Source organism: Streptococcus oralis (genome assembly GCF_019334565.1).
In the GTDB taxonomy this organism is placed as follows: domain Bacteria; phylum Bacillota; class Bacilli; order Lactobacillales; family Streptococcaceae; genus Streptococcus; species Streptococcus oralis_CR.
This window is the reverse complement of the sequence record NZ_CP079724.1, coordinates 1,239,576-1,354,918: the sequence shown is the minus strand read 5'-3', so window position 1 is coordinate 1,354,918 and position 115,343 is coordinate 1,239,576. Positions and strand designations below refer to the sequence as shown.

Annotated in this window: 107 protein-coding genes, 2 tRNA genes, 1 other RNA gene, 2 pseudogenes and 3 riboswitches (1 of these 115 only partly in view); of the genes and pseudogenes, 89 read left to right on the top strand and 23 right to left on the bottom strand. The window is 41.0% G+C overall.

Annotation, left to right across the window (positions count from 1 at the left end; translation table 11 throughout):
* Both KX728_RS06705 and KX728_RS06700 read right to left on the bottom strand, forming a co-directional pair.
* Positions 1–1,136 carry the 5' portion of an N-acetylmuramoyl-L-alanine amidase gene (locus tag KX728_RS06705; protein WP_215804465.1) on the bottom strand. The gene continues 664 nt to the left of window position 1, outside the view, so the window shows 1,136 of its 1,800 coding nt (coding positions 1–1,136); its start codon is at positions 1,134–1,136; its stop codon lies beyond the left edge, outside the window.
* Positions 1,137–1,180: 44 nt separating this feature from the next.
* Complete coding sequence (locus KX728_RS06700; RefSeq protein WP_001222578.1) at positions 1,181–2,089, bottom strand: LysR family transcriptional regulator; 909 nt, start codon at positions 2,087–2,089, stop codon at positions 1,181–1,183.
* 102 nt (positions 2,090–2,191) lie between these two features.
* Between KX728_RS06700 and KX728_RS06695 the strand changes: the two genes are divergently transcribed.
* From KX728_RS06695 to KX728_RS06685, 3 genes are all read left to right on the top strand, one after another.
* On the top strand, positions 2,192–2,425 hold the full coding sequence (locus tag KX728_RS06695; protein WP_002882495.1) for a YqgQ family protein: 234 nt from the start codon (positions 2,192–2,194) through the stop codon (positions 2,423–2,425).
* Positions 2,422–2,802 (top strand): rhodanese-like domain-containing protein, encoded by a 381-nt coding sequence (locus tag KX728_RS06690; RefSeq protein ID WP_215804466.1) that lies wholly within the window; start codon positions 2,422–2,424, stop codon positions 2,800–2,802. The genes KX728_RS06695 and KX728_RS06690 overlap by 4 nt, the downstream gene beginning before the upstream one ends.
* 100 nt (positions 2,803–2,902) lie before the next feature.
* The gene (locus KX728_RS06685; RefSeq protein ID WP_306822997.1) at positions 2,903–3,100 is read left to right on the top strand and encodes a DUF4190 domain-containing protein; all 198 of its coding nucleotides are present in this window, start codon (positions 2,903–2,905) and stop codon (positions 3,098–3,100) included.
* 39 nt (positions 3,101–3,139) lie between these two features.
* On the opposite strand, the gene KX728_RS06680 is transcribed toward KX728_RS06685, so the two are convergent.
* Positions 3,140–3,865 carry a 16S rRNA pseudouridine(516) synthase gene (locus tag KX728_RS06680; protein ID WP_215804467.1) on the bottom strand — a complete coding sequence of 242 codons (726 nt, stop codon included), beginning with the start codon at positions 3,863–3,865 and terminating at the stop codon, positions 3,140–3,142.
* 158 nt (positions 3,866–4,023) lie between these two features.
* Here KX728_RS06680 and typA point away from each other — a divergent pair, with 158 nt between their 5' ends.
* From typA to thiE, 16 genes and pseudogenes are all read left to right on the top strand, one after another.
* Positions 4,024–5,865 (top strand): translational GTPase TypA, encoded by a 1,842-nt coding sequence (typA, locus tag KX728_RS06675; protein ID WP_215804468.1) that lies wholly within the window; start codon positions 4,024–4,026, stop codon positions 5,863–5,865.
* A gap of 19 nt (positions 5,866–5,884) precedes the next feature.
* Positions 5,885–6,139 (top strand): DUF3165 family protein, encoded by a 255-nt coding sequence (locus tag KX728_RS06670; protein ID WP_000262666.1) that lies wholly within the window; start codon positions 5,885–5,887, stop codon positions 6,137–6,139.
* Positions 6,140–6,256: 117 nt separating this feature from the next.
* Positions 6,257–7,609, top strand: a complete 1,353-nt coding sequence (gene murD / locus KX728_RS06665; RefSeq protein WP_215804469.1) for a UDP-N-acetylmuramoyl-L-alanine--D-glutamate ligase — start codon at positions 6,257–6,259, stop codon at positions 7,607–7,609.
* Between the two features lies 1 nt (position 7,610).
* Complete coding sequence (locus KX728_RS06660; RefSeq protein WP_215804470.1) at positions 7,611–8,669, top strand: UDP-N-acetylglucosamine--N-acetylmuramyl-(pentapeptide) pyrophosphoryl-undecaprenol N-acetylglucosamine transferase; 1,059 nt, start codon at positions 7,611–7,613, stop codon at positions 8,667–8,669.
* 9 nt (positions 8,670–8,678) lie between these two features.
* A complete protein-coding gene (locus tag KX728_RS06655) occupies positions 8,679–9,842 on the top strand; it encodes a cell division protein FtsQ/DivIB (RefSeq protein WP_215804471.1) in 1,164 nt (387 codons plus the stop codon).
* A 228-nt stretch (positions 9,843–10,070) separates the two neighbouring features.
* The gene (pyrF, locus tag KX728_RS06650; RefSeq protein ID WP_048753473.1) at positions 10,071–10,766 is read left to right on the top strand and encodes an orotidine-5'-phosphate decarboxylase; all 696 of its coding nucleotides are present in this window, start codon (positions 10,071–10,073) and stop codon (positions 10,764–10,766) included.
* Between the two features lie 39 nt (positions 10,767–10,805).
* Positions 10,806–11,438: an orotate phosphoribosyltransferase gene (gene pyrE, locus KX728_RS06645; protein WP_036755409.1), complete on the top strand. Its 633-nt coding sequence runs from the start codon at positions 10,806–10,808 to the stop codon at positions 11,436–11,438.
* Positions 11,439–11,679: 241 nt separating this feature from the next.
* Positions 11,680–12,816 (top strand): annotated as a pseudogene (gene lctO / locus KX728_RS06640) (L-lactate oxidase).
* Positions 12,817–12,964: 148 nt separating this feature from the next.
* A riboswitch (TPP riboswitch) is annotated at positions 12,965–13,053 on the top strand.
* Between the two features lie 215 nt (positions 13,054–13,268).
* Positions 13,269–13,937 (top strand): TenA family protein, encoded by a 669-nt coding sequence (locus KX728_RS06635; protein WP_215804472.1) that lies wholly within the window; start codon positions 13,269–13,271, stop codon positions 13,935–13,937.
* A gap of 123 nt (positions 13,938–14,060) precedes the next feature.
* Positions 14,061–14,149: riboswitch (TPP riboswitch) on the top strand.
* 153 nt (positions 14,150–14,302) lie between these two features.
* Complete coding sequence (locus KX728_RS06630) at positions 14,303–14,863, top strand: ECF transporter S component (protein WP_038805710.1); 561 nt, start codon at positions 14,303–14,305, stop codon at positions 14,861–14,863.
* Positions 14,864–16,249: an ATP-binding cassette domain-containing protein gene (locus tag KX728_RS06625; RefSeq protein ID WP_215804473.1), complete on the top strand. Its 1,386-nt coding sequence runs from the start codon at positions 14,864–14,866 to the stop codon at positions 16,247–16,249. It begins immediately after the preceding gene.
* A 1-nt stretch (position 16,250) separates the two neighbouring features.
* Entirely contained in the window at positions 16,251–16,901 is a 651-nt protein-coding gene (locus KX728_RS06620; protein WP_215804474.1) for an energy-coupling factor transporter transmembrane component T, read from the top strand.
* Positions 16,902–16,911: 10 nt separating this feature from the next.
* Positions 16,912–17,604, top strand: coding sequence for a thiaminase II (tenA, locus tag KX728_RS06615; RefSeq protein ID WP_215804475.1), 693 nt, complete (start codon positions 16,912–16,914; stop codon positions 17,602–17,604).
* A 3-nt stretch (positions 17,605–17,607) separates the two neighbouring features.
* Positions 17,608–18,144, top strand: coding sequence for an energy coupling factor transporter S component ThiW (gene thiW, locus KX728_RS06610; protein ID WP_215804476.1), 537 nt, complete (start codon positions 17,608–17,610; stop codon positions 18,142–18,144).
* Positions 18,132–18,935 (top strand): hydroxyethylthiazole kinase, encoded by an 804-nt coding sequence (gene thiM, locus KX728_RS06605; RefSeq protein WP_215804477.1) that lies wholly within the window; start codon positions 18,132–18,134, stop codon positions 18,933–18,935. The genes thiW and thiM overlap by 13 nt, the downstream gene beginning before the upstream one ends.
* The gene (gene thiE, locus KX728_RS06600) at positions 18,928–19,560 is read left to right on the top strand and encodes a thiamine phosphate synthase (RefSeq protein ID WP_215804478.1); all 633 of its coding nucleotides are present in this window, start codon (positions 18,928–18,930) and stop codon (positions 19,558–19,560) included. Before thiM ends, thiE begins: the two co-directional genes overlap by 8 nt.
* Before the next feature lie 46 nt (positions 19,561–19,606).
* Here the strand turns inward: thiE and thiD are convergent, their stop codons facing one another.
* A complete protein-coding gene (gene thiD / locus KX728_RS06595) occupies positions 19,607–20,398 on the bottom strand; it encodes a bifunctional hydroxymethylpyrimidine kinase/phosphomethylpyrimidine kinase (protein WP_215804479.1) in 792 nt (263 codons plus the stop codon).
* Between the two features lie 84 nt (positions 20,399–20,482).
* Positions 20,483–20,581: riboswitch (TPP riboswitch) on the bottom strand.
* Between the two features lie 183 nt (positions 20,582–20,764).
* Here thiD and KX728_RS06590 point away from each other — a divergent pair.
* The 8 genes from KX728_RS06590 to manA all read left to right on the top strand — a co-directional run bounded on the left by KX728_RS06590 (position 20,765) and on the right by manA (position 29,472).
* Positions 20,765–21,160 (top strand): CopY/TcrY family copper transport repressor, encoded by a 396-nt coding sequence (locus KX728_RS06590; protein WP_001167199.1) that lies wholly within the window; start codon positions 20,765–20,767, stop codon positions 21,158–21,160.
* Between the two features lie 10 nt (positions 21,161–21,170).
* Positions 21,171–21,542: a cupredoxin domain-containing protein gene (locus tag KX728_RS06585; protein ID WP_000935056.1), complete on the top strand. Its 372-nt coding sequence runs from the start codon at positions 21,171–21,173 to the stop codon at positions 21,540–21,542.
* Between the two features lie 9 nt (positions 21,543–21,551).
* Positions 21,552–23,774 (top strand): heavy metal translocating P-type ATPase, encoded by a 2,223-nt coding sequence (locus KX728_RS06580; protein WP_215804480.1) that lies wholly within the window; start codon positions 21,552–21,554, stop codon positions 23,772–23,774.
* Positions 23,775–24,094: 320 nt separating this feature from the next.
* The gene (spxB, locus tag KX728_RS06575; protein ID WP_000191808.1) at positions 24,095–25,870 is read left to right on the top strand and encodes a pyruvate oxidase; all 1,776 of its coding nucleotides are present in this window, start codon (positions 24,095–24,097) and stop codon (positions 25,868–25,870) included.
* 154 nt (positions 25,871–26,024) lie between these two features.
* Positions 26,025–26,372, top strand: coding sequence for a VOC family protein (locus KX728_RS06570; RefSeq protein WP_215804481.1), 348 nt, complete (start codon positions 26,025–26,027; stop codon positions 26,370–26,372).
* Positions 26,373–26,576: 204 nt separating this feature from the next.
* Positions 26,577–26,837 (top strand): SemiSWEET family transporter, encoded by a 261-nt coding sequence (locus tag KX728_RS06565; protein WP_001291473.1) that lies wholly within the window; start codon positions 26,577–26,579, stop codon positions 26,835–26,837.
* A 131-nt stretch (positions 26,838–26,968) separates the two neighbouring features.
* The gene (locus KX728_RS06560) at positions 26,969–28,408 is read left to right on the top strand and encodes a 6-phospho-beta-glucosidase (protein WP_215804482.1); all 1,440 of its coding nucleotides are present in this window, start codon (positions 26,969–26,971) and stop codon (positions 28,406–28,408) included.
* A gap of 119 nt (positions 28,409–28,527) precedes the next feature.
* A complete protein-coding gene (gene manA / locus KX728_RS06555; RefSeq protein WP_215804483.1) occupies positions 28,528–29,472 on the top strand; it encodes a mannose-6-phosphate isomerase, class I in 945 nt (314 codons plus the stop codon).
* Positions 29,473–29,512: 40 nt separating this feature from the next.
* Here manA and KX728_RS06550 read toward each other — a convergent pair whose 3' ends face one another.
* The gene (locus KX728_RS06550; RefSeq protein WP_215804484.1) at positions 29,513–30,853 is read right to left on the bottom strand and encodes a sodium-dependent transporter; all 1,341 of its coding nucleotides are present in this window, start codon (positions 30,851–30,853) and stop codon (positions 29,513–29,515) included.
* 250 nt (positions 30,854–31,103) lie between these two features.
* On the opposite strand from KX728_RS06550, the gene KX728_RS06545 reads away from it, so the two are divergent.
* A complete protein-coding gene (locus tag KX728_RS06545) occupies positions 31,104–31,844 on the top strand; it encodes a MerR family transcriptional regulator (RefSeq protein ID WP_215804485.1) in 741 nt (246 codons plus the stop codon).
* A gap of 28 nt (positions 31,845–31,872) precedes the next feature.
* Here the strand turns inward: KX728_RS06545 and KX728_RS06540 are convergent, their stop codons facing one another.
* From KX728_RS06540 to KX728_RS06525, 4 genes are read right to left on the bottom strand one after another with little or no spacing between them, the layout of a single operon-like run.
* On the bottom strand, positions 31,873–32,328 hold the full coding sequence (locus KX728_RS06540; protein ID WP_215804486.1) for an 8-oxo-dGTP diphosphatase: 456 nt from the start codon (positions 32,326–32,328) through the stop codon (positions 31,873–31,875).
* Between the two features lie 10 nt (positions 32,329–32,338).
* On the bottom strand, positions 32,339–32,860 hold the full coding sequence (locus KX728_RS06535; protein WP_042767777.1) for a DUF1697 domain-containing protein: 522 nt from the start codon (positions 32,858–32,860) through the stop codon (positions 32,339–32,341).
* A 13-nt stretch (positions 32,861–32,873) separates the two neighbouring features.
* Entirely contained in the window at positions 32,874–34,055 is a 1,182-nt protein-coding gene (gene aao, locus KX728_RS06530) for an aminoacetone oxidase (protein ID WP_223335593.1), read from the bottom strand.
* Positions 34,056–34,112: 57 nt separating this feature from the next.
* Entirely contained in the window at positions 34,113–34,958 is an 846-nt protein-coding gene (locus KX728_RS06525) for a DegV family protein (RefSeq protein ID WP_215804488.1), read from the bottom strand.
* 124 nt (positions 34,959–35,082) lie between these two features.
* On the opposite strand from KX728_RS06525, the gene KX728_RS06520 reads away from it, so the two are divergent.
* The 22 genes from KX728_RS06520 (at position 35,083) to metK (ending at position 57,824) form a co-directional block, all read left to right on the top strand.
* Complete coding sequence (locus KX728_RS06520; protein ID WP_000003897.1) at positions 35,083–35,640, top strand: TetR/AcrR family transcriptional regulator; 558 nt, start codon at positions 35,083–35,085, stop codon at positions 35,638–35,640.
* 18 nt (positions 35,641–35,658) lie between these two features.
* Positions 35,659–36,126, top strand: a complete 468-nt coding sequence (locus tag KX728_RS06515; RefSeq protein ID WP_215804489.1) for a deoxycytidylate deaminase — start codon at positions 35,659–35,661, stop codon at positions 36,124–36,126.
* Between the two features lie 88 nt (positions 36,127–36,214).
* Complete coding sequence (gene upp / locus KX728_RS06510) at positions 36,215–36,844, top strand: uracil phosphoribosyltransferase (RefSeq protein WP_000515974.1); 630 nt, start codon at positions 36,215–36,217, stop codon at positions 36,842–36,844.
* Between the two features lie 172 nt (positions 36,845–37,016).
* Positions 37,017–37,607 carry an ATP-dependent Clp protease proteolytic subunit ClpP gene (clpP, locus tag KX728_RS06505; protein ID WP_000613467.1) on the top strand — a complete coding sequence of 197 codons (591 nt, stop codon included), beginning with the start codon at positions 37,017–37,019 and terminating at the stop codon, positions 37,605–37,607.
* Positions 37,608–37,685: 78 nt separating this feature from the next.
* A complete protein-coding gene (locus KX728_RS06500; protein ID WP_042902526.1) occupies positions 37,686–37,955 on the top strand; it encodes a YlbG family protein in 270 nt (89 codons plus the stop codon).
* Positions 37,956–38,043: 88 nt separating this feature from the next.
* On the top strand, positions 38,044–39,204 hold the full coding sequence (locus KX728_RS06495) for an ABC transporter substrate-binding protein (protein ID WP_000726128.1): 1,161 nt from the start codon (positions 38,044–38,046) through the stop codon (positions 39,202–39,204).
* Positions 39,205–39,323: 119 nt separating this feature from the next.
* Complete coding sequence (locus KX728_RS06490; RefSeq protein ID WP_000941413.1) at positions 39,324–40,193, top strand: branched-chain amino acid ABC transporter permease; 870 nt, start codon at positions 39,324–39,326, stop codon at positions 40,191–40,193.
* 3 nt (positions 40,194–40,196) lie between these two features.
* Complete coding sequence (locus KX728_RS06485) at positions 40,197–41,153, top strand: branched-chain amino acid ABC transporter permease (protein ID WP_000856256.1); 957 nt, start codon at positions 40,197–40,199, stop codon at positions 41,151–41,153.
* Positions 41,153–41,917 carry an ABC transporter ATP-binding protein gene (locus KX728_RS06480; protein ID WP_001186018.1) on the top strand — a complete coding sequence of 255 codons (765 nt, stop codon included), beginning with the start codon at positions 41,153–41,155 and terminating at the stop codon, positions 41,915–41,917. The genes KX728_RS06485 and KX728_RS06480 overlap by 1 nt, the downstream gene beginning before the upstream one ends.
* Positions 41,917–42,627, top strand: a complete 711-nt coding sequence (locus KX728_RS06475) for an ABC transporter ATP-binding protein (protein ID WP_000062204.1) — start codon at positions 41,917–41,919, stop codon at positions 42,625–42,627. Before KX728_RS06480 ends, KX728_RS06475 begins: the two co-directional genes overlap by 1 nt.
* A 297-nt stretch (positions 42,628–42,924) precedes the next feature.
* Entirely contained in the window at positions 42,925–44,703 is a 1,779-nt protein-coding gene (locus tag KX728_RS06470) for a phosphotransferase (RefSeq protein WP_215804490.1), read from the top strand.
* Between the two features lies 1 nt (position 44,704).
* The gene (locus tag KX728_RS06465) at positions 44,705–44,890 is read left to right on the top strand and encodes a hypothetical protein (RefSeq protein WP_000859102.1); all 186 of its coding nucleotides are present in this window, start codon (positions 44,705–44,707) and stop codon (positions 44,888–44,890) included.
* Position 44,891: 1 nt separating this feature from the next.
* The gene (locus KX728_RS06460; RefSeq protein WP_000041471.1) at positions 44,892–46,319 is read left to right on the top strand and encodes a cytosine permease; all 1,428 of its coding nucleotides are present in this window, start codon (positions 44,892–44,894) and stop codon (positions 46,317–46,319) included.
* A 152-nt stretch (positions 46,320–46,471) separates the two neighbouring features.
* Positions 46,472–47,128 (top strand): CBS domain-containing protein, encoded by a 657-nt coding sequence (locus tag KX728_RS06455; protein ID WP_215804491.1) that lies wholly within the window; start codon positions 46,472–46,474, stop codon positions 47,126–47,128.
* A 110-nt stretch (positions 47,129–47,238) separates the two neighbouring features.
* A protein-coding gene (gene prfB / locus KX728_RS06450; protein ID WP_096753628.1) for a peptide chain release factor 2 occupies positions 47,239–48,334 on the top strand; the annotation gives its coding sequence in 2 pieces (ribosomal slippage) (positions 47,239–47,310 and positions 47,312–48,334; 1,095 coding nt in all).
* Positions 48,335–48,351: 17 nt separating this feature from the next.
* On the top strand, positions 48,352–49,044 hold the full coding sequence (ftsE, locus tag KX728_RS06445) for a cell division ATP-binding protein FtsE (RefSeq protein ID WP_215804492.1): 693 nt from the start codon (positions 48,352–48,354) through the stop codon (positions 49,042–49,044).
* Positions 49,037–49,963, top strand: coding sequence for a permease-like cell division protein FtsX (gene ftsX / locus KX728_RS06440; RefSeq protein ID WP_000625554.1), 927 nt, complete (start codon positions 49,037–49,039; stop codon positions 49,961–49,963). The genes ftsE and ftsX overlap by 8 nt, the downstream gene beginning before the upstream one ends.
* A gap of 218 nt (positions 49,964–50,181) precedes the next feature.
* A complete protein-coding gene (locus KX728_RS06435) occupies positions 50,182–52,368 on the top strand; it encodes a PTS transporter subunit IIBC (RefSeq protein WP_215804493.1) in 2,187 nt (728 codons plus the stop codon).
* 51 nt (positions 52,369–52,419) lie between these two features.
* A complete protein-coding gene (locus tag KX728_RS06430; RefSeq protein ID WP_215804494.1) occupies positions 52,420–53,235 on the top strand; it encodes an endonuclease/exonuclease/phosphatase family protein in 816 nt (271 codons plus the stop codon).
* A gap of 132 nt (positions 53,236–53,367) precedes the next feature.
* On the top strand, positions 53,368–54,711 hold the full coding sequence (locus KX728_RS06425) for a DEAD/DEAH box helicase (protein WP_215804495.1): 1,344 nt from the start codon (positions 53,368–53,370) through the stop codon (positions 54,709–54,711).
* Positions 54,712–54,952: 241 nt separating this feature from the next.
* Positions 54,953–56,332, top strand: a complete 1,380-nt coding sequence (locus KX728_RS06420) for a VWA domain-containing protein (RefSeq protein ID WP_215804496.1) — start codon at positions 54,953–54,955, stop codon at positions 56,330–56,332.
* A gap of 301 nt (positions 56,333–56,633) precedes the next feature.
* Positions 56,634–57,824 (top strand): methionine adenosyltransferase, encoded by a 1,191-nt coding sequence (gene metK, locus KX728_RS06415; protein WP_000003916.1) that lies wholly within the window; start codon positions 56,634–56,636, stop codon positions 57,822–57,824.
* 70 nt (positions 57,825–57,894) lie between these two features.
* On the opposite strand, the gene KX728_RS06410 is transcribed toward metK, so the two are convergent.
* The 4 genes from KX728_RS06410 to KX728_RS06395 form a co-directional block, all read right to left on the bottom strand.
* A complete protein-coding gene (locus tag KX728_RS06410) occupies positions 57,895–58,194 on the bottom strand; it encodes a DUF1827 family protein (RefSeq protein WP_000767202.1) in 300 nt (99 codons plus the stop codon).
* Between the two features lie 58 nt (positions 58,195–58,252).
* On the bottom strand, positions 58,253–58,705 hold the full coding sequence (locus tag KX728_RS06405; RefSeq protein ID WP_215804497.1) for an NUDIX hydrolase: 453 nt from the start codon (positions 58,703–58,705) through the stop codon (positions 58,253–58,255).
* Between the two features lie 130 nt (positions 58,706–58,835).
* A complete protein-coding gene (locus KX728_RS06400; RefSeq protein WP_215804498.1) occupies positions 58,836–61,094 on the bottom strand; it encodes an ATP-dependent Clp protease ATP-binding subunit in 2,259 nt (752 codons plus the stop codon).
* Between the two features lie 237 nt (positions 61,095–61,331).
* Positions 61,332–61,562 carry a DUF1797 family protein gene (locus KX728_RS06395; protein ID WP_000443577.1) on the bottom strand — a complete coding sequence of 77 codons (231 nt, stop codon included), beginning with the start codon at positions 61,560–61,562 and terminating at the stop codon, positions 61,332–61,334.
* A 191-nt stretch (positions 61,563–61,753) separates the two neighbouring features.
* Here KX728_RS06395 and KX728_RS06390 point away from each other — a divergent pair, with 191 nt between their 5' ends.
* The 5 genes from KX728_RS06390 to KX728_RS06370 all read left to right on the top strand — a co-directional run bounded on the left by KX728_RS06390 (position 61,754) and on the right by KX728_RS06370 (position 65,309).
* Positions 61,754–62,437, top strand: coding sequence for an amino acid ABC transporter permease (locus KX728_RS06390; protein WP_001011622.1), 684 nt, complete (start codon positions 61,754–61,756; stop codon positions 62,435–62,437).
* Positions 62,437–63,171: an amino acid ABC transporter ATP-binding protein gene (locus tag KX728_RS06385; RefSeq protein WP_215804499.1), complete on the top strand. Its 735-nt coding sequence runs from the start codon at positions 62,437–62,439 to the stop codon at positions 63,169–63,171. Before KX728_RS06390 ends, KX728_RS06385 begins: the two co-directional genes overlap by 1 nt.
* Before the next feature lie 33 nt (positions 63,172–63,204).
* Complete coding sequence (locus tag KX728_RS06380) at positions 63,205–63,525, top strand: TfoX/Sxy family protein (protein WP_215804500.1); 321 nt, start codon at positions 63,205–63,207, stop codon at positions 63,523–63,525.
* A 148-nt stretch (positions 63,526–63,673) separates the two neighbouring features.
* Entirely contained in the window at positions 63,674–64,531 is an 858-nt protein-coding gene (locus tag KX728_RS06375; RefSeq protein ID WP_215804501.1) for a bifunctional methylenetetrahydrofolate dehydrogenase/methenyltetrahydrofolate cyclohydrolase, read from the top strand.
* Between the two features lie 4 nt (positions 64,532–64,535).
* Complete coding sequence (locus KX728_RS06370) at positions 64,536–65,309, top strand: HAD hydrolase family protein (RefSeq protein WP_215804502.1); 774 nt, start codon at positions 64,536–64,538, stop codon at positions 65,307–65,309.
* Positions 65,310–65,334: 25 nt separating this feature from the next.
* Here KX728_RS06370 and KX728_RS06365 read toward each other — a convergent pair.
* A pseudogene (locus tag KX728_RS06365) lies at positions 65,335–65,796 on the bottom strand (replication initiation protein); the annotation flags it as partial.
* Positions 65,797–66,308: 512 nt separating this feature from the next.
* Between KX728_RS06365 and KX728_RS06360 the strand changes: the two are divergent.
* Both KX728_RS06360 and KX728_RS06355 read left to right on the top strand, forming a co-directional pair.
* Positions 66,309–66,611 carry a helix-turn-helix transcriptional regulator gene (locus tag KX728_RS06360; RefSeq protein WP_215804503.1) on the top strand — a complete coding sequence of 101 codons (303 nt, stop codon included), beginning with the start codon at positions 66,309–66,311 and terminating at the stop codon, positions 66,609–66,611.
* A gap of 56 nt (positions 66,612–66,667) precedes the next feature.
* Positions 66,668–67,705 carry a hypothetical protein gene (locus KX728_RS06355; RefSeq protein WP_215804504.1) on the top strand — a complete coding sequence of 346 codons (1,038 nt, stop codon included), beginning with the start codon at positions 66,668–66,670 and terminating at the stop codon, positions 67,703–67,705.
* A gap of 123 nt (positions 67,706–67,828) precedes the next feature.
* Here KX728_RS06355 and KX728_RS06350 read toward each other — a convergent pair whose 3' ends face one another.
* Complete coding sequence (locus KX728_RS06350; RefSeq protein WP_215804505.1) at positions 67,829–69,115, bottom strand: DUF6161 domain-containing protein; 1,287 nt, start codon at positions 69,113–69,115, stop codon at positions 67,829–67,831.
* Between the two features lie 312 nt (positions 69,116–69,427).
* Between KX728_RS06350 and KX728_RS06345 the strand changes: the two genes are divergently transcribed.
* The 16 genes from KX728_RS06345 to KX728_RS06270 all read left to right on the top strand — a co-directional run bounded on the left by KX728_RS06345 (position 69,428) and on the right by KX728_RS06270 (position 97,241).
* Positions 69,428–70,279, top strand: coding sequence for an NAD(P)H-hydrate dehydratase (locus KX728_RS06345; RefSeq protein WP_215804506.1), 852 nt, complete (start codon positions 69,428–69,430; stop codon positions 70,277–70,279).
* Between the two features lie 199 nt (positions 70,280–70,478).
* Positions 70,479–72,968, top strand: a complete 2,490-nt coding sequence (locus KX728_RS06340; RefSeq protein ID WP_371874463.1) for a bifunctional DnaQ family exonuclease/ATP-dependent helicase — start codon at positions 70,479–70,481, stop codon at positions 72,966–72,968.
* Positions 72,969–72,973: 5 nt separating this feature from the next.
* A complete protein-coding gene (locus KX728_RS06335; RefSeq protein ID WP_215804508.1) occupies positions 72,974–74,197 on the top strand; it encodes an FtsW/RodA/SpoVE family cell cycle protein in 1,224 nt (407 codons plus the stop codon).
* Positions 74,198–74,207: 10 nt separating this feature from the next.
* Positions 74,208–74,762: a DJ-1 family glyoxalase III gene (locus tag KX728_RS06330; RefSeq protein WP_215804509.1), complete on the top strand. Its 555-nt coding sequence runs from the start codon at positions 74,208–74,210 to the stop codon at positions 74,760–74,762.
* A gap of 374 nt (positions 74,763–75,136) precedes the next feature.
* Entirely contained in the window at positions 75,137–76,000 is an 864-nt protein-coding gene (locus KX728_RS06325; RefSeq protein WP_044021065.1) for a helix-turn-helix domain-containing protein, read from the top strand.
* 86 nt (positions 76,001–76,086) lie between these two features.
* Entirely contained in the window at positions 76,087–80,814 is a 4,728-nt protein-coding gene (locus KX728_RS06320; RefSeq protein WP_215804510.1) for a glycoside hydrolase family 70 protein, read from the top strand.
* A gap of 460 nt (positions 80,815–81,274) precedes the next feature.
* Positions 81,275–81,838, top strand: a complete 564-nt coding sequence (locus KX728_RS06315; RefSeq protein WP_025168831.1) for an HAD-IA family hydrolase — start codon at positions 81,275–81,277, stop codon at positions 81,836–81,838.
* Positions 81,839–81,851: 13 nt separating this feature from the next.
* Entirely contained in the window at positions 81,852–83,798 is a 1,947-nt protein-coding gene (gyrB, locus tag KX728_RS06310; protein ID WP_000134077.1) for a DNA topoisomerase (ATP-hydrolyzing) subunit B, read from the top strand.
* An 80-nt stretch (positions 83,799–83,878) separates the two neighbouring features.
* Positions 83,879–85,606 (top strand): septation ring formation regulator EzrA, encoded by a 1,728-nt coding sequence (gene ezrA / locus KX728_RS06305; protein ID WP_215804511.1) that lies wholly within the window; start codon positions 83,879–83,881, stop codon positions 85,604–85,606.
* Between the two features lie 153 nt (positions 85,607–85,759).
* Positions 85,760–87,100, top strand: coding sequence for a peptidoglycan-N-acetylglucosamine deacetylase PgdA (gene pgdA / locus KX728_RS06300; RefSeq protein WP_215804512.1), 1,341 nt, complete (start codon positions 85,760–85,762; stop codon positions 87,098–87,100).
* A gap of 81 nt (positions 87,101–87,181) precedes the next feature.
* Positions 87,182–88,024 (top strand): aldo/keto reductase, encoded by an 843-nt coding sequence (locus tag KX728_RS06295; RefSeq protein WP_215804513.1) that lies wholly within the window; start codon positions 87,182–87,184, stop codon positions 88,022–88,024.
* A gap of 289 nt (positions 88,025–88,313) precedes the next feature.
* Positions 88,314–92,825: a S8 family serine peptidase gene (locus KX728_RS06290; RefSeq protein ID WP_215804514.1), complete on the top strand. Its 4,512-nt coding sequence runs from the start codon at positions 88,314–88,316 to the stop codon at positions 92,823–92,825.
* Between the two features lie 316 nt (positions 92,826–93,141).
* Positions 93,142–93,513, top strand: a complete 372-nt coding sequence (locus KX728_RS06285) for a GFA family protein (RefSeq protein WP_215804515.1) — start codon at positions 93,142–93,144, stop codon at positions 93,511–93,513.
* A 211-nt stretch (positions 93,514–93,724) separates the two neighbouring features.
* A complete protein-coding gene (gene glyQ / locus KX728_RS06280; RefSeq protein WP_000038733.1) occupies positions 93,725–94,642 on the top strand; it encodes a glycine--tRNA ligase subunit alpha in 918 nt (305 codons plus the stop codon).
* Positions 94,643–94,905: 263 nt separating this feature from the next.
* A complete protein-coding gene (gene glyS / locus KX728_RS06275; RefSeq protein ID WP_215804516.1) occupies positions 94,906–96,942 on the top strand; it encodes a glycine--tRNA ligase subunit beta in 2,037 nt (678 codons plus the stop codon).
* 41 nt (positions 96,943–96,983) lie between these two features.
* Complete coding sequence (locus KX728_RS06270; protein ID WP_049478328.1) at positions 96,984–97,241, top strand: DUF896 family protein; 258 nt, start codon at positions 96,984–96,986, stop codon at positions 97,239–97,241.
* An 84-nt stretch (positions 97,242–97,325) separates the two neighbouring features.
* Here KX728_RS06270 and KX728_RS06265 read toward each other — a convergent pair whose 3' ends face one another.
* Genes KX728_RS06265 through KX728_RS06255 form a run of 3 tightly spaced genes read right to left on the bottom strand, consistent with a single transcriptional unit; the run spans position 97,326 to position 100,141 of the window.
* On the bottom strand, positions 97,326–98,570 hold the full coding sequence (locus tag KX728_RS06265; protein WP_215804517.1) for an NAD(P)H-dependent oxidoreductase: 1,245 nt from the start codon (positions 98,568–98,570) through the stop codon (positions 97,326–97,328).
* 17 nt (positions 98,571–98,587) lie between these two features.
* Complete coding sequence (locus tag KX728_RS06260) at positions 98,588–99,193, bottom strand: NADPH-dependent FMN reductase (protein ID WP_000915935.1); 606 nt, start codon at positions 99,191–99,193, stop codon at positions 98,588–98,590.
* An 18-nt stretch (positions 99,194–99,211) separates the two neighbouring features.
* Positions 99,212–100,141 (bottom strand): FAD:protein FMN transferase, encoded by a 930-nt coding sequence (locus KX728_RS06255; protein WP_215804955.1) that lies wholly within the window; start codon positions 100,139–100,141, stop codon positions 99,212–99,214.
* A gap of 310 nt (positions 100,142–100,451) precedes the next feature.
* Between KX728_RS06255 and nox the strand changes: the two genes are divergently transcribed.
* The 3 genes from nox (at position 100,452) to pdxT (ending at position 103,442) form a co-directional block, all read left to right on the top strand.
* Positions 100,452–101,831: a H2O-forming NADH oxidase gene (gene nox / locus KX728_RS06250; protein WP_000036761.1), complete on the top strand. Its 1,380-nt coding sequence runs from the start codon at positions 100,452–100,454 to the stop codon at positions 101,829–101,831.
* A 153-nt stretch (positions 101,832–101,984) separates the two neighbouring features.
* Positions 101,985–102,860, top strand: a complete 876-nt coding sequence (gene pdxS / locus KX728_RS06245) for a pyridoxal 5'-phosphate synthase lyase subunit PdxS (protein ID WP_215804518.1) — start codon at positions 101,985–101,987, stop codon at positions 102,858–102,860.
* Complete coding sequence (gene pdxT, locus KX728_RS06240) at positions 102,861–103,442, top strand: pyridoxal 5'-phosphate synthase glutaminase subunit PdxT (RefSeq protein WP_219108618.1); 582 nt, start codon at positions 102,861–102,863, stop codon at positions 103,440–103,442.
* 19 nt (positions 103,443–103,461) lie between these two features.
* On the opposite strand, the gene trhA is transcribed toward pdxT, so the two are convergent.
* Complete coding sequence (gene trhA, locus KX728_RS06235; protein WP_001097972.1) at positions 103,462–104,109, bottom strand: PAQR family membrane homeostasis protein TrhA; 648 nt, start codon at positions 104,107–104,109, stop codon at positions 103,462–103,464.
* Positions 104,106–104,552 (bottom strand): DUF1836 domain-containing protein, encoded by a 447-nt coding sequence (locus tag KX728_RS06230; protein ID WP_049478331.1) that lies wholly within the window; start codon positions 104,550–104,552, stop codon positions 104,106–104,108. The genes trhA and KX728_RS06230 overlap by 4 nt, the downstream gene beginning before the upstream one ends.
* A gap of 134 nt (positions 104,553–104,686) precedes the next feature.
* Between KX728_RS06230 and KX728_RS06225 the strand changes: the two genes are divergently transcribed.
* The 7 genes from KX728_RS06225 to trxB all read left to right on the top strand — a co-directional run bounded on the left by KX728_RS06225 (position 104,687) and on the right by trxB (position 109,045).
* A complete protein-coding gene (locus KX728_RS06225) occupies positions 104,687–105,181 on the top strand; it encodes a GNAT family N-acetyltransferase (RefSeq protein WP_215804520.1) in 495 nt (164 codons plus the stop codon).
* A complete protein-coding gene (locus KX728_RS06220; RefSeq protein ID WP_215804521.1) occupies positions 105,178–105,693 on the top strand; it encodes a methylated-DNA--[protein]-cysteine S-methyltransferase in 516 nt (171 codons plus the stop codon). The genes KX728_RS06225 and KX728_RS06220 overlap by 4 nt, the downstream gene beginning before the upstream one ends.
* A gap of 12 nt (positions 105,694–105,705) precedes the next feature.
* Positions 105,706–106,062, top strand: a complete 357-nt coding sequence (locus KX728_RS06215) for an arsenate reductase family protein (RefSeq protein WP_215804522.1) — start codon at positions 105,706–105,708, stop codon at positions 106,060–106,062.
* A gap of 160 nt (positions 106,063–106,222) precedes the next feature.
* Positions 106,223–107,023: an amino acid ABC transporter permease gene (locus tag KX728_RS06210; protein WP_215804523.1), complete on the top strand. Its 801-nt coding sequence runs from the start codon at positions 106,223–106,225 to the stop codon at positions 107,021–107,023.
* Complete coding sequence (locus tag KX728_RS06205) at positions 107,023–107,766, top strand: amino acid ABC transporter ATP-binding protein (protein WP_215804524.1); 744 nt, start codon at positions 107,023–107,025, stop codon at positions 107,764–107,766. Before KX728_RS06210 ends, KX728_RS06205 begins: the two co-directional genes overlap by 1 nt.
* A 77-nt stretch (positions 107,767–107,843) precedes the next feature.
* A complete protein-coding gene (locus KX728_RS06200) occupies positions 107,844–108,068 on the top strand; it encodes a DUF4059 family protein (protein WP_000924294.1) in 225 nt (74 codons plus the stop codon).
* A 65-nt stretch (positions 108,069–108,133) separates the two neighbouring features.
* Positions 108,134–109,045, top strand: coding sequence for a thioredoxin-disulfide reductase (gene trxB, locus KX728_RS06195; protein WP_219108614.1), 912 nt, complete (start codon positions 108,134–108,136; stop codon positions 109,043–109,045).
* 32 nt (positions 109,046–109,077) lie between these two features.
* Here trxB and rlmB read toward each other — a convergent pair whose 3' ends face one another.
* Positions 109,078–109,806 (bottom strand): 23S rRNA (guanosine(2251)-2'-O)-methyltransferase RlmB, encoded by a 729-nt coding sequence (gene rlmB, locus KX728_RS06190; protein ID WP_000855758.1) that lies wholly within the window; start codon positions 109,804–109,806, stop codon positions 109,078–109,080.
* A gap of 44 nt (positions 109,807–109,850) precedes the next feature.
* A complete protein-coding gene (gene def, locus KX728_RS06185; protein WP_042767740.1) occupies positions 109,851–110,462 on the bottom strand; it encodes a peptide deformylase in 612 nt (203 codons plus the stop codon).
* Positions 110,463–110,617: 155 nt separating this feature from the next.
* Between def and KX728_RS06180 the strand changes: the two genes are divergently transcribed.
* From KX728_RS06180 to KX728_RS06155, 6 genes are all read left to right on the top strand, one after another.
* Positions 110,618–111,937 (top strand): CapA family protein, encoded by a 1,320-nt coding sequence (locus tag KX728_RS06180; RefSeq protein WP_080980458.1) that lies wholly within the window; start codon positions 110,618–110,620, stop codon positions 111,935–111,937.
* A gap of 23 nt (positions 111,938–111,960) precedes the next feature.
* Positions 111,961–112,788 (top strand): Cof-type HAD-IIB family hydrolase, encoded by an 828-nt coding sequence (locus KX728_RS06175; RefSeq protein WP_065371700.1) that lies wholly within the window; start codon positions 111,961–111,963, stop codon positions 112,786–112,788.
* Between the two features lies 1 nt (position 112,789).
* A complete protein-coding gene (locus KX728_RS06170; protein WP_065371701.1) occupies positions 112,790–113,425 on the top strand; it encodes an SGNH/GDSL hydrolase family protein in 636 nt (211 codons plus the stop codon).
* A 58-nt stretch (positions 113,426–113,483) separates the two neighbouring features.
* Positions 113,484–113,831: a transfer-messenger RNA gene (gene ssrA / locus KX728_RS06165) on the top strand.
* Positions 113,832–113,902: 71 nt separating this feature from the next.
* Positions 113,903–113,990, top strand: a tRNA-Ser gene (locus KX728_RS06160).
* 79 nt (positions 113,991–114,069) lie between these two features.
* The gene (locus KX728_RS06155; protein WP_212575716.1) at positions 114,070–115,029 is read left to right on the top strand and encodes a hypothetical protein; all 960 of its coding nucleotides are present in this window, start codon (positions 114,070–114,072) and stop codon (positions 115,027–115,029) included.
* A 177-nt stretch (positions 115,030–115,206) separates the two neighbouring features.
* On the opposite strand, the gene KX728_RS06150 is transcribed toward KX728_RS06155, so the two are convergent.
* Positions 115,207–115,294 (bottom strand) — tRNA-Ser (locus KX728_RS06150).
* Between the last annotated feature and the right edge of the window lie 49 nt (positions 115,295–115,343).

The window sequence follows — 115,343 nt, the reverse complement described above, 5'->3', positions numbered from 1 at the left end:
AACAAGTGTTCCTTACCGTCTATCTTGTAAGTTCCTGAAACATAATGTCCATTATCATCTAGGTAGTAGCGTGCTTTGTCAGAGTTATCGTAAATCCATTCGCTCTTTGCCATGTAACCACCTGACTTGAGGTAGTATGCTCCAATCCACTCCTGATTTGCATAACGGCCATCCGCTTTTAGATAGAACCAGCTCTTGTAGGCTTTATCGAAGATCCACTCATTCTCTGCCATGGCTCCACTGGTTTTAAGGTAGTAGCTTCCTTTCCATTTGTCTGCTAGCATTCCCCCATTCTGGTCAAATGAGTACCAGGAACCCTGAATCTTTTGCCAGTTTTCTTGGACATATCTCCCTGACCCGTTCGCATAGAACCAAGTATCCTTGATTTTGACCCAGTTGTTTTCTGCCATAGCTCCACTCTGGTTGAAGAGGTAACCCTTGAAGGTTGTCGCACTCAGCATTCCACCGTCTTTGTCAAAGTAATACCAAGAACCGTTGATTTTCTCCCATTTATCCTGTGAGATTTTTCCAGAAGGAGCGACATAATACCAAATTTGGTCTAATTTAGTCCAGCCCTTTTCTGCCATAGCTCCGCTTTTTGTGAGAAGATAGCCGTCAACGGCAGTGTTGCTGAGCATACTTCCAGTTTGGTCAAAATAGTACCAAGAACCATTGATTTTTTTCCAGGTGTTCTGAGCTAGTCGTCCAGAAGAATCAGAATAATACCATTGATTGTCCAAATTGGTCCAGCTATTTTCTATCATGACACCATCTTGGTCAAAGGCATAGCCTTTGTAGATAGTAGAATGAAGACGATTACCATCTTGATCGAAGTAGTACCATTTGCCTTGGATTTGTTTCCAGTTCAAAGCAGGTTTATCATCTTGGTAAAAACGCCAGTGGTGATTTTCTTGGTACCACCCTTCTTTTTTGGGCTTATCTTCTTGCACATCTACTTTCGGAAGAGCTTCTGATTTAGAGTTTTCCTCAACACTCGACTCTTTCTTTTCTTCTTTGGCAATTGCTTCCTTGACAGCAGATGTGGATTGAGTAGTGTTTTCTTCTCCTAAGACGGATGCGGGTGCTAATCCTGCGATTGAAAGGATTAAAGCACTGGTCAGTAGTATCTTTTTCACTTTCTATTTCCTAACTTTTTCTTTTTCCCTTTTTCATTTTTCTATTAATTATCGAATTGAACTTCTTCTAGTAAGTATTCGATAAAGCGTTCGCCCATCTTAGACAGGCTGGTTTTTTCATGCTGGATATAGACTAGTTCAATCGGGTCGTCAATGTCCAGTGGAATGGAAACGATATTGTCTCCGTTGAGGTTGCTGTTCAAAATCCCTGTTGCAATGGTGTAACCATCCAAACCAATCAAGAGATTAAAGAGGGTGGCACGGTCACTGACTACGATGGATTTCTTGTGGTGCTCTTGTGAAAGAATCTCCTCTGAAAAGTAGAAAGAGTTGTGCGTCCCCTGGTCATAACTCAGATAAGGAAAGTCTTCCAAATCAGCCAGTTTGACCTTGTCTTTTTTAGCTAGAGGGTTGGTCTTGCTAACAAAGATATGGGGTTGAGCGGTAAAGAGGTGGTGGGCTAAGAGGTGGTTGTCATCAAGCATTTTCGTTAAAACATCGCGGTTGTAGCTGTTTAAAAAGAGGACACCGACCTCGCTACGGAAGTTCTTGACGTCATCGATAATCTCCCAAGTCCGAGTTTCACGAAGGAAGAGCTCGTATTTTTCCATATCACTTTTCTTGAGCAAAGAGACAAAGGCATTGACTACAAAGGCATAGTGCTGAGAGGAAACGCTGAAAAGTTCGCGGTGGGCGATAGGATTTTTATAACGTTCCTCCAGAAGCTGAGTTTGCTCGACAACTTGGCGAGCGTAGGAGAGAAACTCCATTCCATCACGCGTCAAGGTAATTCCCTTGGGATTGCGGATAAAGATTTCAATGCCCATTTCATTTTCCAAGTCTCGAACAGCATTAGAGAGACTGGGTTGGGTGATAAAGAGTTGCTTGGCTGCCTCATTCATAGAGCCAGTTTCGACGATTTTGATAATATAGTGTAGTTGTTGAATTCTCATGTTTTTATTGTACCATACTTGCGGAAGAATGGGCAATGAAGACGAAGAAAATAGGGGGAAAGAGCCGGTCCAGTATTGAAAAAAAGTCTAGAATTTGCTAAAATGGAAGCTATGAAAACATTCTATGATGTGCAGCAATTTCTCAAGCAGTTTGGCATTATTGTTTACGTGGGGAAGCGCTTGTATGATATTGAACTGATGAAGCTCGAACTCTCTCGGATCTATGATGCAGGTCTGATGGACAAGCTAGACTATCTAGAGGCAGAAGCTGTTCTTCGTAGAGAGCACAAGATAGAATTAGACTATATAGAGAAAAATGGAGATAAGAACTTATGACAATTTGGTTTTTGTGGGGAATCGTATTAGCGATGGCGGCATGGATGGGGTATAACTACCTTCGTATTCGTCGTGCGGCTAAGATTGTGGATAATGCAGAATTTGAAGCCTTGATTCGGAAAGGGCAATTGATTGATGTCCGTGAACCAGCAGAATTTCACAGAAAACATATCCTCGGAGCTCGCAATATTCCTTCAAATCAGTTGAAGTCAAGCCTTGCAGCCCTTCGCAAGGATAAACCTGTCCTTATCTACGAAAACCAACGCGGACAACGAGTGACCAATGCAGCACTTTATCTGAAAAAACAAGGTTTCTCTGAGATTTATATCCTTTCTTATGGGTTGGATTCTTGGAACGGGAAGGTCAAGACTAGCTAAGATCAAGGAAAAAGTTGATAAAGTCGGTCTCCTATACTAAATTAATAATCATTTTAAGGGATTTTTAGAAAATGCAAGAAAAGAAAAAAATCCACTTTTGGTGGGTATTCTATCTATCATTCTTAGTTTGTTATTTCCGTTGGGAGGTATTGGTTTAGGTATCACTGGTGTATTGTTTGCTAACGAACTTCAAAAAGAATCTGGACTTGATTATAAAACAGAAAGAATTATAGCTATTGTAGGTATTGTTCTTTCTGCTCTTAACTGGATTACTGGAGTTATCTTACATATGAGTTAAAGAAGATTAAAAAAGCTTTAAATTTAAAGCTTTTTTCTTTTATCCACTTTTTTCTAAATAGTTTTTAATGATTTCCAATTCCTCTGGATTCAAGGGACGGTATTGCCCTTCTGCTAGTTCTGGGTCTAATGTAAAGTCACCGAATTGGACGCGTTTTAGGGCAGTCACCTTGACACCAACTGAGAGGAACATTTTTTTAACTTGATGAAATTTTCCTTCTGAGATGGTAATAGAGGCATGGCTCTCTGTTGGGCTTATGTCTAGAATTTCTAGCTGAGCAGGTTTACAAGTGGTCCCATCTAAAAAGACAATTCCATCCTTGAACTTTTGGATATGGTCTGACGTGAGCGGTCCGTTTACTACCACTTGATAGGATTTATCGACATGGTACTGGGGATGAAGGAGTTGGAAGCCAAGAGGTCCATTGTCTGTCAAAAGCAGCAGTCCCGTGGTATCGCGGTCTAGTCTGCCGATAGCATAGAGCTGGTCAGACTGGCTGTCAGGTGGAAGGAGGTCCATGACGGTTGGAAGTTTCTTATCCTTGCTAGCTGTAACGACTCCGTTTGGCTTATGCAGCAGGAGGTAGGTGTGCTCGTAGCCTTGGATTTGTCGTCCTTGAAAGACTAATTTCTGCAACCCAGTGTCGATATTTTGAGCCAGGGAGCTGGCTGGACAATCGTCCACTAGGATTTCTTTTTTTAATAGAGCCTGTTTCATAGCCTTGCGACTGACCTTTTCTTGGGCTAATAATCTATCTAAACGCATACCAGCTTATCTTATCATAAGTCTCTGACTTTGAAAAGAGTTGCCTTGACTAGAAAAGCAGAGTGAAAACATTTACACTTAGCTGAACTGTGATTTTTGAATGAGACTGTGGTATAATTGTTCAGTTAGAAATAAAAATTTAAATATTAGAGGAAATCATGACAAAATTAAGAGAAGATATCCGTAACATTGCGATTATCGCCCACGTTGACCACGGTAAAATAACCCTCGTTGACGAATTATTGAAGCAATCAGAAACGCTTGATGCACGTACTGAATTGGCAGAGCGCGCTATGGACTCAAACGATATCGAAAAAGAGCGTGGAATTACCATCCTTGCGAAAAATACAGCCGTTGCTTACAACGGAACTCGTATCAACATCATGGACACACCAGGACACGCGGACTTCGGTGGAGAAGTTGAGCGTATCATGAAAATGGTTGACGGTGTTGTCTTGGTCGTAGATGCCTACGAAGGAACCATGCCACAGACTCGTTTCGTATTGAAAAAAGCCTTGGAACAAGACCTTGTTCCAATCGTGGTTGTCAACAAAATCGATAAACCATCAGCTCGTCCAGCAGAAGTAGTAGACGAAGTATTGGAGCTCTTCATTGAGCTTGGTGCAGACGATGACCAGCTTGATTTCCCAGTGGTGTATGCTTCAGCTATCAACGGAACTTCTTCATTGTCAGACGATCCAGCTGATCAAGAAAAAACAATGGCACCAATCTTTGATACCATTATCGACCATATCCCTGCTCCAGTGGACAACTCAGATGAACCACTTCAATTCCAAGTATCACTTTTGGACTACAATGACTTCGTAGGACGTATCGGTATTGGTCGTGTCTTCCGTGGTAGTGTGAAAGTTGGGGACCAAGTTACCCTTTCTAAACTAGATGGTACAACGAAGAACTTCCGTGTTACAAAACTTTTCGGTTTCTTTGGTTTGGAACGTCGTGAAATCCAAGAAGCAAAAGCAGGTGACTTGATTGCCGTTTCAGGTATGGAAGATATCTTTGTTGGTGAGACGATTACACCGACAGATGCAGTTGAGCCTCTTCCAATCCTTCACATCGATGAGCCAACGCTTCAAATGACTTTCTTGGTCAACAACTCACCATTTGCTGGTAAAGAAGGTAAATGGGTGACTTCTCGTAAGGTGGAAGAACGCTTGCAAGCAGAATTGCAAACAGACGTTTCCCTTCGTGTTGACCCAACGGACTCACCAGATAAATGGACTGTCTCAGGACGTGGAGAATTGCACTTGTCAATCCTTATCGAAACCATGCGTCGTGAGGGTTATGAACTTCAAGTATCTCGTCCAGAGGTTATTGTAAAAGAAATCGACGGTGTTAAATGTGAGCCATTTGAACGTGTTCAAATCGATACTCCAGAAGAATACCAAGGATCTGTTATCCAAAGCCTTTCTGAACGTAAGGGTGAAATGTTGGATATGATTTCAACTGGTAATGGTCAAACTCGTTTGGTCTTCCTAGTTCCAGCGCGTGGTTTGATCGGTTACTCAACTGAGTTCTTGTCAATGACTCGTGGTTACGGTATTATGAACCATACCTTTGACCAATACTTGCCATTGATTCCAGGAGAAATTGGTGGACGTCACCGTGGTGCCCTTGTTTCTATTGATGCTGGTAAGGCTACAACTTACTCAATCATGTCTATCGAAGAACGTGGAACCATCTTTGTCAACCCAGGTACTGAGGTTTACGAAGGAATGATCATTGGTGAAAACTCTCGTGAAAACGATTTGACAGTTAACATCACTAAGGCCAAACAAATGACCAACGTTCGTTCTGCAACCAAGGACCAAACAGCGGTTATCAAGACACCTCGTATCTTGACCCTTGAAGAGTCTCTTGAGTTCTTGAACGACGATGAGTACATGGAAGTAACGCCTGAGTCAATCCGTTTGCGTAAGCAAATTCTCAACAAGGCAGAGCGTGAGAAAGCCAACAAAAAGAAAAAATCAGCTGAATAAGAGCTAGAAAGAGATAAAGATGGTCTATTTAATCATAGGGATACTCTTATTACTACTCTATGTATTTGCGACACCCCAAAGTATCAAAGGAACAGTCAACATCGTTATCTTGGTCTTTGTAGTTGTTGCACTCTTGATTTTGCTGATGTTGTCCATCTTGCAAATCTTCCAATTACCGACAGAATTCTTTGTCACAATCGCCATGCTGGCTCTAGCCTACTTTAGCTTGAGAGACATTACGCTCATGTCTGTAAAAAAGAGCAGAAGAAGATAAAGAGAAAGAGGGCTATGGCTCTCTTTTTCTATGCTAGAATGAAGGCTAGAGCATTTTCGTTTAGTATTATTTCCATAAAAATGGTAAAATAGTAGAAGTAGAAATGGAGTTTGAGACATGAAAGTAATCGATCAATTTAAAAATAAGAAAGTCCTTGTTTTAGGTTTGGCTAAGTCTGGTGAGTCTGCGGCCCGTTTGTTGGACAAGCTGGGTGCCATTGTGACAGTAAATGACGGCAAGCCTTTTGAAGAAAATCCTGCTGCGCAAAGTTTACTAGAAGATGGGATTAAGGTTGTCACTGGTGGGCATCCTTTGGAGCTCTTGGATGAAGATTTCGCTCTGATGGTGAAAAATCCAGGGATTCCGTATAGCAATCCCATGATTGAAAAAGCATTGGCAAAAGGGATTCCAGTTTTGACTGAGGTGGAATTGGCTTACTTGATTTCAGATGCTCCAATTATCGGTATCACTGGTTCAAATGGGAAAACAACTACAACGACGATGATTGGGGAAGTTTTAACTGCTGCTGGTCAACGCGGTCTCTTGTCAGGGAACATCGGCTATCCTGCTAGTCAAGTGGCTCAAACTGCGACAGCCAAGGATACGCTCGTCATGGAACTTTCTTCTTTCCAACTGATGGGTGTCCAAGAATTCCATCCTGAGATTGCGGTTATTACCAACCTCATGCCCACTCATATCGACTATCATGGTTCTTTTGAGGAGTATGTGGCAGCTAAGTGGAATATCCAGAACAAGATGACAGCAGCTGATTTCCTTGTCTTGAACTTTAACCAAGATTTGGCAAAAGAATTGGCTACCAAAACACAAGCTACTGTTGTACCATTTTCAACACAGGAAAAGGTTGATGGAGCTTATTTGGAAGATGGTCAACTCTACTTCCGTGGAGAAGTGGTCATGGTAGCTAGTGAAATCGGTGTTCCAGGTAGCCACAATGTAGAAAATGCCCTTGCGACTATTGCTGTAGCCAAGCTCCGTGGTGTGGATAACCAAACCATCAAGGAAACTCTTTCAGCCTTTGGAGGTGTCAAACACCGTCTCCAATTTGTGGATGAAATCAAGGGTGTCAAATTCTATAACGATAGTAAGTCAACCAATATCTTGGCTACTCAAAAAGCCTTGTCAGGATTTGACAACAGTAAGGTTATCTTAATCGCAGGTGGTTTGGACCGTGGAAATGAGTTTGACGAATTGGTGCCAGATATTACTGGGGTCAAGAAGATGGTTATCCTCGGTCAATCTGCAGAACGTGTCAAACGGGCAGCGGATAAGGCTGGTGTGGCTTATGTAGATGCGACAGATATTGCTGATGCGACCCGCAAGGCTTATGAGCTCGCGACTCAAGGAGATGTGGTTCTCCTCAGTCCTGCCAATGCTAGCTGGGATATGTATGCTAACTTTGAAGCACGTGGCGACCTCTTTATCGACACAGTAGCGGAGTTAAAGGAATAATATGAAAAAAATTGTCTTTACAGGTGGGGGGACGGTTGGACACGTCACCCTCAACCTTTTGTTAATGCCTAAGTTCATCGAAGACGACTGGGAAGTTCACTATATCGGTGACAAGCACGGAATCGAACACCAAGAAATCCTCAAGTCAGGCTTGAATGTTACCTTCCACTCCATTGCGACTGGGAAGTTGCGCCGCTATTTCTCTTGGCAAAATATGCTGGATGTGTTTAAAGTTGGTTGGGGAATTGTCCAATCCCTCTTTATCATGTTACGACTGCGTCCACAGGCCCTTTTTTCAAAGGGAGGCTTTGTCTCTGTACCGCCGGTTATCGCTGCGCGTGTGTCAGGAGTGCCTGTCTTTATTCACGAATCGGACCTGTCCATGGGCTTGGCCAATAAAATCGCCTATAAATTTGCGACCAAGATGTATTCAACCTTTGAGCAGGCTGCTGGTCTCGTAAAGGTCGAGCATGTGGGGGCTGTGACCAAGGTTTCAGACCAAAACACTCCTGAACCAGATGAATTGGTGGATATCCAAACCCACTTTGATCCTAAATTGCCAACGGTATTGTTTGTTGGTGGTTCTGCAGGAGCTCGTGTATTTAACCAATTGGTGACTGATCATAAGCAAGAACTGACAGAGCGCTACAATATTATCAATCTCACTGGAGATTCTAGCCTCAATGAGTTGAGTCAAAATCTCTTTCGTGTTGATTATGTGACGGATCTCTATCAACCCTTGATGGAGATGGCAGATGTAGTAGTGACGCGTGGTGGTGCCAATACGATTTTCGAGCTCTTGGCCATGGCGAAACTCCATCTCATCGTACCATTAGGTCGTGAAGCAAGTCGAGGAGACCAGATTGAAAATGCGGCTTACTTTGTTAAGAAAGGCTACGCAGAAGAACTTCAAGAAAGTGACTTGACCTTGGAAAGCTTGGAGGCGAAACTCAGTCACTTGCTTAGTCACAAGGACCAATACCAAGCTAGCATGAAAGCTTCGACTGAATTGAAATCTCTTGCAGATTTTTATGATCTACTAAGAAAAGACCTAGCATAAGGAATATCAATGTCAAAGGATAAGAAAAAAGAATCAAACAAGAAGCAAGAATTGTCTGAATGGCAGAAACGAAACCAGGAATACCTGAAGAAGAAGGCTGAGGAAGAAGCTGCCCTAGCTGAAGAGAAGGAAAAGGAAAAACAAGCTCGTAAGGAAGCCAACTCGAAACTATTGGAGGAATCCAAGAAATCATCGAGTGAGTCAGATGAGGAAGCCTCAAGTCCAAGCAAGGAACCATCCGAAAAAGAAGAAAAATCTCAAAAGGATGACCGAAAAGTCAAAGAGGAAAAAGAGAAGAAGAAAAAAGAAAAACCAGAGAAACCAGAAAAACCTGCCAAGCCTAAAATTGCGCCTGTTCATATTTGGCGAGCTGTGAGTATCTTGGTACCAAGTGTCCTGGTCCTCCTTCTTTCAGTCTATCTATTGACTCCACTTTCGACCATCAAAAATATCGAGGTTAAGGGAAATAGTAACACGCAGGCGGATGACATCAAACAGGCTTCTGGAATTCAAGATAGCGACTATACTTTAGCTCTATTGTTGGATAAGGAAACATACGCTGAGCGAATCAAGTCCAATCATTGGATAGAATCAGCGAAGATTGACTATCAATTTCCGACTAACTTTACGATTGAGGTCAAGGAATTCGATATTGTTGGTTATTATGTGTCTGGTGAAGAACATTATCCTATTCTGTCTAGTGGTACAGTAGAGTCAACTCCTGTTGATCGCTTAAACTTACCTGAGACTTATCTGACAGTTACCTTTAACGATGAGCAGCAGGTGAAAGAACTGATCACAGGATTGTCTAGCATCAGTGAGGATATCAAGAGTCAAATCCAGAAAATCGAATTAGCGCCAAGCAAGGCAACAGCAGATCTTTTAAAAATTACTATGCTGGATACAGATGAGGTTTTGGTTCCCTTGTCAGAATTGAGCAAGAAATTGCCTTATTACAGCAAAATCAAGCCACAATTGTCAGAACCGAGTGTAGTCGATATGGAAGCTGGAGTATACAGCTATACTATAGCGGATAAATTGATAGAAGAGGCTGAGGAAAAAGCCAAACAAGAGGCCAAGGAAGCTGAGAAGAAAAAACAGGAAGAAGAAAAGAAAAAACAAGAAGAACAGGGAAATCAAAGCCAAACGAGCCAGCAATCACAGAGTCGTTAGACTAACTTTTCCTCTTGATTTTGGATGGTATAGAAGTCTAGTTTCGAGTTTTTGCTTGACAAGTCCTACTATAAATAATAGAATAGAAAAAAACCTTTAAAGCAGTCCAGAGAGGCAGCTAAGGTTAGACGGTGAAAGGGTGGAGACTACCCATTTTTCGTGGAACCTTGCTGTTGGCAGGTTCCTTTTTTCATGCTCTCTAGCTTACAAAGGTAAAAGGAGAAAGGTATGCGTGAACATCGTCCAGTTATTGCTCTTGATTTTCCTAGTTTTGAGGCAGTCAAGGAATTTTTATCTCTTTTCCCAGCAGAAGAAAGTCTTTATTTAAAAGTGGGAATGGAGCTTTATTATGCGGAAGGTCCAGAAGTTGTCCGTTATTTGAAGTCACTAGGGCATAGTGTCTTTTTGGACCTCAAGCTACATGATATTCCCAATACAGTCAAATCTGCTATGAAGGTCTTATCTCAGCTTGGTGTGGACATGACCAATGTTCATGCTGCTGGTGGTGTGGAGATGATGAAGGCTGCGCGTGAAGGTCTTGGAAAAGAAGCAAAATTGATTGCTGTCACTCAATTGACTTCAACTTCTGAAGAACAAATGAGAGACTTTCAAAATATCCAAACCAGTCTTCAAGAATCGGTCATTCACTATGCCAAGAAGACAGCTGAAGCGGGCTTGGATGGTGTCGTTTGCTCAGCTCAGGAAGTGCAACTCATCAAGCAGGCCACCAATTCAGATTTTATCTGTTTGACACCGGGAATCCGTCCAGCGGGAGCTGCGGTTGGAGACCAAAAACGTGTCATGACGCCAGCGGATGCTTATCAAATCGGTAGTGACTATATCGTAGTGGGACGTCCCATTACCCAAGCTGAGGATCCTGTTGCAGCTTATCATGCTATCAAGGATGAATGGAACCAAGACTAAAATTAAAGAAATAGATTATAAAAACAAAAGGAGAAGACTATGACACTTGCTAAAGATATCGCTAGCCACCTCTTGAAAATTCAAGCCGTTTACCTCAAACCAGAGGAGCCTTTCACTTGGGCATCTGGTATCAAATCGCCGATTTATACTGACAACCGTGTGACGCTTGCCTATCCAGAGACTCGTACCCTAATTGAAAATGGTTTTGTGGAAGCTATTAAAGCAGAATTTCCAGAAGTAGAAGTGATAGCAGGAACTGCGACAGCAGGAATTCCACACGGAGCGATCATTGCTGACAAGATGAACTTGCCTTTTGCCTACATCCGCAGCAAACCAAAAGACCACGGAGCTGGTAACCAAATCGAAGGCCGAGTAGCCCAAGGTCAAAAAATGGTTGTTGTTGAAGACCTCATTTCAACGGGTGGCTCTGTTCTTGAAGCCGTAGCAGCTGCCAAACGCGAAGGAGCCGATGTTCTTGGAGTTGTAGCGATTTTCAGCTATCAATTGCCAAAAGCAGATAAGAACTTCGCAGATGCTGGTGTAAAATTGGTGACGCTTTCTAACTACAGTGAACTAATCCACCTAGCCCAAGAAGAAGGTTACATCACGCCAGAAGGACTCGACCTCCTAAAACGCTTTAAAGAAGACCAAGAAAATTGGCAAAATGCCTAAAACATAGAAAATCAGGTAGTCACAAGATTACCTGATTTTTATATGTGGGCAATAAAACAAAGGTTCCTAAAGGTAAAGAAGAATATAGGATAATGGTAGAATGAGAGTCCTCTCTTTTTTGGGGCATATTCAGATAATCAGTTTGAAATTTCCAGACAAAATTTTTGAAAGGATTCTGAAAAAGAGGTAAGATTGTTAATGTAAGACAAAGCAAACGCTTACTTAATAAGGAGGACACTTTATGTCATATAAAACAAGTAATGCAGAAGGACCTGTAGATTTTATTAACACTTATGATTTGGAGCCAATGGCGCAACAAGTTATTCCTAAAGCTGCCTTTGGTTATATCGCTAGTGGAGCAGAGGATACTTTCACTTTACGCGAGAACATCCGTGCCTTTAACCACAAACTCATCGTTCCGCATACGCTTTGCGATGTTGAAAATCCAAGTACAGAGATTGAATTTGCAGGTGAAAAATTATCTTCACCAATTATTATGGCACCTGTTGCGGCTCATAAATTGGCAAATGAGCAGGGGGAAGTAGCTACTGCGCGTGGTGTGCATGAATTTGGTTCTCTCTATACAACTAGTTCCTACTCTACCGTTGACCTTCCAGAAATTACGGAAGCTCTTCAAGGAACACCTCATTGGTTCCAATTTTACTTTAGTAAGGATGATGGAATTAACCGCCATATCATGGACCGTGTGAAGGCTGAAGGCTACAAAGCGATTGTCTTGACGGCAGATGCAACTGTAGGGGGGAATCGTGAGGTCGATAAGCGCAATGGTTTTGTCTTCCCAGTTGGCATGCCGATTGTTGAGGAATACCTGCCAGAAGGTGCTGGAAAATCAATGGACTTTGTTTACAAATCAGCCAAACAACGCTTGTCTCCACGCGATGTTGAATTTATCGCTGCATACTCTGGTCTTCCTGTCTATGTCAAGGGGCCACAGTGCCGTGAGGACGTTGAACGTTCGCTTGCCGCAGGTGCTTCTGGTATCTGGGTAACCAACCACGGTGGCCGCTAAATCGACGGTGGACCAGCATCCTTTGACTCGCTTCAAGAAGTAGCTGAAGCAGTTGATAAACGTGTGCCAATTGTCTTTGACTCTGGTGTTCGTCGTGGTCAGCACGTCTTCAAAGCCTTGGCTTCTGGAGCAGACTTGGTAGCCATTGGTCGCCCTGTTATTTATGGTTTGGCTCTCGGTGGTAGTGTTGGTGTGCGTCAAGTCTTTGAGCACTTGAATGCAGAATTGAAGACAGTCATGCAGTTATCTGGAACTCAGACTATTGAGGATGTTAAACACTTCAAACTCCGTCATAATCCATACAACCCAACCTTCCCAGTTGATCCTCGTGACTTAAAATTGTATTGATAAAGAAGACGGCCTCCACCTGATGTGGAGGTTTTTCTTCGTGTATAGATAGATTAAATCGTTATTAGAAACTATATAAATATATTTTCCAGTCAAATATCTTGCTAGGGCTTTCAAATTCTGTTATACTGGTCCAGTAATAAAATAATAAAGACATTTGGGGTGCTTTAGGCTGAGATGATACCCATTGAACCTGATACAGTTAAGACTGGCGAAGGGAAATGTGAAAAGGTTTTTTTCGTATGTCGAAAGAAACTATCTAATCTTGTAAGCTAAACTCTAATTCTTGATTGTAATTGGAGTTTTTTTGTTTATCAAAAGAGGATAGGCTTGACGGCAAGCCTTTCGGTAGCTCTCCTTTAATGCCCCACTTTTCTTTAAAAAGGTCAAGTAAAACTAGGATTTTCTTGGTATTTTGTTGATTACGAACGAGTAAAGAGAGGAAAAGTAATATGGAAACACAAGACTATGCATTTCAGCCAGGTTTGACCGTTGGAGAATTATTAAAAAGCAGTCAGAAGGATTGGCAGGCTGCAATCAATCATCGTTTTGTTAAGGAACTTTTTGCGGGGACAATTGAGAATAAGGTCTTAAAAGACTACCTGATTCAAGATTATCATTTCTTTGATGCCTTCTTATCCATGCTGGGTGCCTGTGTAGCTCACGCAGACCAGCTTGAATCCAAACTTCGTTTTGCCAAGCAACTAGGCTTTCTTGAAGCAGATGAAGATGGTTATTTCCAAAAGGCTTTCAAAGAGTTAAAGGTAGCAGAGAATGACTATCTGGAAGTGACCTTGCACCCTGTAACAAAAGCGTTTCAGGAGCTAATGTATTCTGCTGTGGCTTCATCAGACTATGCTCATCTTTTGGTCATGCTGGTCATTGCAGAAGGTCTCTATTTAGACTGGGGTTCTAAAGATTTGGCACTACCTGAAGCCTATATTCATTTGGAATGGATCAATCTCCACAGAGGTCCTTTCTTTACAGAGTGGGTTCAATTTCTGGTTGACGAACTCAATCGTGTCGGGAAAAATCGAGAAGATTTGACAGAACTTCAGCAACGCTGGAATCAAGCAGTTGCTTTGGAATTAGCCTTTTTTGATATCGGTTATGAATTATAGGACAGATGCAATCCTTTGATGTAAATTAAAAGAATGAACAAACAAACTATATAAATATATTTTCCAGTCAAATATCTTGCTAGGGCTTTCAAATTCTGTTATACTGGTCCAGTAATAAAATAATAAAGACATTTGGGGTGCTTTAGGCTGAGATGATACCCATTGAACCTGATACAGTTAAGACTGGCGAAGGGAAATGTGAAAAGGTTTTTTTCGTATGTTGAAGGAAACTGTCTAATCTTGTAAGGTAAACTCTAATTCTCGTTTGTAATTGGAGTTTTTTTGTTTATCAAAAGAGGATAGACGGCAAGCCTTTTGGTAGCTCTCCTTGAATGCCCCACTTTTCTTTAAAAAAGGAGTTTTTTATGTTGAAAAAATGGCAGTTAAAAGATGTTATCTTACTTGCTTTCTTGTCTATCTTTTTTGGTGGCGTTTTTGTGGGTTCGGGCTATCTGTTTGATATTCTCACCCTAATCTTGGCCCCTCTTGGTTTACAGGCCTTTGCCAATGAAATCCTCTTTGGTCTCTGGTGTATGGCTGCGCCCATTGCGGCCATCTTTGTTCCAAGAGTCGGAAGTGCGACGATTGGAGAAGTGCTCGCTGCGCTTGCTGAAGTTCTTTATGGTAGCCAATTCGGCCTAGGCGCCCTATTGTCTGGCTTGGTTCAAGGCTTGGGAAGTGAATTTGGTTTTCTCGTAACCAAGAATCGCTATGAAAGTTGGCTCTCTCTAACTGCCAATAGTATTGGGATTACGCTTGTTAGCTTTGTCTATGAATACATTAAATTAGGTTACTATGCCTTCTCCCTTCCTTTTGTACTTTCCTTGCTGGTGGTGCGTTTTATTTCCGTCTTTTTCTTCTGTACCATCTTGGTTCGTGCCATTGTCAAACTCTACCATCAGTTTGCAGCTGGAGGCAAGGCATAGATGGGGCTGGAACTACGGGGGATTCAGTCTCCAATCTTTTCGGAACCGATTGATTTTACTTTTCATGCGCAAGCTTTTACCTTGTTAGTTGGGAGCAGTGGTTCAGGAAAATCCAGCCTTTTTCAAATCATTGCCCAGGTCAATTCCTTACCCTATAGTGGTCAAGTCCTGATAGATGGAAACCAGGTCAGTCAGCTTTCAATCGTCGAACGTGTCCATACGGTTGGCATTCTCTTTCAAAATCCCAATCATCAATTTACCATGGAGAACTTGTTTGAAGAGCTGATTTTTACCTTGGAGAATATCGGACATCCTGTTCAAGAAATTGATTCTAAAATAGCAGAGGTGGTCCGGCAATGTCGCTGTGAGAAAATCTTGCACCGTCCCATACATCACTTATCAGGTGGAGAAAAGCAAAAGGCTGCGCTAGCTGTTCTCTTTGCCATGAATCCTAGGGTCTATCTCTTGGATGAGCCCTTTGCTTCTATTGACCGCAAAAGTAGGATAGAGATATTGGAGATTCTAAAAGAGTTGGTCCTTGATGGGAAGACAGTCATCCTGTGCGACCATGATTTAACGGATTATGGAGCCTACATTGACCATATGGTGGAGCTGAGAGAGGGACAACTAAGAGAAGTGTTTCAAATCTCAACCTCTGAGATGACACAGGTTGCTTCAAAGGAAGTTGCCTCTAGCCTAGAACTATTCTATATAGACCGTATGACTTGTGAGCTGGGGAATCGCCCCCTCTTTTCGATTGCTGATTTTACTATCTACCAAGGAATTTCCTGTATTCTGGGTGACAATGGTGTTGGGAAATCAACCCTCTTTCGCTCCATTCTTCAATTTCAAAAGTATAAAGGACGCATTACTTGGAAGGGTTCGGTCCTAAAAAAGAAAAAGAGTCTGTATCGTGACCTGACGGGTGTCGTTCAGGAAGCTGAGAAGCAGTTTATCCGAGTCAGTCTGCGAGAGGAACTGCAATTAGATAGCTCAGACTCTGAAAGAAATCAGCGAATTCTCCAAGCATTACAATTTTTTAATTTGGAGCAGGTACTCGGTAAGAGTCCTTATCAATTAAGTGGTGGCCAGCAAAAGATTCTTCAGCTATTGACCATCTTGACCAGCAAGGCTTCTGTGATTTTACTAGATGAACCATTTGCTGGTTTGGATGATAGAGCTTGCCATTATTTTTGCAAGTGGATTTTGGAGGACAGAAATCAAGGAAGAAGTTTTTTGATTATTAGCCATCGTTTAGATCCCTTGATCTCTGTGGTTGATTATTGGATCGAGATGACTAGTGAGGGCCTCCGTCATATTAAAGACGTGACAATCAGCAAACCTCTCAGTTTTCTGAGTAGGAATACTCAAGGGGAGGTGAGGTAGTATGATCAAAGTAGCAACTCAGACACCGATTATTAGTCTTTTCTTGCTGATTTTATCCTTGGAAACATCTTTCCTTCCTTCGATTGCTCTTAATCTTTCAGTAGTCGCATTTTGCATTCTCTTCATGCTCTACCACCGTCGATTTAAAATGTTGGCTTGGATGCTTGTGCTCGCCATTTTGCCATCCTTCGCCAACTATTGGGCAGTACAGTTACATGGGGATGCTTCGCAGGCAGTGATACTTGGAACGAGGGCCTTTGTGACGGTTTGTATCGGCCTTGTCTTTGTTTCCAGTATTTCCTTAAAAGAGCTTCTCTTGTACTTGGCTCAAAAGGGGTTATCACGGTCTTGGGCGTATGCCTTGATTGTGGTATTCAATGCCTTCCCCCTCATTCAGCAGGAAATCAAGTCCCTCAAGGAAGCTTGCTTACTGCGTGGTCAAAAATTGCATGTTTGGTCGCCCTTGATTTACAGTAAGGTTCTGATGACGGTTTTTAGATGGCGCCATCTCTACTTGAGAGCTCTGTCTGCACATGGATATGACGAACATGCGCAGTTGGAGAATCGCTATCGGACTTTTTATATTTCTCAGAGGACAACATTAATCTACCTGCTTTTCTTTTTATTGCTTCAAACCAGTCTATTTTTATAAAGGAGTTATTATGGAATTTACAGATATTGCGATGGAATTATCCAAGGAAGCTTGGCAGGCTTCTTTTCATCATCCCTTTGTTTTACAATTACAAGAGGGAAATTTAGAACCTGATATTTTCCGCTATTACCTGATTCAAGATGCCTACTATCTGAAGGCCTTCTCAGAAATCTATCACCTCTTGGCTGATAAGACTTCAAACCAAGAGATGAAAAGACTCTTGAAACAAAATGCTCAGAGTCTAGTGGAGGGTGAATTATTTATCCGTCAACAATTTTTCAAGGAATTAGGAATCAGTGACCAGGAAATGGATGAGCAACCGATTGCTCCAACCTGTTATCATTACATTTCTCATATTTATCGTCAATTTGCAGAGTCAAACTTGGGCATTGCTTTTGCTAGTTTGCTCCCATGTCCTTGGTTATACCATGATTTGGGCAAGGCACTTAATCGCAAACCATCCCCGAATCCTCTTTATCAACAGTGGATTGAAACCTATATCACCGATGAATTAGAAAAGCAGATTAAAGAGGAAGAAGCCCTGGTCAATCAACTCTATCGAGAAAGTGACGAGACGGACAAACAAAAAATGCTAGAGGCCTTCCACCGCAGTGTCCACATGGAAGCCAAGTTTTGGGAGATGGCTTACCAACATCAAACATGGACGAGTGATTTACAGTCCTTAGAAAAAGAGAAGAAATAGAAAATGAGAAACCACCAACTTCAAGTTCACAAATTAACCATTTTATCCATGATGATTGCCCTTGACGTAGTTCTTACACCCATTTTTCGAATTGAAGGAATGGCACCAATGTCTAGTGTAGTCAACATTCTTGCAGGAATTTTGATGGGGCCTGTTTATGCCTTGGTCATGGCTACAGTCACAGCCTTCATCCGTATGTCCACCCAAGGCATTCCACCCTTGGCCCTCACAGGAGCTACTTTTGGAGCCCTCCTTGCAGGTCTCTTTTATAAGTACGGTCGAAAATTTCACTATTCTGCCCTAGGAGAGATTTTGGGAACAGGGATTATCGGATCTATTGTTTCCTATCCTGTCATGGTTCTCTTTACGGGATCTGCGGCCAAGCTCAGCTGGTTTATCTATACTCCGCGATTTTTCGGAGCAACATTGATCGGTACAGCGATTTCCTTTATTGCCTTTCGATTTTTAATCAAGCAGGAATTCTTTAAAAAAGTGCAGGGATATTTCTTTGGTGAAAGGATAGACTCATGCAGAAGTTAACAAATCCCTTTCCTCTGAGCTCTAGCTCCTTAATTCACTGCATCACCAATGAAATTTCCTGTGAGATGCTGGCCAATGGCATTTTGGCTCTGGGATCTAAACCTGTCATGGCAGATGATCCCCGTGAGGTCCTTGATTTTACCAAACAAAGCCAAGCTCTCTTCATCAATTTGGGGCATTTATCAGCTGAGAAGGAGAAAGCAATCCGTATGGCAGCTACTTATGCCACTCAAGTTTCTCTCCCGATGGTAGTAGATGCGGTTGGCGTTGCGGCTTCCCCCATTCGCAAGGATCTAGTCAGAGATCTTTTAGAATACAAGCCCACGGTCCTTAAAGGAAATATGTCAGAAATCCGAAGTCTTGTTGGTTTAAAGCACCACGGAGTTGGAGTAGATGCTAGCCATAAAGATCAAGAAACTGAGGATTTGCTTCAAGTCTTGAAAGACTGGTGTCAGCTTTATCCTGGTATGTCGTTCCTAGTCACTGGACCCAAGGACCTCATCGTTTCAGAAAATCAGGTTGCTATATTGGGAAATGGCTGTACAGAATTAGACTGGATAACAGGGACAGGAGACTTAGTTGGAGCATTGACAGCTGTTTTTCTCAGCCAAGGAAAGACTGCCTTTGAAGCTTCTTGCCTAGCAGTCTCTTATCTCAATATCGCTGCTGAGAGAATAGTTGTTCAAGGAATGGGATTGGAAGATTTTCGTTACCAAGTTCTCAATCAACTCTCTCTCTTAAAAAGAGACGAAGACTGGCTAGAAGCCATCAAAGGAGACTTTTATGAATAGAGAAGCACTTAGACTGTATCTAGTAACCAATCGCTACCAAGATTCTTTGGAAAGCTTTTTTGAAAAAGTCGAGACGGCCTGCCGTTCAGGTGTTACCATTATCCAACTACGAGAAAAAAATCTCACCACCAACCAATACTATCAACTGGCAAAACAAGTCAAGGAAATAACAGATGCCTATCAGGTACCCTTGATAATCGATGATCGATTGGATATCTGTCTAGCAGTCGATGCTGCTGGGTTGCATATAGGCGACGATGAACTACCAGTTTCGGTTGCCCGCAAAGTCTTGGGACCTGACAAAATCCTCGGTGTAACAGCTAAAACGGTTAAAAGAGCTCTCGAAGCAGAAACATGGGGTGCGGATTACTTGGGAACAGGAGCCATTTTCCCAACTAGGACCAAGGAGAATGCTCCCATCACCCTGATTTCAACCTTGAAAACCATTTGCCAAACGGTCGCTATACCAGTAGTTGCTATTGGAGGATTGACGTCAGAGAATATTGACCAACTTGTCGACACGGGTATAGCTGGAGTAGCAGTCGTACGCGATCTGATGCAGGCAGAAGATATAGAAGCAAAAACGCAAGCTTTTTTAACAAAGCTGGATGACATGATTTCCTAATCAAAAACTCTCTAATTCCCTTAAAGTGGGAACTAGAGAGTTTTTCTTAATCTTTAAAACTTGTATGGTTGACTGGGCCAGAACCATGACCGAGTTGAGGGGCGTCTTGGATGGCTTTTGTGATAAAGGCCTTGGCCTTATCGACTGCCTGATAAAGGGTCTTCCCCTTGGCTAGTTCAGCCGTAATCACTGCAGCAAAAGTACATCCAGTACCATGGGTGTGACAGGTTTGAATTCGTGGACTTTCCAAGACAAATTGTTCCTCCTTGGTAAAGAGGAAATCCTTGGCACCACCTTCAAGATGACCACCTTTGATAACTACAGACTGAGGACCAAATTCTTTTAAAATCAGGCGACCAGCACGCTGCATGTCTTCTGGATCATGGATTGAAAAACCAACAATCTCTTCTGCTTCAGGAAGATTGGGAGTGATAATGGTTGCAAGGGGAAGTAGGTTTGTTTTTAGGAAGCTTCTCGCACTGGTATCAATCAGGGTGTCCCCACTCGTAGCGACCATAACAGGGTCCAGCACATAGGGACAGTCCAGCTTTTTAAGGTAGGGTTGGATGATCTCCATGATCTCAGTAGTTGCCAACATACCAGTTTTCACAGCCTGAGGTTTGATATCCGAAAAGACACTCTCCAATTGAGCTTCCAGCATTTGGTTGGAGACGTGCTCGATTAATTGAACACCTCTGGTATTTTGAGCGACAAGGCTGGTGACAACGGCCATTCCATAGACATCTCTCGCTTGGAATGACTTCAAATCAGCCATAATGCCAGCACCGCCACTAGGGTCAGTTCCTGCAATGGTTAGAGCAACGGGTAAATAAGTCATCTAAAACCTCCCAACCAACTGAAGTTTGTATTCTCAAGAACAAGCTAGTCTGTTTCAGGAAAGCAATAGAAGACTAGCTAGTCCTCATTATCATTTCCACTTCCATCAGCTAGCATTACCTAGATTGAGTCAAAGGGATATAACAGTCGTTAATCTCAGCTTTACGCACCCCTAGTGGTTGTTTTCTTTTTTCTACAGTATAGCATATTTTTATAGTTTATATAGTGAAATTTGACTGCAAATCTCTCGTTACAGGATTAGAATTCTATTTTTCGAAAAAATAATAAAAATTATAGTTGACAAATGTAGATTTTGAGAGTATACTAATAACTGTAATCGACAAATGTAGATTTAGGAGGTGTGATTATGCAGATTTCAGATGCAGAATGGCAGGTCATGAAGATTATTTGGATGCAAGGAGAGCAGACCAGTACGGATTTGATCAGGGTTCTGGCGGAGCGGTTCGACTGGTCCAAGTCGACCATTCAAACTCTTTTGGCTCGTTTGGTTGAGAAAGAGTGTCTGACAAGGAAAAAAGAAGGCAAGTTCTTTGTCTATTCAGCCCTTTTAACTCTGGACCAGAGTCGAGACTTGCTTGTCCAAGATATCAAAGACAAGGTTTGTTCCCGTAGGATTAAGAACTTGTTGGCTGATTTGATTGTGGAATGTGATTTCACTTTGGCTGACTTGGAAGACTTAGAAGCTGTGATTTCTAAGAAGAAATCAAGCGCTGTAACAGAAGTAAGATGTAATTGTATGTAAAGGAGACGTCATGTTAAATAGTATTGTAACCATTATTTGTATTGCCCTTATCGCGTTTATCTTGTTTTGGTTTTTCAAAAAGCCTGAAAAATCTGGACAAAAGGCCCAGCAAAAAAAGGGTTACCAAGAGATCCGAGTGGAAGTCATGGGGGGCTATACGCCTGAGTTGATTATTCTTAAAAAATCAGTGCCAGCCCGCATTGTCTTTGACCGCAAGGACCCTTCACCCTGTCTAGATCAGATCGTCTTTCCAGATTTTGGTGTGCATGCGGATCTTCCTATGGGTGAAGAGTATGTAGTGGAAATCACACCTGAGCAGACTGGAGAGTTTGGCTTTGCATGTGGTATGAACATGATGCACGGCAAGATGATTGTAGAGTAGGAGGAGACTATGACAGAAATTGTGAAAGCAAGCCTAGAAAATGGCATTCAAAAAATCCGTATCCGAGCTGAAAAAGGCTATCATCCAGCCCACATTCAGCTTCAAAAAGGGATTCCCGCTGAGATTACCTTTCATCGTGCCACCCCTTCAAACTGTTATAAGGAAATTCTTTTTGAAGAAGAAGGGATTCTAGAACCAATCGGTGTAGACAAGGAGAAGACAATTCGTTTTACACCTCAAGAATTAGGTCAACATGAATTTTCATGTGGCATGAAGATGCAAAAGGGGAGCTATACCGTAGTTGAGAAGACGCGAAAATCTCTATCCCTTTTACAGCGTTTTTGGATTACTAGTATCTTTACCCTGCCTCTTGTTTTCCTCATGATCGGGATGTTGACAGGGACTATTAGTCATCCAGTCATGCATTGGGGCACCTTTTTAGCCACAACGCCTATTATGCTGGTAGCAGGTGGTCCTTATATTCAGAGTGCTTGGGCCAGCTTTAAAAAACACAATGCCAACATGGATACCTTAGTGGCACTGGGAACTCTGGTAGCCTATCTTTATAGTCTGGTTGCTCTCTTTGCTGGGCTCCCTGTTTACTTTGAAAGTGCTGGATTTATCCTCTTCTTCGTTCTTTTAGGGGCAGTTTTTGAGGAGAAAATGCGAAAAAACACTTCCCAAGCTGTGGAGAAATTACTTGATTTGCAAGCTAAAACAGCAGAAGTCTTGCGTGATGATCGCTATGTTCAAGTTCCCTTGGAACAAGTCAAGGTAGGTGACCTGATTCGAGTGCGTCCCGGTGAAAAGATTGCGGTTGATGGTGTTGTAGTCGAAGGCGTCTCCAGTATTGACGAATCCATGGTGACAGGTGAGAGTCTGCCAGTAGACAAAACAGTTGGGGATGCTGTCATTGGCTCAACCATCAATAATAGTGGAATGCTTGTTCTTAAGGCAGAAAAAGTTGGTTCAGAGACGATCTTGGCTCAAATTGTAGAATTTGTGAAGAAAGCCCAGACCAGCCGTGCACCGATTCAGGACTTGACGGATAAGATTTCAGGGATTTTTGTCCCAGCAGTCGTCATTTTAGCGATTCTGACTTTTTGGGTTTGGTTTGTCTTGTTTGAGGCTAGCTTTGTGACCTCTCTTCTTTTTGGGGTGGCAGTGTTGATTATCGCCTGTCCTTGTGCCCTAGGACTTGCAACACCAACAGCCCTCATGGTGGGGACAGGACGGAGTGCCAAAATGGGCGTTCTCCTAAAAAATGGAACCGTCCTACAGGAAATCCAGAAAGTTCAAACTCTTGTCTTTGATAAGACCGGGACTTTGACAGAAGGAAAACCAGTGGTAACAGATATCATCGGCGACGAAGTAGAAGTGCTTGGATTGGCAGCCTCCTTGGAAGAAGCTTCCCAACACCCACTGGCTGAGGCCATTGTCAAGCGAGCGAGTGAGGCAAGACTTGAGTTTCAAACTGTGGAAAATTTCCAAGCCTTGCACGGAAAAGGTGTCTCAGGGCAAATCAACGGGAAACAAGTCTTGCTTGGAAATGCTAAAATGCTGGATGGGATGAACATTTCAAGCACTTATCAGGAAAAACTAGAAGAACTGGAAAAAGAAGCTAAGACAGTTGTGTTCTTGGCTGTTGACAATGAAATCAAAGGCTTGCTTGCACTACAAGATATTCCTAAGGAAAATGCTAAACTTGCCATCAGTCAGTTGAAAAAACGAGGTCTTAAAACGGTCATGCTGACAGGGGATAATGCTGGCGTGGCGCGTGCCATTGCAGATCAGATTGGCATTGAAGAAGTCATTGCAGGTGTATTGCCAGAAGAAAAAGCCCATGAAATCCATAAACTACAATCAGCTGGAAAAGTATCCTTTGTTGGTGATGGTATCAATGACGCTCCTGCCCTCAGTGTAGCGGATGTGGGAATTGCTATGGGAGCTGGAACAGATATTGCCATCGAGTCAGCAGATTTGGTGTTGACAACTAATAACCTCCTAGGTGTGGTGCGTGCCTTTGACATGAGCAAGAAAACCTTCAATCGAATTCTGCTCAATCTTTTCTGGGCTTTTATCTACAATGTCGCCGGAATTCCGATTGCAGCAGGAGTCTTTTCAGGATTTGGTCTCGTTCTCAATCCAGAACTGGCTGGTCTAGCCATGGCCTTTAGCTCTGTATCTGTTTTGATTAGTTCACTCATGCTAAACGTTACTAAGATAGACTAAAAGCGGGCTTGCCCGCTTTTTATACTCTTTGAAAATCTCTTCAAACCACATCGATTTTATCTGCAACCTCAAATCTCTGCTTTGAGCAACTTGCGGCTAGTTTCCTAGTGTGCTCTTTAATTCTCATTGAGTATTATAAAACAGTTCTAAAAAACGCTTTCAAACTGTACTGTAATAGAGAATAAAAACTTCTGAGCACATTCTTAGGATACCCAAAACAATTATGGTAAAGTAGTAGAGTAAAAATTTGCTGAAACGTTTCCAATTAGTATATGAAAACGGATGAATCAAATTTTAAAAATATTTGAAGGAGAGTTATAATGACTCAAGGGAAAATTACTGCATCAGCAGCAATGCTCAACGTATTGAAAACATGGGGCGTAGACACAATCTACGGTATCCCATCAGGAACACTCAGCTCATTGATGGATGCTTTGGCTGAAGACAAAGATATCCGCTTCTTGCAAGTTCGCCACGAAGAAACAGGTGCTCTTGCAGCGGTTATGCAAGCTAAATTCGGCGGCTCAATCGGGGTTGCAGTTGGTTCAGGTGGTCCAGGTGCGACTCACTTGATTAACGGTGTTTACGATGCAGCTATGGATAACACTCCATTCCTTGCTATCCTTGGATCACGTCCTGTTAACGAACTCAACATGGATGCCTTCCAAGAATTGAACCAAAACCCAATGTACAACGGTATCGCTGTCTACAACAAACGTGTCGCTTACGCTGAGCAATTACCAAAAGTAATTGACGAAGCTTGCCGTGCTGCAGTTTCTAAAAAAGGTCCAGCTGTAGTTGAAATTCCAGTAAACTTCGGTTTCCAAGAAATCGACGAAAACTCATACTACGGTTCAGGTTCATACGAACGTTCATTCATCGCTCCTGCCTTGAACGAAGTTGAAATTGACAAAGCAGTTGAAATCTTGAACAATGCTGAACGCCCAGTTATCTACGCTGGTTACGGTGGTGTTAAAGCTGGTGAAGTGATTACTGAATTGTCACGTAAAATCAAAGCACCAATCATCACAACTGGTAAAAACTTTGAAGCCTTTGAATGGAACTACGAAGGTTTGACAGGTTCTGCTTACCGTGTTGGTTGGAAACCAGCCAACGAAGTGGTCTTTGAAGCAGACACAGTTCTTTTCCTTGGTTCAAACTTCCCATTTGCTGAAGTTTACGAAGCCTTCAAGAACACTGAAAAATTCATCCAAGTCGATATCGACCCTTACAAACTTGGTAAACGTCATGCCCTTGACGCTTCTATCCTTGGTGATGCAGGTCAAGCAGCGAAAGCTATCCTTGATAAAGTAAACCCAGTTGAGTCTACTCCATGGTGGCGTGCAAACGTTAAGAACAACCAAAACTGGCGTGATTACATGAACAAACTCGAAGGTAAAACTGAGGGTGAATTGCAATTGTATCAAGTTTACAATGCAATCAACAAACATGCTGATCAAGACGCTATCTACTCAATCGACGTAGGTGACACTACTCAAACATCTACTCGTCACCTTCACATGACACCTAAGAACATGTGGCGTACATCTCCACTCTTTGCGACAATGGGTATTGCTCTTCCTGGTGGTATCGCTGCTAAGAAAGACAATCCAGATCGCCAAGTATGGAACATCATGGGTGACGGTGCATTCAACATGTGCTACCCAGACGTGATCACAAACGTTCAATACGACCTTCCAGTTATCAACGTTGTCTTCTCAAATGGTAAATATGCCTTCATCAAGGACAAATACGAAGACACAAACAAACACTTGTTTGGTTGTGACTTCCCTAACGCGGACTACGCGAAAATCGCTGAAGCGCAAGGTGCTGTAGGATTTACAGTTGATCGTATCGAAGACATCGACGCAGTTGTTGCAGAAGCTGTGAAACTCAATAAAGAAGGTAAAACTGTTGTGATCGATGCTCGCATCTCTCAACATCGTCCACTTCCAGTAGAAGTACTTGAATTGGATCCAAAACTTCACTCAGAAGAAGCAATCAAAGCCTTCAAGGAAAAATACGAAGCAGAAGAACTCGTACCATTCCGCCTCTTCTTGGAAGAAGAAGGATTGCAATCACGCGCAATCAAATAATTTCTCTCGTCGAAAATCAAATTTAAACTGTGTTATCTTCACCTTGCCGTACTTCAGTACTGCCTGCGGTTCGATGCCTTGTTTATTCTTTGATTTTCTTAGAGTAGAACTTGAAAAGATCGGAGTAATCCGGTCTTTTTCTGGAGGATAGTAAATGAATTTAAATCAATTAGATATCATCGTTTCAGATGTTCCTCAAGTCTGTGCTGACTTGGAGCGACTTTTGGATAAAAAGTCCGATTATGTTGACGACAGTTTTGCACAGTTTACGATTGGCAGTCATTGTCTTATGTTGTCAGAAAGTCATTTGATTCCTTTGAAAAACTTTCAGTCAGGCATCATTCTTCACATCGAGGTTGAGGATGTAGAGCAGGACTACCAACGGTTGAAAGAGCTTGGTGTCGAGATTTTACACGGTCCTTGTGAAACGGATTGGGGGACAGAATCCTTGCTTGTAAAAGGCCCTGCCGGTCTAGTGATTGATTTTTATCGTATGAAATAGGTCGCTTAATCATTTGAAGCTAACCATAATTATTCTTAATACAGAACGTGAGAATATGAACTATTGAAAGATCGGAGCAATCCGGTCTTTTTCTTATCACAAGATTGTGATAGTTTACATCTTCATAACAAAAGCTACAAAGTCTTGATTGTTTTGAAAAAAGATTATAAAATATGATTCATAAAAATGAAAGAGGTTTTGAAAATGTCTGAAAAACAAATGAAAATTTTGGGTTGGGTAGCGACCTTTATGTCTGTTATGATGTATGTCTCTTACTTCCCACAAATCATGAACAACTTAGCTGGTCAAAAAGGGAACTTCATCCAACCCTTGGTCGCAGCCATCAACTGTAGTTTATGGGTTTATTACGGTCTTTTCAAGAAAGAAAGAGATATTCCCCTTGCGGCTGCTAATGCGCCAGGTATCGTTTTTGGACTAGTAACGGCTATCACAGCTTTGATTTAAAAAGAAGACTGGTTTCAGTCTTTTTTTCGTATATATAAAAGTAAGTTTAGTGCTATTATTATCCAGAGGGTTCCAAACTTTTTGCCTCCTTTTTAGTATAATAGAAGTAATAAATCAAGTGAGGTAAAGTGATGACAGAAATACTACAATTTCCAGAAGGATTTCTCTGGGGTGGTGCAACGGCGGCTAATCAATGTGAGGGTGCATATAATCAGGACGGTCGTGGTCTTGCTAATGTGGATGTGGTACCGATTGGTCCAGACCGTGAGGCCATTATTACAGGTCAGAAAAAGATGTTTTCGTTTGAGGAGGGCTATTTTTACCCAGCAAAGGAAGCCATTGATATGTACCATCATTACAAGGAAGATATTGCGCTTTTTGCAGAAATGGGCTTTAAAACCTATCGACTTTCCATCGCTTGGACTCGGATTTTTCCTCAAGGTGACGAAGCAGAGCCAAATGAAGCTGGTCTAGCTTTTTATGAGGATTTATTTAAGGAATGTCACAAGTATGGAATTGAACCACTGGTGACCATCACACATTTCGATTGCCCCATGCACTTAATTAGGGAGTACGGTGGTTGGCGCAATCGTTGTATGTTGGACTTTTACACAAATCTCTGTCGCACCCTCTTTACCCGTTACAAGGGCTTGGTCAAGTACTGGCTCACCTTCAACGAAATCAATATGATTCTGCATGCCCCCTTTTTAGGAGCCGGGATTTGTTTTGAAGAGGGGGAAAATCAAGAGCAAATCAAATACCAAGCAGCCCACCATGAGCTGGTAGCCTCGGCTATGGCGACTAAAATTGCCCACGAAATTGACCCAGAAAACAAGGTGGGATGTATGTTAGCAGCAGGGCAATATTATCCTAACACTGTCCATCCGAGAGACTACTGGGCAGCCATGGAAGAAGACCGTAAGAGTTACTTTTTCATTGATGTTCAAGCGCGTGGGGAATACCCAAACTATGCCAAGAAGCAGTGGGAGCGTGAGGGAATTGAGATAGAAATGACGGCAGAGGATTTGGATTTGTTGAAGAATCACACTGTTGATTTTGTTTCCTTCTCTTACTATGCGAGTCGAGTGGCCTCAGGCGATCCAGAAGTGACGAATCTGACCGCTGGAAATGTCTTTGCCTCTATCAAAAATCCTTATCTAGAATCCTCTGAATGGGGTTGGCAGATTGACCCACTGGGGCTTCGTATCACCCTCAATGCTATCTGGGATCGTTATCAAAAGCCTATGTTCATCGTAGAAAATGGCCTCGGTGCTATGGACACGCCAGATGAAAATGGATACGTAGCAGATGACTATCGGATTGCTTACTTAGAGGCCCATATCAAGGCTATGCGAGATGCTATTTACCAAGATGGCGTTGAATTGCTTGGTTATACGACTTGGGGTTGTATAGATCTGGTTTCAGCTGGAACAGGCGAAATGAACAAGCGATATGGCTTTATCTATGTGGATCGTGATAATGCAGGTCAAGGAAGTCTCAAACGGAGCAAGAAGAAATCCTTCTACTGGTACAAGGATGTCATTGTCAGCAATGGTGCAAGTATTAAGTAGAGAACATTTGTTCACTATTTTTATAAAATCTTCTCTCTACTTTATAAGATGTGAAAAAGAGTTCAATTAGACCTGGCTTTTTGCTATAATGAGGTGAGAAAAACAGACAGGAGAATAAGATGTCAGAACCATTATTTTTACAATCAGTTATGCAAGAAAAAATCTGGGGTGGAACCAAGCTACGTGATGAGTTTGGCTATGACATTCCAAGTGAAAAAATCGGAGAATACTGGGCTATTTCAGCCCACCCAAATGGGGTTTCAAAGGTTGCTAATGGTCGCTTTGAAGGAATAGACCTTGCTACTTTGTATGCGGAACACCGTGAATTGTTTGGCAATCGTCCAGAACCTGTATTTCCACTCTTGACCAAGATACTCGATGCCAACGATTGGCTCAGTGTCCAAGTTCACCCAGACGATGCCTATGGACTAGAGCATGAAGGCGAGCTCGGGAAAACAGAGTGCTGGTACATCATCGCTGCGGATGAAGGTTCAGAGATTATCTATGGTCACAATGCCAAATCAAAAGAAGAACTTCGCCAGCAAATTGAGGACAAGAACTGGGATGCCTTGCTGACCAAAGTGCCTGTTAAGGCTGGAGACTTCTTCTATGTACCAAGTGGCACCATGCACGCTATTGGAGCAGGTATCTTGATTCTGGAAACCCAGCAGTCTAGCGATACCACCTACCGTGTCTATGACTTTGACCGTAAGGATGACAAGGGCAACTTGCGTGAACTTCATCTTGAAAAATCCATCGATGTTTTGAACATTGGCGAGCCTGCAAATAGCCGTCCAGTGACTGTCAAAGCTGATGATTTACGTTCAACTCTTCTTGTGTCTAATGACTTTTTCGCAGTTTACAAGTGGGAAATTACTGGAAAAGTTGATTTTGAAAAGACAGCTGACTACAGCTTGTTGAGTGTCTTGGATGGTCAGGGTCACCTGACTGTTGATGGGAAAAACTATCCAATCCAAAAAGGCAGCCACTTTATCCTACCAAGTGATGTTGAAACTTGGATCCTAGAAGGGCAAGGTTTGGAATTGATTGTTAGCCATCCATAAAAAAGAAAGGGCCTGAGTTTACTACTCAAGTCCTTTTTGATTACATAAATTGGGCGATGAAAACCACAATGATGATGATTGGAATGATGAAACGAAGAAGGAAGAGCCAGACTTGGAAAAGTCCCTGCTTCCAGGCTCTTTCATCAAGATGCAGTTCCTCCATGGCAAGGGCCTTTTTAAAGATATAGCCAGTAAAAAGTGACAGACAGAGAGCTCCAAATGGCATGAGGAGATTGGAAACTAAGAAATCCATAGCATCAAAGAAGGTCTTCCCAAAGATGTGAACATCCGCTATAACACCGTAAGAAAGGGCCGAAGGAATCCCGAAGATAAAGGTTAAAATCCCTAAAATAGTACTCCATTTGCCACGCTTGCGGTTGTCCTGGTTGGTGATATTGCCTACATTGATTTCCAGCATCACGACAGAGGAAGTGACCGTCGCAAAGAGGAAGAGCAAGAGGAAAAGGATGTAGAAAATGGTTCCAAAAGGCATCTTGTCAAAGAGTTGAGGCAAGACGATAAAGAGCAGGCTTGGTCCCCCTTCAGACTGGATATTGAAGGCTGACATGGCTGGGAAAATGGCAAGTCCCGCCATGATGGATACCGAGATGTTCATGGATACGATAGAAATCCCTGACTGGACCAGATTAGTTTTCTTGTCCAAGTAGGAAGCATAGGTCAGCATAGCTGTAACCCCTAGTGAGAGGGCAAAGAAAGATTGTCCCAGAGCATAGAGGAGACCAGCGCTGGTCAGTTTTGAGAAGTCTGGTTTGAGGAAGTAGAGAACCCCTTCCATAGCATTTGGCAAGCTGAGCGAGCGCCCGATGATGACGACAAAGATGATAAAGAGCAGGGGCATCATGACTTTCGAAGCTCTTTCAATCCCTTTTTGAACCCCACGTGATACAATAAAGATATTCAACAAGATAAAGGCTGCTTGAGCTCCTAGGGCAATGGCTGGATTTGAAATGATTGAAGTAAATAACTGAGCATAATCACCCGTTCCACCAAGTTGGAACAATTTCCCAAACTCAATGCCCAAATAGACTAGAATCCATCCTCCAATGACACTGTAAAAGGATAGGAGTATAAAGAGGGCAAAGGCACCAATCCAACCGATAAAGTTGTACTTGTTATTGTTACCAAGTTTTCCAAAGGTTTTGATAGCGGAAACGCCAGCACTACGGCCAAGGGCAAACTCAGCCAGCAGGAGCGGGAAACCGATTAAAATAGTGGAAATGAGAAAGACCAGTAAAAAGCCTCCACCGCCATTTGCAGCAGTCATGTAGGGAAACTTCCAAACGGCACCAAGCCCGATGGCTGAGCCGGCAGATGCTAGAATAAAACCAAGCTTTGAGCCCCATTGCGATTTTTCTGACATAGTTAAACTCCAATCTCGTTTTTAAAATAAGAAAAGGCTACTTGAGTTGTCAAATAGCCTTCTCTCAATGGCTCTTTATGAGCCTTCTGTTTGATTGATAGACTTGACTATCCTATCATGTTTTCTGATGTCTGTCAAGAAAACCATTTTCAAGTTTTCACACCTTTCTCAAAAAGTTAAAAATTTTTCTCAAAAACGCTTGACTCTGACCTAAGGGGAGGGGTTATACTATCTTTGTAAGGAGGAAATCATGTACCATATAAAAGAAGCTGCGCAGCTTTCAGGTGTCTCTGTCAAGACCCTGCACCACTACGATAAGATAGGACTCTTGGTTCCGTTGAAGTCGGAAAACGGCTATCGAACCTATAGTCAAGAGGATTTGGAACGCCTTCAGGTCATTCTGTATTATAAATATCTAGGCTTTTCTTTAGATAAAATAGCAGAGCTGTTAAAAGGAGAATCATCAGATTTATTGCCCCATTTGACTAGGCAGTTGGACTATCTAACTCGAGAAAGGCAACATCTGGATACCTTGATTTCCACCTTGCAAAAAACCATTCAAGAACAAAAAGGAGAAATAAAAATGACGATTGAGGAAAAATTCACTGGATTTAGCTATCAAGATCATCAAAAATACCACCAAGAGGCGGTAGAGAAATATGGACAAGAAGTCATGGGAGAAGCTCTCGAGCGCCAAAGTGGTAGAGAAGATGAGGCTACGGCTGCCTTTAACCAAGTCTTTCAAGCCTTGGCTCAAAATCTTCAAGATGGTCTTCCTGCAACAGCAGCTGAAAACCAAGAGCAAGCAGCCAAGCTCTTGCAAGCCATTCGAACTTATGGATTTGACTGCTCTATTGAGGTATTCGGTCATATCGGTAAAGGCTACGTCTACAACCCAGAGTTTAAGGAAAACATTGACAAATTTGGACCTGGGACAGCCCAGTACACATCAGATGTCATTGCTGCTTACGTTCAGACAAATGCAGAATAAATAGGCTAGGAATTTCCTAGCCTATTTTTTACTTCAAGTCATAAAGCCAGTCGTCACCGTCTTTGTAGTAAAAGAATTCACTGAGATCATCTTCCAAAAAAACACGAAGCATATCAGACATATCCTTAGTTGCAAGTTTTAGATGAGAAAGATTTTCAAAATTCTCCCACCATACCTTTCCTTCGTCTGAAGACTGGAGTTCACCAGTAAAGTGTTTTGTCTTGTAAAAAAGGACGACATAACGATAATCCTCGTCGTCATACCAGTTTTTAATACCACAGAGTTGGGGTTTGGAAATGGTCAGACCAGTTTCTTCTTTCACTTCACGAATGACAGCATCGACAAAGGATTCGCCACGTTCAACATGACCACCAGGAAAAGTAATGCCAGGCCAGTTAGGACTAACTCGGTCTTGAACCAGAACCTTGTCTCCGTTTTGAATCATACACATATTGACAAATTCGATTGTTTCGCATCTGTTCATATTGTTTTTCCTATTTTGTTAGTAACTTTTCCACGACGTTTAACTTTCGCATGGTCAGAACCACGCCAAACAATTTTTCAAGATAGTTGGTATTGAGCTTTTTTTGTTTTGCAGTTCTAGGAAGATAGAGATAGAGACAGTAATCGCCTACACAGATTTCTTCCTCGCCGTAGTCAGTTTTCAATTTTTCTAGTGGCAGGCTTTGGATAAGTCCTTGATAAAGAATTACATGCACACGATCATGAAGATAGTCTTCTTTAAATGGATTCTCATGAACAATCTTTTCAAAATCGTTCTTATTCTTGATAACCATTTTTAAGTCGGCCCCAATTTTTTCCTTTATCAAAGTATGAACGCGTTCTCGTATTTCTTCTAAATCTGAGTCACTCTCAAGAATGATATTCCCACTTTGAATATAGGTTCGAACGTGTTGAAAACCAGCTTCTGTCAAAATATCTACCAAATAAGACATTTTCGGGATAGCATTTTTTCCATTAGGAGTAACGCCTCTTAGTAAAATAATATGTTCCAAAGGACTTCCTTTCTTATTTGGTATTTATTGGATTGGTGCCTGCCACCCAGCCGGTACAGAGGGCAGAAGTGATGTTAAAGCCACCCGTGTGGGCATTGATATCTAGGACTTCGCCAGCAAAGTGGAGACCAGGTACCAGCTTACTTTCAAGGGTTTTAGGGTTGATTTCCTTAAGACTGACACCACCTTTGGTGACAAAGGACTTAGCCAATGACATTTTACCAGTGACAGGAATTTTGAGAGCCTTGATAGACTGGAGCAGTTGCTCGCGTTCTTTTTCAGTTAGCTGTTTGACTTTTTCAGGAAATCCTTGTACAAAAAACTCAGCCAAGCGTTCCGGAAGCAAAGTTTTTAAGGCATTTTTCAAGGATTTTTCCCGATTTTCTTCTAGAAAAACTACCAAGTCGCTCTCAGAGAGTTGTGGCAAAACATCCAGCGCGAGAACTTCTCCGCCCTTGACAAAGCTAGACATACGTAGGGCAGCAGGACCTGACAAACCAAAGTGGGTAAAGAGCAGATCATGAGTAATGACGTGCTTGCCATAGCTTAGGGTCACGTCATCTAGGGAAATTCCCTGTAAGGCCTTATGTGGAAAATCTGTCAATAAAGGACTTTCAGCGGCTTCAAGCTCTGTAATGGTGTGCTTAAAATGACGGGCAATCTCGTGACCAAAACCAGTCGAACCAGTCGAAGGATAAGACTTACCACCTGTTGTGACAATGAGTTTATCACAAGTGAAGGTTTGGTCTGCGGACTTAAGGACAAACTGGTCGTCTATCTTTTTAACAGAAACAATCTCCGTTTGAGTGAGAACTTGTCCGCCTAGCTCAATGATTTTCTTCTCTAAGGCTTCGATAATGGTCCGAGATTTGTCGCTGGCAGGAAAGACGCGGCCGTGGTCTTCAACCTTGAGTTTAACACCGTTTTCCGTAAAAAAATTGATGATATCATGGTTATCAAACTGGGAAAAGACACTGTATAGAAAGCGCCCGTTACCAGGAATTCCAGCCAGAAGGTCATCTAAGCTTCCGTTATTGGTGACATTGCAACGACCACCACCAGTACCAGCTAATTTTTTTCCGAGTTTCCGATTTTTTTCGATGAGAAGAGTTTTCTGACCATAAAAGCTACTGGAAATGGTAGCCATCATGCCAGCAGGTCCACCACCGATGACAATAGTATCAAAATGTTTCATAGCTCTATTGTACCACAAAAAACAAGAGATGCTTGGCATCTCTTGTTGCTCATAATCTTAGTTAATTTCATATCCCATCAACAAACCGCCATCTTCTGCATAAAAACTGCAGAGACCAGACGTTGGGATAATTTTGATATCCGCTTGTGGGAAGTTTTCCAGCAAGCGTTCTGACAATTGCTGACAGAATTTTTCATTGCTGCGATGAGCCATGACGATACGGCCACCAGCGTAGCCAGCCTTGATTAGTTCTTCATAGGCTGCTTGAAGGGATTTTTTTGCTCCACGCGCTTTTTGGAGTAGTTCTAGGGTTCCAGTTTCACTTGCTTCCCCAACCATACGGATGTTGAGAAGACCGACAACTGTACCGATCAGCTTGCTTAAACGACCATTTTTTACCAAGTTATCAACCTTAGCGAGTACAAAAAGCAACTTCGTTTTTTCTTGGTAGGCTGTAATAGCTTCAACAATTTCCTCATAAGAAAGTCCTTGTTCAATCAAACTATTGATTTTCTCGACAATCAAGTCAACCTCACCACCTGCAGACAATGTATCAATCACATGAATCTGAGTGTCAGGATGTTCTTCCAGATAGATATTCTTAGCGAGCTGTGCACTATTATGGCTACCTGAAAGAGTACCAGTGATAGTAACGACAAAGATATGCTTAGCACCTTCAAATGCACGCAAGTAATCATCAGGGCTAGGACAAGCTGATTTTGAAGCCTCAGAAGTCGCATACATGGTTTCCATCATGTGGTTAATGTCGAGATTGGCATCATCGATAAAGACCTGATCAGCTACTTGAATGGTTAAAGGAACACTAACAAATTCCGTATCAATAGCAGGAGTTGCCAGTTGACGATAATCACAACCAGAGTCAGCTACAATCTTCCAAGTCATAGAAATTCTCCATCTTTGTCACTTATACATTGACAAAGGTTCTGTCTTTTTTTACAATTATATCATGAAAGCCCTTGAAACAAAAGTACCACCTCTCTGTTGTCACAAGTAGAAAGAAATTGTTATGTCTGAACGTAAAATATCTGAAAAATCTCTTGAAAATCTCAGAAAATCAAATCAAGAATCCAATTTTTTAACCAGAGAAGCAATCGAGACGGCTCTTTTGCAACTTCTAGAGAAAAAAGACTTGGCCAAGATCAGCATTTCGGAGCTGGTCAAACGGGCTGGCGTCTCTCGTGCCGCCTTCTATCGTAACTATGACTCCAAAGAAGAGATTTTGGAAAGCGTCTTTAAACGCAGTGTCCATAACATTATGGAACAGTTGAGCCACTACGATGTCAAAACTGATCTTTATCTAGTCTGGGTTCACCTTTTCCGTGCAGCCAAGAAAGAAGCCAAGGTTATCCAACTTGCTCTGGACTATCATTTGGAAAAGATTTTTGTCCAAGCCATGCAGGAATTTCTAGAAAAATACCACGGAAAGTCAAAAGGCGTTAGCAGCTACCTTCATTCCTTTTGGAGTTCTGCCATCGTATCGGTACTGCTCAAATGGATCAAGGATGGCATGAAGGTTCCAGCTGAAAAGATTGCTGATTTACGCTTGCCATTTTTCAAAAAATAGAGGACAAGGAGAATACTTATGATAGAAAAAAGACTGGCTTGGGATGAGTACTTTGCAGCCCAGGCTTTACTGATTGCCAATCGTTCGACCTGCAAACGTGCCAAGGTGGGAGCTGTTCTAGTCAAGGATAATAAAGTCATTTCAACAGGCTATAATGGTTCCGTATCAGGAACGGAGCACTGTATTGACCACGAATGCCGGGTCATTGAAGGTCACTGTGTTCGAACCCTTCACGCCGAGGTTAATGCCATCTTGCAAGGAGCCGAACGAGGGGTTCCAAGAGGATTTACAGCCTATGTGACCCATTTTCCGTGTCTGAACTGCACCAAACAACTGCTACAAGTTGGTTGCAAGCGCGTGGTTTATATCAACCAGTACCGAATGGATGACTATGCCCAGTACCTTTATCATGAAAAAGGCACCGAGTTGACCCATTTACCATTAGAGACTGTTCAGACGGCTCTTCAAGAGGCAGATTTGATTTAAAAATTAATAAAAATAAATGGTTTAGAAAGCTTTTTAAACCGTTTTTTGATATAATAAGAAGAATAAATTGAAAGAAGGAACTCAGAAAATGGGAAAAATTGAAGTCATTAATCATCCACTCATTCAACACAAATTGTCAATCTTGCGTCGTACAGACACTTCTACAAAAGCTTTTCGTGAGCTAGTAGATGAGATTGCAATGTTGATGGGATATGAAGTACTTCGTGATCTTCCACTTGAAGACGTGGAAATCGAAACACCTATCACAAAGACCGTTCAAAAACAATTGGCTGGGAAAAAATTGGCGATTGTCCCAATCTTGCGCGCAGGTATCGGGATGGTAGATGGCCTCTTGAGCTTGGTTCCAGCAGCCAAAGTTGGTCATATTGGTATGTACCGTGATGAAGAAACCCTTCAACCAGTTGAATACTTGGTGAAATTGCCTGAAGATATTGACCAACGTCAAATCTTTGTCGTTGATCCAATGTTGGCAACTGGTGGCTCAGCAATCTTGGCAGTAGATTCGCTTAAAAAACGTGGAGCATCAAATATCAAGTTTGTCTGCCTAGTATCTGCTCCAGAAGGAGTGAAAGCTCTCCAAGAAGCTCACCCAGATGTAGAAATCTTTACAGCAGCCTTGGATGAACGCTTGAACGAACACGGTTATATCGTTCCAGGTCTTGGAGATGCTGGAGACCGCTTGTTCGGTACTAAATAAAATCCCAAAGTAAATAGTGAAACTAGAAGTTCGTTTTTGACTTGAAAGGAGGTTGAGTTTTTGTTTCTGTTTAGAGAATAGAGCAAAAATTTGACCTTTTTTGACCAAGAAGATATAATAGTTCTGTATTGAGTCGTAAGACTAAGAAAATTCAACATAAAAGGAGAAATGAATGATTCCTGTAGTTATTGAACAAACAAGCCGTGGAGAACGTTCCTATGATATTTACTCTCGTCTTCTGAAAGACCGCATCATCATGCTAACAGGTCCAGTTGAAGACAACATGGCCAACTCCGTTATTGCTCAGTTGCTCTTCTTGGATGCCCAAGACAGCACAAAAGATATTTACCTTTATGTCAACACACCTGGAGGATCTGTTTCAGCTGGTTTGGCAATCGTTGATACCATGAACTTTATCAAGGCAGATGTCCAAACAATCGTTATGGGGATGGCTGCATCCATGGGGACTGTCATCGCATCAAGTGGAGCAAAAGGTAAACGTTTCATGCTTCCAAATGCAGAGTACATGATTCACCAACCAATGGGTGGTACAGGTGGTGGTACCCAACAAACCGATATGGCAATCGCTGCAGAGCACTTGCTCAAAACTCGTAAGACTTTGGAGCAAATCCTTGCAGATAACTCTGGTAAATCAGTCGAGCAAATTCATGCAGATGCAGAACGTGATTACTGGATGAGTGCCCAAGAAACACTTGAATATGGCTTTATCGATGAAATCATGGCCAATAATTCGTTAAGCTAAGCAACCTAGAAAGCAAACTCGACGGAGTTTGCTTTTTTTGGTATAATAGGGGAAGATTTCTTAGAAAGAGGTTTCCTCATGTTTGAAAAAACAAATCGATCAGGATTAATCATCTATCTCTACTATAATCGAGACGCAAAAAAACTTCAGGAATACGGTGATATCTGTTACCATTCCAAAAAACATCGTTACTTGCAGCTCTATGTTCCAACTGAGGAGCTAGATGACTTGGTTGAGAGATTAGGTAAGGAAAGATATATCAAGAAAATTAGACGTTGCCATATTCAAGAGCTAGAAACTCCCTTCGTTGGGAATCTCTATCGGACTGAAGAAAACGTTATCATTTAAAAAAGTTAAACAAATACATTGACAATTTTCTGATAATTCGGTATATTCTTAACATACAATTTTTGAAACAACTATAAGGAGATTAAAAATGAAGAAAAAATTTGCCCTATCTTTTGTGGCTCTTGCTAGTGTGGCTCTTCTTGCTGCCTGTGGAGAGGTCAAGTCAGGAGCGTCAAACACAACTGGAAATCCAGTGGACGAAAAAACAATTAAAATCGGTTTTAACTTTGAAGAGACAGGTGCTGTGGCAGCTTACGGTACAGCTGAACAAAAAGGTGCCCAACTTGCTGTAGACGAAATTAACGCTGCAGGTGGAATTGATGGAAAACAAATCGAAGTTGTAGACAAAGACAACAAGTCTGAAACTGCTGAAGCAGCTTCTGTTACAACAAACCTTGTTACCCAATCAAAAGTAGCAGCTATTGTAGGACCTGCGACATCTGGTGCAACTGCTGCAGCTGTAGCTAACGCTACTAAAGCTGGAGTGCCATTGATTTCACCAAGTGCTACTCAAGACGGTTTGACTAAAGGTCAAGATTACCTATTTATCGGAACATTCCAAGATAGCTTCCAAGGGAAGATTATTTCTAACTATGTAACAAACAAATTGAATGCTAAGAAGGTTGTTCTTTATACTGACAATGCTAGTGACTATGCTAAAGGTATTGCTAAATCTTTCCGCGAAGCCTACAAGGGTGAGATTGTAGCAGATGAAACATTCGTAGCAGGTGATACTGACTTCCAAGCAGCCCTTACTAAAATGAAAGACAAAGAGTTTGACGCTATCGTTGTTCCAGGTTACTATACAGAAGCTGGTAAGATTGTAAACCAAGCTCGTGGAATGGGAATTGATAAGCCAATCATTGGTGGCGATGGATTTAACGGTGAAGAATTTGTTCAACAAGCAACTGCTGAAAGAGCATCAAACATTTACTTCATCTCAGGATTCTCAACTACTGTTGATGTTTCTGCAAAAGCTAAAGCTTTCCTTGAAGCATACCGTGCTAAATACAACGAAGAACCTTCAACATTCTCAGCTTTGGCCTATGACTCAGTTTACCTAGTAGCAAATGCTGCAAAAGGTGCTAAAAACTCAGGTGAAATCAAGGACAACCTTGCTAAAACCAAAGATTTTGATGGTGTAACTGGTCAAACAAGCTTTGATGCTGACCACAATACAGTGAAAACTGCTTACATGATGACCATGAACAATGGTAAAGTTGAAGAAGCAGAAGTTGTAAAACCATAACATTAGAATAGTAATTGAAATGGGGAATGAGCCTTTGACTCACTCCCTGTTTCGGTGTTTATGAACTTGTGAAAATAATGAGATTTTCTAAAAAATAACGATAGAAAAGAGTGAATGCTATGCTCCAACAACTTGTGAATGGTCTGATTCTGGGTAGTGTTTATGCACTTTTGGCTCTGGGTTATACCATGGTTTATGGAATTATCAAACTCATCAACTTCGCCCACGGTGATATTTATATGATGGGTGCCTTTATTGGTTACTTTTTGATTAATTCTTTCCAAATGGATTTCTTTTTAGCTTTAATTATTTCAATGGCAGGGACCGCACTACTTGGTGTTGTGATTGAGTTTCTTGCCTACCGTCCTTTACGACACTCTACACGTATTGCTGTATTGATTACTGCCATCGGGGTGTCTTTCCTACTGGAATACGGAATGGTTTATCTAGTAGGCGCCAATACTCGTGCCTTCCCTCAAGCTATTGAAACAGTCCGCTTTGACTTGGGACCAATTAGCTTGACAAATGTTCAATTGATGATTTTAGCAGTTTCTGTGCTCTTGATGGTTTTATTGCAATTGATCGTCCAAAAAACAAAAATGGGGAAAGCCATGCGTGCGGTATCAGTTGATAGTGACGCAGCTCAATTGATGGGAATTAATGTAAATCGCACAATCAGCTTTACCTTTGCTTTGGGTTCAGCCCTTGCTGGTGCAGCAGGTGTCCTCATTGCCCTCTACTACAACTCTCTTGAACCTTTGATGGGTGTGACTCCAGGTCTAAAATCATTCGTTGCGGCCGTACTGGGTGGTATCGGGATTATTCCTGGTGCAGCTCTAGGGGGATTTGTGATTGGCTTGTTGGAAACTTTTGCAACTGCCTTTGGTATGTCTGATTTCCGTGATGCTATCGTGTATGGAATTTTGCTTTTGATTCTGATTGTTCGACCTGCGGGTATCCTTGGTAAGAATGTGAAAGAGAAGGTGTAAACAATGAAGACAAATCTTAAAGTAAATATTCTCTGGTTATTCCTTCTGTTAGCGGGTTATGGATTGATTAGCGTACTGGTTTCTGCTGGTGTTCTCAATCTATTCCATGTCCAAATTTTAGAACAAATTGGGATTAATATCATCCTTGCAGTAGGTTTGAACTTAATCGTTGGTTTTTCAGGACAATTCTCACTTGGTCATGCAGGTTTTATGGCAATTGGGGCTTATGCAGCAGCGATTATTGGTTCAAAATCACCAACCTATGGTGCCTTCTTTGGAGCAATGGCCTTGGGTGCCTTGATTTCTGGTGCAGTCGCTTTGCTCGTTGGGATTCCAACGCTTCGTTTGAAGGGTGACTACCTGGCTGTTGCGACACTAGGTGTTTCAGAAATCATTCGTATCTTTATCATTAATGGTGGCAGTTTGACCAACGGTGCTGCTGGTATCTTGGGTATTCCAAACTTTACCAACTGGCAAATGGTTTATCTTTTTGTAGTGATTACAACTATTGCAACCCTTAACTTCTTACGTAGTCCAATTGGACGCTCTACTCTATCTGTTCGTGAGGATGAGATTGCTGCAGAGTCCGTTGGGGTAAACACTACAAAGATCAAGATTATCGCTTTTGTCTTTGGAGCCATTACAGCAAGTATTGCTGGTTCACTTCAGGCTGGTTTTATCGGATCTGTTGTACCAAAAGACTACACCTTTATTAATTCCATCAACGTGTTGATTATCGTTGTATTTGGTGGACTTGGATCGATTACTGGTACCATCGTTTCAGCGATTGTTTTAGGAATTTTAAATATGCTCCTTCAAGATGTAGCTAGCGTGCGTATGATCATCTACGCTTTGGCACTTGTATTGGTCATGATTTTCAGACCAGGTGGACTTCTTGGGACATGGGAATTGAGTCTATCACGTTTCTTTAAAAAATCTAAGAAGGAGGGACAAAACTAATGGCATTACTTGAAGTTAAACAGTTAACCAAACATTTTGGCGGTCTAACAGCTGTTGGAGATGTCACTCTTGAATTGAACGAGGGAGAATTGGTTGGTCTGATTGGACCAAACGGAGCTGGTAAAACAACCCTTTTCAATCTCTTGACCGGTGTTTATGAACCAAGCGAAGGTACTGTGACACTAGATGGTCACCTCCTAAATGGGAAAACTCCCTATAAGATTGCTTCACTTGGTCTCAGTCGTACTTTCCAAAATATTCGTTTGTTCAAGGACTTGACAGTTTTGGAGAATGTTTTGATTGCATTTAGCAATCATCATAAACAACATGTCCTTGCGAGCTTCCTACGCCTACCAGCTTTTTATAAGAATGAGGAAGAATTAAAAAGCAAAGCTTTGGACTTGCTGAAGATTTTTGATTTGGATAGTGACGCAAATACTCTTGCCAAGAATCTGGCCTATGGTCAACAACGTCGATTAGAAATCGTTCGTGCTCTGGCAACTGAACCTAAGATCCTCTTTTTGGACGAACCTGCAGCTGGTATGAATCCACAAGAAACAGCTGAATTGACAGAATTGATCCGTCGTATCAAAGATGAATTTAAAATTACCATCATGCTTATCGAACATGACATGAATTTGGTTATGGAAGTCACTGAGCGTATCTATGTTCTTGAATATGGTCGGTTGATTGCTCATGGGACTCCGGATGAGATCAAGAACAACAAACGCGTTATTGAAGCTTATCTAGGAGGTGAAGCCTAATGTCTATGTTAAAAGTTGAAAACCTCTCTGTGCATTACGGTATGATCCAAGCAGTTCGTGATGTAAGTTTCGAGGTTAATGAAGGTGAAGTTGTTTCCCTTATCGGTGCCAATGGTGCCGGTAAAACAACCATTCTTCGTACCCTTTCAGGTTTGGTTCGTCCAAGTGCTGGTAAAATTGAGTTTTTGGGAAAAGAAATTCAAAAGTTGCCTGCGCAAAAAATCGTGGCAGGTGGCCTTTCACAAGTCCCTGAGGGACGCCATGTTTTCCCAGGTTTGACTGTTATGGAAAACTTAGAAATGGGAGCCTTTTTAAAGAAAAATCGTGAAGAAAATCAAGCTAACTTGAAAAAAGTTTTCTCACGCTTCCCACGTCTTGAAGAGCGTAAAAACCAAGATGCGGCAACTCTTTCAGGTGGTGAACAGCAGATGCTGGCTATGGGACGCGCTCTCATGTCTACACCTAAGCTCCTTCTCTTGGATGAGCCGTCAATGGGACTTGCCCCGATCTTTATCCAAGAAATTTTCGATATCATTCAAGATATTCAGAAGCAAGGAACAACGGTTCTCCTAATTGAACAGAACGCTAACAAGGCCCTTGCTATCTCTGACCGTGGCTATGTACTTGAAACAGGAAAGATCGTCCTATCAGGAACAGGAAAAGAACTCGCAGCATCAGATGAAGTCAGAAAAGCATATCTAGGTGGCTAAACTAGTCTGGGAGACTAGTTTAGGTTGTGGATGGAGATTGCGCAAGTAATCATCCAATCCAGTGGATTGTTTTAGTCAGCGGATAAGGATTGCAGCCAAGCGACACCTAATACGACTACTTATCAAAAATATAAAATATTTCAGGGCTCCAGAATAAGGAGCTCTTTTATTTATATATTTTTTGAGGAAAGGGAAAAAGACCTTAATTTTTACTCATTGTTTCCCTATTTGAATTGACAGTCATTTTTGTTCATATTATAATATTAGTAAGAAAAAATTGAACAGGAGGACTGAGAAATGCTAACAGAAAAACAATTTAAACTTTTGCGTTTTATGTTGATACATAAAGAAAAGACATTTACTCAGCGACAGTTAGCTGAAGAGTTAGACCTATCTTTAGGAACAATCAACACATTATTGAAAAAACTGAAAGAAGAGAAGTGGGTTGATGAGGAGCTTCACTTAACTGAACTAGGTCAGAAAGTTTTAGAACCCTATCGAGTAAAAAATGCCATTATAATGGCTGCTGGCATGAGTAGCCGTTTTGCTCCTTTGTCTTATGAGATTCCCAAAGGATTGCTTCAAGTCAAGGGTGAACGCTTGATAGAGAGGGAAATCAGACAGCTGCAAGAAGCAGGAATAGAAGATATAACCGTTATTGTAGGCTATCTTCAAGAAAAAATGTTCTATCTTGCAGAGAAGTTTGGTGTAAAAATTGTAGTAAATAATGATTACTACAAATATAATAACTGTTCGTCTCTTATGTTGGTTAAAAATCAACTTTCCAACACGTATATTTGTTCATCGGATAATTATTTTGTGGAAAATCCTTTTGAGCAATATATTTATAGGGGTTACTACTCGACGATATTTGCAGAAGGTCAAACGGACGAATATTGTACTATAGAGGATTCGAATCACACCATCATTGATATCCAGATTGGTGGAGAAAATACTTGGGCTATGGTGGGGCACGTTTATTTTGACCGTGCATTTAGCGAGAAATTCAAGGAAATTTTAGAAACCGAGTTTAAACACGAACCTTATCGTGAACAGCTTTGGGAGGATTACTATAGTCGGCATGTCAAGAAACTCCTTTTAGAAGCCCGCCACTATTCAGCGGATATTGTTAAAGAATTCGACTCTCTAGATGAACTCCGTCAATTTGATGAACGTTATTTGGTAAATGCAGATTCGGCCATTATTGATAATATCTGTAAGACATTAAAGTGTGTGGCTTCAGATATTGTCAATATCAAACCTCTAAAAGATGGGTTAACCAACACATCATTTTCATTTGACTGTCTAGGAAAAAGATATGTTTACCGTCATCCGGGTAGGGGAACGGAAAATTATATCGACCGAGCTAGTGAAGCAGCTTCTATGGAAATTGCTGCAAAATTAAAGATTGACCGTACCTTCGTAGCTATGAACAAGGATGAGGGCTGGAAAATTTCAGAATTTATTCCCAATGCTAAGCAACTGGATTATGATAATTGGGATGATGTGGCACAAGCAATGGACCTCCTGAGACGGTTACACCAATCTGGAGAAAAAACGGAACATTCCTTTGACCAATTTGAGGGAATTATTGATTTTAGAGAAAAATTGAAGGCTAGAAATCGGTTCGAGTTTGATGGTCTCGAGGAACTGGATAAAACCGTCTCACTTCTCAAAAACTATTTACAGAATGATCCGAAACAGGTTGTCCTTTGTCATGGAGATTCCTATAGTCCTAATTTTTTGTTAAATGAAGCAGGCGAAATGAGCTTGATTGATTGGGAATATTCTGGAATGGGAGAGCCAGCAGGAGATTTGGGCACCTTTATCGCGTGTTCCAATTATACCGTAGAGGATGCTGAAAAAGTACTGGAATTGTATTTGCAAGAAGTACCAGATAAGAAAACCAAACGTCACTATTTGGCTTATGTAGCAGTAACCTCATATTATTGGTTCTTGTGGGCTTTGTTCCAGGAGAGTGTCGGAAAACCAGTTGGTGAATTTCTCTACATCTGGTATCGCTATACCAAACAATATGGACAACTAGCTCTTGATTTGTATTTGGAGGAAAACTAAGATGAAAACGACATCTGAAATTGAAGAATTAGTAGCAACTGAAACAAAGAGAAGATTGGAAGAAATGGAGTCGCCAAACTACGAGTTTGTTCAACCCTTCCTAAAAAGTGATTTCATTTTAATCATCTCCATAGTCCTAATCAACCTTATTTTGATTATCTTAGCAATGACGGGAGGAATTCAATAACATGTCTAAAATGAATGACTATATCCAACAAGAAACCATAACCGGAATTGTTCCCATGACCAATAAGGATCGTCAGTATTCTTTCTGGGATCTCTTTCTATCGACAAGTGGTTTTGCCATCGCTACTTGGTGTTATACCCAAGGAGCCTATGTAGCTCAATATTTGACCTTTAATCAAATGTTGATAAATATTTTTAGCTTTAACATTATCTGGGTTTTTATTGAATGTCTCCCTATTTTGTTTGCGGTTAAGTATGGAATTGATTTGTGGATTTGGTTGAGAGCTGTTCTAGGAAAAAGAGGTGTAGCCCTGTTATCGACCATTATTAGCTTGGCTAACTTTGGATGGTATGCTGTTGCGGCCAATCTTTTTGCTAGTTCCATGATCCATTTGGCAAATAATTTTGGTCTTGGTTTGGACAAGGGAGTATGGGCGCCTATTCTTGGTACCCTCTGTGTTCTGCTTGGAACTCTCATTGCTCTTGGTGGCCCAGAAGTGATTAAATGGACCAATCGCTTCTTGGTTATCGCCTTATTGATTGTCGGTCTCATTATCGTTGGAATCTGCTTTGTCGCCGTTCCTATAACGGATATTATGAATATCCAACCAGCCACTCAAGGAGATTTGACGCCATTAGAACGCTTCATGCTCTCCGGAGAAGGAAATGTTGCCTTTGCCTTTTCTTGGTCTACACAAGCATTGGTTTTACCACGTTTAGCAAAATCAGAACGCAGTGGTTATTGGGCTACAGCCTTATCATACGGAGTTGTGGCTCCATTCTTCGTTGCGACAGGTGGAGTCATGGCTCTAGCCATGTTTGTTAAAACAGGTGTGTATGAAAGTGATCCAACAACCATGCTATCAACTCTAAGCACCCCAGCCTTTGCTCTCTTAAGTCTACTACTAGTAGCCTTTGCTAATATTGGAACCCAGGGGACAGGATCATATGTGAACTGTATGATTGTAAAAAGTGGGATGCCCAAAGTAAGCTATAAACTAATGGTTTGGATTGCCATGGTTTACGTGAGTCTACTCACTATCTGGGGAGGAGTAGAAGAGTATTTCGGATCCTTCATCTCCCTAGCTGCCTATATTCAGGGGCCAATTATTGGTATGATTGTTGTCGACTATTTTATCTTAAGAAAACGAAAACTCGACTTGCGTTCAGCCTATTTCCTTGAAGGGCATGACGCCTACGAATTTACTAAAGGATTTAACTTAGTTGGCTTGTCTTGCGTATTTATCTCCTTATTGGTAGCGGTACTTTTTGTCTACAACCCAGTAACTGCACAAATTCAAAGTCCAATCTTTTTAATCACAACTGGTAGCGGATTTACTGCGCTATTTGGTGGTCTACTATACTGGCTAGCTAGTCTTAGCCCACTGAAACGTTATATGATAAAAGATCGAGACACTGTTACGATTTAAGAAGAGAGGGGACTTCGGTTCCCTTTTAACTTACACTGGTATTTTATGCAAACTTCTCAGATTATTCAAAATCTTGAAAAAGAGATGAAAGCGTTTGATAGATTTTCTAAGAAAGTGTATAATAAAAGTAGCAATATAGAAGGAGAAGTCTCATGGCAGTTAAAGATTTCATGACCCGTAAGGTAGTTTATATCAGTCCAGATACGACTGTAGCACACGCAGCAGATTTGATGCGCGAGCAAGGTTTGCACCGTTTACCTGTTATCGAAAACGATCAATTAGTCGGATTGGTAACAGAAGGAACCATTGCGGAAGCCAGCCCATCTAAAGCAACCAGTCTCTCTATCTATGAGATGAATTATCTTCTGAATAAAACCAAAGTAAAAGATGTAATGATTCGAGATGTCGTGACTGTTTCTGGCTATGCTAGTCTAGAAGATGCGACCTACCTGATGCTGAAAAATAAAATTGGGATATTACCAGTCGTAGACAATCATCAGGTCTACGGTGTCATTACAGATCGCGATGTTCTTCAGGCTTTCTTGGAAATCGCTGGATACGGAGAAGAGGGGATTCGTGTTCGTTTCATTACAGAAAATGAAGTCGGAGTACTGGGGAAAATTGTAGCTTTAATTGTAGAAGAGGATTTAAATATTTCCCATACTGTAAACATTCCACGTAAGGATGGCAAGGTCGTCATCGAAGTTCAAATTGATGGGAAAATCGATTTGACTGCATTAAAGGATAAGTTTGAAAAAGAAGGAATTCAAGTGGAGGAGATCACTCATACCTTTGCTAAAGTTCTTTAAACAAGAGGCTTTAGAGCCTCTTTTCTTTTGCAATCAAAAGCGGTGAAAAGCAAAATATGGAAAGAAATGAGAGATTATGGTATAATAAAACGATATGAAAAGGAGTATCTATGGACATTTCAGAAATTCGTCAAAAAATTGACGCAAATCGTGAAAAATTAGCTTCTTTTAGGGGGTCTCTTTGACCTCGAAGGCTTAGAGGAAGAGATTGCCATCTTGGAAAACAAGATGACAGAACCTGATTTTTGGAACGATAATATCGCGGCCCAAAAAACGTCGCAAGAATTAAATGAATTAAAAAACACCTACAACACCTTCCGTAAAATGGAAGAGTTGCAGGATGAAGTTGAGATTTTATTGGACTTTTTAGCAGAAGACGAGTCAGTCCATGATGAACTGGTCGAACAGTTGACGGAATTGGATAAGATGATGACCAGCTACGAGATGACCCTTCTCTTGTCAGAACCTTATGACCATAATAATGCAATCTTGGAAATCCATCCAGGATCTGGTGGTACTGAGGCTCAGGACTGGGGCGATATGTTGCTTCGTATGTATACTCGTTATGGAAATGCCAAAGGCTTTAAAGTAGAAGTCTTGGATTACCAGGCTGGTGATGAAGCAGGTATCAAGTCTGTTACCTTGTCTTTTGAAGGACCTAATGCTTATGGCCTACTTAAATCAGAAATGGGTGTTCACCGTTTGGTCCGTATTTCTCCATTTGACTCTGCCAAACGTCGCCATACTTCATTTACATCCGTAGAGGTTATGCCTGAGTTGGATGATACCATCGAAGTGGAGATTCGTGAAGATGATATCAAAATGGATACCTTCCGTTCAGGTGGTGCTGGTGGGCAAAACGTCAATAAGGTTTCAACAGGTGTGCGTTTGACACACATTCCTACGGGAACTGTCGTCCAATCAACGGTCGATCGTACCCAGTATGGAAATAGAGATCGTGCCATGAAGATGTTGCAGGCTAAGCTCTATCAAATGGAGCAAGAAAAGAAAGCTGCGGAAGTTGATTCCCTTAAAGGTGAGAAAAAAGAAATCACATGGGGAAGCCAAATCCGTTCATATGTTTTCACGCCTTATACTATGGTAAAAGATCACCGTACAAGCTTTGAAGTTGCTCAGGTAGATAAGGTGATGGATGGAGACCTTGATGGTTTTATCGATGCCTACCTCAAGTGGCGAATCAGCTAAGATAGAAAGGAACTCATATGTCAATCATTGAAATGAGAGATGTTGTCAAAAAGTATGACAATGGAACGACTGCCCTGCGTGGAGTATCTGTTACCATTGAACCAGGAGAGTTTGCCTATATCGTAGGACCTTCTGGGGCAGGTAAGTCAACCTTTATTCGAGCTTTATACCAAGAAGTAAAGATCGAAAAAGGAAGCCTAACAGTTGCAGGCTTTAATTTAGTTAAAATTAAGAAGAAAGATGTCCCACTTCTACGTCGTAGTGTTGGGGTAGTCTTCCAGGATTATAAACTTTTACCTAAGAAGACCGTTTATGAGAATATTGCCTACGCAATGGAAGTAATCGGTGAGAGCCGTCGCAACATCAAAAAACGTGTTATGGAAGTATTGGACCTGGTTGGTTTGAAACATAAGGTTCGCTCTTTCCCTAATGAACTCTCAGGTGGAGAGCAGCAACGGATTGCGATTGCTCGTGCGATTGTCAACAATCCTAAAGTATTGATTGCCGATGAGCCAACAGGAAACTTGGACCCAGATAATTCATGGGAAATTATGAATCTGTTGGAACGCATCAATCTCCAAGGTACTACTGTTTTGATGGCGACTCACAATAGCCAGATTGTAAATACCTTGCGCCACCGTGTCATTGCCATTGAAAATGGCCGTGTCGTTCGTGACGAAGCTAAAGGAGAATATGGATACGATGATTAGTAGATTTTTTCGCCATTTATTTGAATCATTAAAAAGTTTAAAACGAAATGGCTGGATGACAGTAGCAGCAGTAAGTTCGGTTATGATTACCTTAACACTCGTTGCCCTGTTTGCATCTGTAATTTTTAATACAGCAAAACTGGCTACCGATATTGAAAACAACGTTCGGGTCATGGTATACATTCGTAAGGATGTAGCTGATAACAGTGAAACGATTGAAAAAGAAGGTCAGACAGTTACCAATAATGACTACCACAAGGTCTATGATGCCTTGAAAGCTATACCTGCTGTTAAAAGTGTTACCTTCTCAAGTAAAGAAGAACAGTACGAAAAACTAACGGAAACAATGGGTGACGATTGGAAGGTCTTTGAAGGGGATGCAAACCCTCTCTATGATGCTTATATCGTTGACACAAATTCTCCGAGTGATGTTAAAACAGTAGCTGAGGAAGCTAAGAAAATTGAGGGAGTATCAGAGGTTCAAGATGGTGGAGCCAACACTCAACGACTTTTTGAACTGGCTTCCTTTATCCGTGTTTGGGGATTGGTTATTGCAGGGCTCTTGATTTTTATCGCAGTCTTCCTCATTTCCAATACCATCCGTATCACCATTATTTCACGTAGTCGTGAGATTCAGATCATGCGTCTGGTAGGAGCGAGAAATGGCTACATCCGTGGTCCATTCTTGCTAGAAGGTGCTTTTATTGGCTTGCTTGGTGCAGCGATTCCTTCTGTCCTTGTTTTCTTTGTTTACAATATGGTTTATCAATCGGTCAATAAATCCTTGGTAGGTCAAAACTTGTCAATGATTACACCAGATGTGTTTATTCCTCTGATGACAGTCCTATTATTTATAATCGGAATTTTCATTGGTTCAATTGGTTCGGGGATTTCGATGCGTCGATTCTTGAAGATCTAGTTGGATTTAAATGCAAATTGCAGTACAAATCAGAAAAATAATACATATTTAAAAGAGAAGTTTTTGTAAACTTCTCTTTTTCCTTTTTAAAAATTTAAAAAAATAGACAATTTTTTTATAAAAGCCTTTACAAAAAAATAAAAGTGGTATAATTAATACATAACCAAATGCAAACGTTTTCGTAAAACGTTTGCCTAAATAAAATAAAGGAGATTTGAATGATGAAAGCTACATTCAAAAATGTCTTGTCTTTCGAATTTTGGCAAAAATTCGGTAAGGCTTTAATGGTGGTTATCGCCGTTATGCCAGCGGCGGGATTGATGATCTCAATCGGTAAATCAATCGTGATGATCGACCCAAACCTTGCTCCTCTAGTGATTACAGGCGGAATCCTTGAGCAAATTGGTTGGGGGGTTATCGGTAACCTTCATATCTTGTTTGCCCTTGCTATTGGGGGAAGCTGGGCTAAAGAACGTGCAGGTGGTGCATTTGCAGCCGGACTTGCCTTTATCTTGATTAACCGTATTACAGGTACTATCTTCGGTGTTACAGGTGATATGTTGAAAAACCCTGAAGCAATGGTTACTACCTTCTTTGGTGGTTCAATCAAGGTTGCTGACTACTTTATCAGTGTTCTTGAGGCACCAGCGCTTAACATGGGGGTTTTTGTAGGGATTATCTCTGGTTTTGTAGGGGCAACTGCCTATAACAAATACTACAACTACCGTAAACTTCCTGATGCACTTTCATTCTTCAACGGGAAACGTTTTGTACCGTTTGTTGTTATTCTTCGTTCAGCAATCGCTGCAATTCTACTTGCTGCTTTCTGGCCAGTAGTTCAAACAGGTATCAATAGCTTTGGTATCTGGATTGCCAACTCACAAGAAACTGCACCAATCCTTGCACCATTCTTGTATGGTACTTTGGAACGTTTGCTCTTGCCATTCGGTCTTCACCACATGTTGACAATCCCAATGAACTACACAGCTCTTGGTGGAACATACGAAGTGTTAACCGGTGCAGCAAAAGGAACACAAGTATTTGGTCAAGATCCACTTTGGCTTGCATGGGTAACTGACCTTGTTAACCTTAAAGGTTCAAATGCTGACCAATACCAACACCTTCTTACAACAGTCACTCCAGCTCGTTTCAAAGTTGGACAAATGATCGGTTCATTTGGTATCTTGATGGGTGTCATCGTTGCTATCTACCGTAATGTCGATGCTGATAAGAAACATCAATATAAAGGTATGATGATTGCGACAGCTCTTGCAACATTCTTGACAGGTGTTACTGAACCAATCGAGTATATGTTCATGTTCATCGCAACACCGCTTTACCTTGTTTATGCAGTAGTTCAAGGTGCTGCCTTTGCTATGGCAGATATTGTTCACCTTCGTGTCCACTCATTCGGTTCAATTGAATTCTTGACTCGTACACCACTGGCAATTAATGCTGGTATTGGTATGGATATCGTTAACTTTATCTGGGTAACTGTTCTCTTTGCTGTAATCATGTACTTTATCGCCAACTTCATGATTCAAAAATTCAACTATGCAACTCCAGGACGTAACGGAAACTATGAAACTGCTGAAGGAGCTTCAGAAGGAGCTGCTTCAGGTGAAACAAAAGTTGCAGCTGCTTCTCAAGCTGTAAATATTATTAACCTTCTTGGTGGCCGTGCAAACATCGTAGATGTGGATGCATGTATGACTCGTCTTCGTGTAACTGTTAAGGATGCAGATCGTGTTGGTACTGAGGCAGAATGGAAAGCTGAAGGGGCTATGGGACTTGTCATGAAAGGACAAGGTGTCCAAGCTATCTACGGACCAAAAGCTGACGTGTTGAAATCTGATATCCAAGATATCCTTGATTCAGGTGAAATCATTCCTGAAACTCTTCCAAGTCAAATGACAGAAACTCAACAAAATACTGTCCATTACAAAGGTGTAACTGAGGATGTTTACTCGGTAGCTGATGGTCAAGTTGTTGCCTTGGAACAAGTGGAAGATCCAGTTTTTGCTCAAAAAATGATGGGTGATGGATTTGCAGTAGAACCAGCAAATGGTAACATTGTATCTCCAGTTACTGGTACTGTATCAAGTATCTTCCCAACAAAACACGCTCTTGGTCTTGTCACTGACTCAGGTCTTGAAGTGCTCGTTCATATTGGTTTGGATACAGTAAGTCTTGAAGGAAAACCATTTACTGTTCATGTCTCTGAAGGACAAAAAGTAGCTGCTGGTGATCTTCTTGTTACAGCTGACTTGGATGCTATTCGAGAAGCAGGACGCAAAACATCAACAGTGGTTGTCTTCACAAATGGTGATGTCCTCAAATCAGTTAAATTAGAACAAACAGGTTCTCTTGCAGCTAAAACAGCAGTTGCTAAAGTAGAATTGTAATATACTTGAGGTTGGAAGCTGTTTTCCAACCTCTTGTTTTAGGAGAAAAGCATGAAATTTCTAACACTCAATACCCACAGTTGGATGGAAAAGGAAGCAGAGGAAAAATTCCAAATCTTACTCCAAGACATTCTTGATAAGGACTATGATTTGATTTGTTTCCAAGAAATTAATCAAGAAATGACTTCGCCTGAGGTAGAGGTTAACAATCACTATCAAGCTTTACCATCAGCAGAACCCATTCATCAGGATCACTATGTTCGACTCCTGGTTGAAAAATTGGCTGAGAAAGGTCAAAACTACTACTGGACTTGGGCTTATAATCATATTGGCTATGACCGCTACCATGAAGGCGTAGCTATCTTATCCAAAACACCTATTAAGGCGCGTGAGATTTTAGTATCAGATGTAGATGATCCAACGGACTACCATACTCGTCGCGTTGCCTTGGCTGAGACAGAGGTTGAAGGTAAGGAACTGGCTCTTGCAAGCGTTCATCTCTCTTGGTGGGATAAAGGTTTCCAAGAAGAATGGGCACGATTTGAGGCTGTACTAAAAGAGTTGAACAAACCTCTAATTTTAGCAGGTGATTTTAATAATCCAGCTGGTCAGGAAGGCTATCAAGCGATTTTAGCTAGTCCATTAGAATTACAAGACGCGTTTGAAGTTGCAAAAGAAAGAAGTGGTAGCTATACCGTTCCACCAGAAATTGATGGTTGGAAAGGCAACACTGAACCACTACGAATCGACTACGTCTTTACGACTAAAGAGTTAGAAGTAGAGAGTTTACAAGTAGTTTTTGATGGACAAAATAGTCCACAGGTCAGTGATCATTATGGCTTGAATGCTGTATTGACCTGGAAATAATGAAAGAGGTTGGAACCAGAGAGTTCCAACCTTTTAATCTATTCGAATCTTTACTACAGGACTGAGACTCAAAAGAGACTACTGCAATGGGACAAAATATGGTATAATTGAAAGGATAGAATCGAGGATAGTATGTCATTTAAGAAATTTCAATTTAAAAATTATATAGCAGAAGCCTTGGAGGAGTTGAAATTCTCAACTCCAACAGAGGTACAAGAAAAATTAATCCCTATTGTACTGGCAGGTCGTGATTTGGTGGGCGAGTCAAAAACAGGTTCAGGAAAGACTCATACTTTCTTGTTACCGATTTTCCAGCAATTAGATGAAACTAGCGATAGTGTGCAAGCAGTCATCACTGCACCAAGTCGTGAGTTGGCCACTCAAATCTACCAAGCAGCTCGTCAGATTGCAGCTCACTCAGATGTCGAAGTTCGTGTGGTTAATTATGTGGGTGGTACGGATAAGGCACGTCAGATTGAAAAACTTGCCAGCAACCAACCACATATCGTTATCGGAACGCCAGGTCGCATCTATGACTTGGTCAAATCTGGTGATTTGGCTATTCACAAGGCCAAGACCTTTGTTGTCGATGAAGCCGATATGACCTTGGATATGGGATTCTTGGAGACAGTCGATAAGATTGCAGGTAGCCTTCCAAAAGACTTGCAATTCATGGTCTTTTCAGCAACTATTCCACAAAAATTACAACCGTTCTTGAAAAAATACTTGTCAAATCCTGTCATGGAAAAAATCAAGACTAAAACAGTTATCTCAGATACGATTGATAACTGGTTGATTTCGACCAAGGGCCGCGACAAAAATGCTCAAATTTACCAGCTGACTCAGTTGATGCAGCCTTATTTGGCAATGATTTTTGTTAACACAAAGACACGTGCTGATGAATTGCATGCATACTTGACTGCTCAAGGATTGAAGGTAGCAAAGATTCATGGAGATATTGCTCCTCGTGAACGCAAGCGGATCATGAATCAGGTGAAGAACCTTGATTTTGAGTACATTGTCGCAACGGACCTGGCAGCGCGCGGAATTGACATTGAAGGTGTTAGCCATGTTATCAATGATGCCATTCCGCAAGACTTGTCCTTCTTTGTTCACCGTGTTGGACGTACTGGACGCAACGGACTGCCTGGTACAGCGATTACCCTTTACCAGCCTAGTGATGACTCGGATATCCGTGAGTTGGAGAAATTAGGGATCAAGTTTACTCCTAAGATGGTCAAAGACGGAGAGTTTCAAGATACCTATGACCGTGATCGTCGTGCTAATCGTGAAAAGAAGCAGGATAAGCTTGATATTGAAATGATTGGCTTGGTCAAAAAGAAAAAGAAAAAAGTCAAACCAGGCTATAAGAAGAAGATTCAATGGGCGGTGGATGAAAAACGTCGCAAAACCAAGCGTGCTGAAAATCGCGCACGTGGCCGTGCAGAGCGAAAAGCCAAACGCCAAACATTTTAAGAACTCAGTAGAATCACCTGATTCTACTGAGTTTTTATTTCCGGAAATATTCAAAGGAGATAATAATTATATATTTTAAATAATTTGATTTATAAAACAGTAATTGCTTTAAAACCTTTTTTAGAGCAATATTTTATTGAAATCGTAAGGAAAAAAATTGAAAACTATACAAAATTGTGTTATCATACTATAAAACAATCGGATTATATCATTTGATCCGTGAAAAGAAAAGGGGACTTCTATGGATAAATCATTTATGAAACAACAACGTTTTTCATTCCGTAAAATGAAAGTTGGGTTGGCTTCTGTAGCAATTTTGTTTGCTTTTGCTCAGGTCGGACAAATGTCTGCAGATGAAACAACACAACCGGCATCTACTTCAGCTGAAACAGTAAAGAAAACCGAAGCAAATAAATCGGCAGTCGAAGCTGCTGTAGCAGAAATTAAAGCTGATGAGGCGAAACCAGTCGTTAACCAATCAGATGCAAAACCTGGAGAACTTGTTGAAGTTTCTAAGAAGGTTTCACCTATTGACGTGAAAGAACGCCAAGAAGGTGATCAAAAGATTCATGAAGAAACTGCAACAGTCGAAGTCACAAAGACAGAAGTGGCACCTGTAAAAAGTGAAGAACTTCCTGCTCCAAAGACTGAAACAACTGAGAGTACAGTGAGTGGGAAAGATGAAGATGGAAATTCTTATACCCAATATGAACGTGTTGATAAAACAACTACAGTCGAAATCAAGAAAGCGACAAGAACGATTTCAAAATCTAACTCTGCCGATATCGTTTTTGTTGTTGACCGTTCAGCATCTATGTCTCGAACTATTGACACTGTCCGTAACAATATCAATGAGTTTGCAAGAAATCTTGCTAAAGATGGAGTAGCAGCACGTTTTGGATTAGCTACCTTTAGTGATGAAGTATATGGACGTATAGGTGGATTAGCAGATGAGGGTACAATTTTAACAAAATTTAATGAATCTTATTTTACCTCTGACCCAGCTGAGCTTGAAAAAGCATTAGCAGGCATTAAGCTTGCACATGGTGGAGACTTCCCTGAAACTTCTACACCTGCTCTTACACAAATTGTTTCAACCTACGACTGGTCTAAGTCACCTAAAAATAAAAAGTTTGTCGTATTGTTGACAGATGCTCCAATGAAGGAGGATCCTTCAATTCCAACGATGGCGAATACTCTTGCGTCATTGAAAGCCGCAAAAATCGAAAGAATTGTTGCAACTTCGACAGGGACCGATATTAGCTATAAAGATTTTGCATCTGAAGGTCGATTAATGAATATTGATCGTAACTTGGCTGATTCTTTAACTAAGGATGCAACTACATGGATTGTTGAAACTGTGACTGAAGGACACAATTACAAGGTAACGAAAGATAATTACCAATTTTACCTAGAACGTCGTACAACACTACCTATTGCTCAGACAGGAAGTGCGACTCCAACTACCACAGTTCCAGTAGCTACAGCTTATAAAAAAGAAGTAGCGAAACTCCCTGATACAGGAAGTAATGATACAGCGAACTATGGTATTGTGGGACTTGGCCTCCTAATGGCTGGACTTGGCTTAACTGTAAGCAATAGAAAGTCTAAGGAACAGTAAGCCTAACTGGAAGATTGTTTGTAAGAACATTGTGATAAAAAATAGGTAGTTTGTAAACGAAGTATGCAGATAAGCATAGGTATGATCTTCTGTATTATGGAGTACAAGCCGAATTTTTATGCCGAGAAAAGAGCCGTAAGGTTCTTTTTTTGATTTAGAGAAAATACTGCAAAAAAAAGTAAAAAGTGGTATAATGATAAGGTTATATAGTCCCGATAAGGTGGTAGGTATTCATTACTAGTAGTTTTCCTATCAGTACTTTGTAACTCTATAACAATATTTTTTAAGGGGGGACATTTTTATGTCAGAACGTAAATTATTCACGTCTGAATCTGTATCTGAGGGGCATCCGGATAAGATTGCAGACCAAATTTCAGATGCGATTTTGGATGCTATTTTAGCAAAGGATCCAGATGCGCACGTTGCTGCCGAGACAGCTGTATACACAGGTTCGGTCCATGTTTTTGGTGAAATTTCTACAAATGCTTATGTGGATATCAACCGTGTGGTTCGTGATACCATTGCAGAGATTGGTTATACCAATACAGAGTATGGTTTTTCTGCGGAGACGGTGGGAGTTCATCCGTCGCTTGTTGAGCAGTCACCAGATATCGCCCAAGGAGTTAACGAAGCCTTGGAAGTCCGTGGAAATGCAGATCAAGATCCGCTTGACTTGATTGGTGCTGGTGACCAAGGTCTTATGTTTGGATTTGCGGTGGATGAGACAGAAGAACTCATGCCATTGCCAATCTCACTCAGTCATAAGTTGGTTCGTCGTTTGGCAGAACTTCGTAAGTCTGGTGAAATCAGCTATCTCCGTCCAGATGCTAAATCACAAGTTACGGTTGAGTATGATGAAAATGACCGTCCGGTACGTGTGGACACAGTCGTTATTTCAACTCAGCACGATCCAGAAGTTAGCAATGAACAAATTCACAATGATGTGATTAACAAGGTTATCAAAGAGGTGATCCCAGCTTCTTACTTGGATGAGCAAACCAAATTCTTCATCAATCCAACTGGTCGTTTTGTAATCGGTGGACCTCAAGGGGACTCAGGTTTGACTGGTCGTAAGATTATCGTGGATACCTATGGTGGCTACTCTCGCCATGGTGGTGGTGCCTTCTCTGGTAAGGATGCGACGAAAGTGGACCGTTCAGCCTCTTATGCAGCTCGCTACATTGCCAAGAATATCGTCGCAGCAGGCCTTGCTAAGAAGGCAGAAGTGCAATTGGCCTATGCTATCGGGGTGGCGCAACCTGTTTCTGTTCGTATCGATACTTTTGGTACAGGAACAGTATCTGAAAGCAAGCTTGAAAAAGCAGCGCGTCAAATCTTTGACCTTCGCCCTGCAGGAATTATTCAAATGCTGGATCTCAAACGCCCAATTTACCGTCAAACAGCGGCTTATGGACACATGGGACGTACAGATATTGACCTTCCATGGGAACGTTTGGACAAGGTAGATGCTTTGAAAGAAGCTGTGAAATAGAATTAAAAGATTGGTAGCTGTGCACTACCAATCTTTTTTGCAAAAGAAAACCAGCTTTTGGCTGGTCTTCTTATTTTATAGGGATTGAAATCTCAATCAATTTATCTGAATAAAGCGTCTTGATATTGGCTTCATCAATGCTTCCTTTGTCGATTTTACGTTTCAAGAAGAAGTCTTGAATGGTTTCGATTTCAGCTTCACGAATAGCACGGTGTTTGTTGGAAATGAGGATTTCATAGTGAAGCGGGGCTTGCGTGAAAACTACATCTGTGTTTCCAGCAGAATAGACCTCGACAAGAGTTGCGTCTGTGCTTTCTAATTGGCTTTTAACAAGTTGCGAGTGTGAGTTTGTCGTATTGATAAGCTTCATAACAGTTCCTCCGATTTTCTAACTCTATTATAGCACTTTTTGAATAAAATCGTGTATTTTAGCCAATTCCATGCTGGATTTTCCAAGCTTCAATTCCCCATTTATGGCTACCACGTTTGAGCTTTTCAATAGCCTCGTCAATAGGAAACCAAGCAATATGATTAAAATCTTCCAATGGTTTTTGTACTTCTTGGAAAGAAATAGCTTCATAGAGATAAGCTGGATTGTAGTAGTAGGTATCACGGTGGCGAGAGTAGAAATACTCATCAGCTTGTCCATAATAGGTTCCAATCTCAGCTGTAAAGCCAAGTTCTTCGATTAGTTCTCTCTTCAGTGCTTCTTGATGATCTTCGCCTGCTTCAATTTCTCCACCTGGCAAGAACCAAGCACCATTGGGAGCTTGAACTAGGACAATTTGTTTTTTCTCCGCATCCGGAATAACTGCGTACACACCATAGCGGGACTGGTAGGTCACATTCTCTTTTTTATCACCATAAGTTGGGTTTGCCATTGCTTTTTCCTCATTCTCTAGTGTCTTTATTATTATCATAATGGACGAGGGGCAAGCTGTCAAGGTTTTACATTTATTTTAGTAAAAAAGGTGCAGAAAATGATAGACTTTCTGCACTTGTTAGATAGATTTATTCTTCTATTTCAGAAGCAATCTCTTCTGTTTTTTCAGTTTTTTTGGCAGATTTAATTTGAATCTTGCCATTGCTTGTCATGACTGCCTTGAGGTCTTTTTCACTTGGATTTTCAAGGTAGAAGTCAGTGATGGCATCCTCGATATGGTCTTGAATGGTACGACGGAGAGGGCGCGCTCCCATTTTTGGATCATATCCTAGGTCAACCAACTTTTCCTTGACTTTGTCCGTCACATCGAGGTGGATATTGTTACTAGAGAGGCGTTTGTTGACATCCGCTAGCATGAGTTCGACGATTTGGAGAAGGTTGTCCTTGCTGAGAGGTTTAAATTCGATGATGCCGTCAAAACGGTTCATAAACTCTGGACTAAAGAAGTTACCGAGTTCACCGAGAACAGAGTTGGTACGTCCTTCACGAGCAGCTCCAAAACCAACGCTGGCTTCGGCCTTACCGGTACCCGCATTTGAGGTCATGATAATGATAGCATCCTTAAAGCTAACTGTCCGTCCTTGCCCATCTGTCAAACGACCATCGTCCAAGACTTGAAGGAACATGTGCATGACATCTGGATGGGCTTTCTCGACCTCATCGAGAAGGATGAGTGAGTAAGGATTGCGACGAATTTTTTCCGTTAATTGACCAGCTTCATCGTAGCCTACATAGCCTGGAGGGGCTCCGACCAATTTAGCCACACTGTGTTTTTCCATGTATTCACTCATATCAAAGCGAATCATGCTGTCAGCAGAACCAAAGAGTTCAATGGCTAGTTGTTTAGAGAGTTCTGTCTTACCGACACCAGTTGGTCCGACAAAGAGGAAGCTTCCGATTGGCCGGTTAGGAGTTCCAAGTCCAACACGATTACGACGGATGGCTTTGGCAATCTTATCGACAGCTTCATCTTGCCCAATGACATGAGCTTTGAGGTCGTCTGCTAGATGGATAAGCTGAGACTGTTCTTTTTCTTTGAGTTCTCCAACAGGGATATTGGTTTTCTGCTCAATGATATGTTCGATTGTTTTCTCGCTGATGATTGGAGTATCCTGATCTGTCACCTTGTTCTTTTGCATTTCCTTGTACTTGGCAATTTGATCGCGGAAATAAGCAGCCTTTTCAAAATCTTCCTCTCGTGTAGCTTGAGCCTTGAGATTTTCAGCTTCAATTAAACGCTGATCAATCACTTTAGGATCAACAAAGTTCAGCGTTAGATTCATCTTTGAACCAGCTTCGTCCAACAGGTCAATAGCCTTGTCTGGCAAGAAGCGGTCTTGGATATAGCGATTGGAAAGATTTGCAGCAGCTTCGATAGCAGCATCAGTATACTTGACGTGATGGTAGTCTTCGTATTTCTTTTGAACTCCTTTAAGGATGATAATGGTTTCTTCGACAGTTGGTTCATCTACCTTGACAGGCTGCATACGGCGCTCTAGGGCAGCATCTTTTTCAATGATGCGGTATTCATTGAGAGTAGTAGCTCCGACTAGTTGCAATTCACCACGGGCAAGGGCTGGTTTGAGGATATTTCCTGCATCCATATTGCCATCGCCAGCAGATCCAGCACCAACAATTTCATGGATTTCATCGATAAAGAGGATGATGTCCTCGCGTTTGCGAATTTCTTCCATGAGCTTTTGCATACGTTCTTCAAATTGGCCTCGAATCCCTGTTCCTTGGACTAGACTGACCACATCCAGACGGATGACCTGTTTGCCTTGAAGTTTATGGGGAACATCGCCATCGACAATCTTCTGAGCTAGACCTTCAACAACGGCTGTTTTACCAACACCTGGTTCTCCGATAAGGACAGGGTTGTTCTTGGTTCGACGGTTGAGGATTTCGATAACGCGGATAATCTCCTCATCTCGACCGATAACAGGGTCAATATCTCCCCGACGAGCAATCTCAGTAATATTGATACCGTATTCCTCTAGGAGTCCTCTTTCTTGGCTAGGAGGTGTTTGAAGTGGGCCGCGGTTTTGAGGCCCATAACCACCGTTTCCTCCATATCCTCCACCAGATTGAGTTGGAGGGACGTTATTAGAAGAAGGTTTGAAATTGTTCAAATCATTGAAAAAGTCGCCGAAAGGATCAAAGTCATGATTGTTTAAGTCAGTCATTCCTTTAAAGAGGGTATTATTTGGATCTGTTTTGATAATTTTATAGCAATTTTGACAGAGATCAATTTGCTTTTGCTGTCCATTGATATTGGTATACAGATGAATTGTTGAGTCGTTTATTTTACAGTTTTGACAGAGCATACATCTACCTCATTTCATTCTTATTCTTGGTCTAAGAAAAAAGGTCAAGAATAGTCAAAGTTTTATACTCTCATTATAGCATGATTAAGGTGTAAAGCAAGTAAAAAGATTGGGAAGTGGTCGTTTTTAAAAGAGAGATTTATGGAGAATCAAGCAACTTGAAGGTAAGAAAAAATCCCATTTGTGGTGACAAAAAGGATTCTCATTCATCGGGACTTACTGCCCGTTGTTTTTATATTAGTAAAGGAGTTCGTAGATCTCCATTGCAATCAAATCAATGCTATCAAAGGTATAAGTTTCACGAGCCTCTACATCGCGAAGGGTGAAGAGTGATCCGTTTTCTTCGTCATGGCTGTATGCAACTTCTGCGACAACAACACCTTCACGTTCAAAATTACGTTTTAGATTTCCACCATCTTTTGTCATTGCTTCTAGGCGGTTAATGATTCTAACCAAATGTGATTCCATTTTGATTCTCCTCCATTTCTTATCGTTTCTATTTTACCATAAACAAGAGGTAGTTGACTAGAAAAAAACTGTAATTTCTCTCTATTTCTCTATTCTATCAAGTTAATTGTTAAAATTAGAGAAAAAGGATTGAATTTTAATTCAATTCATGTTATAATCATACAATCTAACACATAGAAAGTTGATCAAATATGAATTTTTCTTTTTTACCAAAGTATTTACCGTATTTTAACTATGGTGCTCTGATTACCGTATTGATTTCCATCCTTGTTGTCTGCTTAGGGACCATTATAGGTGTGTTATTGGCCTTTGCCCAACGTTCACGCTTTAAACCGCTCGTTTGGTTTGCAAATGTGTATGTTTGGATTTTCCGTGGGACGCCAATGATGGTTCAGATTATGATTGCTTTTGCCCTTATGCATATCAACGCTCCAACTATCCAAGTGGGGATTTTAGGAGTTGATCTTTCTCGTTTGATTCCTGGTATTCTGATTATTTCTATGAACAGTGGAGCTTACGTTTCAGAAACTGTTCGTGCGGGGATCAATGCGGTTCCTAAAGGGCAGTTAGAGGCTGCATATTCTCTAGGTATTCGTCCCAAAAATGCCATGCGTTATGTCATTTTGCCACAAGCTATCAAGAATATTCTTCCAGCGCTGGGAAATGAATTTATCACCATTATCAAGGATAGTTCCCTCTTGTCTGCGATTGGGGTGATGGAGTTGTGGAATGGTGCAACGACTGTAGCAACAACAACTTATTTACCATTGACTCCCCTTTTATTTGCAGCCTTTTACTATTTGATTATGACCTCTGTTTTGACAGTGGCGTTGAAAGCATTTGAAAAACATATTGGACAAGGAGACAAAAAATAATGACAGAAACCTTGATTAAAATTGAAGAACTACATAAATATTTTGGGAAAAATGAAGTTTTAAAAGGCATCAATCTTGAGATTAAACGTGGAGAAGTTGTGGTCATTATCGGTCCGTCAGGGAGCGGGAAATCAACCCTCCTTCGTTCGATGAATCTACTTGAAGAAGCAAGCAAAGGTAAGGTTATCTTTGAAGGAGTTGATATCACAGATAAGAAAAATGACCTTTTTGCTATGCGTGAAAAGATGGGTATGGTATTCCAACAATTTAACCTCTTTCCCAATATGACAGTGATGGAAAATATCACTTTGTCCCCAATTAAAACCAAAGGTGAAAGCAAGGAAGTTGCGGAGAAAAGAGCACAGGAACTGTTAGAAAAAGTTGGCTTGCCAGATAAGGCGACGGCCTATCCTCAGAGTTTGTCAGGTGGTCAGCAGCAACGGATTGCCATTGCACGTGGACTTGCTATGGAACCAGATGTTTTGCTTTTTGATGAGCCGACTTCAGCCCTAGACCCTGAGATGGTTGGAGAAGTCCTAGCTGTTATGCAAGACCTCGCTAAGTCAGGGATGACCATGGTGATTGTGACGCATGAAATGGGCTTTGCCCGTGAGGTAGCAGACCGTGTTATCTTTATGGCAGATGGGGTTGTTGTCGAAGATGGAACACCAGAGGAGATTTTCGATCAAACAAAAGAACAACGGACCAAGGAATTTTTGAGTAAGGTTTTGTAAAACCTCATTTTTAGAAAAAATGGAGTAGGCATCATGGCTTCCAGTAAAGAATATTTAGATTTTATTCTCGAACAGCTATCAGAGCTAGAGGAGATGAGTTATCGTCCAATGATGGGAGAGTATATCCTTTATTATCGTGGGAAGATTATTGGGGGAATCTATGATAATCGTTTGCTACTGAAGCCTGTGAAGGTGCTCATGGATCAACTGGGACAGACTAGGCTTGAACGTCCTTATGAAGGAGCTAAGGAGATGATTTTGATAGAAGACATTGAAAATAAATCATTTCTAATGAGATTAATCAAGGAGATGTATGAAGTCTTACCGGCTCCAAAAGTCAAAAAGAAAGCATGACAACTTTACCTAGTATAAATAGGCATAAAAGCTCGACAAGGGCTTTTTCTTATAGTTTTTGACTATAAGGTCCATTAGGCAAGAAGTGTTAGAATGGCGAGGTATTTTTTGATATAATAGAGGATATTGGGTAGAAAAGAGAAGAGATATGGCACAGATTATCGATGGGAAGGCTCTTGCAGCTAAGTTACAAGGACAGTTGGCTGAAAAGACGGCAAAACTAAAAGAAGAAACTGGTCTAGTTCCAGGATTGGTGGTGATTTTGGTGGGGGACAATCCTGCCAGCCAAGTCTACGTTCGCAACAAGGAACGGTCAGCTCTCGCTGCTGGCTTCCGTAGTGAAGTAGTGCGAGTTCCAGAGACCATTACCCAAGCGGAATTATTAGACTTGATTGCCAAATACAATCAAGATCCAGCTTGGCATGGGATTTTGGTTCAATTACCTTTACCAAAACATATTGACGAAGAGGCAGTTTTATTAGCTATTGACCCCGAAAAAGATGTGGATGGTTTCCATCCCCTAAACATGGGGCGTCTCTGGTCTGGTCATCCAGTTATGATTCCTTCGACACCTGCAGGAATTATGGAGATGTTTCATGAATATGGGATTGATCTAGAAGGTAAAAATGCGGTTGTTATCGGTCGATCAAATATCGTTGGAAAACCGATGGCTCAGCTTCTTTTAGCTAAGAATGCAACTGTGACCTTGACCCACTCACGTACCCATCATCTTGCCAAGGTGGCTGCTAAGGCGGATATCCTTGTGGTTGCTATCGGTCGCGCTAAGTTTGTGACAGCTGACTTTGTCAAACTGGGAGCGGTTGTCATTGACGTTGGGATGAACCGAGATGAAAATGGCAAGCTTTGTGGAGATGTTGATTATGATGCGGTTGCACCACTCGCCAGCCACATCACACCTGTACCGGGTGGAGTTGGCCCTATGACGATTACCATGCTAATGGAGCAAACCTATCAGGCAGCGCTTCGTACACTAAACGAGGACTAGCAAGATGAAATTCGTATTTGACCTGGATGGAACGCTATCTTTTGACTACATGACCATTGATGAGGAGATTAAGCAGGTTCTTTTAAAGGCTGAAGATTATGGGCATGAGCTTGTGTTTGCCTCAGCTCGCTCTTATCGGGATTGCCTGGGTTTATTAGGCCCTGAACTCAGTCAGCGCTTGGTCATAGGGTTGAATGGAGGCGTAGCCTATCATCTAGGGAAGGCTGTTTTCGAAAGGAATCTAGATGCTAGAGTTTATCAGGCGCTAGTGGATTATTGCCAGACTTATAATCTCCCTTTCTTTGTAGATGATCGCTTTGACTATAGTGGTCAGATTGTAGAGAAGATTCCATTTATTTCCAGTGTGGATCCCCTAAAGGTGGCTCGTCATCAGAAACTTGAGGACTTAGGGACTCCGATTAAGGTAGTAGTTTATATGGGTGACCATGAGAATTTGCTTGATGATCTGCTTGGTCAGCTAGAAAGACTAGGACAGGCTCATCTCTCCTATCATGCGCATGAAAAGTGCCTCTATGTTAATCCCTTGGATACTCATAAGGCGACAACTGTTGAAAAGTTATGTGGGGAGAACTTCATTGCTTTTGGAAATGACCAAAACGATATTGAACTGTTTAAAACGTCGCTCTATTCTGTCCAGATTGGAGATTTTGCTGGCCTTACTCCATATGCAGATGATACGTTAGAGCTAAAAGGAGCTCCTTCTCCAGCAGTGGCAGCTAAGATCTTACAGACTTTTGCGGAATTTAAGGGAAAATAGTGTAGAAGGAGGTTCAAGCCTCCTTTTTGATATGTTGTAAAAAGACTATTTCTGGTCTGTTAAAGATATCAAAAGCAAGGTCTAAGCGTGATAGTCTAACATCTAATCCATTTAATCGAGCATAATTCATAATCTGTCGCCATACTTGAAGACCTCCAAATTCTTTAAGCGAGTTTGGGTTGAAGTCTAAACGTATGACTTGATAACCACCATAGGTTGATAATTGGAAGAAAATTAGATTAATACTATCCTCATTTATCATTTTATAAAGTGTAAAATAATCTTCTTTTAGATTTACTTGAATGCTAAATTCTTGAATAATAGAATCGATAGAATTTCTTAATTCCCAAAATATACGTCTTAGAGAACAGTTGTCTCTATCAAGGATTACTGTTAGTCGGTCGATACTGATATAAATAGATTTTTCTAGTTCTGATAAATCTACTCGGCTTTGATATTCTCTTAGTGCTTGAAGGTTATTTTTCATCTGTAACGCCTCCTTTCTATAATTGCTAAATGCGTAGGTCAATGTTACTATTGAGTTTTGCTGACGACACGTTACTTAGGGCGTTGCCTTAAGTGTATCTGTTTGCTGGCTGTTAGAAACGCCAGCTTTTTTAGAGATTGAGAGAACTGCGTGCTTCGGGCGCATTGCCTTCGGCTTGCGCCCTTGCTCTTGTCTCGCAATCTCTAAACTAGGCGAATGGTAGGAGTAAGTATTGCCAATTTTTCTGACATTTACTGTGTAGTAGCCATAATATCCTTAGCTAGCTAAATTTCGCTTCTTATGGACTTTTTATTACCATTTTGGTATAATCATATTGGTTTTAAACGAAAGCCTCAGAATGCTTTGCAGAGCTTTCTGGGGTGTTTTTTCATATTCATAAGCGGACTAGTATTACCTGCAATGTTTTTTTAGTTATATAACCAAAAAGGTTATATAACTAAAATACAACCATTTTGGTTATAGGTCAATAGAAAAGTGAAAGGAATTTTAAAATGTTGAAAGACAATATAAAAAAAGCCCGTCTGAACATAGGACTTACTCAATCAGAAGTTGCTGAAAAGTTAGGTGTAGCTCAAGCCCAGTACGCTAGGTGGGAAAATGGAGGGAGAAATCCGAAAGATGAAACAGTAGAAAAATTAGCTGAAATCTTTGGTACGTCTTTTGAAATTTTAAAAGGACGTGATGATGGACTAGAAGAAATTGTTAGTTTATTGAGAGAGTATGAATTGACAGAAAAGGAGAAAAAAGAAATTATTAGTGTTTTAAAGCAATATTTGATTAATAAGAAAGATTAATTATTATCGGTAAAATAACTTGAACTATCTATATAAAATTTAGAAGGAGTGTAAATATGGAAGCACTAGAATTACTAGGCTTAGATATGGAACAAACGAAAATTCTCTATAATTTTCAGTTTTTAAAAACCGTTGAAGATATTAAAAATGAGAAAAATCAAACTTTAAAAGAAGAAAAGACAAAATGGTTGAATGAATGGCAAAATGGTATTGAGTTAGTTTTTTCAGAGACATACCAAGATTATATTATTGAGTGGGTAAAAGATGAAGAGGAATTAAAAAATTGGATTTCTAGGAAAGAAGTTGAGTCGAATTCCATTTGGCTTGATTTAGTTACTTTAGAGACATATGTTTTTGAACCATATTATCCACTGAATATAAGCGATAAAAAAAGTAAATTAAAATTTAATTCAAAAAATTCGTGGTTAGAAGAATTTATTGTTAGCAACTTTATGTCCAAAGAGCTGTATTCAGAAATGAAAAAAACTTATAAAAAATCTTTTGGGAAAATAACTAAAAAAAAGAATTTTTTCATTAACACAGCTTTAGCAAGTCTAGGTTTAGCATTATTATTTACCGGTATCGGAGCAGTATTTGCGCCACAAATTGCAGTGGCATTATTCGGAAGTCAATTTTCAGGACTTTATGGAGCTGCATTAACAAATGCTGTTTTAGCATATATCGGAGGAGGTGCTATTGCAGCTGGTGGTTTAGGAGTTGCAGGTGGCACAATGGTAATAGCTGGTGGTGGTGCCTTATTAGGATTAAATATTGGTGTGATGAGTAGTAGCACTTTTGTACTGGTAAAAGAAGTGTTGGTTAACCCTACACAAAATATTATATTATGTTCGAAGTTACTAACTGTCGTAAAAGTTTTTGTACTAAATAAAAATAATGATATTGAACTGGCAAAAACCTTTTATAATGAGTTCAATAATTCGATTTTAAATTTAGAGAACCTTGACTATGACAACGAATTAGGTATGGACAAGAAAAACCAAAAGGAACTAAAAAAATCTCTTGTTCAAATGAAAAATACAAAAGACGAATTAAAGAGATTTATCAGTTCGTATGAAGTTAGTTTGAAAAAATAAAAATTGGTAGCAAAACATACTTAATCCCTAGTTTTCTCAAATGAGTAAAAAAAGAATGTCCTATCAACATTCTTTTTTTATGTATTCCCGTAATAAAACATTTAGGAATTTGAATTAGTGTTTTTATTTTAGATTCTTAGATAAAAGAGCTAAAATTGCATCACTATCATTTGAAGTATCTGTTTTTACTAGTCCAGTTTCAACTTTACTAAATAGTGAGTTAATAATTATTAATCGTTCTTCTTTTTCGATGTCGGTTCCAGCTTTGGTAAGAGATTGATAGAATCTTGTCAAAGCAGCTTTTTGTTTATATTCTGTAGCTAAATGATGATTTGACATAACAATTTTTATCAATATTCTAACAATGTAAATAAAAAATGAAATCACTGAAATCAGTATAAATGATTCCGATATAAACGGGAGCTCACTTTGAATACTATTTAAATAAGAGTGTATTACGACAACTAACCCTACTAGAGCAAATATTAAAGCTATGACTGCATAAATGAGGAAACATGTCCATTTTTTTGCTAGCATTTGATGCTCTTTGGAGCGTTTTTTCCAAAGTATTTCTGGCGCTTCTAAAGAAAGCTTGTTTTCATAAGTGTCCTCTAAAACTTTAATTTTTTCATGCTTTTCTTTTTGCCAGTCGTCGAGAGATTTTTTAAATTCGGCAAACTCAGAAACTTTTTCATCATATTGTATCTGAATTTGATTATGCTTATCTTCTATGAAAGTTGTAATTTCTTTATACTGTACTTCAGAGTTATCTGAAATATCTTTCAACTTGTTAGTTATAGGAGTTACTATATTTGCTTCAAAATCAGAAATATTTTCTTTAATATTTGAGAAGTCTTTTCTAAGTAAATATAGCGCTGGATAATAATTATATTTGTTGGCGCTTGAAAAATAGGAACCTATTTGATAATTGTTTTTTGATAGATAGATAAAACTTCTGATAGCTTCATCAAGATTATTTTGAGATTGTTGAATATAGAAAGAAACAAAGCTTTTTATTTTACGAATTTCTGAATCTTTATCAATAGGAGAACTTATTGATAAAATGTAAACCATCTTGTCTTGTTCTCTTGATTCTCGATTGCTTGATAAATTATAGTAAAGTTGGTTATTTATGTTGTCAATATTTAATTCTTCAAGCTCAAAAATATATTTTTTTATTGAATTAAACTTATCATTCAGAGCTTTCCAATTTGACATAAAATTATTGGGAGCTATATCGTAAATTGAACTCCAATAAGTAAAGTTACTTTTTATATTTTTTTCAATCTCATCAAATGTAAAAACCTCTTCGTGTTCGTGAAAGTCAATGATAAAATCGCTAGAAATTGTGAATCTAAAGAGAATTTTATCATTTAGAAAATTTGATACTTGACTTTTGGTATAACTCATAAACCTCACCTATTGCAGATTAATTATATTATTATCTATTATACCATAGAAAGGTAGGATAAAATAAGTGATATACATGTAAAATTGTCGACAGTAGTAGTTAATTTATCAGAAACCCAGTGATAAGGTATATTACTAAAAGTCATATTAAAAATGATTCCAAATTTATTGGTAGCTTTTTGGTAGCTAAACAGTAAAAATAGTTTATTTCTCTAGTTATGAATATAACAGGAATATTGATTTATCAGCATTCTTTTTTATTTCAAACGGATTCTCGCAATTGTAGTATAATGGAGTGAGAGGGAAAAAACGATGAAAGTGATTGATCAAGCTTTATTAGAAAAAGTCATTATTGAACGTTGTCGTCACAGCCATAAGGGAGATTACGGGCGTCTGCTCTTGCTAGGAGGGACCTATCCTTATGGTGGAGCCATCATCATGGCTGCCTTGGCAGCAGTCAAAAGTGGGGCAGGGTTGGTGACTGTTGGCACGGATAAGGAGAATATTCCGGCTCTGCACAGTTATTTACCTGAGGCCATGGCATTTTCTCTTCAAGACCAGCAATTGTTAAAAGAACAATTGGAAAAGGCAGAAGTTGTCTTGCTAGGTCCGGGTTTGCGAGAGGATGCATTTGGAGAAGAAATCATAAAACGGGTCTTTGACAGCCTTAGAAAAGACCAGATTTTGATTGCAGATGGCGGTGCTTTGGGCATCTTAGCAAAAGCTCATTTGCCATTTCCATCCAGTCAGCTCATCCTAACTCCCCACCAAAAGGAATGGGAAAGACTGTCTGGTATAGTTCTTGACCATCAAAATACAGATACGACTGCTAGTGCTCTTTCAGCTTTTCCTCAAGGAACGATTCTAGTTGAGAAGGGTCCAGCAACTCGTATCTGGAAAGCTGGTCAGCCTGAATATTATCAGTTAGAGGTTGGAGGTCCCTATCAAGCAACTGGTGGGATGGGAGATACTCTGGCTGGGATGATTGCAGGTTTTGCAGGTCAGTTTCACCAAGTCAGTCTCTATGAAAGAGTGGTGGCAGCAACTCACCTTCATTCAGCTATCGCGCAAGAACTAGCTCAAGAAAACTACCTTGTCTTGCCAACAGAAATTAGCAAGCTACTCCCAAAAACAATGAAAAAAATATCTCAAAAAGGCAGCTAATTCCTTGGTTGTCTTTTTATGTTGATGTAGCTTTGTTGATAAGATCTTCAACTAGCTTAGAACCAGCAATCAACTGCTAAACTTGCGTGAAATTCTCACTTTTAAGGTCTTGATTTTTACTCAAACTCGCAAGGAAAGTGAGATTGTTATCAAAGTTGAGGGGTGTCAAATCATGCTTTTTTTGATATAATTTTTAATGATGAATGCGAGAAATGATCGGTATGTGGTCGTTGATTTAGAGGCGACCAGCACCAGAAGCAAGGCAAAAATTATTCAAGTAGGCATTGTGGTGATTGAGAATGGTGAAATCATCGATCAGTATGCGACCGATGTCAATCCCCATGAACCCTTGGATTCTCATATCAAAGAATTAACGGGTCTGACCGATCAGCGTTTGGCTGCGGCACCAGAATTTTCTCAGGTGGCTGGAAAAATTTTTGAATTGGTTAAGGACGGTATTTTTGTTGCGCACAATGTACAGTTTGATGCCAACCTTCTTGCGGAATTTCTCTTTTTTGAAGGATATGAATTGCGCACACCGCGGGTGGATACAGTTGAGCTTTCCCAGGTTCTGTATCCTCAGTTTGAAAAGTATAACTTAGGTATCCTTTGTCAAGAGTTAGGCATTGAGCTGGAACATGCCCATACTGCCTTGTCAGATGCTCAGGCAACAGCTGAACTCTTGCTTTACATGCGTCAAAAACTTTTTGAGCTACCTAAAGGGCTTTTAGAAAGCTTATTAAACCTTGCAGACAACCTTCTCTATGAAAGTTATCTGGTGATTGAGGAGGTCTATCAGCAACAATCTCTCTTATCTTCGCCAGACTTGATGGAGCTTCATGGGCTTTTCCTCAGAAAGGAAAGCAAAGCCTTAGTCCCACGAAAGTTATCCAAAGACTTTGCTAAAAACATTTCTTTATTGGGGCTGGAGGAGCGTCCACAACAGCTGGAATTTGCGGAGAAGGTTGAGCAATTATTGGAAGAAGACCAGACTTCCTTTATCCAAGCTCAAACGGGACTGGGCAAGACTTATGGCTATCTCCTCCCAGCTTTGAACTTGGAGAGTCAAGCAGGTATCCTAGTGAGTGTTCCGACCAAAATTCTTCAAAATCAAATCATGCAAGAAGAAGGTCAGCGCTTAAAAGAGGTTTTCCATCTGGAAATTCATAGTCTCAAGGGGCCTCAAAATTACTTGAAATTGGATGCTTTTCATCAAGTCCTCCATCGGCCGGAGTCCAATCGTCTATTTACTCGCTTTAAAATGCAACTGCTTATCTGGCTAACAGAGACAGAAACAGGTGACTTGGACGAAATTGGGCAACTTTATCGCTATCAACATTTTCTACCAGAACTAGTCCACGATGGCAAGCTTTCAAAGAAAAGTTTATTTGCCACAGAGGATTTTTGGAAACGAGGGCAGGAAAAGGCCAAGACCAGTCGTGTTCTTTTGACCAATCATGCCTATCTGGTCACTCGTTTGGAAGACAATCCAGAGTTTGTTGACAACCGTTTGGTAATTTTGGATGAAGCTCAAAAAATGCTGCTAGCTCTCGAAAATCTAGCTCAGCAGGCTTATCGCCTTGAGGAATTTGTAAGCCAGCTTGATAAGTCCTTGGAGTCAGAAGAAGATTTGATTCAGAAACGCTTGCTTGAGAGTATAGGTTTTGAATGTCGTTACTTGATGGAGCAGTATCAATCAGGTCTTAAGAATGGAAAGTGGTTGGATTCTCTCGAAGAGTTGCGCCAGCATTTTTCGGAGTTAGCTCTCCCAGAGTATCGAGAGCTTGCAAACTTTTTCACCTCGGACCGTGAATTTTGGCTTGCTACAGCAGAGAAATCGAGCAAGGATGTCTTGATTTGTTCAAGTAAAAAAGGCCGCTTTATACTAGCAGACTTATTGCCAGAAGATTGTAGGCTCCTAGGAGTATCGGCCACTCTTGAAATCAGCAATCGGGTTTCCCTAGCAGATCTATTGGGATTTCCGGATGCTCCGCTTGTTAAGCTTGATGTAGCAAAACAGGACCAACAAGAAGTCTTTCTAGTCGATGATTTTCCTCTTGTGACAGAAGTTTCACCTGTTGACTATGCTAGTGAAGTGGCTTCTGTCATTCGAAGCTTACAGGCCTTTCAAGAACCCTTATTGGTTTTGTTTACTTCAAAAGAAATGCTGCTGGCAGTTTCGGACCTGCTCGACCAACTGCATCTAGCTCAGTATAAAAATGGGGAACCAAGCCAACTGAAAAAACGTTTTGAAAAAGGTGAACGCCAGATCTTGCTTGGAACAGGTAGTTTCTGGGAAGGGGTTGATTTTTCAACCCATCCTTGCGTGATTCAAGTGATTCCGAGATTGCCTTTCCAAAATCCCCAAGAACCTTTAACCAAAAAATTAAACCAAGAACTGCGTCAAGAAGGGAAAAATCCTTTCTATGATTATCAGTTGCCGATGGCGATCATTCGGTTAAAACAAGCCCTGGGCCGTACTGTTAGACGATCTGACCAAGTTTCGGTTGCTGTAATCTTAGACAGTCGTGTTGTCAGCAAGCGTTACGGCAAACAAATCGCTCAGGCCTTGTCAAAAGAAAGGGCTGTTCAGGTTCTTTCTGGAGAACAGCTAGAGCCTGCAGTAGCTGATTTTCTCCAATCTCGTCGCAATAGAATGAAAGAAAAATCCAAGAAAGAGAAGAGGTAAAAAATATGAAACGTTCCTTCGACTCTCGAGTCGATTATAGCCTTCTCCTACCAGTGTTTTGTTTACTGGTGATTGGAGTAGTGGCCATTTATATAGCAGTTAGTCATGACTATCCAAATAATGTATTGCCAATTCTAGGTCAGCAAATTGCTTGGATTTCCTTGGGCCTTGTCATTGGTTTTGTGGTCATGTTCTTTAATACCGAGTTTTTATGGAAGGTGACTCCCTATCTTTATGGTCTAGGGCTAGCTTTGATGGTCCTACCTCTTGTTTTCTACAATCCAAATCTTGTAGCGTCAACAGGTGCCAAGAACTGGGTATCGATTGGTGGAACGACACTCTTTCAGCCATCGGAGTTCATGAAGATTTCCTATATCTTGATGTTGGCTCGAGTCATCGTACAATTCACTCAAAAACACAAGGAATGGCGACGAATTATTCCCTTGGATTTCCTATTGATTGGTTGGATGATCGCCTTTACCATCCCAGTCTTGATCCTCTTAGCCCTACAAAGTGACTTGGGGACTGCCTTGGTCTTTGTGGCTATTTTTGCAGGTATGGTTCTCCTTTCAGGTGTTTCGTGGAAGATTATCATTCCGGTCTTTGCGACAGGAGTGACTGCAGTTGCAGGCTTCATGGCCATCTTTATAAGCAAGGATGGACGTGCCTTCTTGCATCAGATTGGAATGCCAACCTACCAGATCAACCGCATCTTGGCCTGGCTCAATCCCTTTGACTTTGCGCAAACAACGACTTACCAACAGGCGCAGGGACAAATTGCGATTGGAAGTGGTGGCTTGTTTGGACAAGGTTTCAATGTGTCCAATCTCCTCATTCCAGTACGTGAGAGTGATATGATTTTTACGGTGATTGCTGAAGACTTTGGCTTTATTGGTTCGGTCTTTGTGGTTGCCCTGTACTTGCTTCTTATTTATCGGATGTTGAAGATTACACTTAAGTCAAACAACCAGTTCTACACCTATATTTCGACTGGTTTTATCATGATGTTGCTCTTCCATATCTTTGAAAATATCGGCGCTGTGACAGGCTTACTTCCTTTGACAGGGATTCCTCTACCATTTATTTCTCAAGGTGGATCCGCAATTATTAGTAACCTCATCGGTGTCGGTCTCCTCTTGTCTATGAGTTACCAGACAAACCTAGCGGAGGAGAAAAGTGGAAAAGTTCCATTCAAACGAAAGAAAGTCGTCCTAAAACAAATCAAATAAGGAGGCCACTATGGCAAAAGTAGCAGTTATTTTAGCCGAGGGTTTTGAAGAAATTGAAGCCTTGACAGTAGTCGATGTCTTGCGTCGAGCAAACATTTCTTGTGATATGGTAGGATTTGAAGAGCAGGTGACAGGATCGCATGGCATTCAGGTAAAAGCTGATCGTGTTTTTGATGGCAATTTGTCCGACTATGACTTGATCGTTCTTCCGGGTGGTATGCCAGGCTCAGCTCACCTACGAGATAATCAAGCGCTCATTTCACAGATTAAAGCCTTTGACCAAGCAGGAAAGAATATTGCTGCCATCTGTGCAGCCCCAATCGCTCTTCAACAAGCAGGTGTCCTGAAAGACAAGCACTTTACTTGTTATGACGGAGTTAAGGAGCAAATTACTGACGGAATTTATCAAAAGCAAACAGTGGTTGTAGATGGTAATCTAACAACCAGCCGAGGACCGTCAACCGCACTTGCCTTTGCCTATAAGCTCGTAGAGCAATTAGGAGGAGACGCCGAAAGTTTACGAGTCGGCATGCTCTATCGAGATGTCTTTGGAAATCAACTGTAAGACGAGAGTTCGGCTCTCGTTTTTTTTATTTACTCCATGTTTAAAAATGTTTCATATGATTGTCTTGCGATTTTATATCAAACTTTTATAAATCAATCAAGCTTTGTCTAGCATAAGAAGGAAATCAATCTCTAAAAATGTTAGTGTTTTCAGGTTGTTAGATAGAATACTTCAGATTGTTACTGAAATCAATAGTTTCATGAAAAAGATATAATATTCAATAAATGCTATATTAAACGGTCTTATCATGCGAATTAATCTAATTGTATTAATTTGAAATATAAAGTACTTTCTCTGTAATATAATTGAAACGTGTTACTAGTATATTAAAATTAGTAAGAATTTTTTGCATATACGAAACTGGGGGGAGTGATATGTTGGAAACTTTCGGAAAAATATTCAAAGTCATTAGAGAATCAAAAAAAATGTCCCTGAAAGAGGTAGCTGCTGGTGATATTTCCGTGGCTCAGCTATCTCGTTTCGAACGGGGAGTCAATGGGATCACACTTGATTCTTTTTATTGCTGTTTAAAAAATATGGCCGTTTCCCTAGAGGAGTTTCAGTATGTTTACCATAATTACATTGATTCAGATGATGTGCTGTTCTCAAAAAAAGTAGCTGATGCATATCAGGAAAACAATGTTGTCAAGCTCCAGAATATTTTGTCTAGCTCAGAAGCTTTGACCGAACAGTTTCCTGAGAAGAAAAACTATAAACTCAATACGATCATTGTCAGAGCTCTTCTGTCTTCCTGTTGCTCAGATTTTCAGATTAGTAAGAAGGATATAGAATTTCTGACGGATCATCTCTTTTCTGTTGAGGAGTGGGGACGTTATGAACTCTGGCTTTTTACAAACAGTGTTGATTTGATGACCTTGGAAACGTTGGAAACCTTCGCTAGTGAGATGATCAATCGTACCCAGTTTTATAACAACCTACCGGAAAATCGCCGCCGTATTATCAAGATGCTACTTAATGTCATTAGCGTCTGTATAGAAGGAAACCATCTGCTAGTTGCTATGAGGTTTCTCAATTATCTCGATCACTCTAAAATCCCTGAAACCGATCTATATGATCGAACGCTGATTAAGTATCATAGGGCTCTGTATGCCTATAAGGTCGGGAATACCAATGCTCTCAGTGATATCGAGCAATGCCTATCTTTTTTTGAATTTTTAGATTCCTTTGGTGTTGCCCAAAAGCTTAAAGAACAGTTTGAAAGAATTTGCCTTTCATAGTTGTAGATGTGCAACAAAAAATGATCGTTTTGAAAAATATACTAGAATAAGGGCATAACTTTATACTAAATTCAGAAGGAGGCTTTATGATGGAGAAAAAGATTCATTATAAGATGCATAAAGTTAAGAAAAACTGGGTAGCCATTGCTTTGACTACCTTGGCACTTATTGTAGCACCAAAGGTACTTGGTCTAGAACAAGGCGTTGTCCATGCAGATGATGTAAAGCAGGTTGTAGTTCAAGAACCTGCTACAGTTCAGACTAGTGGTTCGGGTCAGCAAACTCCAGCCCAAGTTAACGTAGCTTCTGAGCAAGAAGCAGAAAAAGCAACTCCAGCAGACAAGGTGACAGGCGATGTTGCTGCTAGTGAAAAACCTGCTAAACTAGCAGAAAATACAGAAGCAACAGTTCAAACCAATGCTCAAGAGCCTGCTAAACCAGCGGATACGAAAGAAGCATCTACAGAAAAGGCTGCTGTTGCTGAAGAAGTTAAAGCTACTAATGCAATCACAGAAACTCCTAAAACAGAAGTAGCAGACCAGGATAAACAAGCAAGGCCAACAACTGCCCAAGAGCAAGATGACAACAAACGAGAAAAAACGGCTGTTGAAGACAAGATTGTTGCAAATCCAAAGGTTGCAAAGAAAGATCGCTTGCCCGAACCTGCTCAAAAACAAGGAGCAGTAGCTGAAAGAATGGTGGCAGATCAGGCTCAACCTGCACCTGTAAATGCTGACCACGACGATAATGTCCTATCTCACATCAAGACCATTGATGGTAAAAATTACTATGTTCAGGACGATGGTACAGTTAAAAAGAATTTTGCAGTTGAACTTAATGGGAGAATACTTTATTTTGATGCAGAAACTGGTGCCTTAGTTGATTCAAACGAATATCAGTTCCAACAAGGAACCAGCAGTCTCAATAATGAATTCTCCCAAAAGAATGCTTTCTATGGTACGACTGACAAGGATATTGGAACTGTAGACGGTTATTTGACAGCAGATAGCTGGTATCGTCCAAAGTTCATCTTAAAAGATGGAAAAACATGGACGGCTTCGACAGAAACAGACTTACGTCCCCTTTTGATGGCTTGGTGGCCTGATAAACGTACTCAGATTAATTATCTCAACTATATGAACCAGCAAGGTCTGGGAGCAGGTGCTTTTGAAAACAAAGTTGAACAAGCTCTCCTGACAGGAGCTTCTCAGCAGGTTCAGCGCAAAATTGAGGAAAAAATTAGTAAAGAAGGCGATACCAAATGGTTGAGAACGCTGATGGGTGCCTTTGTCAAAACCCAACCAAACTGGAATATCAAGACAGAGTCTGAAACAACTGGTACTAAAAAGGACCACTTGCAGGGTGGAGCTTTGCTTTATACCAATAATGAGAAGAGCTCTCATGCTAACTCTAAATTCCGTTTGCTTAATCGTACCCCTACTAGTCAAACAGGGACACCTAAGTACTTTATTGACAAGTCAAACGGTGGTTATGAGTTCTTGCTCGCTAACGACTTTGACAACTCTAATCCAGCTGTTCAGGCCGAACAACTCAACTGGTTGCATTTTATGATGAACTTTGGAAGCATCGTAGCCAATGATCCGACTGCTAATTTTGATGGAGTTCGTGTCGATGCGGTGGACAATGTCAACGCAGACTTGCTCCAAATCGCATCTGACTACTTCAAGTCTCGCTACAAGGTGGGAGAAAGTGAAGAAGAAGCTATCAAGCATTTGTCTATCTTGGAAGCTTGGTCTGATAACGATCCTGACTACAACAAAGATACTAAAGGAGCTCAACTAGCAATTGACAACAAGCTACGCTTGTCCTTGCTTTATTCATTCATGCGTAATCTATCTATCCGTAGCGGAGTAGAGCCAACGATTACAAATAGTCTAAATGACCGTTCTTCTGAAAAGAAAAATGGCGAACGGATGGCTAACTATATCTTTGTGCGGGCCCATGACAGTGAAGTACAAACTGTTATTGCCGACATCATCCGAGAAAATATCAATCCAAATACGGATGGTTTGACCTTTACCATGGATGAACTCAAGCAAGCCTTCAAGATCTACAACGAAGATATGCGCAAGGCAGACAAGAAGTATACGCAGTTCAACATCCCAACTGCTCATGCTCTCATGCTCTCCAATAAAGACTCCATCACTCGGGTCTACTATGGTGACCTCTATACTGATGATGGTCAATACATGGAGAAAAAATCTCCTTACCACGACGCTATCGATGCCTTGTTGCGTGCTCGTATTAAGTATGTAGCGGGTGGACAAGACATGAAGGTCACTTATATGGGTGTACCTCGTGAGGCTGATAAATGGTCTTACAATGGTATTTTGACTTCTGTCCGCTACGGTACTGGTGCCAATGAAGCAACAGATGAAGGAACAGCAGAAACTCGTACTCAAGGGATGGCAGTTATTGCTTCAAACAACCCTAACCTCAAGTTAAATGTATGGGATAAACTGCAAGTCAATATGGGAGCAGCCCACAAGAATCAATACTATCGTCCTGTACTTTTGACGACCAAAGATGGCATTTCCCGCTATCTAACTGACGAAGAAGTGCCGCAATCGCTCTGGAAGAAGACAGATGCTAATGGTATTTTAACCTTTGATATGAATGATATTGCAGGCTATAGCAATGTACAGGTTTCTGGATATCTGGCTGTTTGGGTACCAGTTGGCGCTAAGGCAGATCAGGATGCTCGTACAACAGCAAGCAAGAAGAAAAACGCTAGTGGTCAGGTCTACGAATCTAGCGCAGCCCTTGATTCTCAGTTGATTTACGAAGGATTTTCTAACTTCCAAGACTTTGCAACCCGCGATGACCAATATACCAATAAAGTTATTGCTAAAAATGTCAACCTCTTCAAGGAATGGGGAGTAACTTCATTTGAGCTACCACCTCAGTATGTATCTAGCCAAGACGGTACTTTCTTAGATTCTATCATTCAGAATGGTTATGCCTTTGAAGACCGCTATGATATGGCGATGAGCAAGAACAATAAATATGGTTCTTTAAAAGATTTGCTCAATGCTCTTCGTGCGCTTCACAGTGTTAATATCCAAGCCATCGCGGACTGGGTACCAGACCAAATCTATAACCTACCAGGTAAGGAAGTGGTAACAGCAACACGTGTCAACAACTACGGAACCTACCGTGAAGGTGCAGAAATCAAGGAAAAACTCTATGTAGCTAATAGTAAGACCAATGGGACTGATTTCCAAGGTAAGTACGGTGGAGCCTTCTTGGATGAGCTTAAAGCTAAATATCCAGAAATCTTTGAACGAGTACAGATTTCCAATGGTCAAAAAATGACAACAGATGAGAAGATTACCAAGTGGTCTGCTAAGTACTTTAATGGTACCAATATCTTAGGTCGTGGTGCTTACTATGTTCTTAAAGACTGGGCTAGCAACGACTATCTCACTAACAAAAATGGCGAGATAGTATTGCCTAAGCAATTAGTTAATAAGAATGCTTACACAGGATTTGTTAGTGATGCCAATGGTACTAAGTTCTATTCAACTAGTGGTTATCAAGCTAAAAATTCCTTTATCCAAGATGAAAATGGAAATTGGTATTACTTCGATAAACGAGGCTATCTTGTAACAGGTGCTCATGAAATTGATGGCAAGCACGTTTATTTCTTGAAGAATGGTATTCAACTTCGTGATTCTATCCGTGAAGATGAAAATGGTAATCAGTACTACTATGATCAAACTGGTGCCCAAGTTCTCAACCGTTACTACACTACTGATGGTCAAAACTGGCGTTACTTTGATGCCAAGGGCGTTATGGCTCGAGGTCTTGTCAAGATAGGAGATGGACAGCAATTCTTTGATGAAAACGGCTATCAGGTTAAGGGCAAGATTGTGAGTGCTAAAGATGGCAAACTTCGTTACTTTGACAAGGATTCAGGAAATGCTGTTATCAATCGTTTTGCTCAAGGTGATAACCCAAGTGATTGGTACTATTTCGGAGCAGATGGAGTTGCAGTGACAGGTCTTCAAAAGATTGGTCAACAAACACTTTACTTTGACCAAGATGGCAAGCAAGTCAAGGGTAAAATCGTGACACTTTCAGATAAGAGTATCCGTTACTTTGATGCCAACTCAGGAGAAATGGCGGTCGGCAAGTTTGCTGAAGGTGCCAAGAACGAATGGTATTACTTTGACAAAACTGGTAAAGCAGTGACAGGTCTTCAAAAGATTGGCAAACAAACACTTTACTTTGACCAAGATGGTAAGCAAGTCAAGGGTAAAGTAGTAACTTTGGCTGATAAATCCATCCGTTACTTTGATGCCGACTCAGGAGAAATGGCAGTCGGCAAGTTTGCAGAAGGTGCCAAGAACGAATGGTATTACTTTGACCAAACTGGTAAAGCAGTGACAGGCCTTCAAAAGATTGACAAACAAACACTTTACTTCGACCAAGATGGCAAGCAAGTCAAGGGCAAAATCGTGACACTTTCAGATAAGAGTATCCGTTACTTTGATGCTAACTCAGGAGAGATGGCAACCAACAAGTTTGTCGAAGGTTCCCAAAATGAGTGGTACTATTTTGATCAAGATGGAAAAGCAGTGACAGGCTTGCAGCAGGTTGGTCAACAGACTCTCTATTTCACGCAAGACGGCAAGCAAGTCAAAGGAAAAGTTGTTGATGTGAATGGGGTTAGTCGATATTTCGATGCCAATTCAGGGGATATGGCTCGAAGCAAATGGATTCAACTTGAAGATGGAAGTTGGATGTATTTTGACCGCGATGGTAGAGGTCAAAACTTCGGAAGAAACTAATCGAATTTAGCTCAATAAAAATCAAACTTTATCTGATGATATACAAAAACGATAACACCTTAAAAGGACGTTATCGTTTTTTGCCTGTTTGGAGAATAAATTACAATTGAAAAGAAAGATGGAATCATTGGGAACTGTAATGAATTAACAAGGGACTCCATATTGGAATAATCTTTTTCTGCACTCTATTGTGGTATTCAAAGCAATGAGTATTCTATTTTTAAAGTTTGAAAATCCAAAAGCGTTTCGTTTGTGAACAATGACGCGGTTGTTAGTAGTTTCTATTCTTTAATTTGTACATTTGAGATAAGAAAGATTTTGCTTGATTATTTATAGAGGAGCTATTCTTCACAAAAAGGCTCCATAGATGCAATAGTGTTTTACTCTCTATATAAATTATAGAGCCGAAAAATCTAGGAAATCATCGCTTTTTTCATAAAAAAATGGTATAATGAAGGGTATGAAATATCACGACTATATATGGGATTTAGGTGGTACCCTATTGGATAATTATGAGACTTCTACTGCAGCCTTTGTAGAAACCTTAGCCCAATACGGAATAGAGCAAGAACACGACCGAGTCTACGAAGCTTTGAAGGTTTCGACAGCTTTTGCCATCGAGAAGTTTGCACCAGATATCGAGGATTTTTTAGAGAACTATAAAGAAAATGAAGCGCGTGAGCTAGAACATCCAGTTTTGTTTGAGGGAATTCCAGAATTACTCAAAGACGTTTCGGACAAGGGTGGTCGCCATTTCTTGGTTTCTCATCGAAATGACCAAGTTCTAGAACTTCTTGCTAAGACCCAGATAGCGAACTACTTCACCGAGGTGGTGACCGCCAGTTCTGGCTTTAAACGAAAACCAGATCCTGAGTCCATGATTTATTTACGTGATAAATATCATATTACATCTGGTTTGGTCATTGGTGACAGAAATATAGATGTAGAAGCAGGTAAAGCTGCTGGCTTAGATGCCTATCTTTTTAATAACGTTGCGACATTGAGACAAGCAATAGACATGTAAGAAAAGGGAAAAAATGACAGAAGAAATCAAAAATCAACAGGCACAGGATTATGATGCCAGTCAAATTCAAGTTTTGGAGGGACTTGAAGCTGTTCGTATGCGTCCAGGTATGTATATTGGATCGACTTCAAAAGAAGGTCTTCACCATCTAGTATGGGAAATCGTTGATAACTCAATTGACGAAGCCCTAGCTGGATTTGCCAGTCACATCCAAGTCTTTATAGAGCCAGATAACTCCATCACCGTAGTGGATGATGGGCGTGGAATTCCTGTTGATATTCAGGAAAAGACAGGACGTCCCGCTGTTGAGACCGTCTTTACAGTTCTTCACGCTGGAGGAAAATTCGGCGGTGGCGGTTACAAGGTTTCAGGTGGATTGCACGGTGTAGGTTCATCAGTAGTAAACGCTCTTTCAACGCAACTAGATGTTCATGTCCACAAAAATGGTAAGATTCATTACCAAGAATACCGTCGTGGTCATGTTGTTGCTGATCTTGAGGTGGTTGGAGATACGGATAAAACGGGAACAACAGTTCACTTCACACCAGATCCAGAGATTTTTACAGAAACAACAACTTTTGACTTTGAAAAATTAAACAAACGTATTCAAGAACTAGCCTTTTTGAATCGAGGCCTTCGAATCTCCATCACAGATAGGCGTGAAGGTCTCGAACAGACTAAACATTACCACTATGAGGGTGGGATTGCTAGCTACGTTGAATATATCAACGAGAACAAGGATGTGATCTTTGATACACCAATCTACACAGACGGTGAGATGGATGATATCACAGTTGAAGTAGCCATGCAGTACACAACCGGTTACCACGAAAACGTTATGAGTTTCGCCAATAACATTCACACCCATGAAGGTGGAACACATGAGCAAGGTTTCCGTACAGCTCTGACGCGTGTTATCAATGATTATGCCCGCAAGAATAAGCTACTAAAAGACAATGAAGATAACCTAACAGGAGAAGATGTCCGTGAAGGTTTGACAGCAGTTATCTCAGTTAAGCATCCAAATCCGCAGTTTGAAGGACAAACCAAGACCAAACTGGGGAATAGTGAAGTAGTCAAGATTACCAATCGCCTCTTCAGCGATGCCTTCTCTGATTTCCTCATGGAAAATCCTCAGATTGCTAAGCGTATCGTGGAAAAAGGGATTTTGGCTGCTAAGGCTCGTGTGGCTGCCAAGCGTGCGCGTGAAGTCACTCGTAAGAAATCTGGCTTGGAAATTTCCAATTTGCCAGGAAAACTAGCAGACTGTTCTTCTAACAACCCTGCTGAAACTGAACTCTTCATCGTCGAAGGAGACTCAGCTGGTGGATCAGCCAAATCTGGTCGTAACCGTGAGTTCCAGGCTATCCTTCCAATTCGTGGTAAAATCTTGAACGTTGAAAAAGCTAGCATGGATAAAATCCTTGCCAACGAAGAAATTCGCAGCCTTTTCACAGCCATGGGAACAGGATTTGGGGCAGAATTTGATGTCACTAAGGCTCGTTACCAAAAACTCGTTTTGATGACCGATGCCGATGTTGATGGAGCCCACATTCGAACTCTCTTGCTAACCTTGATTTATCGCTATATGAAACCAATCTTAGAAGCTGGATATGTCTACATTGCCCAACCGCCAATTTACGGAGTAAAAGTTGGAAGTGAGATTAAAGAATACATCCAGCCAGGTGCGGATCAAGAAATTAAACTCCAAGAAGCCTTAGCACGTCATAGTGAAGGGCGTTCAAAACCAACCATCCAACGTTATAAAGGTTTGGGAGAAATGGATGACCACCAATTGTGGGAAACAACCATGGATCCTGAACATCGCTTGATGGCGCGTGTTTCGGTAGATGATGCTGCCGAAGCAGATAAAATCTTTGATATGTTGATGGGAGATCGAGTAGAACCTCGTCGCGAATTTATCGAAGAAAACGCTGTTTACAGTACACTTGACGTCTAAAAAATGTGGGAAATAGTTCCCTTGGTTTAAAAAATATGATATAATCATTACGATTGTTTCTAGTATAAAAGGAGTTTGATATGTCTAATGGACAACTAATTTATCTAATGGTTGCAATTGCAGTCATTCTGATCTTAGCTTATGTAACAGCCATCTTTTTACGTAAGCGTAATGTAAGCAGATTAACGGCCCTTGAAGAAAGAAAAGAAGAACTCTACAACCTTCCTGTAAATGATGAGGTTGAAGCCGTTAAAAACATGCACTTGATTGGTCAAAGTCAGGTGACCTTCCGTGAATGGAACCAAAAATGGGTTGATTTATCTCTGAACTCATTTGCTGATATCGAAAATCACCTCTTTGAAGCTGAAAGCTACAACAATTCTTTCCGTTTTTTCAAAGCTGCTCACAAGATTGATCAAATTGAAAGCCAAATCGGCTTGATTGAAGAAGATATTGCAGCTATTCGCAATGCCCTTTCTGATCTTGAAAAACAAGAATCTAAGAATAGTGGCCGTGTCCTTCATGCCTTGGACTTGTTTGAATCCCTTCAACATACCGTTGCAGAAGACTCGGAGAAATATGGGAAGGCCCTTCCTGAGATTGAGAAACAATTGGAAAACATCCAATCTGAATTCTCTCAATTTGTTACCCTAAATTCATCAGGTGACCCGGTTGAAGCGGCAGCAATTCTTGATTCAACTGAAAATCATATTCTCGCTTTGACACACATCGTTGAGCGAATTCCAGCTCTTGTTGAAACCTTGACAAAGGAACTGCCAGAACAATTGGCAGATTTGGAAGAAGGTTATCGCAAGCTGTTGGATGCCAACTACCACTTTACAGAAACAGATATTGAATCCCGTTTCCAACTTTTGCATGAGTCTTTGAAAAATAATCAAGAAAATATTCGTCAGTTGGAATTGGACAATGCAGAGTATGAAAATAATCGCATCCAAGAAGAAATCAACGCACTTTATGATATCTTCACTCGTGAAATTGCAGCTCAAAAAGTGGTTGAAAGTCTTCTTTCGACATTACCAACTTATCTCAACCACTTGAAAGAAAATAATCAGGTGCTTGTTCAAGATCTTGAACGCTTGACTAAAACCTACCTTCTTCCTGAAAGCGATGGCAATCATGTTCGTCGTCTTCAAGCAGAATTGGCTGCACTTGATACAGCAATCATGGAAGTGACAGAGGATCAAGGTGAGTCAACACAAGCCTACTCTGCTCTTGAAGAACAGTTGGAAATGCTTCAAAGCAACCTCAAGGATATAGAGGATGAGCAAATCTCTGTTAGCGAACGACTTGCCCAAATTGAAAAAGACGACCTCAATGCTCGCCAAAAAGCAAATGTCTATGTGAACCGTTTGCATACCATCAAACGTTACATGGAGAAGAGAAACTTGCCAGGTATTCCTCAAAGTTTCTTGAAACTTTTCTTTACTGCAAGTCATAACACAGAAGATCTGATGGCAGAGTTAGAACAACCACAAGTGAATATTGAATCGGTTAAACGAATTCTTGAAATTGCAACAAATGATATGGAAGCACTTGAAACAGAAACCTATGATATCGTTCAATATGCAACCTTGACGGAGCAACTACTCCAATACTCAAACCGTTACCGTTCATTTGATGAGCGTATCCAAGAGGCCTTCAACGAAGCGCTTGAAATTTTTGAAAAAGAGTTTGACTACCAGGCATCATTTGAAAAAATTTCACAAGCCTTGGAAGTTGCTGAACCAGGGGTTACAAACCGTTTTGTAACTTCATATGAGAAAACACGTGAAGCGATTCGTTTTTAAAAATAGAAGCTTAGAAGATTTCTAAGCTTTTTTCTTTTCCTAAAAAAAGACAGAATCCCTGTTTATCATTGAAATAATAGCCTCGATTTGATATGATGGAAATATGAAAAAAATAGAGCGAAACGTGTTTCTCACGATAAAACGAGAAGGCTATTGCTTTCCTTTGTTGGAATCTTAGGAATTGCTACGATTCTATTAGGGAGTGCTATTGGTTATAAGCTACTACAAAAGCAATCTTACGAACAAAAAATTGAAGCGCTAAAAAGCGAAAAGGACCTGCAATTCAACTCAGGTAGTCAGAAGGACCATTTTCGAAAAGGTCAAGCTGAGGTGATTGCCTACTACCCTCTGCAAGGAGAGGAAGTCATTGCGTCTGTTAGAGAAAAAATCAACCAGGATATCAAAGAAAAGCTGGAAGATAAAGAGGATTTGGTCTTTTATTATACCGAGCAGTTGGATCCAGTCTTAAAGGGAGTTGTTTCTCGAAATATCAGCAAGCAAGTCTACGATTTGTCTGCATCAAAGGTTGAAGAAAAAGAAAAGACTTCTTTAGGGAAAATTTTCTTGACTGAAGATGGGAAAGATTTTGACCTCAGTAAACTCTTCAAAGATGCAAGCAAGGCTAAGGAACTCTTGCTGAGTCAAATCAAATCAACTCTAGAAGATAAGAAACTTGATCAGGCAAAAATTGATCAAGTTATAAAGAGCTTCACAGACCAAGAATTGACATCTTGGAGCTTTGACTATAAGGATAGTCAAATCATCCTTTATCCTGCTAATCCTGGAGAGACTGTTGAGGAAATTGCTTTGCCCATATCCAGTTTCTTTGATGTCATTGAGTCCTCTTATCTATTAGAAAAGGATGCTGAACTCTACCAAGCATACTTTGCTAAGAAAAATAAAAAGGTTGTAGCCTTGACCTTTGACGATGGTCCAAATCCAACTACAACCACGCAGGCTTTGGATACTTTAGCTAAATATGGTGTAAAAGCAACCTTCTTTGTACTTGGTAAAAACATTGCAGGTAATGAAAATCTTCTAAAACGAATGAAATCAGAAGGTCATGTTGTAGGAAACCACAGCTGGAGTCATCCCGTTCTTTCACAACTTTCGCTCGAAGATGCTAAAAAGCAAATCACTGATACAGAAGATCTGTTAACTCAAGTTTTAGGATCAAGCTCTAAACTGATGCGCCCACCTTATGGTGCCATCACTGATGATATTCGAAACGGCCTTGATTTAAGCTTCATCATGTGGGACGTGGATAGTTTGGACTGGAAGAGTAAAAATGAGACAGCCATTTTGACAGAGATTCAACGTCAGGTTCGCAATGGTTCTATAATCCTCATGCATGATATCCATGGTCCTTCAGTTAATTCTCTACCAAGTGTCATTGAGTATTTAAAGGGTGAAGGGTATACATTTGTGACCGTTCCTGAATTGCTCAATTCTCGCTTGAAAGCTCACGAGATCTATTACGATCGTGATCAATAATTGTTAAAATCTAAAGGGGCAAGTGTTCTGATAATCAGGATTTTGTTTCTTTAGATTTTCTTCACATAGAAAGGAAAAACGATGAAATCTTACACCCTTAATAATGGAGTTTCAATTCCTGTACTAGGATTTGGAACATGGAAAGCTGAAAATGGAGAGGTAGCCTACCAAGCCGTTTTAGAAGCCTTAAAGGATGGTTATCGACATATCGATACTGCAGCTATCTATAAAAATGAGGAAAGTGTTGGTCGCGCTATTCGAGATAGCGGTCTTCCACGACAAGAAATCTTTGTAACGACCAAACTCTGGAATACCAATCACAGCTATGATGAAGCACGCCAAGCATTTGAAGAATCAATGGAAAAACTGGGATTGGATTATCTAGATTTGTACCTTATCCATTGGCCGAATCCAAAACCTTTAAGAGAAAATGACGAATGGAAAACTCGCAATGCTGAAGTCTGGAGAGCGATGGAGGACCTGTACCAAGAAGGTAAAATCCGTGCTATCGGCGTTAGTAATTTCCTTCCCCATCATTTGGATGCCTTGCTTGAGACAGCAAGAGTCATTCCAGCGGTCAATCAGGTGCGCTTGGCACCAGGAGTTTATCAAGAGGAAGTGGTTGACTACTGTAGAGAGAAAGGAATTCTCTTAGAGGCTTGGGGACCTTTTGGCCAAGGAGAGTTGTTTGAACAGAAAGAAGTCCAAGAAATTGCTGCTAAGCATGGGAAATCAGTGGCTCAAATCGCCTTGGCTTGGAGTTTGGCAGAAGGCTTTTTACCCCTACCTAAGTCAGTGACAGCCTCTCGTATCCAGAGCAATCTTGACTGTTTTGGGATTGAACTCAGCAACGAAGAGCGAGAAGTCTTAAAAACAATTTCAGTGACTTCTGGTGCACCACGTGTGGATGAGATGGATTTTTAGTTTGTGAAATCTATTTATACTGAAATAACAAAGACTAGGAATTTTAAATCCTAGTCTTTTTGTGTATAAAAAATCTAAATTGTTTGTATAATAAAATAATTTTATGGATTGAAATATAGGAACGAATTTAGAAAATATTGGTTTGATGGAGCAAATAACACGAATGATAAAATTAAATAAGTAAGATATATACGTAAATATTACATTTTTGTGACAATTCAGATTTTTGTAAAAATTTATACCTATTTGCGCTATAATAGGTATACTTTAAAGAAAAAGGAGATTATGTATGAATAGACGACAACGTTTTTCATTACGGAAATACAAATTTGGTCTTGCTTCAGTTTTATTGGGAACTGCTTTGGTTTTTGGAGCAAGTCAAGTCAGTGCCAATGAGCAGAGTACAGGTGAAAATCAAGCTCAAACTCAGGAAATTAAGACAGAGCTAAAAGACGATAAACACTCAAAGTCTGCGACTGACCAAACCAATACTAATGGGATTGCACCAGTAGTTGGAGAGAAACAAGAAGCTGAAACTTCTAAAGAGGATGCTAGTAAACAAGATGCTAAGGTAGAAACTCCAGTTGATAAAACTGCCGAATCTCAAGAATCAGGAAAAGATAGCGCAGTTGCAAACGAAGAGAATCAAGGTGTCGTCCAAAAAGAAACAACAGTAGATGCCAGTCCAGCGCCTGCTACTGAGAAGGCTTCTAACATAGAGAACAAAGAGGCTCAAGCAACGACAGCTCCTAAAACTACTGGAGAAACAGCAACTACTGAAAAAGAACAAGAAAAAGCTGAGTCTGCAAAACCCAATAGTCTTTCAAGCAATGATATCATCACAGTACCGAAAACTTGGAAGGCTGGTTACAAGGGAACAGGGACCGTTGTTGCCATTATTGACTCTGGACTTGATTTGAATCATGAGGTACTTCGAATTTCGGATCCGTCAAAAGCAAAATTTAAAAACAAGAAAGCCATCGAAGCAGCTAAAAAGGCTGCTGGAATCGACTACGGTAAATGGTATAGTGATAAGGTTGTCTATGCCTATGACTACTTTGACGGAACAGATAAGATCAAAGAAGCAGAAAGAACTTCTCATGGGATGCACGTAACAGGGATTGCAGCTGGAAACCCTGATAAAGAGGCACCAAATGGTGAGAAGGTCTATGGTGTTGCGCCAGAAGCCCAAGTCATGTTTATGCGTGTCTTTTCAGACCGCCAAAAAACGACCAGTTCGGCCCTTTATGTAAAGGCGATTGATGATGCAGTTGCCTTGGGAGCAGATGCCATTAATATGAGTTTGGGATCTAGCACTGGTTCTATGGTGGATGCTGGTTCTGATATTGTGGATGCCATCAAACGGGCTCGTGCCAAGGGAGTTTCTGTTCTTATCTCAGCAGGAAATAGCAATACATTCGGAAATGGTTATTCAAAACCATTAGCTGAAAACCCAGACTATGGCTTGGTTGGAAATCCATCCACTGTTGAAGATTCGATTTCAGTTGCTTCTGTCAACAATAAAACATTGACGACAGCGGTTTTTGAAGTCAAAGGTCTAGAGGGAAATGACGGTCTTCATAACGGAAAATTTGATTATAATCAACCTGAAGCAGATAAGGACTTTGAAAAAGGAAAAGAGTACGAATACGTCGAAGCAGGGTTAGGTCGTGAAGAAGACTTTGCGAAGTTGGATTTAACTGGGAAACTTGCCCTCATTCAGCGTGGAGCTATGAATTTTTCAGAGAAGATCAAAAATGCACGAAAACACGGTGCAGTTGGTGCATTGATCTACAATAATGTAGAAGGTGCAAACATCAATATGTCTATTGATGATGAAGCAAAGAAAATTCCTTCTGTATTTATTTCTAAACAGTATGGTGAAGCCTTAAAATCAGGAAACTACAAGATTGTTTTTAATGGTAAGATGGATAATCGTCCTTCTGATGTAGCCAATCAGCTATCTGACTTTTCAAGTTGGGGAGTGACTACCGATGGACAATTGAAACCAGATGTGACAGCTCCTGGTGGCAATATCTACTCATCCTTTAATGACAATACCTACGGTAGTATCAGCGGAACCAGTATGGCGGCTCCTCACGTTACGGGTGTTGCAGTTCTGGTTAAGGAATACCTTCAAAAACACCATCCAGAATTGACTCCTGAGCAAGTATCAGAGACTGTCAAGGCCTTGATCATGTCAACTGCAAAACCACATGTTAATAAGGACACAGGCACTTATACCTCTCCTCGTCAGCAAGGTTCTGGTATTGTGGATACTGCTGCTGCAGTGTCAACAGACCTCTATGTAACGGGTGAAAATGGTTATCCAAGTGTGACTTTGGGAAATGTTGGAGACCAATTTACTTTCAAGGTCACTGTACACAACATTTCAGATACTGACCGTACTCTCAAGATGGTAGTGAATACCAATACAGACGAAGTCCAAGATGGAAAATTCACCCTTCGACCTCGAAAACTAACGGAGACAGTCTGGCCTGAAGTGACGGTCAAAGCCCACAGCAGTCAAACAGTCACTGTTAAAGTAGATGCCAGAAAATTTGCTGATCAACTCAGCAAACAAATGCCAAATGGCTATTTCCTTGAAGGTTTTGTTCGATTTGTAGATCCAGCAGATGATGGGGATGTTGTGAGTCTTGCATTTATGGGCTTCCGAGGAGAATTCCAAAATCTCCCTGCTGTCGAAAAACCAATTTACAATCTTGTCCGAGAAGGGAAAAATGGATTTTACACGGAAGTAGACAAGGAAAATCCTGCCGTTAACTACTCTAATGATGCTACCTATCTAGCTACCTTGCAAAATGACCTTCTAGTGTCTAAAGGTCAACGCCAAGGACGCCGAATTACTGTTCTTGGGATTGAACAAAATGCTGAAGGTAAGCATGTTCTTCAGTTGGACGAAAAAGGGAATGTCCGTATTGCCATTTCTCCAAATGATGATGGAAACAAAGACTTAGTCGAATACAAAACGGTTGCTTTGAGAAATCTTGTAAATCTTCGGGCTACAGTTTATGCTGCTACAGATACCAAGCATGAACATCCTATTTGGGAGGGCGATGCAAAGGATCTTCGTAAGAATTATTTTGATGGTGACAGTAGAAATCTGAAGAGTTATATTCTAGATAATACTGCTTGGAGAGGTCAGGATTTTGATGGCAATATCGTTGCAGATGGTTTATATGACTATGTTATTAGTTACACACCAGATGTTCCAGGAGCCAAAGAACAATATACGACCTTCAAAATTCAAATTGATACTCAAAAACCTGTCATCACAAGTGGTTATATTCGCTTTAAAGATGGAAACCAAGAATTCGTAGCTCGCAAACCAAAAGATGTGGGTCAAGGCGGTATCCTTTCAGAAAAACTCTTCTACCTCACACCATTTGACCAGAAAGGGACCATGGTTCTATCTGAGAAAGACCAGTCTGGAACCCGTGCGCTTGAGAACACCCATCTGATTAAGGCCAATGCTGACGGTAGTTATACACTTCCAAAGGATGTTGACAAGGCTAATATTTACTATCTTGTAGAGGACTATGCAGGAAATGTAGACTATATCTCACTTGCTGAACTTGTACGCGATCAAAATAGTGGTCGAGTGAAAATTGCCTTGAAGGATGCGAAAACAAACCAAGATATTGATACCCTCTATGTCTATCGAATCAAAAATAGCGAGGGGCAATATGTTGATGTTGACAAGACAAAAGCGATTCATTTCTTACAGTTTGGTCATTATACAGCAGAAATTTTCAGTTATGACCGAACAGAATTGAAGTTTATCAGTGCCTTATCCCAAGAGTTTGACTTGACGGAAGAAAATAGTTTCCAAACCATTACCTTCCTAGCAAATCTCCTAGAATATGCACCAGTGTCTGTTTCCTTCAATCAAGCAGTTCCAAAGACGACTACTGTGATTCTGAAAGGAGAAGATGGGACAAGGATCACTCTTCCTGCTGAAAAATACGGTCAATACGCCTTTGGTAAGAAAGTTGCTACAGGTCGTTATACTGTACAAGTCACCTTGCCAACTGGATATGAACTCCTTGAAGATCTCGTTTCCTTGCTCGTTCAGCCAGGTCGAAATAATGCTTTGCGTCTATCTGTTGTGTCTAAGTTGGCCTTGATTGCTGCGGTAAATCAACAAAAAGAACTGGTAGAAACGTCTCGTTACTTTAATAGTAGTGCAGATAAGAGAAAAGCTTATGATCAAGCTTTCCAAGTGGCACAGTCAGCCTTGTCAAGCAAATTAAAGCAAGAATTGATTGATAGAGTTCTCGCTAGTCTTGAAGCTGCTGGTAAAGCTTTGGATGGAAAAGATTCGAACGTTACAGCCTTGAAAGAAGCTATGAAAGCTTACTATGCAACGACTAAAACTGGACGATATGCTAATGCCAAAGAAAAAGTACGTCGAGCTTATGATCGTGCCTTCCAAGAAATCGCCTTACTAGCTGTGGATCCTAGAGTCAAACAGGATCAAATTGACCAATCTCTCATTGCCCTAGCAACAGCTAAAAGCAAACTAAATGGCAAGGCAACAGACTTCTCTAGTCTAAAGAAACTGGTCAAGGATGAACGCCTTTTCCAAGAAAAAAACGCGAGATTTATCTATGCAGACAAGAAAGAAAAAGCAGCTTATCTTTTAACTTTTAAAGAGGCACAGGAACTCCTTAAAGATCCAGGAGCGAGCCAAGAAGATGTCAAAGATGCCATTACAGCATTGAAACAAGCCAAGAGAAATTTACATGGCAAAAAACCAAAAGCGAAAAGACATCCTTAAACAGGACTTTCTGAAGCTTTACTATTAAATGAGTCTGGAACTTTGTTTTCAGACTCATTTTTGGTTTACACTGGCTAGAAAATCTGCTATAATACTAGCTAGGAAAGAAAGTCTTATGGCGTTCTTCAGCGAGCTTGGGGTAGTGGGAGCCAAGTAGAACAAGGTAAGAAACTGGCGCTTTCTGTCGTATTGTTAAAAACAATGAAGTAATAAATTAGGGTGGAACCGCGTTTCAGACGCCCCTAGTCGCAAGGCTTGGGTGTTGAAATTCGGTTCTTTTTGAATTTCCTCTAATGCCTAAGTAGAAAGGAGCATAATGCTTAAAGGATCTTGTTTATGCAAAGCAGTGACCTACACTTTAGATGAGGAATTGTCGGAATTAGTTTTTTGCCACTGCTCATTCTGTCGGAAAGCAACTGCGTCTGCCTATACAGTGAATGCCAAAGTTAGCAGTAAAAACCTAGTATTGCATGGAAAAGAACAGTTGGTTACCTATAGTTCATCTCCAGGAAAACAACGCTATTACTGTCAGAACTGTCATAGTCAAATTTTCACTGCTCAAGAAAATATACCAGAAGTCTGTGCTTTAAAATTAGGTACAATAGATGAATGCGATCAGAATTTACAAACGGTTCCCAAACGTCATATTTTTCAGAACCCAGCTTTTTCTTGGTTGCTTGATGAATAAATCTAAAAAGATAATATAAATTAAAGGAGTAAACAATGTCTAATAAATTGACTTTCCACTGCGTCAGTGGCAGAGACCTCCTTACAGTCGGACTGCCCCACGCTCAGCACTAGAGTGCCTGAGCTAGACGCAGTACTAACTCGTTTTGCCTCGTATAATCGACAAGGCAGACTCGTGTCGAAAAAAATCATTTTTTATTAAGGAGTATTCAATGTCTAAGAAATTAACATTTCAAGAAATTATTTTGACTTTGCAACAATTTTGGAATGACCAAGGTTGTATGCTCATGCAGGCTTATGATAATGAAAAAGGTGCGGGGACAATGAGTCCTTACACTTTCCTTCGTGCTATTGGGCCTGAGCCATGGAATGCGGCTTATGTAGAGCCATCACGTCGTCCTGCTGACGGTCGTTACGGGGAAAACCCTAACCGCCTATACCAACACCACCAATTCCAAGTGGTCATGAAGCCTTCTCCATCAAATATCCAAGAGCTTTACCTTGAGTCTTTGGAAAAATTGGGTATCAATCCATTGGAACACGATATCCGTTTCGTTGAGGACAACTGGGAAAACCCATCAACTGGTTCAGCTGGTCTTGGATGGGAAGTTTGGCTTGATGGGATGGAAATCACTCAGTTCACTTATTTCCAACAAGTTGGTGGATTGGCAACAGGTCCTGTGACTGCGGAAGTTACCTATGGTTTGGAACGCTTGGCTTCTTATATTCAAGAAGTTGATTCTGTCTATGATATTGAGTGGGCAGATGGTGTAAAATACGGAGAAATCTTTATCCAGCCTGAGTACGAGCATTCAAAATATTCATTTGAAATTTCGGACCAAGAAATGTTGCTGGAAAACTTTGATAAGTTTGAAAAGGAAGCTGGTCGTGCCTTGGAAGAGGGATTGGTTCACCCTGCCTATGATTATGTTCTCAAATGTTCACACACCTTTAATCTGCTTGATGCGCGTGGTGCCGTATCTGTAACTGAGCGCGCAGGCTATATCGCCCGTATCCGTAACCTGGCCCGTGTCGTAGCCAAAACCTTTGTCGCAGAACGCAAACGCCTAGGCTACCCACTTTTGGATGAAGCAACACGAGCTAAACTCCTAGCAGAAGACGCAGAATAGTAAGTAATACTGTGCTCTAAAATCGTTAAAGGCAAGTCGAAGACTTGCTAGAGGGATATGCAACGCCGTACTGTTATGTGGGGATTTTTGAAACCTTGGGTTCAAGAATCAGTCAGCTAAATCCACTTTGATGAGACTGTTGGAAATCTTAGTTTATTTGGTATAAGATTTCCTTACAGACCCTCAAAAGTTAGTTAGCGACATCCCCAGTATCTAAGGTGTATATCAAAAGAAAAGATTGAAGAAGATGTAAAGGAAAAAACATGACAAAAAACTTATTAGTAGAACTCGGTCTTGAAGAGTTACCAGCCTACGTAGTAACTCCAAGCGAAAAACAACTAGGTGAAAAAATGGCAACCTTCCTCAAGGAAAACCGCCTTTCTTTTGAAGCCATTCAAACCTTCTCAACACCACGTCGTTTAGCTGTTCGTGTGACTGGTCTTGCAGACAAACAGTCTGATTTGACAGAAGATTTCAAGGGTCCAGCAAAGAAAATTGCCTTGGATAGTGATGGAAACTTCACCAAAGCAGCTCAAGGATTTGTTCGTGGAAAAGGCTTGACGGTTGAAGATATCGAATTCCGTGAAATCAAGGGTGAAGAATATGTCTATGTTACCAAGGAAGAAGTGGGGCAACCAGTTGAAGCCATTGTTCCAGGTGTAGTAGACGTCTTGAAGTCACTGACTTTCCCTGTCAGCATGCACTGGGCTAACAACACTTTTGAATATATCCGCCCTGTACACACTTTGACTGTTCTCTTGGACGAGCAAGAGTTTGACTTGAATTTCCTTGATATCAAGGGCGGTCGTGTAAGTCGTGGTCATCGTTTCTTGGGGCAAGAAACTAAGATTCAGTCAGTATTGAGCTACGAAGAAGATCTTCGTAAGCAGTTTGTAATCGCGGATCCTCGTGAACGTGAGCAAATGATTGTTGATCAAATCAAAGCAATCGAGGCTGAACATGGGGTCCGTATCGAAATTGATGCTGACTTGCTGAATGAAGTCTTGAACTTGGTTGAATACCCAACTGCCTTTATGGGAAGTTTTGATGCAAAATACCTTGAAGTTCCAGAAGAAGTTTTGGTAACTTCGATGAAAGAACACCAACGTTACTTTGTTGTTCGTGATCAAGACGGTAAACTCTTGCCAAACTTCATTTCAGTCCGTAACGGAAACGCAGAGCATTTGGAAAATGTTATCAAGGGTAATGAAAAAGTCTTAGTTGCTCGTTTGGAAGACGGTGAATTCTTCTGGCGTGAAGACCAAAAATTGGTCATTTCAGATCTTGTTGAAAAATTGAACCATGTGACTTTCCATGAGAAGATTGGTTCCCTTCGTGAACACATGATTCGTACGGGGCAGATTGCCATTCTCTTGGCAGAAAAAGCTGGCTTGTCAGTGGATGAAACAGTTGACCTAGCGCGTGCGGCAGCTATTTACAAGTTTGACTTGTTGACGGGTATGGTTGGTGAGTTTGATGAGCTCCAAGGTATTATGGGTGAAAAATATGCCCTTCTTGCTGGAGAAACTCCAGCAGTTGCGGCTGCTATTCGTGAACACTACATGCCTACATCAGCTGACGGAGCTCTTCCAGAGAGTAAGGTGGGAGCCATTCTAGCCATTGCAGACAAATTGGATACGATTTTGAGTTTCTTCTCAGTGGGCTTGATTCCATCAGGTTCTAATGACCCTTATGCTCTTCGTCGTGCGACCCAAGGTGTAGTTCGTATCTTGGATGCCTTTGGTTGGCATATTGCTATGGATGAGTTGATCGATAGCCTTTACAGTTTGAAATTTGACAGCTTGACTTATGAAAATAAAGCAGAGGTTATGGACTTTATCAAGGCTCGTGTTGATAAGATGATGGGTTCTACTCCAAAAGATATCAAGGAAGCAGTTCTTGCAAGTTCAAACTTTGTCGTGGCGGATATGTTGGAAGTAGCAAGTGCTCTCGTAGAAGCAAGCAAGAAAGAAGATTTCAAATCGTCTGTCGAATCCCTCTCACGTGCCTTCAACTTGGCGGATAAGGCAGAAGGTTTTGACACGGTTGATCCTGCCCTCTTTGAGAATGAAGAAGAAAAAGCTTTGGCGGAGGCGGTAGAATCACTCGTTTTGTCAGGAACTGCAAACCAGCAATTAGAACAACTCTTTGCGCTTAGCCCAATTATTGATGCTTTCTTTGAAAATACCATGGTAATGGCTGAAGATCAGACTGTTCGACAAAATCGTTTGGCAATCTTGTCGCAACTAACCAAGAAAGCAGCTAAGCTCGTACGTTTTAACCAAATCAATACGAAATAAACTCAGTCAAATGGACTGTATCTTATTACAAAGGAGAAGAAATGGATCCGAAAAAAATTGCTCGTATCAACGAGCTTGCTAAAAAGAAAAAAACAGAAGGTCTAACTTCTGCTGAAAAAGTGGAACAAGCTAAGCTTCGTGAGGAATACATCGAAGGCTATCGTCGTTCTGTTCGTCACCACATTGAAGGAATCAAAGTTGTGGACGAGGAAGGAAATGACGTTACACCAGAAAAACTACGCCAAGTACAACGTGAAAAAGGTTTACACGGCCGTAGTTTAGATGATCCTAACTCATAAAATGAAAGGGGTTTGTAGATGATTTACAAGCCCCTTGTCTGTTGTAATAAAAAAGAAGGAGCCAAATGGCTCCTTTTTGGTTTCTTAGTTGCTTGCGCCAGAAGTAGCGTCAGCGTCACCACCGTGGCCTCCAGCATCCCCTGAATCAGAAGCGCCAGAAGTAGCATCTGCGTCTCCATGACCTCCGGTAGCAGGAGCAAAAGGTCCGCTACCACCCACCAAACGTTGACCCGTTTCTTTTAGGTACCAGTCAAGCCATGGTTGGAAGTTAAAGACGATTTCATTGATACCAGCGTATGATCCGTCAGGATAGTACATAGCTTGGTAGTTGTGAGTGTTGATAACACCTGCAGGGGAACCTGGAACAATCGTACGAACATATTCTTGGTTTCCGTTGCGAAGTGTTCCGATAACCCACTCTACATTCTTCATGCGTGCTGGCGGAAGAGAACCATGCACAGTTGACATACGGCTACCTGATTGAGGTGGTACACGTTTAGCAAACATGGTGTCTGGATCTTGGTGAGCGTTGTTGTAGTAGAGGAATTGGTTGTTATCGTCAGCGTATGTCAATTCAAATGGCATAGCTTTCAAGAACATATCGATTTGGTTAACTGTCAGGATACCGTGGTCCAATTTGACATAGGTATCACCAGAAACAGCGCCAGTGATTGCTGCAACTTTTTCTACCCATTCTGGATCGTCAGGGTCAACTTCTGTAATGGTTGTTGCAATTGGTTTTCCACAATCCAAGTCTTCTGGTTCGATTGGTTTTGGTTTTTTCAATTTCGAAACGACTCCTACGTATTTAACAAAGTTATCTAAGCAAGTTTCAAGGAATTTAACAGTGCCTTCGTTGGTGATGTTTCCATTGTTATCAAAAGCTTCTTTGGCTTTACCAAGAAGGAACTCATTTCCTGGAAGTGTGTAGGCATTGACACCTGGAGCGTCAAGGATTTTACGAAGGTGAACCTGGGCACGTGAAGTTCCTTGGTCGTAGTATGATGCTCCCACAATCATAACAGGTTTGTTTTCAAATGGATGAACTTCGTATGAAAGCCATTCAAGTACAGATTTGAGCGAAGCTGAGATAGTGTGGTTGTGCTCAGGAGTGGCGATAATGACACCATCAGCACGTGTAATCTTGTTATACAAGAAACGCAATTGGAAGCTTTCGTCCCATTTTTCGTCTTGGTTAAACATTGGAACTTCGTCGATTTCAAGGACTTCTAATTCAAATTTGAATTTGAAATTGCGACGGATAAATTCCAAGAGTTTGCGGTTATATGATTGATCGTAGTTTGATCCAACAAGTCCAACAAATTTCATTCTTTCGGTCTCCTATCTTACAAATTTTCCCAGTCAAATTCTTCTGCATCTTTGCGAAGCAATTCTTGTGCATTGCGCAATTTTTCAGTAATCTTCACAAAGATACGGAAGTCATCAAAGATGGCATCCAATTTCTTGATGACATCAAGGTCAACCAAGTCACCACTTGGGTTAAATGCTTGAAGAGAGTGTGAGAGCAAGAATTCATCTGGAAGAACATTTGCCTTGATTTCAGGAGCATTCAAGATTTGACGAAGTTGCAATTGGGCACGAGATGAACCAAGTGTACCGTAAGAAGCACCAGTGATCATGATTGGTTTGTTCAAAAGTGGGTAGATACCGTAAGATAGCCAAGCAAGAGCGCTCATCAATACCGCAGGGATAGAGTGGTCGTACTCAGGAGTACCGATAATCACACCATCAGCCTCTTCAATTTTAGCTGCAATCTCAAGAATTTCAGCTGGAAGTTGCTTATCTGCTGGTTTGTTGAAAACAGGGATATCCTTGATTTCAACGAGTTCAATTTCAGCTTTATCAGCAAAGTGTTTTTGCATGTATTGGAGCAATTGGCGGTTTGTAGAACGTTTAGAGTTCGTTCCAACAATGGCAATAAGTTTTAGCATGAGATTTCCTTTCTCTTTTTACATAATACAATTTTGAAGGCCTGAAGAACATGCAAGGCGTCCCTCTTTGTCGATGAGGATGGCTTCAATACCATCTATACTTTCGACTTGCCAGAGGATAGAAGCGCTTCGTTCTCCGAAAAGGCGCGTTGTCCAAATCTCACCATCAACGGATTTATCAGAGATAATCGTTAGGCTAGCGAGGTCTGTTTCGACAGGGAATCCTGTCTCACTATCAAAGATATGATGATAGTCTTTTCCATCTACTGTCAGATGGCGTTCATAGATACCTGAAGTGACAACGGATTTGTTAGAAGCAGGAATGGTTAGGAGATGGTTGCCACGAGGATTTCGCGGATCTTGAATCCCAATCTGCCAGGCTTTCCCTTCTTTGGCTTGGTTGTTCCCGATGGTGAGGATATTTCCTCCGAGATTGATCAGGGCAGAGGTGACACCGTGTTCTTTCAAATACTGGGCAACCTTATCTGCACTATAGCCCTTAGCTAAACAACCTAAATCAAGCTTCATTCCTTTCTTCTCTAAAAAGACAGTAGAGCTAGTCGGATCCAACTTGATAAAATGAGGGTCAACTAGAGGCAAGACAGCTTCGATTTCTTTAGAGTCTGGAAGCCGTGCATCTGCAAATCCGATTCGCCAGGTTTGAATCAAGGGACCAATACTGATATTGAGATGGCTAGATGGTGCTAGGCTATGCTCAAGTCCAAGAGCAATCAGTTCAAACAGGTCAGGATGAACCTTAACAGGTGCGATTCCAGCTTGGTAGTTGATTTCCATCAGTTCGGATTCTTGACTGTTGGCGTTAAAGCGGTATTCGAGCTCTTTGAGCAAGTCAAAAGCGTCCTGAAGCAGGATTTCTGCCCGCTCATCTACTAATGAAATCGTGATCGTTGTTCCCATTAGCCGTTCAGAGTGCGAACGAAGAGGCAAGCTACCAACTCCTTTCTTCTTCTTATAGGAAATCATTCAATATAAGGTCGTTAAAGAAAAATTAAACCCCTTACATTTTCTTTCCATGTATCTAGCATATCATAAAGTCAGCGTTTTCACAAATGAATTTTGACAAAAAGTCAAGAAATATGCTCAAAACTAATATGAAAGCGATAGAAAAATTGGATTTATCAATGTTAAGTGTATTTTTTTCTGAAAAAAAGAGAATTCTGAGCAAATATCTTGTAAACGCTAACAGTAAATGATATACTAGAAAGGTAAATCAAAAATTAAAGGTAGGAATTTTTCTATGAGTAAAATCGTTGTAGTTGGTGCTAACCACGCTGGTACAGCTTGTATTAATACCATGTTGGACAACTTCGGACATGAGAACGAAATCGTAGTGTTTGACCAAAACTCAAATATTTCATTCCTTGGTTGTGGAATGGCGCTTTGGATCGGGGAACAAATTGATGGCCCAGAAGGTCTCTTCTACTCTGATAAAGAAAAATTGGAAGCAAAAGGTGCCAAAGTTTACATGAACTCACCAGTTCTTTCAATTGACTACGATAACAAAGTTGTGACTGCAGAAGTTGAAGGAAAAGAGCACAAAGAATCTTATGACAAATTGATCTTTGCAACTGGTTCAACTCCAATCTTGCCTCCAATCGAAGGTGTTGAAATCGTTAAGGGCAACCGCGAATTCAAAGCAACTCTTGAAAATGTACAATTTGTTAAATTGTACCAAAACGCTGAAGAAGTTATTGAAAAACTTGAAGACAAGAGCAAACACCTTGAGCGCATTGCCGTTGTTGGTGGTGGTTATATCGGGGTAGAACTTGCCGAAGCTTTCGAGCGTCTTGGAAAAGAAGTAGTGCTTGTAGATATTGTAGACACTGTCTTGAACGGCTACTATGACAAAGACTTTACTCAAATGATGGCGAAGAACTTGGAAGACCACAACATCCGCTTGGCTCTTGGTCAAACAGTTAAAGCCATCCAAGGTGATGGAAAAGTTGAACGCTTGGTAACAGACAAAGAAACGTTTGATGTGGATATGGTGGTTCTTGCTGTTGGTTTCCGTCCAAACACAGCTCTTGCTGATGGTAAGATTGAACTCTTCCGTAACGGTGCCTTCCTTGTAGATAAGAAACAAGAAACATCTATCCCAGGTGTATACGCTGTTGGTGACTGTGCAACTGTTTATGACAATGCACGTAAAGATACAAGCTACATCGCTCTTGCTTCTAACGCTGTACGTACTGGTATCGTTGGTGCTTATAACGCTTGTGGTCATGAATTGGAAGGAATCGGAGTTCAAGGATCAAACGGTATCTCAATCTACGGTCTTCACATGGTTTCGACTGGTTTGACTCTTGAAAAAGCCAAAGCTGCAGGCTATAATGCAACTGAAACTGGCTTTAACGATCTTCAAAAACCAGAATTTATCAAACATGACAACCACGAAGTTGCCATCAAGATTGTCTTTGACAAAGACAGCCGCGAAATCCTTGGTGCACAAATGGTTTCACATGATGCTGCTATCAGTATGGGAATCCACATGTTCTCACTTGCTATCCAAGAGCATGTAACCATTGATAAATTGGCTTTGACAGACCTATTCTTCTTGCCACATTTCAACAAACCATACAACTACATTACAATGGCTGCACTTACAGCTGAAAAATAGAAATGAATGAACTATCTGGCCTTAAGTTAAGGTCAGATAGTTTTTTTCAATCCATTTGTACCCATACAATTATTGATTTTCTATCTTGTACTTCATTCTAATCTGGCTTAAAATGAAATGGTAGCTACCAATACAAATGATGAGGATTAAGAAATGACTGAAAATCGTTATGAACTAAATAAAAACTTGGCACAGATGCTCAAAGGTGGGGTTATCATGGACGTTCAAAACCCTGAACAGGCTCGTATCGCAGAGGCTGCTGGTGCGGCAGCTGTTATGGCCTTGGAACGGATTCCAGCTGATATTCGTGCAGCTGGTGGGGTTTCCCGTATGAGCGATCCAAAGATGATTAAGGAAATCCAAGAAGCGGTCAGCATTCCAGTGATGGCCAAGGTCAGAATTGGGCATTTTGTTGAAGCTCAGATTTTAGAGGCTATTGAGATTGACTATATCGATGAGAGTGAAGTGCTGTCTCCAGCAGACGATCGTTTCCATGTAGATAAGAAGGAATTTCAAGTTCCTTTTGTCTGTGGAGCTAAGGACTTGGGTGAAGCCTTGCGTCGTATCGCTGAGGGAGCTTCCATGATTCGGACAAAAGGAGAACCGGGGACAGGTGACATCGTTCAAGCCGTTCGTCATATGCGCATGATGAATCAAGAAATACGCCGTATTCAAAATCTTCGCGAAGATGAACTTTATGTGGCTGCCAAGGACTTGCAAGTCCCTGTAGAATTGGTCCAATACGTTCATGAACATGGAAAATTGCCAGTTGTAAACTTCGCAGCTGGAGGTGTTGCAACACCAGCAGATGCTGCGCTGATGATGCAATTGGGGGCAGAGGGTGTCTTTGTTGGTTCAGGTATTTTCAAATCAGGAGACCCTGTTAAACGAGCAAGTGCCATTGTCAAAGCGGTAACCAACTATCATAATCCTCAAATTCTAGCACAAATCTCTGAAGACCTAGGGGAAGCCATGGTTGGAATTAATGAGAATGAAATCCAAATTCTCATGGCAGAGCGAGGAAAATAGATGAAAATTGGAATATTGGCCTTGCAAGGTGCCTTTGCAGAACATGCAAAAGTGCTAGATAAATTAGGAGTCGAGAGTGTTGAAATCAGAAATTTGGATGATTTTCAACAACATCAGAGTGACTTGGTGGGTTTGATATTACCTGGCGGTGAGTCTACAACCATGGGCAAGCTCTTGCGCGACCAGAACATGCTGCTTCCCATCCGAGAAGCCATTCTATCTGGATTACCCGTTTTTGGGACCTGTGCGGGCTTGATTTTGCTGGCTAAGGAAATCACTTCTCAGGAAGAAAGTCATCTAGCGACTATGGACATAGTAGTAGAGCGCAATGCCTATGGGCGCCAACTAGGAAGTTTTTATACAGAGGCAGAATGTAAGGGAGTTGGTCAGATTCCCATGACTTTTATCCGTGGACCGATTATCAGCAGTGTTGGAGAGGGTGTAGAAGTTTTAGCAAAAGTTGATGATCAAATCGTTGCAGCCCAAGAAAAAAATATGCTGGTAACTTCTTTTCATCCAGAATTGACAGATGATGCTCGCTTGCACCAGTATTTTATCAATATGTGTAAAGAAAAAAGTTGAGAAAAGATTCTCAACTTTTTTACATGTAATAAACAATAGCGATGTATTGGAGTGCAGACGCGGCTAGGATAAAGAGATGCCAGATCATGTGGAAATAAGGTTTTTTCTTAGCATAAAATCCAGCTCCAACTGTGTAACATAGTCCGCCTGTTACCATGAGGCTCCAAAAGATTGGCGTTGTTTGACTGATAATGGCAGGAATGATTGCCAGAACCAACCAGCCCATAATCAGGTAAAGTGCAAGGCTGAATTTCTCATTGACCTTTTTAGCAAAGATTTTATAGAGGATGCCGAAAATGGTCGTTCCCCATTGAATGGCAATGATCAGATAGCCAAACCAGTTATTCATCAAAGTCAATACGACCGGCGTATAAGAGCCTGCGATAGCCACATAAATCATAGAATGGTCGATGATTCGCAAGACGTATTTGTGGGTCGAACCATAGGCCATAGAGTGGTAAATGGTTGACGAGAGGAACATGAGAAAGAGACTGATAACAAAGATAGAAACACCAAAAGATGATAAAAATCCATGTGCTTCATAACTATAGGTGGATGAAATAGGGAGCAAGATGAGCATGATAACGGCACCCACAGCATGGGTCACGCTATTAGCAATTTCCTCTCCAAAACTGAGTTTTTTACTGAGCTTTAGGCTGGTATTCATTGGATTTCCTCCTTGTCTTTACTAAGGATTAAGTCTAGAGTTTGATGATAGAGTTTAACGGTTTGACAGCTAGTTTGGATAATAGAATTTTCTGGATCAATCCCATGGTTCATGTAGTCTACAAAAGCATCGTAGAGCTGGTCTGAGCTTGCTTGAGTTTGCAGAGTATTCAGTGTTTGAGCGATTTCTTGGATCGAAAAGACAGACTTTAGAGTGGTGATGGCAATTAAACGGGCAATCTGTTTGCGTTGGTATTTTTTCTTGTCTGGCTTTGTCAGGTAACCATGTTTGACATAGTTATTGACCATGGATGCTGTTAGTCCTTTGTCCTTATCTGGAGAGATAGGGGCACAGACTTGATTGACATAAAGCAAAACCTGATCCAGATAGAGGTCAATGTTTGGAATGTCTTCCCATTTTGGGTAGGAAAAGTTAGAATTCATTTCCAACTCCTTTTTATCTAGTTTCGATAACTAGATTATAAAATAATAAAAAACAAAAGTCAAGTTTCAACCGCTTGTAGAAAGCTTTAAATTATGCTATGATGAGAGAAACTAGTTAGAAATGAGGGGAAAAGATGGAGATTCGTTTAGCTTTTCCAAACGAAGTAGATGCGATTATGCAGGTGATGGAGGATGCCAAAAAGTGCTTAGCCAAGTCTGGTAGCGACCAGTGGCAAAATGGCTATCCAAATGCCGATATCATTATTGATGATATTATCTCAGGCCAAGCCTATGTGGCCTTGGAAGAAGGAGAACTGCTAGCCTATGCTGCTGTGACCAAGAGTCCAGAAAAAGCCTATGAAGCCATTTATGAAGGAAGTTGGCAGGGGGAAGAATCAGAATATCTGGTCTTTCACCGTATCGCTGTGGCAGCAGATGTCCAAGGACAAGGTGTTGCTCAGACTTTCCTAGAAGGCTTGATTGAAGGTTTTGATTATCTAGATTTTCGTTCAGATACGCATGTAGAAAACAAGGCCATGCAGCATATCTTTGAAAAGCTAGGCTTCCAACAGGTTGGTAAGGTTCCAGTTGATGGGGAACGTTTGGCCTATCAGAAATTAAAAAAATGAAGCAGAATAAGTACGCAAAAATGCTCTACCCGTCGCCAATTGGAACCTTATCCTTAGTTGCTGACGAGCAATATCTGTATGGAATTTGGGTACAGGACCAAACTCATTTTGAGAGGGGAATCGCTGGAGATAGTATAGAAATAGTTAAGAAACATCCTGTCCTAGACCAGGTTATTTCCTATTTAGATACCTATTTCGAAGGCAGTGTTCAGGATCTATCTGACTTACCTTTGGCTCCTATTGGAACAGATTTTGAAAAGCGGGTCTGGGCTTACTTACAGGCCATTCCTTATGGTCAAACAGTGACGTACGGTCAAATAGCTCGAGACTTGCAGGTGCCCTCTGCCCAAGCGATTGGCGGAGCAGTGGGGCGTAATCCCTGGTCCATCCTCGTCCCCTGTCACCGAGTGCTAGGGTCAGGAAATCGTCTGACAGGCTATGCTTCGGGAGTTGAAAAGAAAGCCTGGCTCTTGGAGCATGAAGGCGTAGCATTTCAAGAAAATAAAAAATAGAAAGAAAAGAAGATGTTAGAATTTATCGAATACCCAAAATGATCAACTTGTAAGAAAGCAAAAAATGAATTGGATAAACTTGGACTGGAATACCAAGATGTCCACATCGTAGAAGAAACCCCAAGTGAAGAAGTGATTTTGAACTGGTTAGAAACTTCCGGTTTTGAAGTGAAACAATTTTTCAATACCAGCGGGATTAAATACCGTGAACTGGGCTTGAAAGATAAGGTGGGAAGTTTGTCAAAACAAGAAGCAGCCAAGCTTCTAGCCAGTGATGGCATGTTATTGAAACGTCCAATTTTGGTGGAGAATGGTGCTGTTAAACAAATTGGCTATAGAAAGACCTATGAGAACTTAGGTTTGAGATAGTTTTTATTTATCTCCTTGATAGGTAAAATATATAGCCTCCCTGTTTTAAAGTGTGATAAACTAGAAGATAGACAAAGTCTTAGTAGCCCGCCCGTAGCAAATAATTTGCTTGCGAGCAGAAGTATGATAGAATGGATCATTATCAGGAGAGGATGTTTTTATGACTGTTACAACATTTTTAGCATCAGATTGGTACCAAAGTTTGATGCAACTCATTCCGGATGGTAAGCTCTTTAGTTTGCGTTCGGTCTTTGATGGAATTCCAAGGATTGTCCAACAACTGCCTACAACCTTGATGTTGACGCTTGGAGGTGCACTCTTTGGTTTGCTACTTGCCCTAATTTTTGCCATTGTTAAGATCAATCGTGTTAAGATTCTATATCCCTTGCAGGCCTTTTTCGTCAGCTTCTTAAAAGGTACCCCAATCCTAGTTCAACTTATGTTGACCTACTACGGAATTCCTTTGGCACTGAAAGCTATCAACCAACAATGGGGAACTGGTCTCAATATCAATGCGATTCCAGCAGCGCTTTTTGCGATTGTGGCCTTTGCTTTTAATGAGGCGGCTTATGCAAGTGAAACGATTCGTGCGGCCATCCTTTCTGTTAATCCCGGTGAAATTGAGGCGGCACGCAGTTTGGGTATGACGCGAGCGCAAGTTTATCGTCGCGTGATTATTCCAAATGCGGCGGTAGTTGCGACACCGACTTTGATTAATTCCCTTATCGGTTTGACCAAGGGAACTTCTCTAGCCTTTAGCGCAGGTGTTGTGGAGGTCTTTGCCCAAGCTCAGATTTTAGGTGGAGCAGTTTACCGCTATTTTGAACGCTTCATCTCCGTTGCTCTCGTTTACTGGGTGGTCAATATCGGAATTGAAAGCCTCGGCCGTTTCATCGAGAGAAAAATGGCTATCTCAGCACCGGATACAGTGTCTACAGATGTGAAAGGAGACCTTCGTTAATGATTAAGATTTCGAATTTAAGCAAATCCTTTTCAGGACAGACAGTCTTGAATCATCTGAACTTGGATATCCAAAAAGGTGAGGTAGTGGCTTTGATAGGTTCATCTGGAGCTGGGAAATCAACCTTTCTTCGTAGTTTGAACTACCTTGAAACTCCAGATAGTGGAACGATTCAGATTGACAATTTTAAAGTTGATTTTTCTCAGATTAGCCAAGAAGAGATCCTAACCCTTCGTCGCAAGTTGTCCATGGTTTTCCAACAGTTTAATTTGTTTGAACGCCGAACTGCTCTTGACAATGTCAAGGAAGGTTTGATTGTCGTTAAAAAATTATCGGACGAGGAAGCAACAAAAATCGCCAAGGAAGAGTTGGCTAAGGTTGGACTTTCTGACCGTGAAAACCATTACCCTCGCCACTTATCAGGTGGACAGAAGCAACGGGGTGCCCTCGCGCGTGCGCTTGCTATGAAACCAGATGTCTTGCTCTTGGACGAACCCACTTCAGCCCTCGACCCAGAGTTGGTCGGTGAAGTAGAAAAGTCTATTGCAGATGCTGCCAAGTCAGGTCAGACCATGATTTTGGTCAGTCACGATATGTCTTTTGTAGCCCAAGTGGCAGACAAGGTTTTATTCCTAGATAAAGGGAAAATTATCGAGTCTGGCACACCGGATGAAATCATCAATCATCCGAAAGAAGAACGAACAAAAGAATTCTTTGCTAGTTACAAACGGACTTATATTTGATATAATAGAAAAAGGAAAACTCAGTTAGTTGGACTAGCTGAGTTTACTCTTTAAAAAAGATAGAAACGAGAGAGATCATGCTACTGCATCTATTTTCTTTATATTTCGAGAGTTTGATCTTAACGACCATCCTTGTCGTGATTTTTCTGGGGATTTGGATCGGATTGAGAGCCATGTCTGGTGTGGACAAGACAGCCAAAGCTCGCCAAGCTCATCTCTATGATATGATTATGATTGGAGTTTTGGTCGTTCCGGTGTTATCCTTTGCCGTCATGAGTTTGCTCTTGGTTTTCAAGGCATAATCCTTGCGTGGCTAGCAAGAATGAGTTAGAATAAAGATAGTTACAACAAGAAAGAAGGAATCGAAATGTACGATACGATTATTGTCGGTGCTGGACCTGCGGGAATGACCGCTGCCTTATATGCCGCTCGCAGCAATCTGAAAGTGGCTTTGATTGAAGGTGGTCTGCCAGGCGGGCAAATGAACAACACATCTGATATTGAAAACTATCCAGGTTATGCCAACATCAGTGGACCTGAATTGGCTGAAAAGATGTTTGAACCACTTGAAAACCTTGGAGTGGAGCATCTTTATGGCTATGTTGAAAATATTGAAGACAAGGGTGACTATAAGAAGGTAATCACTGATGATCAAGTTTACGAAACCCGTACTGTCATCGTGGCAACTGGGTCAAAACACCGTCTCTTAGGGGTTCCCGGAGAAGAAGAACTGACCAGTCGCGGTGTTTCTTATTGTGCAGTCTGTGATGGAGCTTTCTTCCGTGACCAAGACTTGCTCGTAGTCGGTGGTGGAGATTCGGCAGTAGAAGAAGCCCTCTTCTTGACTCGCTTTGCCAAGACTGTTACCATTGTTCACCGTCGTGACCAACTTCGTGCCCAAAAGGTTTTGCAAGACCGTGCTTTTGCAAATGAGAAAGTCAACTTTATCTGGGACTCTGTAGTCAAGGAAATCAAAGGTGAAAACCGAGTAGAATCTGTCGTATTTGAAAATGTGAAAACAGGTCAAGTGACTGAGCAAATCTTTGGAGGTGTCTTTATCTACGTCGGTTTAGATCCTGTTAGTGATTTTGTTAAAGAATTGAATATCCAAGACCAGGCAGGCTGGATTGTGACAGACAATCACATGAAAACTGCCGTTGACGGTATCTTTGCGATTGGGGATGTTCGCCAGAAAGACCTTCGCCAAGTAACAACAGCAGTTGGAGATGGGGCTATCGCTGGTCAAGAAGCCTACAAATTTATTACTGAACATAGTTAAAAAAGTTTCCAATCACTTGATTGGAAACTTTTTTATAGTCGGTTTCGGAAAACTTCGTACATGAGAATGGCTGCAGCAACACTGGCATTGAGGCTTTGAACATGTCCATTCATGGGAATGGTAATCATCTCATCGACCTGTTTTTTGATGTTGCTGGAGATGCCTTTTCCTTCATTTCCGATGATGAGGGCGATTTTCCCTTTTGTATTCCACTTGTGGCAAGGAGTACCGTTCATATCCGTTCCGAAGGTCCAGAAGCCTTCATCCTTGAGTTTATCTAGGGTTTGACTGAGGTTGGTCACTCGCGCAATCGGTACATGCTCAATAGCACCTGTAGCTGTTTTAGCAACGACAGGAGTTACACCGACAGCACGGTGCTTGGGAATGATGACTCCTGAAACATTGGTCGCATCAGCTGTTCGCAAGATAGAACCTAGATTATGGGGGTCAGTTAATCCGTCCAGAATCAATAGCAAAGGGTTTTCTTCTTGACGCGTTTTGGCAAGAATGTGTTCTAGCTCGCTATAGGCAAATTCAGAAACTCGAAGGACAAATCCTTGATGGACAGCGCCTTCGGTCATTTCAGAGAGGGATTTTTTTGAGGTCCAAGAAATGGATACCTTCTTTTCTGTAGCCAGTTCCTTGACTTTTTCAACATTCTTACCTCGAAGATCTTCTTGGAGGTAAAGTTTATTTCCAGTGTTTGCAAGGAGGGCTTCTGTGACGGCGTGGACGCCATAGACAATATCATTTGTTTTCATGCCTCTATTATAACACAAAACCCCGTCTTGCAACGGGATTTTCTTTATTCGAGGATGAGGAGTCCATCTTTGACAGCAAATGGGTCTTTTTCATTGATACGATCGTAAAACATAATTCCGTTTAGATGATCAATTTCATGTTGGACAACAATGGAGTTGTAGCCCTTGAGCTTGATACGGTGTTTTTCGCCGTCCTTGTCAAAGTAATCAACAGTGACACGGGCATGACGGACAACATAGCCTGGCACATTTCGGTCAACAGAAAGGCAACCTTCTCCTTCGCCAAGAGCAGCGTCCTGAACAGAGTGAGAGACGATTTTTGGATTGTACATAATAGCTTGCAAGTCGTAGGCTTCCTGAGGAGTTTCACCTTCTTCTACAATATTTGGGACCAAAACGGCAATAATGCGTTTTGAGATATCGAGTTGGGGAGCAGCCAATCCAACACCACCGCGGAGCCCCATTTTCTCAGCCATAACAGGATCTTGGGAATGTTTGAGGAATTGCATCATCTTTTCGCCAAGGATGATTTCCTGGTCAGACAGTGGGAAAGTGACCTCCTCAGCAACTGCGCGAAGCGTCGGATTCCCCTCGCGGATAATATCGTTCATATCAATTAAGTGAGCAGCTTTTGTAATACGTTCTATAGCAGACATTTTCTCTCCTTTCATTACCTCTACATGATAACACAAAATAGGCGAGAAAGAAAGTCGCAGAAGTTCCTAAAAAATAATATAATAAACGGTATTCCTCTTTTGTCTGTGGTATAATAAAAGAAAAGACTTGCAGTAAAAGCAAGGGGGGAATAAAGATGGAAAAGCGACAAGATAGACGGTCTCATGGAGCTATTGATGGATTGTTGGAGAAAAGTATTGGTTTCTTTCGGAATTATAAATCCTGGACCAATGCTCAGTTTATTATTGTGTTACTGCTTGCAGTTGCCTTATCCATGGGGGGGAACTTATTAGTTCGAGCAGTACAAGGTAGTAAGGGAACGAGTCCTAGTAGTCAAACTCTTGATTCTGCAAGTACTTCCAGTCAATCCAAGGAAGATCAGTCTGGTGAAACGACGGCGCGTATCATGGCAAATGGTGACCTTCTTTATCATATCCCCATCTACCGAACAGCTCTTAAAGAAGATGGGACCTATGATTTCCATGAAAATTTTGAGTATGTAAAACCCTGGCTCAAACAAGCGGATTTGGTGATTGGTGACTTTGAAGGAACGGTGAACAAGGACCACTACTTGGCAGGTTATCCTCTCTTTAATGCACCAGGGGAAGTCATGGATGCGATCAAGGATGCAGGCTACCAAGTTCTAGACTTGGCTCATAATCACATCTTGGATTCTCAAATTGAGGGAGTGGTTTCGACGGCTCAAGCTATTGAAAAGGCTGGAATGACACCCATCGGAGTCTACACGCATGAATCCCGAGACCAAGCACCTATAGTCATCAAGGAAGTCAATGGTATCAAGGTAGCTCTCCTGGCCTATTCTTACGGTTTTAATGGCATTGAGCAGTATATCTCTCAAGAGGACTATAATCGCTATCTTTCTGATTTGAATGAAGATAAGATGAAGGCAGAAATCGAGCGTGCAGAGAAGGAGGCGGATATTACTGTCATCATGCCTCAGATGGGAATTGAGTACCAGCTAGAACCAACGGAAGAACAGAAAACACTGTACCATAAGATGATTGACTGGGGAGCAGATATTATCTTTGGAGGGCATCCTCACGTCGTTGAACCTGCTGAAACAGTTGAAAAAGATGGTGACAAAAAACTGATCATCTACTCCATGGGAAATTTCCTCTCAAATCAACGCATTGAAACCATGCAAGACGAGGAAAATGCCAAGTGGACGGAGCGCGGTGTTCTCATGGATGTGACCATTAAGAAAAAAGATGGCAAGACTAGGATTGAAACGGCCAAAGCGCATCCTACTTGGGTCAATCGAACACCCAAAGGGACTTACTCTCCAGAAGGCTATCCGCTCTTCCTCTATCAGACCTATATCCTAGAGGACTTCATCGAGGGAGGCAGTCACCGTGAGCAGTTGGATGAGGCGACCAAGGAACGAATTGACACGGCCTATAAAGAAATGAATGAACATGTAGGGTTGAAGTGGTAGGTACTCGCCCTAAAGGAGATATGATGACGATTAAATTAATTGCAACAGACATGGATGGAACCTTGCTAGACCCAAGGGGGCAGCTGGATTTGCCCCGCTTGGAAAAGATTTTAGATCTGCTGGATCAAAGGGATATTCGTTTTGTCATTGCGACGGGGAATGAAGTTCACCGTATGAGGCAATTACTAGAACACTTGGCGAGTAGAGTAGTTCTAGTCGTTGCCAATGGGGCGCGTATTTTTGAAAACAATAAACTGATTCAAGCGCAGACCTGGGATGATGCCATGGTTGATAAGGCTTTAGTTCATTTTAAAGGGAGAGAGTGCCGAGATCAGTTTGTCGTAACAGGTATGAAGGGTGGTTTTGTCAAGAAAGGGACTGTTTTTACAGACCTAGAAAAATTTATGACACCAGAGATGATTGAAAAGTTCTATCAACGAATGAATTTTGTGGAAGACTTGCAAGCTGACCTCTTTGGTGGAGTGTTAAAGATGAGCATGGTTGTTGGAGAGGAACGTTCTAGTTCTGTTTTGCAGGAAATCAATGACCTCTTTGATGGGCGTGTAAGAGCTGTTTCCAGCGGTTATGGTTGCATTGACATCCTCCAAGCCGGGATTCATAAAGCATGGGGATTGGAAGAATTACTCAAGCGCTGGGATTTGACATCGGAACAGATCATGGCTTTTGGTGATAGTGAAAATGATGTCGAAATGTTAGAGCTGGCTGGAATTGCCTATGCGATGGAAAATGCAGCTGATAATGTCAAGGCAGTTGCGACTGCCCTGGCACCAGCCAACAGCCAGGCGGGCGTTTATCAAGTTCTAGAGAATTGGTTAGAGAAAGAGGGATAGGGTGGCAGTACAGTTATTAGAGAATTGGCTCCTAAAAGAGCAGGAGAAGATTCAAACCAAGTATCGTGAATTGAATCAAGTTTCTGTCCTAGAGCCAGATGTAATTTTTATCGGCGATTCGATTGTGGAATATTATCCTCTACAAGAGTTGTTTGGGACTGCAAAGACGATTGTCAATCGTGGCATCCGAGGCTACCAGACGAAACTGTTATTAGAGAATCTAGATGCCCATCTTTATGGTGATGCTGTGGATCAAATTGTTCTCCTAATTGGGACAAATGATATTGGAAAAGATATTCCCATGAATGAAGCCTTGGATAATCTCGAGCGTGTAATCCAATCGATTGCCAGAGAATATCCGCTGTCACAAATAAAGCTCCTTTCCATTTTGCCAGTCAATGAGGGAGAGAAATACAAGCAGACAGTATATATTCGTACCAATGAAAAGATTAGAGAATGGAATCAAGCCTATGATGCTCTAGCATCCGCCTATGTGCAGGTAGATTTTGTGCCGATTTATGATAGTTTGGCAGATTCAGAAGGGCAACTTCAATCAGCCTATACAACGGATGGCCTCCATCTAAGTGTAGCCGGTTATCAAGCCTTATCAGAAGCCTTAAAAGGGGTTCTTTTCTAAAGAAACGGCTTGATTTTGCATTTTTTTTGAAGATAGGTTATAATAGTTCTAATATCCTGGGGTCGTTACGGATTCGACAGGCATTATGAGGCATATTTTGCAACCCGTGTGGCGACGTAAACGCTCAGTTAAATATAACTGCAAAAAATAACACTTCTTACGCTCTAGCTGCCTAAAAACCAGCAGGCGTGACCTGATTTGGATTGCTCGTGTTCAATGACAGGTCTTATGATTAGCGAGATACGATCAAGCCTTGTCTAGTGGTTTGATAAGAGATTAATAGACTCGCAGTTCCTAGGCTTGAGTTATGTGTCGAGGGACTGTTAAAACAATACATAACCTATGGTTGTAGACAAATATGTTGGCAGGTGTTTGGACGTGGGTTCGACTCCCACCGGCTCCATTATGAACAGGTATACAGTAGATTTTTTCCAAATTGTATCCTTTGTTGTATCCTATTTATTCTAGTATGTTAGTGGAGAATTACTCAAGAGGCTGAAGAGGACGGTTTGCTAAATCGTTAGGTCGGGTAACTGGCGCGGGGGTTCGAATCCCCCATTCTCCGTTAGATAAACCCAGTGTTTTTCTAAATAACTATCCTTGGAGGTAGTCTCCAAGAGTAAATTTTCATAATGAGGTGAAACATGAAAAAGATCAAGTTACTAAGTATCTTAGCACTTTCGACGGTTGTCTTGGGTGCATGTTCTGTATTTTCTAATCAGTCATCTGAAGCTTCTTCTGATAACAAGGAGAATACGGAACAAGTTGAGAAGAAGGATGAAGCAGCAGAAGTTAAAGAAAAAGTTACAAAAGATGCTGAAATTCTCTTAGACTCAGTTCTTACTAGCGACTCTGCTCGATTTAAGAAGATTTATGGCGACACTTATGAAAAATGGACTGAGGCTGTGTTTGCAGTTCAAACAAGTGAAAAAATCAAAGAAGAAGGGCTTTCACCTGCGTCTACCTACTCAGTACAATGGCACAAAGATTTCCCTGTAGAAACTCCAGAAGAAACCATTTCAGGTTTCTTGAAGATGAGACGTAGATTATATCAAGATATCGGTTCATACACTGTTAAAGACGTGAAGGTTGATGAATCAGGAAATACAGCGACTGTTACTTTCAACTCTAAGAAGTTACACTCTAAAGGATTGGCTTCATCTACAAGGGAAGTTCTCACTACTCTTATTGGAGGTGTTGATAACCTAGGTAAATACAATCAAGCTGGTTCAAACGTTGACATCAAGCGTTACCAAACATTGGTTTCTTTCTGGATTTTTGAGCATCTATTTAAGAAAGATTTCTCAACATACAGTGACGTTGACCCTAACTTAGCTCATACACCTTTCACTACTGGTGATTTTGATACTGAAATCAAATTAACTAAGGATAAGGATGGAAACTGGTTGATTTCTCAAGAAGATTACCGTACTTTAGCAACAGAGTTGCTTGATGATACAGAAGGTTATGATAAAATTGTCCGTAAAAACTCAACGAAGTCTAATAACAAATCAACAGACAAGTCTTCTGATAAATCTTCAGACAAATCCACTGATAAATCAACAGACAAATCTTCAGATAAAAAAGATAAAAGTAATATCTAATCTTTAGATTTAAAAGAAAAACAAGTAGTCTTAATAAACTACTTGTTTTTTATAAATTAGGATAGGGCAGGATACAAAAATGTGGTGTGATAGTTAGAGTAACTCAGCCTTTCATTTCTAGATATTGTTCTTAGAACGATAAAAAACTGCATTGAGGTGCAGTTTTTCTTTTTTCTACGGAAGACATGGGATTCGAACCCACGCACGCTGTTACACGCCTACCGCGTTTCCAACACGGCCTCTTAAGCCTCTTGAGTAATCTTCCAATACTTACTCAAATAGTCTACCATAAAGCCACTTATCTTGCAATAAAA

What these genes read in the sequence shown, in the direction of transcription:
- thiD (WP_215804479.1), bottom strand. Translation starts at nt 20,398, where the DNA reads ATGACTTATTTACCCGTTGCTCTAACCATTGCAGGAACTGACCCTAGT.
- KX728_RS06405 (WP_215804497.1), bottom strand. Translation starts at nt 58,705, where the DNA reads ATGGCAAACCCAACTTATGGTGATAAAAAAGAGAATGTGACCTACCAG.
- KX728_RS06655 (WP_215804471.1), top strand. Translation starts at nt 8,679, where the DNA reads ATGTCAAAGGATAAGAAAAAAGAATCAAACAAGAAGCAAGAATTGTCT.
- KX728_RS06295 (WP_215804513.1), top strand. Translation starts at nt 87,182, where the DNA reads ATGAAATCTTACACCCTTAATAATGGAGTTTCAATTCCTGTACTAGGA.
- murD (WP_215804469.1), top strand. Translation starts at nt 6,257, where the DNA reads ATGAAAGTAATCGATCAATTTAAAAATAAGAAAGTCCTTGTTTTAGGT.
- KX728_RS06155 (WP_212575716.1), top strand. Translation starts at nt 114,070, where the DNA reads ATGAAAAAGATCAAGTTACTAAGTATCTTAGCACTTTCGACGGTTGTC.
- KX728_RS06265 (WP_215804517.1), bottom strand. Translation starts at nt 98,570, where the DNA reads ATGAAATTTGTTGGACTTGTTGGATCAAACTACGATCAATCATATAAC.
- KX728_RS06455 (WP_215804491.1), top strand. Translation starts at nt 46,472, where the DNA reads ATGGCAGTTAAAGATTTCATGACCCGTAAGGTAGTTTATATCAGTCCA.
- tenA (WP_215804475.1), top strand. Translation starts at nt 16,912, where the DNA reads ATGGAATTTACAGATATTGCGATGGAATTATCCAAGGAAGCTTGGCAG.
- KX728_RS06395 (WP_000443577.1), bottom strand. Translation starts at nt 61,562, where the DNA reads ATGGAATCACATTTGGTTAGAATCATTAACCGCCTAGAAGCAATGACA.
- KX728_RS06290 (WP_215804514.1), top strand. Translation starts at nt 88,314, where the DNA reads ATGAATAGACGACAACGTTTTTCATTACGGAAATACAAATTTGGTCTT.
- KX728_RS06210 (WP_215804523.1), top strand. Translation starts at nt 106,223, where the DNA reads ATGACTGTTACAACATTTTTAGCATCAGATTGGTACCAAAGTTTGATG.
- ftsX (WP_000625554.1), top strand. Translation starts at nt 49,037, where the DNA reads ATGATTAGTAGATTTTTTCGCCATTTATTTGAATCATTAAAAAGTTTA.
- aao (WP_223335593.1), bottom strand. Translation starts at nt 34,055, where the DNA reads ATGAAACATTTTGATACTATTGTCATCGGTGGTGGACCTGCTGGCATG.
- KX728_RS06515 (WP_215804489.1), top strand. Translation starts at nt 35,659, where the DNA reads ATGATAGAAAAAAGACTGGCTTGGGATGAGTACTTTGCAGCCCAGGCT.
- KX728_RS06700 (WP_001222578.1), bottom strand. Translation starts at nt 2,089, where the DNA reads ATGAGAATTCAACAACTACACTATATTATCAAAATCGTCGAAACTGGC.
- KX728_RS06315 (WP_025168831.1), top strand. Translation starts at nt 81,275, where the DNA reads ATGAAATATCACGACTATATATGGGATTTAGGTGGTACCCTATTGGAT.
- KX728_RS06325 (WP_044021065.1), top strand. Translation starts at nt 75,137, where the DNA reads ATGTTGGAAACTTTCGGAAAAATATTCAAAGTCATTAGAGAATCAAAA.
- KX728_RS06175 (WP_065371700.1), top strand. Translation starts at nt 111,961, where the DNA reads ATGACGATTAAATTAATTGCAACAGACATGGATGGAACCTTGCTAGAC.
- KX728_RS06230 (WP_049478331.1), bottom strand. Translation starts at nt 104,552, where the DNA reads ATGAATTCTAACTTTTCCTACCCAAAATGGGAAGACATTCCAAACATT.
- ftsE (WP_215804492.1), top strand. Translation starts at nt 48,352, where the DNA reads ATGTCAATCATTGAAATGAGAGATGTTGTCAAAAAGTATGACAATGGA.
- KX728_RS06345 (WP_215804506.1), top strand. Translation starts at nt 69,428, where the DNA reads ATGAAAGTGATTGATCAAGCTTTATTAGAAAAAGTCATTATTGAACGT.
- KX728_RS06570 (WP_215804481.1), top strand. Translation starts at nt 26,025, where the DNA reads ATGAATTTAAATCAATTAGATATCATCGTTTCAGATGTTCCTCAAGTC.
- KX728_RS06460 (WP_000041471.1), top strand. Translation starts at nt 44,892, where the DNA reads ATGTCTAAAATGAATGACTATATCCAACAAGAAACCATAACCGGAATT.
- KX728_RS06670 (WP_000262666.1), top strand. Translation starts at nt 5,885, where the DNA reads ATGGTCTATTTAATCATAGGGATACTCTTATTACTACTCTATGTATTT.
- KX728_RS06400 (WP_215804498.1), bottom strand. Translation starts at nt 61,094, where the DNA reads ATGCTCTGTCAAAACTGTAAAATAAACGACTCAACAATTCATCTGTAT.
- KX728_RS06545 (WP_215804485.1), top strand. Translation starts at nt 31,104, where the DNA reads ATGTACCATATAAAAGAAGCTGCGCAGCTTTCAGGTGTCTCTGTCAAG.
- pdxS (WP_215804518.1), top strand. Translation starts at nt 101,985, where the DNA reads ATGACTGAAAATCGTTATGAACTAAATAAAAACTTGGCACAGATGCTC.
- KX728_RS06490 (WP_000941413.1), top strand. Translation starts at nt 39,324, where the DNA reads ATGCTCCAACAACTTGTGAATGGTCTGATTCTGGGTAGTGTTTATGCA.
- KX728_RS06520 (WP_000003897.1), top strand. Translation starts at nt 35,083, where the DNA reads ATGTCTGAACGTAAAATATCTGAAAAATCTCTTGAAAATCTCAGAAAA.
- KX728_RS06590 (WP_001167199.1), top strand. Translation starts at nt 20,765, where the DNA reads ATGCAGATTTCAGATGCAGAATGGCAGGTCATGAAGATTATTTGGATG.
- trxB (WP_219108614.1), top strand. Translation starts at nt 108,134, where the DNA reads ATGTACGATACGATTATTGTCGGTGCTGGACCTGCGGGAATGACCGCT.
- KX728_RS06420 (WP_215804496.1), top strand. Translation starts at nt 54,953, where the DNA reads ATGGATAAATCATTTATGAAACAACAACGTTTTTCATTCCGTAAAATG.
- KX728_RS06370 (WP_215804502.1), top strand. Translation starts at nt 64,536, where the DNA reads ATGAAATTCGTATTTGACCTGGATGGAACGCTATCTTTTGACTACATG.
- def (WP_042767740.1), bottom strand. Translation starts at nt 110,462, where the DNA reads ATGTCTGCTATAGAACGTATTACAAAAGCTGCTCACTTAATTGATATG.
- KX728_RS06630 (WP_038805710.1), top strand. Translation starts at nt 14,303, where the DNA reads ATGTTGAAAAAATGGCAGTTAAAAGATGTTATCTTACTTGCTTTCTTG.
- rlmB (WP_000855758.1), bottom strand. Translation starts at nt 109,806, where the DNA reads ATGAAAACAAATGATATTGTCTATGGCGTCCACGCCGTCACAGAAGCC.
- KX728_RS06690 (WP_215804466.1), top strand. Translation starts at nt 2,422, where the DNA reads ATGACAATTTGGTTTTTGTGGGGAATCGTATTAGCGATGGCGGCATGG.
- trhA (WP_001097972.1), bottom strand. Translation starts at nt 104,109, where the DNA reads ATGAATACCAGCCTAAAGCTCAGTAAAAAACTCAGTTTTGGAGAGGAA.
- KX728_RS06485 (WP_000856256.1), top strand. Translation starts at nt 40,197, where the DNA reads ATGAAGACAAATCTTAAAGTAAATATTCTCTGGTTATTCCTTCTGTTA.
- KX728_RS06220 (WP_215804521.1), top strand. Translation starts at nt 105,178, where the DNA reads ATGAAGCAGAATAAGTACGCAAAAATGCTCTACCCGTCGCCAATTGGA.
- thiW (WP_215804476.1), top strand. Translation starts at nt 17,608, where the DNA reads ATGAGAAACCACCAACTTCAAGTTCACAAATTAACCATTTTATCCATG.
- gyrB (WP_000134077.1), top strand. Translation starts at nt 81,852, where the DNA reads ATGACAGAAGAAATCAAAAATCAACAGGCACAGGATTATGATGCCAGT.
- KX728_RS06180 (WP_080980458.1), top strand. Translation starts at nt 110,618, where the DNA reads ATGGAAAAGCGACAAGATAGACGGTCTCATGGAGCTATTGATGGATTG.
- KX728_RS06495 (WP_000726128.1), top strand. Translation starts at nt 38,044, where the DNA reads ATGAAGAAAAAATTTGCCCTATCTTTTGTGGCTCTTGCTAGTGTGGCT.
- KX728_RS06435 (WP_215804493.1), top strand. Translation starts at nt 50,182, where the DNA reads ATGATGAAAGCTACATTCAAAAATGTCTTGTCTTTCGAATTTTGGCAA.
- KX728_RS06360 (WP_215804503.1), top strand. Translation starts at nt 66,309, where the DNA reads ATGTTGAAAGACAATATAAAAAAAGCCCGTCTGAACATAGGACTTACT.
- typA (WP_215804468.1), top strand. Translation starts at nt 4,024, where the DNA reads ATGACAAAATTAAGAGAAGATATCCGTAACATTGCGATTATCGCCCAC.
- KX728_RS06695 (WP_002882495.1), top strand. Translation starts at nt 2,192, where the DNA reads ATGGAAGCTATGAAAACATTCTATGATGTGCAGCAATTTCTCAAGCAG.
- metK (WP_000003916.1), top strand. Translation starts at nt 56,634, where the DNA reads ATGTCAGAACGTAAATTATTCACGTCTGAATCTGTATCTGAGGGGCAT.
- KX728_RS06285 (WP_215804515.1), top strand. Translation starts at nt 93,142, where the DNA reads ATGCTTAAAGGATCTTGTTTATGCAAAGCAGTGACCTACACTTTAGAT.
- KX728_RS06470 (WP_215804490.1), top strand. Translation starts at nt 42,925, where the DNA reads ATGCTAACAGAAAAACAATTTAAACTTTTGCGTTTTATGTTGATACAT.
- glyS (WP_215804516.1), top strand. Translation starts at nt 94,906, where the DNA reads ATGACAAAAAACTTATTAGTAGAACTCGGTCTTGAAGAGTTACCAGCC.
- KX728_RS06385 (WP_215804499.1), top strand. Translation starts at nt 62,437, where the DNA reads ATGACAGAAACCTTGATTAAAATTGAAGAACTACATAAATATTTTGGG.
- KX728_RS06260 (WP_000915935.1), bottom strand. Translation starts at nt 99,193, where the DNA reads ATGCTAAAACTTATTGCCATTGTTGGAACGAACTCTAAACGTTCTACA.
- KX728_RS06465 (WP_000859102.1), top strand. Translation starts at nt 44,705, where the DNA reads ATGAAAACGACATCTGAAATTGAAGAATTAGTAGCAACTGAAACAAAG.
- glyQ (WP_000038733.1), top strand. Translation starts at nt 93,725, where the DNA reads ATGTCTAAGAAATTAACATTTCAAGAAATTATTTTGACTTTGCAACAA.
- KX728_RS06425 (WP_215804495.1), top strand. Translation starts at nt 53,368, where the DNA reads ATGTCATTTAAGAAATTTCAATTTAAAAATTATATAGCAGAAGCCTTG.
- KX728_RS06350 (WP_215804505.1), bottom strand. Translation starts at nt 69,115, where the DNA reads ATGAGTTATACCAAAAGTCAAGTATCAAATTTTCTAAATGATAAAATT.
- ezrA (WP_215804511.1), top strand. Translation starts at nt 83,879, where the DNA reads ATGTCTAATGGACAACTAATTTATCTAATGGTTGCAATTGCAGTCATT.
- KX728_RS06680 (WP_215804467.1), bottom strand. Translation starts at nt 3,865, where the DNA reads ATGCGTTTAGATAGATTATTAGCCCAAGAAAAGGTCAGTCGCAAGGCT.
- KX728_RS06585 (WP_000935056.1), top strand. Translation starts at nt 21,171, where the DNA reads ATGTTAAATAGTATTGTAACCATTATTTGTATTGCCCTTATCGCGTTT.
- KX728_RS06410 (WP_000767202.1), bottom strand. Translation starts at nt 58,194, where the DNA reads ATGAAGCTTATCAATACGACAAACTCACACTCGCAACTTGTTAAAAGC.
- KX728_RS06375 (WP_215804501.1), top strand. Translation starts at nt 63,674, where the DNA reads ATGGCACAGATTATCGATGGGAAGGCTCTTGCAGCTAAGTTACAAGGA.
- thiE (WP_215804478.1), top strand. Translation starts at nt 18,928, where the DNA reads ATGAATAGAGAAGCACTTAGACTGTATCTAGTAACCAATCGCTACCAA.
- KX728_RS06430 (WP_215804494.1), top strand. Translation starts at nt 52,420, where the DNA reads ATGAAATTTCTAACACTCAATACCCACAGTTGGATGGAAAAGGAAGCA.
- spxB (WP_000191808.1), top strand. Translation starts at nt 24,095, where the DNA reads ATGACTCAAGGGAAAATTACTGCATCAGCAGCAATGCTCAACGTATTG.
- KX728_RS06330 (WP_215804509.1), top strand. Translation starts at nt 74,208, where the DNA reads ATGGCAAAAGTAGCAGTTATTTTAGCCGAGGGTTTTGAAGAAATTGAA.
- upp (WP_000515974.1), top strand. Translation starts at nt 36,215, where the DNA reads ATGGGAAAAATTGAAGTCATTAATCATCCACTCATTCAACACAAATTG.
- KX728_RS06380 (WP_215804500.1), top strand. Translation starts at nt 63,205, where the DNA reads ATGGCTTCCAGTAAAGAATATTTAGATTTTATTCTCGAACAGCTATCA.
- nox (WP_000036761.1), top strand. Translation starts at nt 100,452, where the DNA reads ATGAGTAAAATCGTTGTAGTTGGTGCTAACCACGCTGGTACAGCTTGT.
- KX728_RS06580 (WP_215804480.1), top strand. Translation starts at nt 21,552, where the DNA reads ATGACAGAAATTGTGAAAGCAAGCCTAGAAAATGGCATTCAAAAAATC.
- KX728_RS06320 (WP_215804510.1), top strand. Translation starts at nt 76,087, where the DNA reads ATGATGGAGAAAAAGATTCATTATAAGATGCATAAAGTTAAGAAAAAC.
- KX728_RS06620 (WP_215804474.1), top strand. Translation starts at nt 16,251, where the DNA reads ATGATCAAAGTAGCAACTCAGACACCGATTATTAGTCTTTTCTTGCTG.
- KX728_RS06635 (WP_215804472.1), top strand. Translation starts at nt 13,269, where the DNA reads ATGGAAACACAAGACTATGCATTTCAGCCAGGTTTGACCGTTGGAGAA.
- thiM (WP_215804477.1), top strand. Translation starts at nt 18,132, where the DNA reads ATGCAGAAGTTAACAAATCCCTTTCCTCTGAGCTCTAGCTCCTTAATT.
- KX728_RS06335 (WP_215804508.1), top strand. Translation starts at nt 72,974, where the DNA reads ATGAAACGTTCCTTCGACTCTCGAGTCGATTATAGCCTTCTCCTACCA.
- KX728_RS06390 (WP_001011622.1), top strand. Translation starts at nt 61,754, where the DNA reads ATGAATTTTTCTTTTTTACCAAAGTATTTACCGTATTTTAACTATGGT.
- KX728_RS06500 (WP_042902526.1), top strand. Translation starts at nt 37,686, where the DNA reads ATGTTTGAAAAAACAAATCGATCAGGATTAATCATCTATCTCTACTAT.
- KX728_RS06200 (WP_000924294.1), top strand. Translation starts at nt 107,844, where the DNA reads ATGCTACTGCATCTATTTTCTTTATATTTCGAGAGTTTGATCTTAACG.
- KX728_RS06660 (WP_215804470.1), top strand. Translation starts at nt 7,611, where the DNA reads ATGAAAAAAATTGTCTTTACAGGTGGGGGGACGGTTGGACACGTCACC.
- KX728_RS06565 (WP_001291473.1), top strand. Translation starts at nt 26,577, where the DNA reads ATGTCTGAAAAACAAATGAAAATTTTGGGTTGGGTAGCGACCTTTATG.
- pdxT (WP_219108618.1), top strand. Translation starts at nt 102,861, where the DNA reads ATGAAAATTGGAATATTGGCCTTGCAAGGTGCCTTTGCAGAACATGCA.
- KX728_RS06475 (WP_000062204.1), top strand. Translation starts at nt 41,917, where the DNA reads ATGTCTATGTTAAAAGTTGAAAACCTCTCTGTGCATTACGGTATGATC.
- KX728_RS06560 (WP_215804482.1), top strand. Translation starts at nt 26,969, where the DNA reads ATGACAGAAATACTACAATTTCCAGAAGGATTTCTCTGGGGTGGTGCA.
- KX728_RS06270 (WP_049478328.1), top strand. Translation starts at nt 96,984, where the DNA reads ATGGATCCGAAAAAAATTGCTCGTATCAACGAGCTTGCTAAAAAGAAA.
- KX728_RS06340 (WP_371874463.1), top strand. Translation starts at nt 70,479, where the DNA reads ATGAATGCGAGAAATGATCGGTATGTGGTCGTTGATTTAGAGGCGACC.
- KX728_RS06525 (WP_215804488.1), bottom strand. Translation starts at nt 34,958, where the DNA reads ATGACTTGGAAGATTGTAGCTGACTCTGGTTGTGATTATCGTCAACTG.
- manA (WP_215804483.1), top strand. Translation starts at nt 28,528, where the DNA reads ATGTCAGAACCATTATTTTTACAATCAGTTATGCAAGAAAAAATCTGG.
- clpP (WP_000613467.1), top strand. Translation starts at nt 37,017, where the DNA reads ATGATTCCTGTAGTTATTGAACAAACAAGCCGTGGAGAACGTTCCTAT.
- KX728_RS06225 (WP_215804520.1), top strand. Translation starts at nt 104,687, where the DNA reads ATGGAGATTCGTTTAGCTTTTCCAAACGAAGTAGATGCGATTATGCAG.
- KX728_RS06540 (WP_215804486.1), bottom strand. Translation starts at nt 32,328, where the DNA reads ATGAACAGATGCGAAACAATCGAATTTGTCAATATGTGTATGATTCAA.
- KX728_RS06625 (WP_215804473.1), top strand. Translation starts at nt 14,864, where the DNA reads ATGGGGCTGGAACTACGGGGGATTCAGTCTCCAATCTTTTCGGAACCG.
- pyrE (WP_036755409.1), top strand. Translation starts at nt 10,806, where the DNA reads ATGACACTTGCTAAAGATATCGCTAGCCACCTCTTGAAAATTCAAGCC.
- KX728_RS06550 (WP_215804484.1), bottom strand. Translation starts at nt 30,853, where the DNA reads ATGTCAGAAAAATCGCAATGGGGCTCAAAGCTTGGTTTTATTCTAGCA.
- KX728_RS06355 (WP_215804504.1), top strand. Translation starts at nt 66,668, where the DNA reads ATGGAAGCACTAGAATTACTAGGCTTAGATATGGAACAAACGAAAATT.
- KX728_RS06205 (WP_215804524.1), top strand. Translation starts at nt 107,023, where the DNA reads ATGATTAAGATTTCGAATTTAAGCAAATCCTTTTCAGGACAGACAGTC.
- pyrF (WP_048753473.1), top strand. Translation starts at nt 10,071, where the DNA reads ATGCGTGAACATCGTCCAGTTATTGCTCTTGATTTTCCTAGTTTTGAG.
- KX728_RS06480 (WP_001186018.1), top strand. Translation starts at nt 41,153, where the DNA reads ATGGCATTACTTGAAGTTAAACAGTTAACCAAACATTTTGGCGGTCTA.